Raw genomic sequence first — 115343 nt, 5'->3', positions numbered from 1 at the left:
CGGCTCTCGCGCAGGCGCCGCAGGACCACGCCATCCGCTGGCGCGTAGACTAGCAGGTCGGTGCCGCCACGGGCGGACGAGGCGTTTTCGGGCTCTTGCGCGGCCGCTTCTTCGGTGACCGTGCTTTGGTGGATCAGCCGGGCGCGCACCGCGGCGAGTTCATGCCGTGCCTGGTCGACCGAGTGTCCCGCCGACAGCAGGGCATCGCGTGCAGCCTTCGCTTCGGCTTCCTGTGCATCGATCGCGTCGCGTGCGATGGCACCGCTGTCCTGCAGCGCATGCAGTCGTTCGTACTGTTGCTGCGCGCGCGTGGCCACCGTCGCCGCGCGTGCACGCTCGGCCTCGGCGCGTGCGAGTGCGGCTTCGGCGGCCGGTATCGCGGCTTCGGCCTCGGCGCGCACGCGCATGTCCAGTGGCACCGGCGCGGACGGGCGAAGCCGGGCCACGACCGTGCGCCCGGCCTCGACCGCATCGCCCGGCTCCAGCTCGATGCGGCGGATCTCGCCGGCCACCGGGGCCGACACCATGTAGCGCTCGCGCACCCGCGTTTCGCCTTCCTCGTCGACGGTCACCTGCAACTCGCCGGTGGTCACGGTGGCGAGGTCGACCTCGGTCGAGCTCGGCCACAGCGCGACGAGCAGCAGGGCGAGCACGACGGCGCCGCCCAGCCAGACGCTGCGCTTCTTCAGGAATCCGAAGCGGCGGAGGAAAGCGGGAATCCTTTGGAACATTGCTCCAGGACGCGGCATCGTGATGACTCCTCGTGGTTCATTCCCGGGTTTTCAGGACGCCGACCAGATCGAGCCGGTCGAGGCGGCGTCGCACGATCAGGCCGGATACGGTGGCGGCGGCGATGACCACCAGCGCCGACCAGGCGATGGTGGCCGGGGTGGTGGCCAGCGGGAAGCGGTAGACCTCGCTTTCGATCGACTTCACCATCGCCTGCGCCATGCCATGGCCAAGCACGGCGCCGAACGGCAACGCGACCGCGGTCAGGATCACCAGCTCGCCCAGCAGGATCAGCGAGATCTCGGCGAGGGTGAAGCCGAGCACGCGCAGGCTGGCCAGCTCGCGCGAGCGCTCGGACAGCGACACGCGCGCGGCGTTGTAGATCACGCCGAAGGCGATGATGCCGGCGAACAGCACGTTGATGGTGATCATCAGGCCGATGTTCTGCGACATCGTCTCGCGGAAGTTCTCGATCACGGTGCGCTTGATCGCGACCCCGGCAATGCTCGGCAGCGACTTCAGCACCTGCGACAGGGCCTGCTCCTGCGCGAGGTCGATCTTCATCGCCGCGCCGGACAGGGTGCCGCCTTCGCGCATCATGCGGCGCACCGCATCGATGTCCATGTAGGCCGACAGGCCCAGCGAGTCATCGACCAGCGCGGCGACGGTCGCTTCCAGCTGCGGCCGGTGGCCCTGCAGGACCTCCAGCGCCACGCGGTCGCCCGGGACGACGTCGAGCACGCGCGCCAGCATCGTCGACAGCACCAGGCCATCGGGCGGCAACGCCACCGCCTTGCCGTCCATGTCGACGATGCGGCGCAGCCGGGCATCCGGGGACAGCCCGGTGATCGCCAGGTCCCGGTGCCGGAAGCCGGCGCGCAGGCGTGCCGGGACCGTGCGCTGGGGTTCCACCGCGAGGACGCCGGGCAGCCGCGCAAGTGCGTGGTGGGCGGAGGATGAGGCGGGCTCGACGAAGTTGACCGTGACGTCCTGCCGCTCGGCGACCGAGAACTGCAGCGAGATCAGGCGCTCGGTCGAAGCGATCAGCGAGAACCCGAACAGCAGGATACCGGCGGCGAACGCGATGCCGGTGATCGAAGCCAGCGCACGCAGCGGCTGCCGTTCCAGGTTGCGCAGGATCATGCGCATCGCCATGCCCAGCCGCTGGCGCAGCCCGGGTTGCTCGATGATGCTGCGCCGGTAGCGCGCGGGTGGCTCGGGCCGCATCGCCTCGGCCGGCGGGATGCGGACCGAGCGGCGCACCGACGAATACGCCCCGGCCATCGCCGTGAGCAGGCTGACCGCGATCGCGCCCAGCACCACCCCCGGCGAAACCCGGTAGTCGGTCTGCGGGAAGCTGAAATACTGCGCGTAGAGGTCGGTCATGCCCGCGCCGAGCCAGGCGCCGGCGGCCACGCCCAGCAACGCGCCGAGCGTCGCGATCGCCAGCGCCCATTTCAGGTAATGCCAGGCCAGTTCGTCGTTGCGATACCCCAATGCCTTGAGCGCGGCCAACTGGGGCCGCTGCAGCGCCAGCGCGCGGCTGAGGGCGACGTTGAGGACGAAGGCGGTCACCAGCAGGAAGATCGCCGGCACCGCGATACCCATGCTGCGCAACTGCTGCAGTTCGGACTCCAGGGTCCAGTGCGAGGGCTGCAGCGCGCGCGGGATCGCGCCGAGGCCACCGTAGCGTTCCAGCAGCGTGTCCAGCCGCGCGATCACGTCGTCAGGTTGTGCCTGCGGCGCCAGCTTCAGGACGACGTCGTTGAAGCCGCCTTCCATGTCGAAGGCGTTGGCCAGCGCGCGCCGCTCCATCCAGAACACGCCGAACAGGCGATCGTCCGGGACCAGTTCCCCGGGGCGGATGCTGTAGACGTACTCCGGCGACAGTACGATGCCGACGATGTCGAGCGTGCGCTTGCGGCCGTTGATGATCGCCGCGAAGCGGTCGCCAACGTGGAAGCCATGTGCCTGGGTGAAAGCCTCGCTGGCCAGCACTTCGTCAGGACGGCCGGGCGAGATCCAGCGGCCTTCGCGCAGGTACAGGTCGTTCAGCGCCGGGCGCCGGTCCGCGGGCACCGAGATCAACCTGCCGCTGGCCGGTTCCTGCAGGCCGGGCACGTCGAGCACCACGTCCGCCACCACCCGCGTTTCGGCGCGCACCACGCCCGGGATGTCGGCGATGCGGTCGGCCAGCGACCCGGGCGCCCGCTTGAGCGAAGCGAACACGTCGGCGAAGCGCTGGTTCTCGTAGTACGACTGCTGGCTGCGCTGCAGCGACTGGAAGTTCGACAGGTACATCACCCACATGGCCATGCCGGCGGCCAGCACCAGCGCGATCGCCAGTACCTGGCCCGCCATCGCCCACAGGTCGCGCAGCAGCTTGCGGTTCAGGGCCGAAATGCGCACGGCCTCACCACTTCAACTCGTCGGGCGAGCGCTTGCGCGTGTTGCGCTCGGAGGAAACGATCCGGCCGTCGGCCATGTGCAGCACGACGTCGGCCATGTCGGCGATCGATGCGTTGTGGGTGATCACCAGGGTCGTGGTGCCCATTTCCACGTTGACCTGCGCCAGCGCCTTGAGCACCACCACGCCGGTGGCCAGGTCGAGCGCGCCGGTCGGTTCGTCGCATAGCAGCACCGCCGGGCGCTTGGCCACCGCGCGCGCGATCGCCACGCGTTGCTGCTCGCCGCCGGAAAGCTGCGAGGGAAAGTGGTCGAGCCGGTGCTCGAGGCCGACCAGCGCCAGCGCCTCCTCGGGCGGGAGCGGGTTGTCGACGATCTCGGTCACCAGGGCCACGTTCTCGCGTGCGGTCAGGCTCGGGATCAGGTTGTAGAACTGGAACACGAAGCCGACATGGTGGCGGCGATAGCGGGTCAGGGCGGTCTCGTCGTCGGCATCGAGCACCTCGCCGCGGTAGAGGATGCGGCCGCTGCTTGGGGTGTCGAGTCCGCCGAGCAGGTTGAGCAGGGTCGATTTGCCCGAGCCCGAGGCCCCGAGCAGGACCACGAAATCGCCGTCGCGCAGGCTGAGGTCGACATCGTCCAGTGCCTGCACCCGGACCTCGCCCATGGTGTAGACCTTGCTGAGGCCCTCGACCTCGAATGCGGCGGTGGCTTGCTCGGGGGACATGGCATCACGGCTCTTCGAACATGCGCCGGAACATGTCCAGCATCAGCCGCGGCAGGGTGTCGCGCTGCTCGGCCGTCAGTTCATCCCAGTGGTCGACGAACCAGCGGTCGATGGCCGCGCGCAGGCTGAAGATCGCGGTCATCAGCAGGTCCCCGGGCATGTCGTCGCGGATGCAGCCGATCTTCTGCCCGTGGCGCATGAAGGTGATGCGGATCGCGTCGACCTGCTCGATCTTTTCCTGCGCGACCTGGCGTGCCCGCGGATCGGCCGGCGGGTGGTACAGCGGGCGCCAGACGCCGACGTACCATGGCCGCTCGCGCAGCAGCGCGCGTGAACGTTCCGACAGCCGCTCCAGGGTGGGCCAGAAGGTATCGGCCTGCAGGTGGCTGAAGTCGCCGATCTCCTCCGGCACGCCGAGCGCCCAGGCCCAGTCCATGACCGCCTGGAACAGGTCGATCTTGTCGTCGAAGTAGTAATAGAACTGGCCCTTGCTCAGCCCCAGGCGTTCGATGATGCGGTTGAGCGACGCCTGGTCGTAGCCGTGCGTGGCGAACTCCTCGCCGGCGATCTCGAGGATCTGTTCGCGGCGCTGGAGGTCGAGTTTGTGGAAGCGGGGGCGGGGCATGGGCTGTCTCGTGGTCTTGACCGATTGGTCTTACTGACTGGTTGGACCAACTGGTCCAATCTTTGTCCCGACCGTCCGGGGTGTCAAGGCGTGGCCATCGGATCACGTGATCGCGGGTGCGGGCTTGATCGGGATCAACCGTCGGCAAAGGAGCCGTGCGATCCGTCGCGCCGTGATATCGGGGCGGCTTCGGGTTGCGCTGCCAGGGAGCCGTGGCGTCACCGACGGTTTCGACAGGTTCTAGACTGTCGGCATGCAGCAACTCGATCTCGCCGGTTTCGACCGGACCGACAGCACCCCGCGCTATCGCCTGTTTTTCGCCCTCTGGCCGGAGGCTGCCGTCCGTGCCGGTATCGATGCCGTGGCCCGGCGCCTGGATGCCGGGTTCGACAGCGGCGGACGCAGGATCCAGCCGCATCGTTATCACCTGACCCTGCAATTCCTCGGCGAGCATCCGGAAGACTGTCGCCGGGTCGTCGACGCGGCATGCAGGGCAGCGGAGCGTATCCGGATTCCGGCCTTCGACCTGGTGCTCGACCGGGCCGGCAGTTTTCCGATCCGCTCGGCACCGTGCTGGCTGGGGTGCGCTGTCATGCCCGACGGGCTGCGGGCACTGTGGGATGGATTGGGCCTGGCGCTGGCCCGCGAATCGATACGCACGCTTTCAGGGAAACAACTGACACCGCATGTGACCGTGGTCCGTGATGCGGCGCGTCGTTGGCCCGACACCGCGCTCCCGTTGCCGGTCGCCTGGCGCGTTGCCGCCTTCAGCCTGCTGCAGAGCGACATGCGGCAACAATTCGCCTACACCGAGCTGGGGCGCTGGACGCTGCGCGACTGAGCCTGTCGGCCTGGCCAGGCTGGCGCCGATCAATCCCGCAGGAACGCTCCGCAACCGGTATAGGTGTTGTCGCCCACCCTGAGTTCGGCGCGGGCGTCGAAGGCCTCGCCGCTCATGCCGTCCTCGCAGGCGCGGCGCTCTATCGACAGCCTGACGGCGACGCCATCGGCGGTGGAGCCGGAATACCCGTTGCCGCCCGGCTGGGCGCGGGCGATCTCCAGGCTGCGTTCGCCATAGTCGAGCACGGCATTCATTGCCGGTGCCGCACCGCTGCCGACCTCGACCCACCAGCCCGGCTCGTTGCCGGCAGCGCGGAAGGCGATCCCGCGTTCGGCCGCCTCCGTCCAGGGCGAGGGCGAGTCCGCGGAGGTGCATTGCACCTGCGGACGACCCGACAGCGTCAGCATCGCGGAATCGCCCTTGCTGCGGAATTCGTTGCCATGCTCGTCGGCATAGCGCTCGCCGGAGGCGGTCACCGTCTGCGGCAGCACCAGGGTGCGGCCCGACCAGGACAGTGTCGTCGCATCGATCGCCGGGTCGAAGCTGCTGTCCACGCGCAGTTCGCCGCACTGCCAATGGCTGCGCCGGATGTCGGCCGACGGTCCGGACGGCGTCGCGACCTCGCCCGCCGGGACCTGCCGCATCAACAGCTCCACCGGGGCCTCGCTGCCCGGTGCCACCGCATGGCGGGTGTCGGTCACGAACATCAGGCGGTTGTCGGGGCCGTACAGCGAGGCATGCAGGCCGTACATGCCGTTGTCGCGGATGCTTGCCGGGTCGTAGTCGAGCGTGAAGGCAATGGGCGAGGCGCCGGCATCCTCGACCGTGGTTTCGGCCACGACCGCCCGCGGTGTGTCGGCCAGCAGGGTGTCGACCAGCTGGACCTGCAGCCGCGAGCCGGGCGGCAGCATCATCCGCTCGCGATAGACCACGGTGCCGGTGATGCTGGCGCTTGTGGCTTCGGTTGTCTCCGGCGTATCGCCGGCGTTGCCGGTCGGCGTGCCCGACCCGCAGGCGGCGAGCATCGCGCAAAGCAGAGTCGCGCAAAGCAGTGAGGCGGGCAGGGTAGCGACATGAAGGCGGGACATGGAGGCTCCAGGAGATGGGTATGTGGCTGGCGCGCCAGTATCCCGCGGGAATTGTTGTGGTCGCGTTATCGTGCGGTGCCCGGCTGGTGGTCGACCCGCATCACCGGATACAGGCCGAAACGGTCGTCCCAGGATTCATGGCGGCGATAGAAGAATTCCAGCCGTGCGCGCGGATCCCCCGCGAAGCTCTCGTCATCGCGCAGACGCTGCTCGAATTCGGCGCGGACAGCCGGGTCGTTGGCCAGCATTTCGCGGGCGACCTCCTCGGCGACATAGTCCTCCATGTACTCCTTGCGCTCGAAGGCGTTGTTGAACAGCCCCCAGGCCGCCAGCGAATCCGGTGCCTGTGGCTCCAGCAGCGCCATCACCAGGCGCATGCCGGCCTGGGCGGCGGGCACGAACAGCGCACCGGCGGCGATGTCGCGGGTCTCGGGTTTCCATTCGCCTTCGATGTCGAGCCGCTGGCTGCCTTCGAGCGACTGCCCGGCGAAGCGGCTCGACGTGGCGCGGAAGGTTTCCACTTCCATCCCGGAAAGTGCCGTGCCGATGCGCGAGAAGCGCAACCCGTGCACGGACAGCCGTTCCGCTATCCGGTCCGCATGCGCGGCCGGAACGATATAGCCGGCACGCGGGGCAGCGATCACGCGGCCGGGCACGATCTCGTCGCGCAACGGCACCTTCCACACCTGCGGGACGGATTCGTCGTAGCGTGTCATCAGCGCACCGGAGACCTCGGATGGCGTGCGCGTATACGCGTAACCGCGGAACTCGATCGTGCGGGCCTTGTCGGTGGCCTTGTAGTCCAGCGGCACCGGATGGCCGGGCAGGGCAACGGCCCGGCCATCGGCGGCCCGGGCGACGGCCTGCCATTCACGGCCATGCGTGGCGATCATCTCCAGCACGGCAATGATGGTGTTGCGGGTCGAGCGCACGCGCTCGGGATAGGTGCGCCAGGAGTGTGTCTCGACCAGCATGCCGAGCCGGTTGCGGGTCAGTGCGTAGCCGTGCGAGAAACGTGGCGGCGCAACACCGTCCTCGAAGCCGGAGGCCGGGTTGTCGTATTCGACGAAGGACGGATAGAACGGCAGCGGCAGCGAGCCGTGTTCGGCCAGGCTTGCGATCACGCCGTCGCGGAAGCTGCGGCCGACTTCGCGCAGGGCCTGGTCGCCGGCATTGAGCGGTTCGACCATGATCGAGATGTCGTGTTCGAACTGGGCGCCATCGGTGGCGTGCAGGTCGATGTAGGCGAGCGGGTCCCAGGCGTTGTACAGCGCCAGCAGGGCGCGCATCTCGGGGGTGTCGGCCTTGGCGTAGTCGCGATTGAGGTTGTAGTTCTGCGCGGTGGTGCGCCAGCCCATCTCCTCCGGGCCGCGCTGGTTGGGCCGGTTCCAGGCCTTGAAGCGCTCGTGGCCGTCGACGTTGAACACCGGCACGAACAGCATTACCTGGTTTTCAAGGATGCCCTCCTGCATCCCGGTTGCGTCGTCGCCATCGAGGAGTTCGCGCAGCGCCAGGAAGCCGGCGTCCTTGCCATCGATTTCGCCGGCATGGATGCCGCCCTGGATCAGGGTCACCGGCAGGCCCTTGCTACGGGCCGCTTCCGGTGTGAAAGCGCCCATCCGCGAAACCACCAGCAGCTTCATCGGCCGCCCCTCCGGCGTGGTGCCGAAGGTCTCGCAGCGCACCGCGTCCGGATAGCGGGCAGCGAACGCATCGCACAGCGCGATCACCTCGTCGTAGCGCCCGGTCTTCATGAACCCGCTGCGTTCGGAGACGGTGGTCAGCTCGCTGGCAGTTACGGCCCGCGGGCCGGCCAGGGTGGCGGCAAGCGACAGGGCGAGGAGAAGGGCGGTCGGGCGGACGGGGTTCATCGTGCGGCTCTGTTCTGCGAGTCGGTGAAGCGCCACATGGTAGCGGAGGCTCTGCACCGATCCCGGCCGGAAACACGATCCTGCCGACAGATACTGTCAGCAGTCCGATCCGCATCCGCAGCTGACGACCCGAATCAAACCGTGATCTCCTTTTCAAATGGAGGCAGGCATCCAACCCCGTCGCGGGCTGTCGTGCGATGATCAGGTCCCATCAGGGGGACAGCGTCGATGAGAAGGGGGGCTGACATGGTGCCGACTGCGCGCTGCAGGTGGATGCTCGGCATGGCGTGCCTTGCGGGCGTCGTGCTGATGGCCGGTTGCCGGGAGATCCAGGATGCCGGCAAGGAACTGGGACTGATCGATGCGAACGAAGCCCCCGCGGCCGAGCCCGAGGCGAGAACGCTCGATGGCTACTGGTTGCCCGGGGTGATCGACGTGGCGGGCGAAAGCCAGGCCGAGTGGACGATCCGGTGGTGGCAGTGGGCAGGCCGGTTCCCGACCGGCGAGCGGCCTTTCGAGGCACGCGACGGCAGCCAGTGCGGACTGCACCAGGACGGGCCGGTGTGGTTCCTGGCCGGCACCGATGGCCGGTTCGATGCGGTCCGCAAGTGCCGGGTCCCGGCCGACAAGTACCTGCTGGTTCCCGTGATCAACTGGCTGGAGGGCGAGCAACCGCCGCCGGGTTCACCGGACGGACGCCGTTCCTGCGACGACATGCAGCGCATCGCCGCCGAGGCGGCCGACCACGTCATGTCCGGTCTGGTGCTGATCGATGGACGCCCGCTGGGTGAACTCGCCCGCATGCGGGTCGCATCCGGTGGCTGTTTCGCGGGCGGCCCGGGCCAGCCCGGACCGGCGGCCAGCGACGGTTACTGGCTGATGCTCAAGCCGCTGCCCCCAGGGAGTTACCAGCTCGCAATCGCCGCCGGCTACCGCCACGGCCCGCGCGAAATGATGCAGAACTTCCGCTACGAGCTGGAGGTGGAAGAGGTGCCAGGCAGCGTGGCGGTCGAGGCCGAATAGGCATCGCCATCCCATCGCCCGGCAGCATCGGGTAGGCTTGCCGCTTCATGTCCTGGCTCCTTCCGGCTTTCCGGGTGCGAAGGGCAGAACCGTAGCCCACCGATCCGATAGCGAGAACCGATGCTGACCTACGTTTTGATCGCGATCACCGTGCTGGTGTCCTGGCAGGCGTTCGAGAAACCGCGGCTGTTGGAGCGGATGATCCTGTGGCCGCCGGCGATCGATCGCCATCGCCAGTACGACCGGCTGGTCACCTATGGCTTCATCCATGCCGACTGGCAGCACCTGCTGTTCAACATGATCACGCTGTTCTTCTTCGGCCGCCTGATCGAGCAGGTGATGTCGCAGTGGATCGGGCCGGTCGGCTTCGTGCTGTTCTACCTGTCGGCGATCGTGATCTCGATCCTACCGACCTACCTGCGCCACCGGCATGATCCGCACTATCGCAGCCTGGGCGCGTCGGGTGCGGTATCGGCGGTGCTGTTCGCCTTCATCCTGCTGTCGCCGTGGTCGTTGATCTTCGTGTTCTTCCTGCCGATGCCGGCGATCGTCTATGCGGTGGCCTATGTCGCGTACTCGTTCTGGATGGACCGGCGCGGCGGCGATAACGTCAACCACAGCGCGCACCTGTCCGGCGCGATCTACGGCGTACTGTTCATGCTGCTGATGGAGCCGCGGGTGGGCAGCCATTTCCTGGCGCAGCTGGCCAACCCGTCGTTCAGGTAGACGCGACTGCAGGCCCCACCGGCTAGGCGATCAGGTGGTTCCCGGCGGCCATTTCGTCGAGCGGCTGCTCGTAGGAACTGGCAAAGCGCTCGTAGACCTCGGCGTCGATGATGGCGAGTTCGTCGTTGTCTGCGCTTTCGCTGCGGGCCATGGCGAACAGGCGGTCGATCAGGATCGAGTCGCTGGCGGAGCGGATCAGGGCAATCTGGTTGCTGGTCATCGCGGGTTCCCCCTCATTCGGCGGCAATGCGAAGCCACGCATATACCGTGCCAGCCTAGACAACGTTTCTTGTGATGCGGATCGGCCACGAAATGTGACGTGATATGTCATTTGTGGTCGTGTCCCAGGCCAGACGGCGGCCTTTGGCTGGCTTCAGGCATACGGGATATGGGGGATGCGTTTTTTCGTGATCCGGCCATACTTGGGGCACGGCCGCCGGGCAACCGGCACCTGTTCCGAATGGCCGGCTTCGTGCCCCCCGCTGCCAATGGCATGTCCGAAGGGGCCCCGGCTTACGGGCGTTTCGACCCAAGGAGTTGCTGCATGACCGAACAAGAATCCCCCACGCCTGAGATACACCATGACGTCGCCGTCCATCGTTTCGCCACCACGGTCGATGGTGCCAAGGCCTACCTGGACTACCAGATGGATGGCCGGACGATGGTCGTGACCCACACCTGGGTGCCGGAGCCCATTGGCGGGCGCGGCATCGCCAGCCGCCTGGTCCGTGCCGCCTTCGAATACGCCCGCGAAGCGGGGCTGAAGGTTCGCACCCAGTGCTCATACGCCGAGGCCTGGTCCAAACGGCGCCCGGAGTACGCCTCGCTCCTGGTCTGAGGCGGGCCGGCCGGCAGGTTCGCACCGTTTTCGTGATGCCTGCATCACAATCGGGTCGATAACGTATGCGAATCGACTCCCCTGTGATGCCTGATATGCACAACTCTCCCCGTCTCCTGATCGTCCTCTCCCTGATGCTGGCTGCTGTGGTCGCTTGTGACCGCGGCAAGGCGCCCGAGACGCCAGCGGCCGCCGGTGCACCGGGGGCCGTGTCGCCGGAGCCTGGGGAAGCCCCGCTAGACGAGGGGCCGGTCGAACTGAACGACGTCTCGGAAGTCACTGCCGACTATGTCATCGGGATCAGCTTCCCGCCCTCGGCGATGAAGTACCCCGGTCTGGCGGCGGAGCTGAAGCGCTATGCCGACGATGCGCGCGCGGACCTGATGCAGGCGGTGGCGGCGCGGTCGCCGGAAGAGACAGGCTCGATGTACGACCTGTCGCTGACCTTCACCCAGGTGACGGATACTCCGCTGGTGTTCGCGATCGCCGCCGATGGCAGCAGCTACACCGGCGGCGCTCATGGTTCGCCACTGCTGGCCCGTTTCGTCTGGCTGCCCGGCGAGAACAGACGGTTGCGGGCTGCCGACCTGATTGCGGAGGGCGAGGGCTGGGACGCGGTGTCCTCGATGGTGCGCGAGCGATTGCACACGGCACTGTCGCAGCGGCTGGATGCCGATGACCTTGAGCCGGCGGAGCGCAGCCGGATGATGCGCGATGCCGGCCGCATGATCGACGACGGCACCGGGCCGGAAGCGGAGAATTACAGCGAGTTCGAACCTGTCACCGGAGCGGACGGCCGCGTGACCGCGATCCGTTTCGTGTTCCCGCCCTATCAGGTCGGGCCCTATTCGGACGGCGAGCAGGTCGTGGAGCTGCCAACGGAGCTCCTGTTGCCACACATCGTGCCGGAGTACCGGAAGCTGTTCGCCGATCTGTAGGATCGCCCATCCGGTGCGATGGCCATTGCACTGATCTTGACCGCACGTGGCCGGGCCGGGAGAGTTGGACGGCAATCGATCTTGTCGCAAGCCGAGGTGGTCATGGCCGGAATGTCTTCCCCGATCAAGCGCAAGGTATTGGGCCTGCTGGCCGGGGCCGGGGTGCAGGTGGACGGTCCGAACGAAACCGACCCCCGGATCCATGACGAGCGCTTCTATGCGCGGGTGCTGTCGCAGGGCTCGCTGGGACTGGGCGAGTCCTACATGGATGGCTGGTGGGACGTGGGCTCGCTCGACGGTTTCATCGCCCGGCTGATGAAGGCGCGGCTCGACCGCAGGGTAAGGGGCTGGCAGGCCGCGGTCGACCACCTGCGCGCGCGCTGGTTCAACCTGCAGACCCGGCGCCGCAGCCGCGAGGTCGGGCGCCGTCACTACGACCTTGGCAACGACCTCTACCAGGCCATGCTCGGCAAGTGGCTGGTTTACAGCTGCGGCTACTGGCGCGATGCCGGCGACCTCGACGCCGCGCAGGAGGCCAAGCTCGACCTGGCCTGCCGCAAACTCGGCCTGCGCCCGGGCATGCGCTTGCTGGACGTCGGCTGCGGCTGGGGCGAAACGTTGAAGTTCGCGGCCGAGCGTTATGGGGTGGCTGGTGTCGGCATCACCATCTCGCAGGAGCAGGCCGCGTTCGCGCGGGAGCTGTGCAAGGGCCTGCCGGTGGAAATCCGCCTGCAGGACTACCGTGATGTCGACGAGCGCTTCGATCGCATCCTCTCGATCGGCATGTTCGAACACGTCGGCCATGCCAACTATGCGACTTTCATGGAGGGGGTCCGGCGCTGCCTGTCCGCGGACGGGTTGTGCCTGCTGCACACCATCGGCAGCAACGAGTCGCGGCGCGCGACCGATCCGTGGATCGCCCGCTACATCTTCCCCAACTCGATGCTGCCATCGGCTGCGCAGATCGCCGCGGCCGCCGAGGGACGGTTCGTGATCGAGGACTGGCACAACTTCGGCACCGACTACGACCGCACCCTGCAGGCCTGGCGGGCAAACGTGGAGGCGGCATGGGACGGGCTCGATGCCCGCTACGACGAACGTTTCCGTCGCATGTGGCGTTTCTACCTGGCCGGCTCGATGGCGACCTTCCGCACCCGCAAGGCGCAGCTCTGGCAGATCATGCTGTCACCCGGGGGCGTGCCCGGCGGCTACGTCGCGCCGCGTTGACATGACGTGGGACTGACATCGGTCACAAGGTCATGCAACTGGCGTGTTCCGGTAACGTGGTCGAAACCAGCGTTCATCAATCTGGGCCCGTCGACTGACGGACAGGGGGAGTCGACACATCGACTATCCCCGGCCGCGATGCGGTCTTGCCATTGGAGGCAGCTTGATGGACACGAGTTCCCGCCGCGCGTATCCCGCCCGCGCGATCTTCACCCGCATGGCCCTTGCCGGCACGGCATTGCTGTTGGCTCCGCTGGCCGTCGCGCATGAGGCAGCCATGAGCGGACCGCATGCGCAGGGCCACGATCGCCACGACAACGGCAACCTGATCGTCATCGCCCACCGCGGCGCCAGCGGCTATCGCCCCGAACATACCTTGGAGGCCTACCGCCTCGCGATCCGGCAGGGTGCGGACTTCATCGAGCCCGACCTGGTCGCAACGAAGGACGGCGTGCTGGTCGCCCGCCACGAGAACGAGATCTCCGGCACCACCGACGTCGCCAGCCGACCCGAGTTCGCCAACCGAAAGACCACCAAGGTCATCGACGGCCGGGAGATGACCGGCTGGTTCACCGAGGACTTCACCCTCGCCGAACTGCGCACGCTGCGGGCGAAGGAGCGCATCCCCGGCATCCGCCCGGGCAACACCCGCTACGACGGCCTGTATCCGGTACCGACCTTTGCCGAGGTGGTCCAGCTGGCCAAGCGCGAGAGCCGCGGCAAGCGCCGCATCGGCGTGTACCCGGAGACCAAGCACCCGACGTACTTCGCCAGCGAAGGCGTCCATCTGGACGGCACCCCGATCAACATCTCGCTGGGCGCGAAGATCGTCGAGACCCTGGTCGCGGAAGGTTTCACCGATCCGGACCGGGTGTTCATCCAGAGCTTCGAGGTCGAGAACCTGATCGAGCTGGAGAAGGTCGTCATGCCGGGAGCCGGTGTCGATTTCCCGCTGGTCCAGCTCTATGACGATTTCGATGGCGCGATGCCCTACGACCTGCACTACAACTTTTCCCAGGGCAATGACCTGGGCGCGATCTACGGTGGCCTTGGCACGGTGGTGGACGGCGGGCTTACCGTCGACACGCGCTACGGCGACCTGACCACCGCGCCGGCGCTGGCGTGGATGAAGGCGAACTATGCCAGTGGCGTCGGCCCGTGGAAGGGCAACCTGATGCCGCGCCTGCCGCTGGACCCGCCGATCGACGCCGATGGCGACGGCGAAGCGCAGGTCACCACCCGCAGCACCGCTCTGGTGCACCCGATGCTGTCCGATGCGCTGGAGCAGGGCCTGCTGGTGCACCCGTATACCTTGCGCGCGGAAGAGAACTACCTTGCGCAGTCGCCGAATGGCCAGGTGTCGTCGGTGACGGCCGAAGCGCTGCAGCTGTACGGGCTTGGCGTCAACGGTTTCTTCATCGATCAGCCCGACCTGGGGGTGAAGGCGCGCGAACTGTTTCTCGAAGCCAATCGCCTGGCGCCTCCGCCGCGCGGCGGGCACTGACCGGACGACATTGCGGGAAAGCGGGGCGGCGATGCGGCAGGGAGGCCGTATCGCCGCCGGGAAGGGGAGGGAGGGATCAGGAGAACGAAGTCCCCGTCGCCGCCGGCAACACGAGGGTCGCGTCGTCCTCGATCTTCAACGTCGCCAGATTGTCCGCACGGGTGACACCGCGAGTGAGGATGGCCAGCGGCAGGCCCAGCTCGCGGGCGGCGCGGGCGAAACGGTAGCCCGAGTAGACCATCAGCGACGAGCCGACGACCAGCATCGCATCTGCACGGGTGAGGGCGGCCCTGACTGCCTCCACGCGCTCGCGCGGCACACTTTCGCCGAAGAACACCACGTCGGGCTTGAGCAGTCCACCGCAGGCGGGACAATCGGGTATCCGGTAGCGACCGAAGTCGAGGCCGTCGAGGTCGGCGTCGCCATCCGGCGCGGTGGTGGCGTGCAGTCCGCGCCAATCGGGGTTCAGGGAATCCAGCATGGCCTGCACGTCGGCGCGGCCGAGGCGCAGATCGCAGCCGAGGCACACGACCGTGTCGATCCGTCCGTGCAGGTCGACCACGGCCCGGCTGCCGGCGCGCTGATGCAGACCGTCGACGTTCTGGGTCACCAGCAGCTCGATGCCGCCTTGTGCTTCCAGCCGGACCAGGGCGTGGTGTGCGGGGTTCGGCCTGGCATGGCCCATCACCGGCCAGCCGACATGGCTGCGTGCCCAGTAGCGGGCGCGCGCCAGCGGGTCGCCGGTGAATGCCTGGAAGGTGATCGGCGGTTGCCGCTTCCATTCGCCATTGGCGTCACGGTAGTCGGGGATGCCGGAATTGGTGCTGCAGCCGGCGCCGGTCAGGACCAGCAGGCGGGCATGCCTTTGCAGCCATTCGCCGAGGGCATGCGTGGCATCGGTCGCATCGGGCAGGTCCGGGAGCACGGCAGACATGTCGCGAATGCTAGCAGTCGGCTTGAGCGGCTGCGCCATGCCCCGGGATCACGAAAAACGCCGCCCGGACGAATCCGGGCGGCGCTGGGTATTGCAGCGGTCGGGTAGAGGCCGATTACTCCTCGGTCGCACCTTCCAGTTCCCCTTGGGACTGGGGTGGGGCGCTGTCGTCGGCCATCGGCACCAGACCACGCTTCTCCAGCAGCGGCTCGATCTTCGGATCGTGACCGGCGAAGTCGCGGAAGATCTTCATCGCGTCCTGGCTGCCGCCCTGCGAGAGCAGGGTCTTGCGGAAGTGGTCGCCATTGGCGCGGGTCAGGCCGCCGTTTTCCTTGAACCACTGCACGCTGTTGGCGTCCAGCACCTCGGACCAGATGTAGGCGTAGTAGCCGGCCGAGTAGCCGCCCATGATGTGGCTGAAGTAGGGCGTGCGGTAGCGCGGCGGCACCGGCTTGAAGTCGATGCCGTCGGCAGCCAGAGCGGTGGCTTCGAACGCCATCACCCCATCGGCATCGGGCACCTGGTCGGCGGTGATCTGGTGCCAGCGCTGGTCGAGCATCGCTGCGCCCAGGTACTCGGTGGTGCGGAAGCCTTCGTTGAACAGCGAGGCCGCCATCACCTTGTCCAGCAGTGCCTGCGGCAGCGGTTCGCCGGTCTTGTGATGCTTGGCGTAGTTGGCAAGAATCTCCGGCCAGTCGGCCCACATCTCATTGACCTGCGAGGGATACTCGACGAAGTCGCGCGGCACGCTGGTGCCGCTGAAGAACGGGTACTCCACGTCCGAGAACATGCCGTGCAGGGCATGGCCGAACTCGTGGAACATGGTGGTCACCTCATCCCAGGTCAGCAGGGTCGGCTCGCCTTCCGGCGGCTTGGGGATGTTCTGGTGGTTGGCGACCACCGGCTTGTAGCCGGTCAGGCCCGACTGCGAGACGTAGGAGTTCATCCACGCGCCGCCACGCTTGGAGTCGCGCGCGTACGGATCGAAGATGAAGATCGCCAGCTGCGATCCGTCCTCGTTGAACACGTCGTAGGTCCAGGTGTCCGGGTGGTACTTCGGCAGGTCGCTACGCTCCTTGAACGTCAGCCCGTAGAGCTTGCCGGCGGCGAAGAACACGCCGTTCTCCAGCACGTTCTTCATCTCGAAGTACGGCTTGAGCTGCGATTCGTCGAAGGCGTACTTCTCGGCGCGGACCTTCTCGCTGTAGAAGGCCCAGTCCCACGGCTCGAGCTTGAACGAGGGCTCGCCCTTGGCGGCCTGTTCCTTGTCGATCATCGCCTGCAGGTCGGCGGCCTCGCGCTTGGCATTTGCGACCGCTGCCGGGGCCAGCTGGCCGAGCATCGCATTGACCGCTTCCGGGGTTCTGGCAGTCTGGTCCTCCAGGCCGTAGGCGGCGTGGTTCGGGTAGCCGAGCAGCTTGGCGCGCTCGGCGCGCAACTTCATCATCCGCGAGACGATGGCGGTGGTATCGAACTCGCCTCCGCGGCTGCCGCGCGCCACGGAGGCCTCGTGGATGCGCTGGCGCAATGCGCGGTTGGTCAGCTGCGACAGCGGCGGCTGGCCGGTGGTGTTGAGCAGGGTGATGACGTACTTGCCGTCCAGGTCGCGTTCCTTGGCGATGCGCGCGGCGGTGGCGATCTGCGATTCGGTCAGGCCGTCGAGCTCGGTCGCGTCGTCGACAACCACGGCCGAAGCATTGACCTCGCTCAGAACGTTGTCGGTGAACTGGGTGCCGAGCGATGCCATCTCGGCGTTCATTTCCTTCAGTTTGGTCTTGTCGGCGTCGCTGAGCTGGGCGCCGGCACGGATGAAACGGGTGTGGTAGCGCTCGATCAGGCGCACGCCCTCGGCGTCGAGGCCGAGCTGGTCGCGTTGTTCATGGAGCGTGGCGACGCGCTCGAACAGCTTGCCGTTGAGGCTGATCGCGTCCTGGTGGGCGGCGAACTTCGGCGCGTACTCGGCGCGCAGCTTGTTGCGGGTGTCGTTGGTGTCGGTACCGACCAGGTTGAAGAACACCGAGACGGCGCGGCCGAGCACGTCGCCGCTCTTCTCCATCGCGACGATGGTGTTCTCGAAGCTCGGCGGTTCGGGGTTGCCTGCGATGGCCTCGATCTCCTTGAGGTGCCGTGCCATGCCCTCGTCGAAGGCCGGGCCGAAGTCGCTGTCCTTGATCCTGTCGAACTGCGGGTAGTGCAGCGGCAGCGGACTTGGAGCGGAGAAAGGATTGGCGGCTTGGTCCATATTGGTTTGAGACTGGGTGGCACCGGTGTTGGCGGACTGGGCATGGGCGGGAAGGGCAGCGGTGGCTGTCAGCGCCATGGCCAAGGCCAACGCAAGAGGATGTTTCATCGGACAGGACCTCGTCATCAGGAATCCTCAAGCCTAACCGATGGGCCCCGGGGCCACCCATGACGAAAGCCATGGCCGTGCAGGCGGGCAGCGGGCATTCGCATGGGTACGTTCTGCTTAACGGTGTTGTAACATTTCCCCGCAAAGCGACCCGCCATGGTGCGCAAGATCGCGCCAGGCCGTCAGGGGACGGCCGCATGACCCACAGGTTGTCGTTTCCGCACAGGCGGGAACCCATGGGCGTATTGAGCAAAGTCCATGGTTCCCCGTGTTCGCAGGGACGATGAGTCGGATACCCACTTGCCGAGAGCCCCCATGACCACCTATTCCGCCACGCCCGCTTTTGCCCGTCGCGCGCTCGCAGCCGCCATTGCCGTCGCGATGCTGCCGGCCGCCGCCCTTGCCCAGGACACCGCTGGAAGCGCCTCCGACAGCGACGCCAAGACCCTCGACACGTTGATGGTGACCGCCCAGCGCAAGGTCGAGAACGCGCAGGAGGTGCCGATGTCGATCACCGCCATCAACCCGGAGCAACTGGACGTGCTCGGCTCGGGCGGCGGCGACGTGCGTTTCCTGTCCGGCCGCGTGCCGAGCCTCAACATCGAGTCCTCGTTCGGCCGCGCCTTCCCGCGCTTCTACATCCGCGGCTACGGCAATACCGACTTCCGCCTCAACACCTCGCAGCCGGTGTCGCTGGTCTATGACGACGTGGTGCAGGAGAACCCGATCCTGAAGGGCTTCCCGGTGTTCGACCTGGAGCAGGTCGAGGTGCTGCGCGGTCCGCAGGGTTCGCTGTTCGGCCGCAACAGTCCGGCCGGCGTGGTCAAGTTCGACTCGGTGCGCCCGTCGCAGGAGCTGAACGGTTACGGCAAGCTGGGGTACGGCAGCGACGACATGATCAATTTCGAGGGTGCGATCGGCGGCGGTCTCAGCGAGCGCTGGTCGGCACGTGCATCGGCCATGTTCCAGCGCCGCGACGATTGGGTCGAAAACACCTACCCGGGCCCGAACGACGGCCTGGAGGGCTACGACGAATCCGCCGGGCGCGTGCAGTTCCTGTACGAGGGCGATGGCTTCGAGGCTCTGTTCAATGCCCATGCGCGTCACCTCAACGGCACCGCGCGCCTGTTCCGCGCCAACATCTTCAAGCCCGGCACCAATGACCTGGTCGACGGTTTCGATCCGGACAAGGTCTCGATCGACGGCCTCAACCACTCCGAGCTGGACAGCCATGGCGCCAGCGCCCGCCTGCGCTGGGACTTCGGCGACTACTCGTTGCATTCGATCACCGGCTACGAGTCGGTGGAGACCTACAGCCGTGGCGACATCGACGGCGGCTTCGGTGCCTCGTTCCTGCCCGATTCCGGCCCGGGCGAGATCCCGTTCGCGTCCGAGACCGCCGACGGCATCCCTGACCACTCGCAGTGGACCCAGGAATTTCGTATCGAGTCGAACACCGGCACCGCTTTCGACTGGCAGGCCGGCCTGTTCTACTTCAGGGAGGCCTACGACGTCGAAAGCTTCAGCTACGACTCGCTGGCCGGCGGTGCGCAGGACGGTTACCAGCGCATCCGCCAGACCAACGACTCGTGGGCGGTGTTCACCGCGGGGACCTGGGAGGTCACCCCCGACTTCCAGCTGCGCGCCGGCCTGCGCTACACCTGGGACGAGAAGAAGCTGACAGTCAGGGACTACTGGAACACCGGCTTCGTCCCGTGCGTCCTGCTGGAGAAGTGCACGCTGGCGCAGCTGGCCGCGCAGGAGCCTGACGGCGACCTGTCGGCCGCGCCCAAGGACAACAAGCTCAGCTGGGACCTCTCCGGTACCTGGCGCCTCAGCGACGACGTGAACCTCTATGCCCGCGTTGCCACCGGCTACCGCGGCAGCAGCATCCAGTCCGCGGGCGCGTTCAATGCCAAGTCGGTGGCCGATCCGGAAACCTCGACCTCGTTCGATGCCGGCATCAAGGCCGACCTGTGGGATCGCCGTGCACGCCTGAATGCCAGCGTCTTCTACTACGAGGTCAAGGACCAGCAGCTCACCGCGGTGGGTGGCAGCACGGGCAATGCCAACATCCTGCTCAATGCGAAGAAGAGCGTCGGCCAGGGCTTCGAACTCGACTTCCAGGCCTGGCTGACCGACAACCTGCTGGTGACCCTGGGCAGCAGCTACAACGACACCGAGATCAAGGACAGCGACCTCAGCGTCGCTGGCTGTGCCGCCTGCACCGTGACCAACGACCCGGAGCTGGACGAAGAGGGCCAGCCGACCGGCAATTACCTCATCAACGGCAATCCGCTGCCGCAGGCGCCGAAGTGGAGCCATAACCTGACCGCGCGCTGGGGCCTGCCGCTGGCTGCCGGCAGCGAGTTCTATGTCTACACCGATTGGGCCTACCGCAGCGAGGTCAACTTCTTCCTCTACGAGTCGGAGGAGTTCACCGGCAAGCCGCTGCTCGAAGGCGGCCTGCGGCTCGGCTACAACTGGGGCCATGGCAGGTACGACGTCGCCGTGTACGGCCGCAACATCCTCGACAAGGTGGAGGCCGTGGGCGGCATCGACTTCAACAACCTGACCGGCTTCATCAACGAGCCGCGGCTGGTGGGCGTGGAGTTCAAGGCGTCGTTCTGACCGATCCTGTGCAAGCCCCTCTCCCGACCGGAGAGGGGCGAGGATTCAGGCACGGAGGCATGCCTCGGGCAACCTGCGCCTACAATGAGGCTCCATCGCCTGGAGCAAGCGCATGACCACCGCCTATGATTTCACCGCCACCGACATCGACGGCAGCGAGGTCGCGCTCGACAGCTACCGCGGCAAGGTCCTGCTGGTGGTCAACGTCGCCTCGAAGTGCGGCTTCACCCCGCAGTACACCGGGCTCGAACAGCTCTGGCACGACTACCGCGATCGCGGTCTGGTCGTGCTCGGCTTCCCCTGCGACCAGTTCGGTCACCAGGAGCCGGGCAGCGAGGCCGAGATCAAGGATTTCTGTTCACTGACCTACGACGTCAGCTTTCCGATGTTCGCCAAGATCAACGTCAACGGCGATGCAGCCCATCCGCTGTGGAAATGGCTGAAGGATGAGAAGGGCGGCTTCCTCGGCATCGACGCGATCAAATGGAACTTCAGCAAGTTCCTGGTCGGTCGCGACGGCCGGGTCGTCAAGCGCTATGCGCCGACCGACAAGCCCGACTCGCTGGCCGCCGACATCGAGGCCGCACTGGGCTGAGAGCGCTCGACAGGCGCACTCAGCGCACGATCGTCACCGGCACCTTGCCCTGGGCGATCACCTTGCTCGACACTGAGCCCAGCAGCAGCCCCTTGACCATGCTGCGGCCGTGCGAGCCCATCACGATCAGGTTGCAGTGCTCCTTGGCGGCGACGTCGAGGATCATCTCGGCCGGATCACCGATTTCGGTCCGTTCGCTGGTCTCCAGCCCGGACCGCGCAAGCACCTTGCGCGCCTCGGCGAGCATCTGCTCATGGTTCTCGGCATAGTGGCGGCGCACGGCGGTCGTGCCGATCTTGCGCTCCACGCCCGGGAACAGCGGCAGGTTGACCGACAGCAGAGTGATGCGCGCCGGCTTGTTCAGCTGCTTGCCGAGCTTGATGGCAAAACGGGCGGCACGCAGGCTGATCGCACTGCCGTCGACGGGGACCAGGATCTTCATCGTTCTGCTTTCTCGGGACTCATGTCGATTCTACGCCGCGCTCATCGGCCGGCGGCCGGCCGGTTCTTGACCGCGTCCGGCAACAGCGACAGGAGTTCATCGATGATGCCGGGCAGGGTGCGTTCCGAATGCGGTTTCCCCCCTTTGGTGTGTCCGCTGAAGTGTAGGGCGGGTAGAGCCGAAGGCGAAGCCCATCGGGGCAACGGCCGGGATCACACGATGATGGGTATCGCTACGCTCTGCCCATCCTACTTTTCGACGAACGCGCGTTCGAACACGTACTGCCCCGGCGTGCCGATGCGTGGTGCGGCGGTAAAGCCACGGCCATCGAGCAGGGTGCGGAAGTCGGCCAGCATCGCCGGACTGCCACAGACCATCGCGCGGTCGTGTTCCGGATCCAGCGGCTCGATGCCGAGGTGCTGCATCATCTGGCCGGTGGCCATCAGGTCGGTCATGCGGCCGCGATGGTCGTTGCCGTTGAACTCGAACGGCTCGCGAGTCACAGCCGGGTAGTAGAGCAGTTTCTCGCGGATGGTTTCGCCCAGGAACTCATGGTGCGGCAGCTCGTTGACGATGTAGTCGCGGTAGGCCAGGTCCTGCGCGTGGCGCACGCCATGGCAGAGGATGACCCGCTCGAAGCGCTCGTAGGTTTCCGGATCCTTGACGATCGACAGCCAAGGCGCGAAACCGGTACCGGTGCCGAGCAGGTACAGGTTGCGGCCCGGGTGCAGGTCGTGGATCAGCAGGGTGCCGGTGGGTTTGCGGCCGATCAGCACGGTGTCGCCAGGCTTGATCTCCTTCAGCCGCGAGGTCAGCGGACCGTCCGGCACCTTGATGCTGAAGAACTCCAGTTGCTCCTCCCAACTCGCGCTGGCGATGGAGTACGCGCGCAACAGCGGCTTGCTGGTGCCGTCTGCCTGCGGGATCTGCAGGCCGATCATCACGAACTGGCCGTTGTCGAAACGGAAGCCGTCGTCGCGGGTGGTGGTGAAGCTGAAGTAGTCGTCCGTCCAGTGACGGACGTCCAGCACGGTTTCGGTGCCGAAGGCTGCGGACATGTGGGGGTGGGGTATGGATCGAAGTTGCCAATTTTACGCGAATGCGCAGGCACCCGCTGCCGGTCACCGATACCCCGCCGCCTGCAGCTCGAACAGCTCGGCGTATCGCCCGCCGTCGGCCATCAGCTCATCGTGGGTGCCGCTGGCCTCCAGCCGGCCGCCGGACAGCACCAGGATGCGGTCGGCCATGCGCACGCTGCTGAAGCGGTGCGAGATCAGCACCGCGGTGCGGCGGTCGCTCAGCTCCTTGAAGCGCTGGAACACCTCGAACTCGCTGCGCGCATCCAGCGCCGCGGTCGGCTCGTCGAGGATCATCACCTGCGCGTCGCGCATGTAGGCGCGGGCGATCGCGATCTTCTGCCACTGGCCGCCGGACAGGTCGACGCCGCTACGGAAGCGCCGGCCGATCAACTGGTCGTAGCCGCCGGGGAGGGCGGCGACCACTTCGTCGGCCATGCCCCGGCGCGCGGCTTCGCGGACACGGGCGTCGTCGTGCATCGCCTCGACCCGGCCGACGCCGATGTTCTCGCCGGCGGTCAGGTGGTAGCGCACGAAGTCCTGGAAAATCACCCCGATGTTCGCCCGCAACTGGTCGAGGTCGTATTCGCGCAGGTCGTGCCCATCGAGCAGGATCCGGCCCTCGTCGGGGTCGTACAGCCGTGCCAGCAGCTTGACCAGGGTGGTCTTGCCGGCGCCGTTCTCGCCGACCAGGGCCAGCACCTCGCCCGCGTGCAGCTCGAAATCCAGCCCGCGCAGCGCCCACTGTTCCGAGCCCGGATAGCGGAAGCCGACGTTCTCGAACACGAAGCCATCGTGGATCGGTACCGGCACGTCGCGCGGTTCGGCCGGGCTGGCGATCTCCGGCTCGATCTCGAAGAAGGAGAACAGGTCGTCCAGGTACAGCGCCTGCCCGGCGACCTGCGAGAAGCCGACCAGCAGCCCCTCCAACAGCTGCCGCAGGCGCAGGAAACTGCCGGACAGGAAGGTCAGGTCGCCGATCGAGAAATCGCCGCGTACCGTGCGCCAGGCGATGTAGGCATAGGCGGCGTAGTAGCCCAGCGTGCCCAGTGCCGCCAGCAGCGTGCCCCAGAGCGCGCGTTTGCGCGCCAGCGTCCGGTTGGCGCGGAAGAATTTTTCCGCCAGTTCGCGATAGCGCGCGATCAGGAAGGTGTGGAGGTTGAAGATCTTCACCTCCTTGGCCGTCTCCACGCTGGCACCCATCTGGCGCACGTATTCGAGCTGGCGCCGCTCCGGTGTCCAGGCGAAGTTCAACGAGTAGCCCAGCGCGTTGAAGTGCGCCTCGCCGACGAAGGCCGGCACCAGCGCGATCGCCAGCAGCACGATCAGCCACGGTGCGTAGACCAGCAGGCCGACGGCGAAGCTGGCCACGGTGATCATGTCCTGCACCTGGCCGAACAACTGGCTCATCAGGTTGGCCCGACCCATGGTCTGGCGGCGGGCGCGGTCGAGCTTGTCCTGCAGGTCCGGATCCTCGAAATCCTCCAGGTCCAGGTTCGCCGCATGCTCCATCAACCGGATGCTGGTGGCGTTGGTGAACAGCTCCGACAGCATCGAGTCGCCGTAGCTGACCAGCCGACCGATCAGGTCCGAACCGATCGCCAGTGCGAACTCGGCCACCAGCAGCCAGAACAGGTGGTCGTACTGGTGGCTGCCCAGGGCATCGGCCAGCGATCCGGTTGCCACCCCGACACCGACCAGCCGCACCACCTCGTCGATGATCAGCTTGCCAATGTAGAGCATCGCCACCGGGATCAGTGCCCGCAGCAGCCGCAATGCCAGCGTCATCACGGTCAGCCCCGGGCTGGTCGCCCAGATCTGGCGCAGGAACGGTGGCAGGTTGCGCAGCGCGTTGAAGCGCTCGCGCAGGCTCGGGCGCGGGCCATCTGTCAGCGGAGTGGAGTGGCGTGGGTGGGGCATCTCGGCTCCCGGGCGTCACGGGCCGTGACTGCGCGAGGATACCTGCCCGGGCAGGAGTAGACTCAAGCCATGGTCATCCGGCCCGCGATCGCGGGAAGGAGTGCGCATCATGTTGACCTGGACGATGGCGGCGGCACTGGCGCTGTCCACGCTCGACCTGCCTGCGCCGCCTCCGGTGCCGGTGCTGTCGGACTGGGAGCAGGTCACCGCCGTGCCGGCGGAGCTGCACGCGCCGCTGCAGGAACAGGTGGCGGCGGAACCGAAACCGGTCAGGCGGCTCGAGCGACTGGTTGAGTGGATGTTCGCCTCCGACGGACTGGCCTTCGAGTACGACAACGAAGCCACTCGCTCCGTCGCCGAGACCCTGCACGACCGACGCGGCAACTGCCTGTCCTTCACTCTGGCCTTCGTGGTGTTGGCGCGTCGGGTGGGTTTCGATGCCCACATGCAGGAAACCGACGATGTGCTGGTCTGGCCCGGCAGCCTGGACAGCAACGTCGTCATCCATGCCGGACACGTCAATGCCGGCGTCGATGTCGGGGGCGGCACTACACCGTCGATTTCGAGCCCGGGCTCACGCTCAGTCGCAACCCGCCGCGGGAGATCAGCGACCGTCGCGCGCTGGCGCACTTCATCAACAACCGTGGTGTCGAGCTGCTCGAACGCGACGAGATGGCTGCCGCGCTCCGTCATTTCGATGCCGCGATCGAGCTGGAGCCGGGTTTCGTGCCGGGCATGAACAATATCGGCGTGGCCCGAAACCGCCTCGGCGACATCGTTGCGGCGGAGCAGGCCTATCTGGCCGTGCTCGATACCGCCCCGCAACACCCGGCAGCACTGTCCAACCTGGTCAATCTGTACAGACATCACGGCGAGGCCGGCAAGGCGGCCCGCTATGAGCGCCGATTGGCGCGGATGGAGCGGCGCGATCCTTACCGCAACTTCGTCGTCGGTCTGCAGCACGAGCGGCGGGGCGACCATGAAGCCGCCCTCGACGCCTATCGCCGCGCGATCCGCCTGCATCGCGGCGAACCACAGTTCCACCTCGGTCTGGCCCGCGTCCATGCCCTGATGGGCAATGAGCGCGAAGCCGGCCGCCAATGGGCCATGGCCAGGTCGCTGAAGAGCCGGCCCGCCGACAGAGGTGCCCGTGACGCTTTCCGCGACCCTTATCGGGATCTGTTCCAGCGCCGGAGCCCCGGTGCCGCCGCCCCGATGCCCTAGCAGATTGCGGAAAGACAGCCTGCTGGAGCCGTGCCGTCACGAGCCGGTTCCTGCTCCTCACGCCCCGGTATCGGCCGAGTAGGGCACGTCCGGCAGTGGTTTGCGCAGGCCGACGTTGAGCATGTTCCAGGCCCGGATCGCGGCCACGGCGAAGGTCAGCTCGGATACCTCGCGCTCGTCGAAGTGCGCCTGCAACCGTTGCAGCGCCTGATCGGGGATCGCGGCCTGTCCCAGGTCGTTCAGGGCTTCCGCCCAGGCCAACGCAGCGCGTTCACGGTCGTCGAACAACGGGCTTTCGCGCCAGGCGGCGACGGTGTCGAGCTTGCGCTGTGCCACGCCTGCCTTGCGCAAGGCTTCGGTGTGCATGTCGAGGCAGAACACGCACCCGTTGAGCTGCGATACGCGCAGCGAGACCAGCTCGACCAGGCTCAAGCCCAGCGGACCCTTGTACAGTTGTCCGCTCAGCTGAACCAGTTGCTGGAACGCCTTCGGCGCGTGGACGGTGTAGTCGATGTGGGGGGCTTGCATTGTCGTCTTCTCCGGCATTTTGTCTTAAGGCGGCCACCATGGCCGTTGTATGGGAAGGACGGGGCAGGGCGTCGTGGCGTGACAGCCGCCGATCGATAGCCCATCGCCCTGCCGGACTCAGGCGTTCAGCAGCCCGTGCAGCTTGTCCGGATTCATCACCGTCAGTACCTGGGTGATGCGGCCGCCGTCGATCGTGATCGTGGTGATCGAGAACAGCCGGCCCCCGCGCCAGCGCAGCAGCGCGGGTTCGCCGTTGACCCGACCGATGCGGCCTTCGGTCCCGTCCCCGAACCGGCGTGCGACGGCCCAGAACAGGCGTGCGATGCGCTCGGCGCCGACCAGCGGGCGGATGACCGCGGTGACCTTGCCGCCACCGTCGGTGACCAGGCGGGCGTTCGCGTCGAGCAGCTGCATGATCGCGGCCTGGTCGCCGGCCTGCGTCGCGTGCATGAAGCGTTCCAGCAGGCGCCGGTGCTGGCCGGATGCGACCGTGAAGCGCGGCCGTTCCGCCCGCAATCGCGTGCGTGCACGGTGCACCATCTGCCGGCAGTTGGCCTCGCTGTGTCCGAGCAGTTGCGCGATCCGGCCGTAGTCGTAGTCGAAGGTCTCCTTCAGCAGGAACGCGGCCCGCTCGTCGGGTCCGAGTCGTTCGAGCAGCGTCAGGAACGCCAACGAGACCTGGTCGGCCAGTTCGGCGCCGTGCTCGGGCGTGAGCGCGGTGTCGACATCGACTTGCAGCGGCTCCGGCAGCCACGGCCCGGGATAGGTTTCGCGCTGGTGGCGGACCAGGCGCAGGCGGTCGATGCCAAGCCGGGTGGTCGCCGTGATCAGCCAGGCCTCGGGATCGCGAATCCCCTCGTGCTCGGCCTGCGACCAGCGCAGCCAGGCATCCTGGACCACGTCCTCGGCATCGCTGCGGCTGCCCAGCAGCTTGTAGGCCAGCGCGAACAGGCGCGGGCGATGGGTTTCGAAAGTATCAGTGCTCATGTAGCCAGGACGGGACAGGTGGCGTGGCCGTGACAGCCCGATACAGGCCAGTCAGGTCGGTCAGGTCGGTCAGGCGGGTCAGGCAGGAGGTTCGTCCGGGCTGCGCGGCGCCTGCAGGGCGATCGGCAGATGCCAGCCATACCGCAGCGCGGCGATGCGCAGGCCGAAGCAGAGCAGGGCGCCGGCCACCGCGGTCGCCTGGCCGGGCAGGCCGAGCACGTCGCCGATCGCGACCACGCCGGCGCCGGCCAGCGCGGCCACGGCATACAGCTCCGCGCGCAGCACCAGCGGTACCTGCGCCAGCAGCACGTCGCGGAGCATGCCTCCACCGATGCCGGACAGCATGCCGAGGCAGGGCGCCATCAACGGGCCGATGCCGGCTTCGAGCGCCTTGTCGGTACCGGCCACGGCGAACACCGCCAGCCCGAGCGCGTCGAATACCCGTACCGGATGCCGCAGGCGCTCGATCCGCGGGCTCCAGGCGAACGCGATCAGTCCGGCGCTGATCCAGATCGCCGGGTAGCGCCAGTCGCTGAGCGCCGCAGGCGGTACCGCCCCGATCAGCAGGTCGCGCAGGATGCCGCCGGCACTGGCGGTGGCGAAGGCCAGCACCAGCACGCCGAACAGGTCCAGTTGGCGGCGCACGCCCATCATCGCGCCGCTGAGCGCGAAGACGAAGGTGCCGATCAGGTCGAGGGTGAGCACGAAGGTATCCATGGCGACGATTCTGGGCGCTTGCGGCCCGGAACGCGATGGAAACCCGCGGGCGCCTGTTCGCCCGGTGTACCGTTCTCAATGGATGCCCACAGCAACTCGCCGTGAACCGCGGCCGGTCAGTAGTTCCAGTACTCCCTGATCCGCGACACCTTGCCGTCCTCGAACTCGAACACCGCCATTCTGGACACGTCGCGTCGACGGCGCTGCACGGCGACTGCATTGGTGCCATACATCAGCGCCTCGATCTGGTAGCCATCCGCGTTGTCCGGACCGCTGGCATCGCGTTCGAAGCGGCCGTCGCGCACGGCCCGCACATGGTTCCCATACAGCTGTTCGCGTGTGTAGACATCATCCATTCCCGGATGCTCGTAGATGAAGCCGGGGGCGTACAGGGCGAACAGGCGATCGACATCCGCGACGGTAACGCCGGGCGCGGTGGAGCGGTTCTGTGCTGCGGTCACCGCACGCACGAGGTGTTCCATCTGTCCGGGTGTCAGGTCGGCCGCCCGGGCCGTGACCGGGCCTGTGATCAGTGCCAGCGTGGCCAGCACGTACGCGAACATGAGCGATCTGATCGAATTCATGAACTTTTCCCTGTTGAAATAATGTGTTGGGATGAAGTGTTGAGGTGATATCTGATCAACGTGATGTCGCCACCGCCATTTCAGGTTCGACCCGCACGGGCTGGCCGGGCTCGAGGCGTTCGCCACCCATGACCACCAGCAGGTCACCCGACCCCAGCGGGCCATCGACCTCCACCAGACCGTCGATCTCCTCGCCCAGCTCCACCGGGATCCGCCGGGCCCGCTGGTCCGAGTCGACGCGCAGCACGTAGTTGCCTTCGCGCCGCAGCAGCAACGCATCGCGGGGCACCGCCAGTACCTTCCGGGGCGATGCACTGGGGATGGCAAGTTCGACCGCACTGCCGACCGCGAGCGGCATATCGTCGAGCGCGATGCGGATCTCGATCTGACGGGAGAGCTCGTCACCGACCGGTACGATCGCGGTGATCTCATGGCTGCGCGAGGGCAGCCCTTCGGCACTGATCCGGACCGGGCTGCCGACGAACAGCCGTGCCGCCATCGTCACCGGTGCGCGCGCCCGGATCTCCAGTCCCTCCGTATCGACGAGCCGCGCGACGGGAGCGCCGCGTGCCAGGAATTCACCGACCTGCGCACGCTGCTCCACCACCACTCCGCCAAAGGGTGCGCGGACGATCATCTGCGTGCGCTGGTGCCGGGTCTGCGCCAACAGCGCGGCGGCACGGGCACGCTCCTGGACCAGCACGTCGCGATCGGCACGCATCTGTTCGTATTGTGCGCGGGCGATGTTCTGTGCATCGGCGAGCTGCGCATAACGCCGTTCCTGACGCCGGGCCTGCTCGAGCAGGGTGTCGATGCGGGCCAGCTCGGCCCGGAACTCCTGCTCCCTGAGTCCCAGTGTCGTGTCGTCCAGGACGGCGAGCGGCTCGCCGGTCGCGACATGCTGTCCGACGTCGGCGACCCGGACCACGCGACCGTCCTGCTCGCTGGCCACCTGCGCATCGCGCCGGCTGATGACGCTGCCGGTGGCATGGTGGAGTGGGGCGAACTCGGTATCGACCGCAGGAGCGACCTGCACCACGGCCGGCGAGGAAGCAGCGGTGTCCCGGTTCGGTGCAGTCGCTGCGGAGGCGTCGGCGGGCGTGTCGGTGCCCCGGAATGCGTAGAGCGTCAGCGCCGAGGCGAGAACGGCGGCGGCGATCAGGACTTTCGTCAATCGGGGCATGGCGTGCTTCACTCGGGGATGCTTCATGTGGGGAGGCTTCATGCGGGAGTGCTCCACTCGGACGTGGTCATTGGGGGGAGGCCAGGGAGGCGTCGGCCGCTGCCAACGGCGTCTCGGTCAGGGGCAGGCGGCGGGATTCGAGCAGGCGTAGCAGGGCGGGGATCAGCAGCACCGTGAACAGCAGGCTCAGGGCGATGCCGCCCACCGTCACCACGGCCATGCCGCGGTAGATCGCCGCGCCCGGGCCGGGGTTGATGGCCATCGGCAGCGCGCCCATCACCCCGGTCAGCGCGGCGATCAGGATCGGACGCAGGCGTTGGCTCAACGCCTGCTGCAGTGCGTCGTCCAACCCCAGTCCTTCGGCCTGCGCCTCGCGGGTCCGGGCGACGAGCAGGATGGCGTTGTTGATGACGATGCCCAGCAGCATGATGAAGCCGATCATCGACAGCAGGTCCAGGTTCTGCCCCGACACCAGGTTGAGAACCTGCAGGCCGAGTACGCCGCCCAGCACGGCCATCGGCAGCGTCGCCATGACGTAGCCGCTGTCCCGCAACGAACGGAACATGGCGGCCATCAGCATGAAGAGCACGAGCAGGGCCATCGCGAAATTGCCGCTCATCGTGCGGACCACCTCGCCAAGTCGGTCCGCGCTGCCGGCCACCCGCACACCCGCATCGGTGGGCATTGCGGCGCGCAACGCCGGCACGATGTCCCGGTCGACCCGCTCGAGCGCTTCCTGCAGCGACATTTCGTCAGGCGGGTCGACGGTCAGGCTGACCGTGCGGCGGCCATCGATGCGGCGCAGCTGGGCAGGGGCCAGCACGGTGTCGATCCGGGCCAGCTCGCCCAGCTGGACCGTGCCGCCGAACGGCGTTGCCAGCGGCGCCGAACGCAGCGATTCAAGGCTCGGCTCCTCCTGCCCGCGCAGGATGATCGGCAGCCGCCGGTCGCCGTCGAACTGCTCGCCCAGCCATTGACCGTCGCCAAGCGTGCGGATCGCCGATGCAAGGTCGCTGCGGCGCCAGCCCACTTCGGCCAGGCGGCGGTCATCGGGGCTGAGCCTCAGCTCCGGCGTGGCGGCGGCGGTGTTGGGCCAGGTACGCGCCCGACCCCCGGGGAAGTGCTGTTCCAGCCGCTGGCGGCCGATCTCTGCGGCCTCGAGCAGTGCGTCGGCATCGGGATGCTGAAGATGGATGGCGATCGCACGGGCCGAGCCGCCGAAGCCGCCGAACAGCGGTCCGCGGAAGACCGAGGCCTGGGTGTCCGGGAGATCGACGATGATCTCCTCACGCAGGACCCTGAGGAACTCGTCGACCCGCTCCGGATCCTCGGTGCGGGCACCGAGCGAGGCCGATCCGCCGTCCCAGAAGTTGAGATACCAGTTGCTCAGCTTCGGCTGCCGGTCGCCATCCATGTAGGGCCGCATGCGTTCGAGCAGCAGCGGTGCGATTTCGCGGTCGGCGCGTTGCCGGCTCATGCCGGGCGGCAGACTGATATCGGCATCCGCGGCGGCGCGCTGCACCGGCGGCAGGTAGTCGATGCGCGGCATCAACAGCGCGGTCAGCACGATCGGGGCCACCACCAGCCCGGCGATCCAGCCGAACTGGCGCCGGCGGGTGACCGTGGCCGCGAGCGCCCGCCGGCTGAACCGCTCCCACCGGCCGGCATCGCCGCGACCGGTTCCGCGACGCAGCCAGGTGCCGGCGGCCGCGGGCAGGACGGTGAGGGCGACCAGCAGCGAGATGCCCACGGCGATCGAGATCGTCAGCGCCAGGTCCGCGAACAGCTGGCCTTCCACGTCCTCCATGAAGATCACCGGCAGGAACACCGCCACCGTGGTCAGCGTGGACGCCATCAGCGCGCCACCGACCTGGCGTGTGCCGTCGAGCGCGGCCCGCAGTGGCGGCACCCCGGCCTCGCGGAGGCGGACGATGTTCTCGGCCACGACCACGGCCGCGTCCATGACCATGCCGACCGCAAATGCGAGTCCGGCCAGCGAGATCACGTTGAGGCTGTGGCCGGTCAGCTTCAGCACGATGAAGGTGCCCAGGATCGAGATCGGGATGGCGCAGGCGATCAGTACCGTGGCCCTGGCATCGCGAAGGAACCACCACAGGCAGCCCACCGCCAGGACCAGGCCGGCCACCAGGCTGCCGGACAGCAGGCTGATCGCACGCCGGATGAACACCCCGGAATCGAAGCTCTGGCGGATGTCGAGTCCTTGCGGTTGCAACTCGGTCTCGCGCAGCTCGTCGATGGTTCGTGTCACTTCGTCCAGCGTCGCGAGTACGTTGGCGCCGTTCGCGCGCAGGATTCGCAGTCCGATCGCGGGATTGCCGTTCTGGTATGACACGCTGCCGCGCCGGGACGGCTGGACCGTGATTTCGGCGACATCGGACAGGCGCACCGGGCGGCCGTCGCGCCAGGCCAGGATCAGGTCTCCCAGCGCCTCGGGGGAATACCGGCCGGCGAATCGCAGCACGTACTCGCGGCGGCCGGCCTCGACCGTGCCGCCGGAAACGTCCGTGGCCTGTGCCGCCAGCGCCGCGATCTCGGGTATCTGGATGCCGAGCGCCGCGGCGCGCCGTGGGTCCACGGCGATGGTCAGCTCATCGGCATCGGCACCTCTGACGTCGACGCCGGCGACGCCGTCAATCGCCGCAAGCCGCGGCGCGATGCGGTCCTCGATGAGCTGACGGAGATCGTCCACGCTTCCCGGCGTGCCGGGCAATTTCTGCACGAACAAGAAGGTGAGGGTGTCGCCGGCGCTGAAGCCGCCGGAGAGGATGACCGGCGGATCGGCGTCGCGGGGCAGGGGCGGGAGCCGGTTCATCCGCGACAGCACCTCCACCAGGGTGGCGTCCATATCGCTGCCAACGGCGAAGGTCATATTGATCCAGCTTCCCCCGGAGCTGATGTTCGAGGAGATTTCCTCGAGCCCCGGCAGGCCGCGCATCACGGTTTCGATCGGCTCGATGATCTCCGACTCGATTTCTTGCGGCGACGCCGAGCGCCACGACGTCTGGATGTTCATCTGCGGCCGCTCGATGTCCGGGAACAGCTGCAGCGGCAGGTCGAACAGGCTGATCAGGCCGAACACGCAGACCATGCAGACCGCCGCGGCCACGGCGGCGGGATTGCGCAGCGAGACTTCGGTGAGTTTCATCGGTGTGTCCGCGTGGGGTCGCGAACACGATGCGCGAGTCGGAACCGGTCCCTATGGTCCGATGGTCATGGCTTGCGGTGAAAGGTGTGCAGGCTGCGACGAAGCGTTGTGCGGACCGCGTGGCGGACGCGGCTCATTGTGGTGGGCGCTCATTGCAAAAGGGACAGCCGGTCGCGATAGCTTCGCGACAGCTTCAGCTCCTGACCGCAGTCCAGACGCAGGAAGCTTTCGCCGTTGGTGTGTGGGCGGGTTTCGGCGACGCGCCGTGCATTGACGATCGTCGAGCGATGGATGCGCGGGAAGCGTTGCGGGTCGAGCTGCCGCTCCAGTTCGCGCATGGTCGCGCGCAGCACCAGGGTGTCGTCGTCGGTGTGGATGCACATGTAGTCGCCGGCGGCGTCGATCCAGCGGATGTTGTGGAGCGGGACACGCAGTGTGCGCTGTCCATCCCGGACCGAGAGCCTGTCGTCGCGCTGCAGCTGTTCGAGCGCATCGGGTTGCAGGGCCTCGTCCAGTTCCAGTGGTGCGCGGCCGCTGAGCCCGCCCAGCAACTCCAGCAGCTGGGAGCAGTTGGCGCTGGCGGTGCGCTGCTCGCGCACTTGGCGGACCCGTTCCAGGGACTGTCGCAGGCGTTCGTCGTCGACCGGCTTGAGCAGGTAGTCGACGGCCGAGGCCTCGAATGCCTGGATCGCATAGTGGTCGTAGGCGGTGACGAAGATCACCAGCGGCATTTCCGCGGCGGGAATGTGGCGAAGCGTCGAGAACCCGTCAGTGCCGGGCATCTGCACGTCCAGGAATATGAGTTCGGGTTGCAGCTTGTGGACCTTCGCGATCGCGGTGGCTCCGTCGCCGCACTGCCCGACGATCTCGACATCGTCATGGGCGGCCAGGCGGAGCTCGAGCCCACGGCGGGCCAGCGGTTCGTCGTCGACGATCAGCGTCCGGATCGGGGCTCGCATCGGAGCATCGGGCGTACGCCCGGGGGATTTCCGTGCCGGGCTTCGGCTGTCGTTCGCAATCGAGTCGTCCATTGTCATGTCACCCGTCGTTCCTGGCCGAGGTCGATGTCTCGAATGGCAGGTGCAGGCGGACCTCGAGCCCGCCCGCCAGGTTGCGCACGCACAGGTTGCCGGCGTCGCCGTACAGCACCTTGAGCCGCTCGCGCGTGTTGCGCAGGCCGACGCCGGTGCCCGCCGGCAGGGTCTCGCCCTCGAGCGCCAGGCAGCCCGGACCATCGTCGACCACCCGCAGCGAGAGCCGGTCGCCTTCGCGATGCGCCTCGATCCGCAGCAGGCCGCCTTCGACCTGTTTCGCGACCGCGTACTTGATTGCGTTCTCCACCAGAGGCTGCAGCAGCAGGCTGGGCATGAGCGCGCGCCAGCACTCCTCGTCGACCACGATCTCGACCCGCAGCCGCTCGGCGAAGCGGACCTTCTCGATGTCCAGGTACAGGTCCAGTGCGTCCATTTCCTGGCGCAGGGTCACGCGCTGCATCGGATCGCTGTCCAGCGAGTGACGCAGGAACGACGACAGGCTCTGCACCATCCGGTTGGCGGTGGCGTTGTCGCGGTCCAGCACCAGCGTGGAGATCGCGTTGAGGGTGTTGAACAGGAAGTGCGGGTTGAGCTGGTAGCGCAGCATCTTCAGCTGGGCCTGGTGCGCCATGGCGCGGGCGGCGAGGGCGCGCCGGGTCTCGTCCTGGGACTGACGGTAGTAGGTGATCCCCAGGTACAGCCCGACCCAGGCCAGGACGACATAGATGTTGCTCAACGCATAGGAGAACACCATCAGCGTGTTCTCCGGCGTGCAGCCCGGGCAGAACTCGAGCTTGATGTGGCGGCCGGCCCGCTCCATCAGCGCCGAGCTGGCGAGGATGGGCAGCACCATGATCGCCAGTTGCAGTACGGGTGGACGACCCCGGCAGGCACGCAGCAGGTAGCGCAGCCCCAGTGTGGCGGCCGCGCCGGTCACTCCTGTGGCCAGGTGGATCATCGCGTAGCCGCCGGGCTTGCCGTAGGCAAGCGCCGTCAGGTAGCCCAGGCCCATATAGGCCAGCCAGCCGCCCAGGTGCAGGACCCAGAACAACTGTCTGTGCGAGAGCCCCAGCGGGCGGGGATGGCGATGGCCATGGGCATTCGGGCGGGACGCAGGGACCCCATGCTAGCGCGGGCCCGCCGCCGCGGCATTTCGTTTCGTCGCGGGAATCGCACGCTTCGTCGCACCCACGGCGGGGCAATGACGGCCCGCGGTGGCTAGAATATGCAGTTTCCACTGCCAGCCATTGCCCGCCGTGTCCGCAATCCCGACCGCCCCCGACGCATTCGCCGTACGCCAGCCCGTGTCGATTCGCCAGGACGACCTGATCCAGTCCGTCGCCGACGCGCTGCAGTACATCAGCTACTACCACCCGGTCGACTACATCAAGAACCTCGCCGCCGCTTACGAGCGCGAGGAGTCGCTGGCGGCCAAGGACGCGATGGCGCAGATCCTGATCAACTCGCGCATGTGCGCCGAGGGCCATCGCCCGATCTGCCAGGACACCGGCATCGTCACAGTGTTCCTCGAGATCGGCATGGACGTGCGCTGGGACGACGCGACGATGGGCGTGGAGGACATGGTCAACGAGGGCGTGCGCCGCGCCTACAACCATCCGGACAACAAGCTGCGCGCCAGCGTGCTGGCCGATCCGGCCGGCAAGCGCCGGAACACCAAGGACAACACCCCGGCGGTGGTCAACGTCAAGGTCGTGCCGGGCAACACCGTCGATGTGATCGTCGCCGCCAAGGGCGGCGGCTCGGAGGCGAAGTCGAAGTTCGCGATGCTCAACCCGTCCGACTCGATCGTCGACTGGGTGCTGAAGACGGTGCCGACCATGGGCGCAGGTTGGTGCCCGCCGGGCATGCTCGGCATCGGCATCGGCGGCACCGCCGAGAAGGCGATGCTGCTGGCCAAGGAGTCGTTGATGGAGCCGATCGACATCCAGGACCTGATCGCGCGCGGCCCGTCCAACCGCGCCGAGGAGCTGCGCCTGGAGTTGTACGAGAAGGTCAACGCGCTCGGCATCGGCGCGCAGGGCCTGGGTGGCCTGACCACCGTGCTCGACATCAAGGTCAAGGACTACCCGACCCACGCCGCCAACCTGCCGGTGGCGATGATTCCGAACTGCGCCGCGACCCGCCATGCGCACTTCACCCTCGACGGCAGTGGTCCGGTCGCACTCGACCCGCCGTCGCTGGAGGACTGGCCGAAGCTGACCTACAACCCGCAGAACGCGCGCCGGGTCGACCTCGACACGATCACCAGGGAAGAAGTCGCCAGCTTCAAGCCGGGCGAGGTGATCCTGCTCAACGGCAAGCTGCTGACCGGCCGCGACGCCGCGCACAAGCGCATGGTCGACATGCTCGACAAGGGCGAGACGCTGCCGGTCGACTTCACCAACCGCTTCATCTACTACGTCGGCCCGGTCGATCCGGTGCGCGAGGAGGTCGTCGGCCCGGCCGGCCCGACCACCGCCACCCGCATGGACAAGTTCACCCGCCAGATGCTGGAGCAGACCGGCCTGCTGGGCATGGTCGGCAAGGCCGAGCGCGGCCCGACGGCTATCGAGGCGATCCGCGACAACAGGGCGGTCTACCTGATGGCGGTCGGCGGCTCGGCCTACCTGGTGTCCAAGGCGATCAAGGCGTCGAAGGTGCTGGCTTTCGAAGACCTGGGCATGGAGGCGATCTACGAGTTCGAGGTCAAGGACATGCCGGTGACCGTGGCGGTCGATTCGACCGGCGAGTCGGTGCACCGGACCGGTCCGCGCGAGTGGCAAGCGAAGATCGGCAAGATTCCGGTAGTGGTCGAACCGGCGTAGTCGTTCCGCTTCTCGTCTGTCACTCCCGCGAAAGCGGGAATGGCGATTCCAGGCCTCAGGAGAACCCGCGCATGTCCGTCACCCTTTACGGCTCCCAGAGCACCGCTTCCCTTGTCGTTCACTGGCTGCTGATCGAGTTGGGCATCGAGCACGAGCTGCGGATGCTCGACTTCGACAAGCGCGAACAGAAGGCGCCCGAGTACCTGAAACTCAATCCGCAAGGCCGGGTGCCGACGTTGGTGGTCGATGGGCAAGTGTTGACGGAATCCACTGCGATCGCGATGCACCTGGCCGACCTGCACCCTCAGGCCGGACTTGCACCCGAAGTGGGCACGCCGGAACGTGCAGCCTACTACCGCTGGATGTTCTTCGGCGCTTATACCCTGATGCCCGCCTACCGTGCCTGGTTCTACTCGAACGAGGTGGCTGGGGATGAGAACGCCGAGTCGGTCAAGGCGCGGGCATGCGAGGCGATCGAGTTCGCCTGGCAGCAGGTCGACGGCCACCTCGCTGCCAGCGGGCCGTACCTGCTTGGCGATTCGATGTCCGCGGTCGACTTCGTGTTCACCATGCTGATGCGCTGGTCGCGCAACATGCCGAAGCCAACCGACACCTGGCCGGCGCTGCTGGCGCATGCCGGGCGGATGAAGGCGCTGCCATCCTTCCGCGAGGTCTACGCGCGCGAAGGGCTGACCGACTGGACGTAGGTCAGAGCTTTTCCGTCAACCGCTTCAGCATCTTGCGCGTATCCGCTCGCAACAGGTAGTTGTTCGCCATCGCATCGAGCCCGGCGATATTGGTCGCACTGACGTCGTCCAGGTCGTCCAGCCCCGGCGTCAGCTCGGTCTGCATGCGGAAGTAGCCGTCGCCGACAATGTGGCGGGCGATGTAGTCGACCGCGTCGGTGTTGCCGTCGAACAGCACGTCGATGATCGGCACGGCCCATTCCAGGGCTCCCCATTCGCGCGCCGATTTCAGATCGATCGGACGATTGCGTTCGCCTGTGCCGATCGACAGCACGACCAGGTCATGGGTATCGCCGACCTGGCGATCCTTGCGCATTGCCTCGGCGATCGCGCAGGCGGTCGGGTTGTTGGCGACCACGCCGCCGTCTATCAAGGAACGCTTCCGTCTTTCGATTGTCATGCCGTGGGCCGGAAAATAGGTCGGCGCAGCGGTCGATGCCCGGCAGACTTCCCACATCGGCAGGTCGGCGTGTTCGGGCTTGAAGCTCTTGAACACCACCGGTGCGCGGGAGATGGTGTCGTAGCTGGTGATCAGCAAGGGCTTCTTCGCCTTGCCGAGCGTGATGTCGCCAAAGACCCTCTTGAGCGTTTTCTCCAGGCCCTTGCCGTCGTAGCGCGGAGCCGACACGCCCTGGGTAAACAGCCGTCCGGCCCGCGACCACAGCCGTTGTGCCATGCCCGGGAATATCTCGTTGCGCTGCTTGCGGTACAGCTCGGCCAACTGGGCCGGGCTGAGACCGATCGCCAGTCCACAGGCGATCATGGCTCCGGTGGAACTGCCCGCCAGCAGGTCGAAGTGCTTGGTCAGGCCGGGCTTGCCGGCCTGGGCGAGGGCGTCCTCGACGCCGGCCAGCCACTGGCAGCTCACCAGGCCACGGATGCCGCCGCCATCGAGGGACAGGATGCGTCGCATCTTCATCTACTCACCTCCTTGAATATGCGGCCGTGGAACATGATGCCGTAGTCGAAAACCATGATCGCCCAGGTTGCCCCGCACAATGTGGCCACACCCGCCACACAACCATCAATACCATTCGAGCATCGACACGCCCAGGCCGATATAGGTCGCGCGGTGGTTGTAGTCGATCATGCTTTCGCCGTAGCCATCGAACACCTGCAGGTGGCCGCGCAGGCTGTTGTTGATCGGAAAACCCCAATCGAATTGCAGCGAGCCGCGCGAGCGATCGCCGCTGCGCAGCGAGTGGCGACCGGTCAGCGAGAACTGGTGGCCGCCGCGCACATGGACCAATGTCGCATCGCCTCGCCCCATGTAGTCCGCGATGTCGGAGTTGTCGTCGTCCTCGGCCTTCTCGGAAACGCGCCACCACGGGCGCAGCACCAGCGACCAGTTGTCCCGGTCGAGACCGATCGTGGCGATGACCCTGTTCCAGCTGCGTGACAACGGGTCGGCGCGTCCGTTGGACTGGTGATTGAGGCTGATGCCGGTCATCCGTCCGTTCCAGCCCAGCAGGTCGTAGCGGGTGCGGAACATCAGGGTCGCCTCCGGTTCGTAATTGGTCTCCCGGAACGGGCGCGATATCTCCGGGCTGTAGACCTGCCAGCGCGAACTCTGTGTATAGCCCAACCAGAGGTCGCCGTTGTCGCCGAAGATGTTTTCCCAGGCCTTCATCTTGAAGCTGAGCTGGAACTTGGCCTCCATGTCCTGCAGCCCCAGCGGCGTGGTCACGGTGTTGTCCGGGTTGGGCGAATGCGGCATATCGTTGATCTTGCTGGTCCAGAATGCCGGCAGCAGGTAGGTCGGTTTGTAGGCGCGGAAATTGAACGCGCCCAGCTTGGAGTCGCGGGCCAGCTCCCAGCGGCTGTCCAGCAGTGAACCCTTGCCGGCATTGGCCAGGGCCACCCGCAGCGGGTCCTCGTTCGGGTAGAGCTCGCCGCCACGCGTGTACGGGGCTGTGTCGGAGATGACTTTCTCGGCGATTTCCAGGTTTTCCTGGATCGCCCGCGCCTCGCGCGCAGCCACATCTGCATCGCGTACGCTGCGTGCCTGGCGTCGATGGAACGCGTCGTAGCAGGCAAGGCGCTCGGCGTCGGCCTCGACTTGCATGCAGGCTTCGGCGGAAGCCGGTTGCTGGGCAAGGCCGACAGCCGGAACCAGGAACAGGCCGATGAGGAGTATTCGCGGCTGGAGCATGTGTGACTGGGGCATGTGAAATTGGAGCATGGCTGATTCCTGCAGGAGTCTCGATCAGAACAGCAACGCGATGACGAAAAGCCCGACCATCGCGAAGGCCAGTCCGAGCTTGAACACCGCGCCGACGATGATCCCGATCCAGGTGCCGAGCCCGACCCGGGCGGCATGGCCGGCCTTGCGACTGTGGATCAATTCACCGGCCAGCGCACCGATGAAGGGGCCGATGAAGATGCCGACGAGGCCGTACAGAAGCCCGGCGAACGTGCCGATGACCGCACCGATGATCGCGAGCCTGCTCGCGCCGACGCGCTTGGCGCCGAGTGCGGTCGCGGCGAAGTCCACCAGCAGCGACAACAAGGTGAGCAGGCCGAGCAATAGCAGCGGGAACCAGCCTACGTGCTGGAAATCGCCCGCCCAGGCCGCCAGCAGCATGCCAATGAATACCAGCGGGATGCCGGGCAAGGCGGGCAGGATGACGCCGGCGATTCCGACCAGGATCAGGACGCCCGCGATCATGTAGTAAAGGTTCTGAAGGTCCATTCGATGTAGTCCATGGGGAGGGTCTGCGGCACCGATCATGCACGCGACCGGAGCCGAACACCCTGCAATATCCGGCATGTTGAACGTGGATTGCATTTTCACATGCTGCGGGGTAAGTTGCGGACGCTGCGCTTGCCAGGGTCACCGTGAACCGTGGCCCGATGCGGTTGATCCGATGATCCGCTACATCGATGCACCTCACTTCCTGCTTGCAACCAGCACTTCGCGAAAGCGATGTCCAGACCAACGTTCCAGGGAGCAAGTCAATGTCGAGCCGTGAAACCGGTACCGTGAAGTGGTTCAACGATGCGAAGGGCTTCGGCTTCATCAGCCGCGAGAATGGCGAGGATGTGTTCGTGCACTTCCGCGCGATCCAGACCGATGGCTTCAAGAGCCTGAAGGAAGGCCAGCAGGTCTCCTTCACTGTCGTCCAGGGCCAGAAGGGCCTGCAGGCCGACGCGGTCGAGCCGTTGTAATCGGGTTCCTGTCATTCGGAGCCAAAGAAAAACCCGGCCGTGAGGCCGGGTTTTTCTTTGGCTTCAAGCCGGATCAGTGCGTTCAACGTGCATGGATGCGACCATCTCTGACGCGCACGCGAGAACCCTCGCTCATGCCGACTACGTTGGGCACCGTGACGACCGTGGTGCGCCCGTCGTCCATGCGGACATGGACGTTGTACTGGGTCTGCACCGCGTTCTGGATGGCGTTGCCGGCGACGGCACCGGCTGCAGCACCAGCGACTGTCGCCGTGTTGCGACGGCCCTTGCTCTCGTCGTCGGCCAGTTCGCGACCGGCCGCGGCACCGACCAGGCCGCCGATCACCGCGCCGGTCGCGGTGGGTGCTCGTTGGGTCCGGACCGGCTCGATCCGGGTGATCACGCCGCAGTCGTAACAGCGGGCGTCATAGCCGGACGCCGGGCTGCCATAGCCGGCCGCGCCCGATCCGTAGCCCGAAGTGGCGCAGCCTGCGCCCGCGACTGCAAGCATGCAGGCGGCGCCGATGCCAACAAGTCGAAGCTTTTTCGGGCAGTTGGTGTCGATCCCGTTCATGCCAATCTCCTGCGTCGAATGGAAGGCGGCGTTTGCCGCCTCTTGCACGCTAGAAGCTCCACCGTGAACCCTCTGAGAATCCGGCAGGATCCGTTCAGGATGGGTTCGTCCGGATACCTGGCTGCTGCAACATTCAGCCGCGGAAGTCCTGGTGGCATGCCTTGCAGGCGCCGCCCACGTCCTTGGTCAGGGCATCGACACCGGCGCAATTCAACGGCGGGTTGGCCAATGCGCTGTCGAGCGTCGCGCGCATGCCGCTGGCGGCCTTCGCGAAGCGCTTGTCGTCGCGAAGGTCGGGGAAGGCCGGTTCCAGGTCGTTCGCCATCTCGCGCAGGGTGCGCAGGTGGGGCAGGGTGTCGGTTGCACTGCAACGGTTCTGCTCGACGCTCGCCCGCAACCGGTCCAGGTGCCATTGCTGCACATGCATCACGCTCTCGTGGAAACGATCCTTGCGGGCTTCCAGTGCGCGCAGCAACATCACCGTCGCGACCACGCCCAGCACCAGGCCGAGAATCAACATGAAAAGGTACTTGGATGCGTTGCTGAAAGGCTTTGCCTTGCCGGCTGTGCTGGGCTGGGTATCGGTCATTGCCTGGCCTCCTGGATGTCTGCGCGAACGATAGCATGCACGTGCGTGCGGTCGATGTGCCCGGCGCGGCTAGACTATCGCCATGGACACGACCACTCTCGACCCCCTCTGGCATGAACGCTTCGCCGGCATCGATCGCCTTTACGGCCGTGGTGCGCTTGAGCGCTTCGCTGCTTGTCGGGTGGCTGTGGTCGGCATGGGCGGAGTCGGTTCGTGGGCGGTCGAGGCGCTGGCCCGCACCGGCATTGGCCAGCTGACCCTGATCGATGCCGACGACCTGTGCGTCTCCAATACCAACCGCCAGTTGCCGGCGCTGGATGGTCACTACGGTCGGGCCAAGGTCGAGGCGATGGCTGATCGTTGCCGGGCGATCAACCCGCTGTCGACGATCGATGCGGTGCCGAGCTTCCTGACCGCGGGCAATGTCGTCGAACTGCTGGGCGGCGGTTTCGACCTGGTGCTCGATGCCTGCGACAGCTTCCGCAGCAAGGTCGAGTTGATCGCCTGGTGCCGTCGCAACAAGTTGCCGCTGGTGGTGGTCGGCTCGGCCGGCGGCCGCACCGACGCCACCCAGGTCCGCGTGCGCGATCTCTCGCGGACCGAGCACGATGCGATGCTGGCATTGATCCGCAAGAAACTGCGTGCCGAGTTCAACTTCCCGCGCAGCCCGGGCCGCTACTTCAGCGTGCCGGCGGTGTACTCGCTGGAGAACGTGCAGTACCCGCAGGCGGATGGCACCGTCTGTGGCGTACGCCCGAAGGTTGATGGCGAGGCCGGCTTCAAGCTCGACTGCGGTGGCGGCCTTGGCGCCGCTACGCATGTCACCGGCGCCTTCGCCTTTGCCGCGGTCGGCAAGGCGATTGAAATACTGTTGAAGAAGCGGCCCCGGATGTAGCCTGGGCGAGGTGCCAGTCGCCAATCGCGGCCTATACCGTTCCTGCATCGGCGGATAGGCCGAACAAGCGTTCCGCATTGGCGGTGGTCGCACGCGCCAGTTCGGCCGGGTCCATGTCGCGCAGTGTGGCGATGGCGTCGAGTATGTGTGGCAGCCGCCCCGGCTCGTTGCGCTGGCCGCGGATACCGGCATCGGGCTGGTCGGGGGCGTCGGTTTCCAGCAGCAGGCTTTCGAGTGGAACGCTGGCCGCGAGACTATGCAGGCGGTTGGCGCGGTCGTAGGTCACCGGCCCGCCCAGGCCGATCAGGAAACCCCGGTCGAACAGGCGACGCGCCTGCTCGGAACTGCCGGAGAAACTGTGGACCACGCCGCGTAACGGGGCGAAGCGGCGGACGGTGGCGAGCACCGCGTCCACCGCGCGGCGGGCGTGGATGATGACCGGCAGTTCGAATTCACGTGCCAGTCGCAGTTGTCCTTCGAAATAGCGGGCCTGCAGTTCCGGGTCCAGGCCCGCTACGAAATGATCCAGCCCGCATTCGCCGACCGCGACCGGCCGCTCGCGTTCGATCCACTCGCGCAACCGGGACAGGTGTTCGGGGCGGTGCGCATCCAGGTACATCGGGTGCAGGCCGTAGGCCGGGTGCAGGCCGGGGTCGCGTGCGCAGACATCCTTCAGGGCCGGCCAGGTGCCGGCGGTGATGGCCGGCACGATCTGCCGGGTCACGCCGGCGGCACGTGCGCGGGCAACGACGGCATCCCGGTCGGCGTCGAATTCAGGTGCGTCGAGATGACAGTGGCTGTCGATCAACATGGCCACGCGGAAGCCCTGGGTGGGCGCTCAGGGATCGATATGGCGGGGCGGCTCGCCTTCGATGGTATTGCCGCTGGAGCGGGGCGGGCTCTTGCTGTTGCGATTTTTCCAGTTGGCCAGCAGCAGGGTGCCGAGCCCGAGCACCAGTTCGTCGATGAACGGAAGCGGATCGGGCACCAGCACGCTGATCGCAAACAGGATGGCGGTGATCTTGAACAGGGTCGGGTAGCGCAGTCCTCGCGCCCAGTTCATCAGCGGCAGCAGCAGGGGGTTGGCCATGGGACGCTCGCTTGATCGGGATGGTGTCCGGATTCGAGAACGCTATCACGTGTTCTGAACGCCATTCACCTTCGATCAGGCAAACGTGAGGAAAATCGGTGGCCGTTCAGGTTCGTGGTGCTGCAATCGAGTCATCAACCACGCGGGCCGAATCCCGCCGAAGGAGGTCCTGATGAACAAGAGCATGTTGGCGGTCGCGTTGGCATCCGTGCTGGTCGGTGGCATTGCCGTTGCGGCATACAACAGTTTCACCGGCAGCGATCGCGGCGCCGGGGCGATGCTCGAGGCGGAGCCCGCGATGGCTGATTCGGGCATTGATGCCGCAGTCGACGGCGCGCTTCCGCTGGACACCGGCCGGATCGATTTTGCCGAAGTCGTTTCGGTCAAGCCGGTAGCCGAGAAGCAGCAGTTGTATGCGGCCGTGATCGGCACCAGCCCGATCAGCGAGACCAGCACCACCAACACTCCGCGCCAGGTTTGTGAGGATGTGGTCGTGCACGAGCAGGCTCCGCGCAAGGATCCGAACAACGTTTCCGGCACCGTAGCCGGTGCGGTGGTCGGCGGTGCGCTGGGTAATCAGGTTGGCAGTGGCAGCGGCCGAAAGGCCGCCACGGTCGCTGGCGCGGTGGGCGGCGCTTTCGCGGGCCGTGCCATCCAGCAAAAGAGCGCCGACAACAGAGTCGTCGAACGTGTCGACCGCCAGTGCCGAACCGTGACCGACACCTCGCAGAGCACCCGCGTGACCGGCTACGACGTGACCTACCGCGCGCCGGACGGCTCGACCGGCACCAAGCGCATGAACAGCAAGCCGGGCGAGCGCATCCTGCTCGGCAACGAGGACGTGGTGGTCGGCTACGACGTGACCTACAGTTTCGAGGGCCAGGAGCGCACCGTGCGCATGGACGAAGAGCCGGGCGATCGCCTGCCGGTCGTCGACGGCAAGGTCGTGACCCAGACCGCCGATGCCGCGGAGCCTGCCAGCCGCGGCTGATCGCAGGGGCGGCGACAATGCAGTCATCCCGAGGGGCCGGAGCGATCCGGCCCCTTTCGTTTGCCTGGATGCGCCCCCGTACTGCGTTTTTTGCGCGCGGGACAGGGTGCCGGCGGGCAGCGGGTATCGATACAATGCCCGTTTACCCAACCGCGTGAGTTCATCATGGCCCTGCACCCGTACGACCTTTACGACGTCCGCTCCCTGTTGACCGAAGAGGAGCGCGCGGTGCAGGACACGGTGGCGCGCTTCACCGACGAGCGCGTGCTGCCGATCATCGGCGACTGCTTCGACGAAGGCCGGTTCCCGAAGGAGCTGGTCGGCGAGATCGCCGAACTCGGCCTGCTGGGTTCGTCGCTGCCGGAGCAGTACGGTTGCGCCGGCCTCAACGCGGTCAGCTACGGCCTGATCTGCCAGGAGCTCGAACGCGGCGATTCCGGCATCCGCAGCTTTGTCAGCGTGCAGTCCTCGCTGTGCATGTACCCGATCTACGCATATGGCTCGGAAGAGCAACGCCAGCGCTGGCTGCCCGACATGGCCGCCGGCAAGGTGATCGGCTGCTTCGGCCTGACCGAGCCGCACGGCGGTTCCGACCCGGCCAACATGAAGACCCATGCCAAGCGCGATGGCGACGACTGGGTCCTCAACGGCTCCAAGATGTGGATCACCAACGGCAACCTGGCCGATATCGTGATCGTCTGGGCGCAGACCGAGGACGGCATCCAGGGCTTTGTCGTCGAGAAGGGCATGGCCGGTTTCGCCGCCCAGGAGATCAAACACAAGATGAGCCTGCGCGCTTCGGTAACCAGCGCACTGTACTTCGACAACGTGCGTGTGCCCGAGGCCAATCGCCTGCCCAACGTGAAGGGCCTGAAGGGACCTCTGGGCTGCCTGACCCAGGCACGCTATGGCATCACCTGGGGGCCGATCGGTGCCGCCATCGCCTGCCTCGACGAGGCGCTGAACTATTCCAAGGAGCGCATCCTGTTCGACCGGCCGGTGGCGGCGACCCAGAGCGCGCAGATCAAGCTGGCCGAGATGGCCCGCCGGATCACCCTGGCGCAGCTGCTGGTCGTGCAGCTCGGCCGCCTCAAGGACGCCGGCACCATGCAGCCGCAGCAGGTGTCGCTGGCCAAGTGGAACAATTGCCGGATGGCGATCGACATCGCCCGCGAGTGCCGCGACCTGCTCGGCGGCGCCGGCATCACCACCGAGCACAGCGCGATCCGTCATGCGCTGAATCTGGAATCGGTGATCACGTACGAGGGTACCGAGACCGTGCACCAACTGGTGATCGGCCGGGAGCTGACCGGCATCAGCGCATTCTGACCCGGGGCCTGGCCATGGCATATGGCCGGGCGGAAACAGGGAGACTTCGAAGTGGGACTGGAGATCAAAGACGGCCCGGTCATCGAGACCGAACGCCTGATCCTGCGCGTGCCGCGGATCGATGACTTCGAGCGCTATGCCGAACATTTCGCTCATGACGGTTCACGGCATATCGGCGGCCCGCTGCTGCGTGGCGATGCATGGCGGCGCTTCCTGCAGATGCCCGGCGCCTGGTTGCTGCAGGGGTTCGCGATGTTCTCGGTGGTCGAGAAGGCCAGTGGCCTGTGGGTCGGGCAGGGCGGTCCATGGCAGCCCGATGGCTGGCCCGGCACCGAGGTCGGCTACTCGTTCCATCCCGACGCCTGGGGCAAGGGTTACGCCACCGAGACGTGCACCGCGGCGATCGACTGGGCATTCGACAATCTCGGCTGGACCGAAGTGATCCATTGCATCGCGCCGGCCAACACCGCCTCGCAGGCGGTCGCGCGCCGGTTGGGATCGCGCCCGCGGGGACCGGGGACCCTGCCGCCGCCGCTCGACGTGCATGAAGTAGACATTTGGGGGCAGACCCGCGAGGAGTGGCGGGCCCGTCGCGCGGGTGCGGCATCGTGATCACCGTCCATGGCTTCTCGCCTTCGGGCAACTGCCACAAGGTGCGACTGCTGCTGGAGCAGCTGGGCCGGGAATATCGCTGGGTCGAGGTCCGGTCCGATGATGGTTCCACCCGCACGCCCGGGTTCATTGCGAAGAACCCGAACGGCAAGGTGCCGATGATCGAGCTCGATGACGGCCGCGTGCTGGTCGAGTCGAACGCGATCCTGCACTGGCTGGCCGAGGGCACCGGTTACCTGCCCGACGACCCCTGGCAACGTGCGCAGGCGCTGAGCTGGATGTTCTTCGAGCAGTACAGCCACGAACCGTATATCGCCGTCGCACGATTCATCTGTGGCTGGACGCCGCTCGACTCCCCGCGCCGGGCCGAACTGCCCGTATTGCGGGAGCGTGGCCGCATGGCGTTGGCGGTCATGGAGCGTCACCTGCAGTCGCACGACTGGTTCACCGGCGCACGGTACGGCATCGCCGACGTCGCGCTGTTCGCCTATACCGATGTCGCCGGGCATGGCGGGATCGGCCTGGATCAGTTCCCGTGCGTCCAGGCCTGGCTGGAACGGGTCCGCTCGACGCCGGGGTTCGTGCCGATGCCGGCCCCGGATACGGTGGCCATGCGTCGCATCGACGAATCGGGCTGACCGGCCGCACGCCGCATTCCCGCCACGCAGCATGACCCGGGCCGGAGCCTGCTGATAAGGTCGATCCGGCGTCGAAGGGAGGTGCCGGTTGCAGTCCAGCGCGGACATACAGACAGGAACGGGTTGGCACCGGCGCGTAGCGCGCTGGTCCGGTCCGCTGCTCGGGCTGTTGGCCTTTCTGCTGGTGCCGGACGAGGCCGCTGGAGGCCTGTCGGTCGAAGGGCGCATGACCGCCGGCGTGGCGGTGTGGATGGCCGTGTGGTGGCTGGGCGAGGCGGTGCCGCTGGCGGCCACCGCGCTGTTGCCGGTGGTGCTGTTTCCGTTGCTGGGGCTGACCACGCCGGCCGAGGCGGTGCGGCCCTACGCCAGCGACATCATCTTCCTGTTTATGGGCGGCTTCATGCTCGGTCTGGCGATGGAGCGCTGGGGCCTGCATCGGCGCATGGCGCTGCGCATCCTGCTGCTGGTCGGTACAGGACCGCGGCGGCTGGTGGCCGGCTTCATGATCGCCGCCGGTTTTCTGAGCATGTGGATCTCCAATACTGCGGCGACGATCATCCTGTTGCCGGTGGGGGTGTCGGTGATCGGCATGTTGCTGCGCGACAGCGACGTGCCCGAGCACGAGGCGCGCCCGTTCGCCACCTGTCTGATGCTGGCGATCGCCTACGCGGCATCGATCGGCGGCTCGGCCACGTTGATCGGCTCGCCACCGAACCTGGTGGTTGCCAGCTATGCGCGCGAACGGCTGGATTGCGACATCACCATGCTGGCCTGGATGCGCTTCGGCGTGCCGGTGATGTTGGTGTTCCTGGGGCTGGCCTGGCTGTACCTGACCCGGCTGGCGTTCCCGGTCCGGATGCGAGCACTGCCGCAGGGCGATGCGCGGATCGGGGCCATGCTGGACGGCCTGGGGCCGATGGGGCGGGGCGAGCGGGTGGTGCTGGTGGTGTTCTCGCTGACCGCGATGGCGTGGATCCTGCGGCCGCAACTCGTCAGTTGGCTCGGGCTGCCGGGATTGACCGACGCGGTGATCGCCATGGCCGGCGCGCTGGTGCTGTTCCTGCTTCCCGGCGAACGTGCGCCGGGCGGGCGCAGCCGTGCCGCGCTCGACTGGGAAACGGCCGTGCGCCTGCCCTGGGGCGTGCTGGTGCTGTTCGGTGGTGGACTGTCCCTGGCGGCTGCGATCGGCATGCACGGTGTCGACAGCTTCATTGCCAGCGGCCTGTACGGGCTGGCCGGTGCGCCGATGCTGCTGGTGATATTCGCGGTGGCGGTGCTGGTGATCTTCGCCACCGAGCTGACCAGCAACACCGCGATGGCCACTGCATTCACCCCGGTGCTGGCCGCCGTCGCGCTGGGGCTGGGCGTGCCGGTGATGCCGCTGCTGGTCGCGATCGCACTGGGTGCCAGCTATGCCTTCATGCTACCGGTGGCCACCCCGCCTAACGCGATCGTGTTCGGCTCGGGCCACGTGAGCATCGGGCAGATGATGCGGGCCGGCATCGTCCTGAACATCGTGGGCGTCGTGCTGGTGACGCTTGCCGCTTCGCTGGCCGGCGGTGGGCTGTGTGCCGGGTAGGAGAGCCGCATCGCGCAAGCAGTGCATCACGAATGGTGTCCCGCGCACGTGCGGGCAACGCGGCGGTATAGGAGAATGACCGGCTTCCGCCCAGCCTCCTGTCCAGACCGAAATGACCTTCAAGCCCGTTCCCGATCCGATCCCGGCACGCATGCGCGGCCTCAACCGTGCCGAGATCTGCGATGTCAATTTCAGCGAGTTCGTGAAGGCCTGGGACGGTCGCGCCGATGCGCGCCCGGCCGACGGCGAAGCCATCCTGGAGGGCAGTGCGCTGGATGCACGGGGTTTTCGCGAGCTGTTCGAATCGCAGCTGGTCAGCCGCCACCTCGACCTGATGGCGCGCGTGCTGCGGGTGCAGAACAAGGTTTTCTACACCATCGGTTCGTCCGGCCACGAGGGCAACGCGATGGTCGCGCGGCTCACGCGCCACACCGATCCGGCCTTCCTGCACTACCGCAGCGGCGGCTTCATGGCCGAGCGGTTCCGCAAGCTGCCTGGCACGGATGGTAAACCGCGTGATCCGGTGATGGATTCGGCGCTGTCGTTCGCGGCCAGCAAGGACGACCCGGCCAGTGGCGGGCGCCACAAGGTCTGGGGCAGCAAGCCGTTGTGGGTGCTGCCGCAGACCTCGACCATCGCCTCGCACCTGCCGAAGGCACTGGGCACCGCGGTCGCGATCGAGGCCGGCAGGCGCCTGGGCGTGGAGTTGCCGGTGCCCGACGACAGCATCGCGATCTGTTCGTTCGGCGATGCTTCGTCCAACCACGCCACCGCGCAGACCGCGTTCAACGCCGCGGCCTGGACCGCCTACCAGAAGCTGCCGGCACCGGTGCTGTTCGTGTGCGAGGACAACGGCATCGGCATTTCGGTCAAGACCCCGGGCGGCTGGATCGGCAACCGCTTCCGCAACATGGACGGGCTGGATTATTTCACCGCCGATGGCCTGGATCTCGCGACCGGCTATGGCGACGTGCAGCGTGCGGTCGAGCATTGCCGCAACACGCGCCGCCCGACCTTCCTGCACCTGCGCACCAACCGGATCATGGGTCATGCCGGCACCGACTTCGAGATCGAGTGGCGTTCGATCGCGGAACTTTGCGCGGTCGAGGCGGCCGATCCGCTGTTGCGTTCCGCGGCGATCGCGCTCGAGTCGGGTCTGATGTCGAAGGACGAGGTGCTCGATCTCTACGAATCGACCCGCAAGCGCTGCTTCGCTGCCGCCGAGGAGGCCGACCGCCGCCCGAAGCTGGAAAAACTCGATGAGGTCGTCGCGCCGCTGGCGCCGTACTCACCCGACAAGGTGAAGGCGGAAGCCGAGCGCATCGACTACGCCGAGCGCCGCCTGCAGGCCTTCGGCAGCGAGGCGAAGCTGCCGGAGAGCCAGCCGCCGCGCCACCTCGCGATCCAGATCAACAACGCCCTGCACGACACCTTCGCCAAGTACCCCGACACCCTGCTGTTCGGTGAGGACGTGGCGCAGAAGGGCGGCGTCTACACGGTGACCAAGGGCCTGCAGAAGGCGTTCGGCCCGCGCCGTGTGTTCAATACCCTGCTCGACGAGACGATGATCCTCGGCATGGCGCAGGGCTTCGCCAACATGGGCATGCTGCCGATCCCGGAGATCCAGTATCTGGCCTACTTCCACAATGCCTGCGACCAGATCCGCGGCGAGGCGGCCAGCCTGCAGTTCTTCAGCAATAACCAGTTCGCCAACCCGATGGTGGTGCGCATCGCCGGGCTCGGCTACCAGCGCGGCTTCGGCGGCCACTTCCACAACGACAACTCGATCACCGCGCTGCGCGACATCCCGGGGCTGGTGGTCGGCTGCCCGTCGCGCGGCGACGATGCGGTGACCATGCTGCGCACGTTGACCGCGTTGTCGAAAGTGGACGGCCGGGTGTCGGTGTTCCTTGAGCCCATCGCCCTGTACATGGCCAAGGATTTGTACGAGGCGGGCGACGGCGGCTGGTTGACCGCGTTCCCGTCGCCGGGTGAGGCGATGCCGCTGGGCGAGGGGCGTGTCTACGGCGAGGGCAACGACGATCTGGTGATCTTCACCTACGGCAACGGCGTGCCGATGAGCCTGCGTGCCGCGCGCGCGATCGAGAAGACGCACGGCTGGAAGTGTCGCGTCGTCGACCTGCGTTGGCTGGTACCGCTCAACGAGTCGTACATCCGCGAGCAGGCGGCGAGTGCCAAACGCATCCTGATCGTCGACGAGGGCCGCCACAGCGCCGGCGTCGGCGAAGGCATCATCACCGCGATCATCGAAGGCGGCTATGGCAGCCGGCCGTTCCGCCGCGTGGTGGGCGCCGATACCTACACGCCGCTGGCGGGTGCGGCGTTCGCGGTGATTCCGTCGGAAGAGTCGATCGTGGAGGCGGCCGCAAGCCTGGAGAAGTGATCAGCCAGAGCGCTATTTCGTACTTGTCGTGCTTGGCGGGAGCTTTCCCGTTTCGTGGACGGCTTGCAGGGAGCGCTGCTGGGCCCGGATGCGACGGAAAGTGCCCCTCTCCCCGCAAGGAGGAGAGAGGCAAGTCCTGAGCGTGTTGCCGGGTAATGTCAGCACCCGATTGCGTTACACACGGGCACCAGGTTGTTGCTGCTGAAGCGCGGGCCAACGTAGGCACTGCCAAAGCTACCGATGTGCGGTCCACTGACTACGGCGTTGACGTGATTGCCACTGTGCGAGTTGTGCGTGTAGTTGCGCAGCCAGCCGCCGCCACTGCTGCCGTAGGTCATGTCGCAGCCCTGCACCAGCACATCGGCGCCCTCGGCTGAGGAATAACCGGTCATGCCATAACAGGCGTGGGTGTACTGGGTGCTCAGGTTGCTGGCGTAGCCGACCGACAGGTGGTACTCCGAGTATGGCTGGTTCCAGCTTCGTCCCAGCCAGCCGACATAGCTGGTCACCGGCAACCCGCTCGACGGGTTGTTGGCCAGTTTGATGGCCGCCAGATCCCAGCGGCGCCCGCCATTGCTGATCCAGTTGGGAGAAACGGTGGCCATTGTCCAGCCGTAGCTGCCATAGGGGGCTTCTCCGTAGCGATCGGCCGGCACGAACACGAAGTTCGAGTTCCAGCCCTGGCCGCGGGTATACACGCAGTGTGCGGCGGTCAGAATCACCGAGTTGCCGCTGGCAACGTTGGCGGTGCAGTAGGAGCTGCTGCCGTTGGGCTTCTTGAAGTACAGCTTGCCGACCTTGTTCCACGGCGGCACCTTCCAGCGCGAGGTGTAGTAATTGCCCGTGAAGCGGTAATACGGATAGCTGCCGTCACTCTCGATCGAGTAATCATCCAGCGCCTCCTTCTTCTCGTCTTCGTCCATGGCTTCCATGACCTCCCATGCCCGGGGGAAGTGCTGGCGTGCCAGATAGTCCGCAAACGGCGGTGCCGCACCGCCCGCTTCGGCGCCGGCGGGCCCTCGGGGCAGGTCTTCCTGCGCATCGCTGGCTTCCGACGCTGCCTCCATGCTCGCGTCCCAGGCGAGTGGCTTGGTGGCCCTGCGTTGTTCTGCAGTGGCGAAGGGATGCCCTTGCGGTCCCTTGCGGAGGCTCTGCTGTGCTCCCTTGGGGGCGTCGAGGCGCAAAACTTCACCATCCGGAGTGCGAACCAGCGTTTCGCGGGCTTCACCGGCAAAGACGGACGTTGTCAGGGGGATCAACGCGGCCAACAACGCAAGCCGCAGGGTTGAACGATCTGTGCTGCGAGTACTCGCATCATGCGTATGAACTTCCATTTCACTGCTCCTGATAGCTACTGCTCCGATATTTCGAAGAGCGGGCTGGACGGGAAGAAACCGGCCGATGTCTCCAACCCGAATGACGAAAGGCCGGTTACAGGAGTCAAACGCAGCAGAATTTGAAAAGCGGACAACCCGGCGAGGAAGGTTGTTTGGATCGATACCGCGACACCGCCCAGAGCAGTACGTCGCGTCACGCGACCTGTTTATGGTCTGCTCAGTTGCGGTAGAGCAGATACCCGTACACCAGCAGCGAGAGGCCGACGTAGCCGAAGTCCACCAGGCTGCGCCGCCGGGGATTGTCCCTGGACCGTGTGACATCCAGCAGGAACTGCCGCAGCAGGAAGGTGTAGAGCACGTAGTACAGGAACGGGACGACGTGCACGTACCACGGATAATCTTCGATCTTCTTGTCGAAGACCCCGAGTATCCAGCCGATCTGGCTGTAGATGCCGAGGATGCCGAGCTCGGCGTTGATCAGCATCCATTTGACCTCGTCGACCCCGAACAGCGTGAGGTAGAAGGCCAGGTAGACCGCGATGGCGAGTCCGCCATGCATGTAGAGAAAACCAAGGTCGGGCGCGTCGCTCGAGTAGGCCAGCAGGAATCCGGACAGCCCGAACGCAAGCATGTGGACCATGAAGAACGGATAGATGAAGTACCCGGGGAAATCCGGGCGTACTGTCTGGACTTCCGTGGATCTGTGCTTGCGCTTCCTGATCGTCATCGTCCGTGTCCATCAGTCCGCAGGATGCGGTGGGGCAGGGGGTGCGTGCTCGAGGTGGTGCCACCCTTCCGCTGTGATCGCAGCGATGTCGCGCCCACCATCGCGCGCCATCCGGACCCAACCCGGCCCGGGTCGTCCACCGATGGGGCTGTCGCCCAGCCACGCCAATGCGCGCATCAGTACGCTCATGCGCAGGGCCAGTTTCTTGCACAGCCGTGGCAGCGACATGCTGCCTTCGGGCTCGCGTGCCAGCGTCGACAGGATCGCATCGACCAGAGCCGGATCGACGGGGATGGAGGCGTTGTCGAGGTCGTTGGCCGCTTTCATGAGACGGACAGGACGCGCGATTGCTGTTTGGTCATCGAGTCGGACTCGGGATGTTGGGGTTGCACGGATTCGAGCCAGTTGGCCGTCCCGAAAGGGGCTGTCCACGGACTTGGTTGCTTCGTAGAATGTGCCTGCCGTGAGCACATACGGCATAGCTAAGGAGCCAGCTTCGGATGCTCGATGCCGGCGAACTCCGATTTCGATAAGGAACTATCGATATGTCCAAGTTTAAAGTTTTCAGTAGCCTAGTTGTCATGGTCGCCGCGCTAACGTTTCCAGTAGGGGATGCGCAGGCGCAATCGCTTTTCAAGTACACCAGTCAGCAGGGCGATTACATCGGTCTGGGAACGGATGGGCAGTACGATGCCCGGAATGCACGATTCACGCTGCATGGGAATGCCGGATACCTGACGCTTGTCGTCGATGGTAATGATGGGGCGTGGTGGCACATCAACCTGGCGGCCCCTAGTGGGCAGACTTTCCGCCCGGGGCGCTATTATCACGCTGAGCGGGCGCCATTCCGGACCGGCTTGTCACCTGGTGTCGATGTAGGCGGCAATGGGCGCGGTTGTAACGAGACATGGGGCTCGGTTTTCGTTCGTCAGATCGAGACCAATGAGGAAGGAGAGGTGACTGCACTTGAAGCCAGATTTACGCAGCGCTGCGAGCAAGCGACGGCTCCGGCACTGAGTGGACTGGTGCGCTACAACGCCTCCCCGAAGTTCCTGCATCTCGTCAGTGAGCCAGGTGATTATATTGGCGGCGGCATAAACAAGGCCTATTTTGGGGATACAAGTGTTTTTACCGTCAGCGGTACCAATACCTACCTACACTTTGCGGCTTCGGGGCAGCGAGACGACTGGTGGGCGACCATCGCTCCCCCGACCGGACAGAAGCTCAGGAAGGGTACGTACGAGACTGCGCGCTTTGCGGATGAATCTCGTGCCGGGCTGGATTTCAGTGGCAACGGCCGGGGTTGCAACAACAGTTCCGGCGAGCTGACCATCACCAGTATCGTTACCAACGAACAGGGTGAGGTAACGAAGCTGAATGCGAGTTTCGAGCAGCATTGTGAAAGCGGGGCGGCCGCACTCCGGGGTGTCATCCGCTATCACCACTGAGTTCGTGCTTCATCGGGGCCGGTAACGGTGCAATTACCGGCCCTGTGGTGCCGTTGATGTGGTTTTGGAACCAGTGCGATCAAGTCCCGATTGCAGTGGCAGTTCGGTTAGGGCGGTGCCACCTGTATCGAGAATTGCTCCATTGCGATCCAGAGGCAGAATTGCGAGTAGCTCAAATCCGTTGTCGGCTGTAGATACCACTTTGCCGATACTGCGCCCGTCCTGGATGACTCCTGCACCAGGGACGAGGGGGATTCCAGCGCGAAGACGTACCAGTCCGCGCTTGGCCTTGCCGAGGTAGTGGGTGCGGGCGACGATTTCCTGGCCCGGGTAGCAGCCCTTCTTGACGCTGAAGGCCTTCAGGCGTTCGAGCGACAGTTGCTGCGGCGTCCATTGTTCCAGCTGGGAGGCTTCCAGCCGTGGCAGCCCGTGGGCGAGGTCGGCCTGCCGCCAGCGGGCGACGGCCTGTGGGTCGGGTTCGCCGGGCATGGGACCGATACGGAGGCAGCGCGGACCGCCTTCGCCGCCCATGTCGAGCTCCAATGAGTCGACCTCCAGCGAGCCGTCGGCCAGCCACGCGGCCTGGTTGCCGGCGGCTTCGACGGGCGCCGCGAAACCGCCCGATACGGACAGCCCGGTCGGCACGTCGAGCACGAGCTTGCTTCGGAATACGAATCGTTCCAGTGCCTCGATCAGCGTCGAGGGCGCGGTATCGGGCAGGCACAGCCACAGTGTTTCGGCATCGATACGGATCAGGGCGAACAGGGCGACCACGCGGCCCTTGGGCGTCAGCCAGCCGCTCCATTGCCACTGTCCGTCCTGCAACGCGTTGACATCGTTCATGAATTGGGCCTGTGCGAACGCGATCGCGTCGCGCCCGTGCAGGCGTACGAGAGCGTGGTCGGGCAGTGCAAAAAACGGGCCGGGAATGCCCTGTGGCTTGTCAGACATGGGGTGCGGGATTAAGCTTCGTCGCCGAGATGATAGGCGAAACGACTCCCGAACCCGCTTCCGAGACGCCCGAGGTTCCGGCCGGCGCACCGGTCACCGGGGATGCCAAGGCGGCCGAGGTCGGGGGACGAGAAGGGCCGGAGCCCACGCGCTACGGCGATTGGGAAAAGAACGGCCGCTGCATCGATTTCTGACGCTGTCCTCAGCGCCCCGTCCAGATCACCAGGTCATCCGCGAACACGTTCCTTCCCGCCACGCGGCCGCGCCGCCCAGCCGAGATTGCCATTACGCCCATGGCGAGTCCCCAACGCCCCCTGTCACCCCATCTGCAGGTCTATCGCTGGCAGATACAGATGGTGACCTCCATCCTGCATCGGGCCACCGGTGTGATCCTCGCCATTGGCAGCCTGTTGATTGCCGCAGCCCTGGTGGCGCTGGCCGCCGGCCCCGAGCACTGGGCCAAGGTCACTGCCTGCGCGACCTCGCCATTGGGTTTCCTGATCCTGTTCGGCTGGAGCTGGGCGTTCGCCTACCACCTGCTCAACGGCATCCGCCATCTGGTGCAGGACGCGGGTTACGGCTACCCGATCGCAAGCTTCGTGCGCAGCGGCTGGGTCAGCGTGTTCGGCAGCCTGGCCCTGACCGCGATCGTCTGGGTCATCGCCATACTCCAGCGGGGTGGCGCATGAGCAACAACAACCATCGCCTGCGCAATCCGCTCAAGACCGCGCGCGGGCTCGGGTCGGCGAAGGATGGCACCCACCACTTCATCGTCCAGCGCATCACCGCGGTGGCGCTGGTGTTCCTCGGCCTGTACGTGCTCGGCCTGCTGGTCCACCTGGCCGGTGCCGACTACGCCACGGTCCGCGCGGCCGTCGCCAATCCCTGCAACGCGGTGATCCTGGTCGCGTTCCTGCTGTCGATGTTCTGGCATGCCCAGCTCGGCCTGCAGGTCGTCATTGAGGACTACGTGCACACGCCGGGCCTCGCGGTGGCCTCGCAGCTTGCCATCCGTTTCATCTGTGCACTCGCGGCCATCGCCAGCGTGCTCGCCGTCATCCGCATCGCGCTGGGGTAATCCGACATGCCTGCCTACAAGATCCACGAACACACCTTCGACATGGTCGTCGTCGGTGCCGGCGGTGCCGGCCTGCGCGCGACCTTCGGCCTGGCCCAGAAAGGCCTGAAGACCGCCTGCATCACCAAGGTATTCCCGACCCGCTCGCATACCGTCGCCGCCCAGGGTGGCGTGGCCGCCGCGCTCGCCAACATGGGCGAGGACGACTGGCGCTACCACTTCTTCGATACCGTCAAGGGTTCGGACTGGCTGGGCGACCAGGACGCGATCGAATACATGTGCAAGGAGGCCATCCCGGCCATCATCGAGCTCGAGCACTATGGCGTGCCGTTCTCCCGCACCGAGGACGGCAAGATCTACCAGCGCCCGTTCGGTGGCATGACCACGAAGATGGGCGAGGGCCCGCCGGCGCAGCGCACCTGCGCCGCCGCCGACCGCACCGGCCACGCGATCCTGCACACCCTGTATCAGCAGTCGCTGGCACACGACGCGCAGTTCTTCATCGAGTATTTCGCGCTCGACCTGATCATGGATGCCGACGGCGCCTGCCGCGGCGTGCTCGCGCTCGACCTGTCCACCGGCGAGCTGCACCTGTTCAAGGCCCAGGGCACGGTGCTGGCGACCGGCGGCTATGGCCGCGCCTACTTCTCCGCGACCTCCGCCCATACCTGCACCGGTGACGGCGGCGGCATGGTCCTGCGCGCCGGCCTGGCGATGCAGGACATGGAGTTCGTGCAATTCCATCCGACCGGCATTTACGGCGCCGGCTGCCTGATCACCGAGGGCGTGCGAGGCGAGGGCGGCATCCTGCGCAACTCCAACGGCGAACGCTTCATGGAGCGCTACGCACCGAGCGTGAAGGACCTGGCGCCGCGCGACATGGTCAGCCGCTCGATGACGATCGAGATCCGCGAAGGCCGCGGCGTCGGCGAGCACAAGGACCACATCCTGCTCGACCTGACCCACCTCGGCCCCGAGGTCATCCACGAGAAGCTGCCGGGTATCGCCGAGTCGGCGCGCATCTTCGCCGGCGTCGACGTCGAGAAGGAACCGATCCCGGTCATCCCGACCGTCCACTACAACATGGGCGGCATCCCGACCAACTACCACGGCGAGGTGGTGCAGCTGAAGGGCGGCAACCCGGACGCGGTGGTCCCGGGGCTGTACGCGATCGGCGAGGCCGCGTGCGTGTCGGTGCACGGCGCCAACCGCCTGGGTTCGAACTCGCTGCTCGACCTGGTGGTGTTCGGCCGCGCAGTGGCCAACCGCGCCGCCGAGACGGTCAAGCCCGACGGTGCCCAGGCACGCCTTGCCGGCGATGCCTGCGATGCCGCGCTGGCCCGCCTCGACAAGTTGCGCAATGCGAGTGGTGATACACCGACTGCGGTCATCCGCGACAAGATGCAGCGCGCCATGCAGTCCAACGCGGCGGTGTTCCGCACCGGCGAGACCCTGTCCGAGGGCGTGCAGAAGGTCCGCGAGATCCATGCCTCGTTCGCCGACGTCAAGGTCAGCGACCGTTCGCTGGTCTGGAACTCGGACCTGATCGAGACCTACGAGCTGTCCAACCTGCTGGGCCAGGCGCTGGCGACGATCGTTTCGGCCGAGAACCGCACCGAGTCGCGCGGCGCGCACGCGCGCGAGGACTTCCCCGAGCGCGACGACACGAACTGGCTCAAGCACACCCTGTGTTCGGTGGCCGAGGACGGCACCACTTCCATCGACTACCGCCCGGTGCACATGCATACGTTGACCAACGACGTCGACGTGGTGCCGCCGAAGAAGCGCGTTTACTGATCCGGAGCGAGCACCCGTGGCCGAATTCACCCTCCCGAAGAACTCGCAGATCCAGAAGGGCCGTCACCACAAGGCGGCCGGCGGCAAGAACATCCGCAGCTTCAAGGTCTATCGCTGGAATCCGGACGATGGCCTGAACCCGCGCACCGACACCTACGAGGTGGACCTGGATGCGTGCGGGCCGATGGTCCTGGACGCGCTGATCAAGATCAAGAACGAGATCGACCCGACCCTGACCTTCCGCCGCTCCTGCCGCGAAGGCATCTGCGGTTCGTGCGCGATGAACATCGACGGCACCAACACGCTGGCCTGCACCAAGGCGATCAGCGACTGCGGCAAGGCCGAGGTGCCGATCTATCCGCTGCCGCACATGGAAGTGGTCAAGGACCTGGTCCCGGACCTGACCCATTTCTATGCCCAGTACGCGTCGATCAAGCCGTGGCTGCGCACCCAGAGCCCGGCGCCATCCGACCGCGAGCGCCTGCAGTCGCCGGAGGACCGCAAGAAGCTCGACGGCCTGTACGAGTGCATCCTGTGTGCCTGCTGCACGACCAGCTGCCCGAGCTACTGGTGGAACGGTGACCGCTACCTTGGCCCGGCGGTCCTGCTGCAGGCCTACCGCTGGATCGCGGACTCACGCGACGAGGACACCGGAGCCCGTCTGGACGATCTGGAAGATCCGTTCAAGTTGTACCGCTGCCACACGATCATGAACTGTGCGCGGACCTGCCCGAAGGGATTGAACCCGGCGCAGGCGATCGGCGAGATCAAGAAGCTGATGCTGGCGCGTCGCGTTTGAGTCGGCGCCGCCTATTCGATCCCGGGAGGGCGTGCGCGAGCGCGCCCTTTCTTTTTTGCGGCAAGCTTCGCCACGGCAACAAGGAGATGACGATGGACGACAAGGCAATCTGGTGGCCCGCGGTAGCAATGGTCGCGTTGACCTGCGTGGTCTGGTTCCGCATGTACTTCATGCGCATCGGGCAGATGAAGCGCGAGCGGATCCACCCTCAGGCGGTGGCGACCTCGGCTCAGGCCACGGCGCGGTTGACCGACAGCCGCGCAGCCGACAGTTTCCGCAACCTGTTCGAGCTACCGGTGCTGTTCTACCTGGCGTTGTGCGTGGCCGCCTTGAGCGGGGAGGTGACCACCGCGGTGCTGGTGCTGGCCTGGCTGTTCGTCGCGCTGCGGGTGCTGCACAGTGCGATCCACTGCACCTACAACAAGGTCATGCATCGCTTCAAAGCCCATCTGGTCGGCGGCCTGGTGCTGTGGGCGCTGTGGGGCGTACTTGTGTGGGGGCTGTTGAAGTGAACGAAGCCGACGAGCGCGAGCTGTCCCGTCTGCGCTGGCGTTGCCGGCGCGGCATGCGCGAACTCGACCGGTTGTTCGAGCGCTACCTCGATCGCGCATGGCGGGAAGCGCCGACCGTAGAGCGGGAGGTTTTCCTACGGCTGCTGGACATCGAGGACGATAGGCTCTGGCACTGGTTCATGGGCCACGAAACGCCTTCCGATGCCGAACTCGACACGCTTGTACAAAGGATCCGAAGCCTCCCGCCTGCCGGTTGAGGCACAGGGAGGGTCATCCTCGCAAGTACGGGGATCCCCGGCCTCCTGCATTCGTGGCGGTGACGACTGGGTCGGCGAGGGGAGATTCGCATGGAGGCCGTCGCGATTCCTGGTCGCGATCCTTGCCCTGCTTGGGGCGCTGGCGGCGTTTTCCGCCCTGCAATCGGACCTGCCGGCGACGATGGCCTGGCCGCTGGCCGGCGCCGCCCTCGCGTATGGTTCCTGGCTGGCTTGGGTGGAGTTCCGCCGCCCCGGTTTCGAACTGGTAGTAACTGGCAATGACTCGATCCGTATCGATGGTCGCCCGGTGGAGACATTCCGGCTAGTCTGGCGCGGGCCGCTGGGGTTCATGTCGTGGCGGCAGTCCGAAGGGCGTATGCAGCGCCGGCTGTGGCTGCCCGACACCCTGCCGGCCCCGACTCGACGTGAACTGCGGCTTGCATTGATGCGTGCCGAACCTGCCCGCGAGGCCGGATCGGTGGCACCATAGTCCGCTATGTTGAAACCCATCTCCGTCGCCATCGGCCTGCGCTACCTGCGTGCCAAACGCCGCAATGGCTTCATATCCTTCATCTCGTTCGCGTCCATCGCCGGTATCGGCCTGGGCGTGATGGCATTGATCACCACGCTTGCGGTGATGAGCGGCTTCCAGCTCGAGATCCGCGATCGCATGCTGCAGATGGTCGCCCATGCCACGGTCAGCGCCTATGGCGAACCGTTACAGGACTGGCAGTACGCGGTCGATACCGCACTGGCAGACCCGCGCGTGGCCGGCGCTGCACCGTACATCGAGAAGGAAGCATTGTTGTCGGGCAGGCGCAACCAGCCGGCGATGGTGCGCGGTATCTTGCCGGAACGCGAGGCCACCACCTCGGTGCTTGCTGACAAGATGGTGGCCGGCGAGCTGGATTCGTTGACGCCGGGCAGCTTCAACATCGTGCTTGGACGAGAGCTGGCGATGTGGCTCGGCGTCGACATCGGTGACAGTGTGATCGTAACCACCTCCGACATCCGAAGTACCCCGGTTGGTGCAGTTGCCCAGCAGAAGCGCTTCACCGTGACCGGAACCTACGAGATCGGTCACCAGGAATTCGACAGGGGGCTGGCGGTAGCCCATGTGAACGACATGCAGCGCCTGTTGCGGATGGGGGAGGGTGTCACCGGCGTACGCTTGCGCCTGCACGACATGGACCGGGCCTGGGACGTCGCTCGTGACCTCGCGCTGAAACTGGAGGGGCCCTACAACGTCAGTGACTGGGCGACCCAGAACGCCAACATGTTCTACGCACTGAAGGTTGAGAAGACGCTGGTCGGGCTGCTGTTGTCGCTGCTGATCCTGTTGGGCGCATTCAACCTGGTGTCCTCACAGGTGATGCTGGTCACCGACAAGCAGGCCGATATCGCGATCCTGCGCACGCTGGGCCTGACTCCGGAAGGGGTCATGAAGGTATTCATGGTGCAGGGCTCGATCATCGGCATCATTGGTACCGTGCTTGGAGTGATTGGAGGCATCCTGCTGACACTCAACCTTGAGCACATCCTGCTCGGGATCGAGCGCATGACCAGCTTCAACCTGCTGCCATCGGCCGACGTGTACTACATCACCGGACTGCCGACGGACATGCAGGCGATGGACATCGTCCTCATTACCGGTGTTGCACTGGTGATGGCTTTCCTGGCGACCCTGTACCCGGCCTGGCGCGCCGCACGCACGGCCCCGGCGGAGGCGCTGCGTTATGAGTAATCCTGCCGATTCCATCAGAGATTCCATCAGAAACACCGCCGTCATCCATTGCGATGGCCTGGCCAAGACCTACAGCGAGGGCTCGCTGCGCACGCACGTGTTTCATGATCTGCACCTGGAAGTGGCGCGCGGAGAGACCGTCGCGATCCTCGGTGCGTCCGGTGCCGGCAAGAGCACCCTGTTGCACCTGCTGGGGGGGCTGGATGTCCCGACCGCGGGGGAAGTGTACGTCGACGGACACAGGATGAGTCGCCTTTCCGACGCCGCGCGGGGCCAGCTGCGTAACCGTGCGCTCGGCTTCGTCTACCAGTTCCACCACCTGTTGCCCGAGTTCACCGCGCTGGAAAACGTGATGTTGCCGGTACTGCTGGGAGGCATGGAACATGACGATGCCGAAGCGCAGGCGCGGGGCCTGCTCGAATCCGTCGGCCTCAGCCACCGGCTCGACCACAAACCCGGTGAACTGTCGGGTGGCGAACGCCAGCGCGCTGCGGTTGCCCGGGCGCTGGTCAACAAGCCGGCCTGCGTACTGGGTGATGAGCCGACCGGCAACCTCGACGAGAAGACCGCAGCGACCGTATTCGAGCTGATGCTGTCGTTGAATCGAGAACAGGGCACCAGCCTGGTGTTGGTGACCCATGCGCGCAGCATGGCGCGCAAGCTCGATCGTGTGCTCGAGCTGCATGAAGGCAAACTCAGGGAAGTCTCACCGGACGAGGTCTGAACCATGGAAGAAGCGGCAAGGACGCCGTTTAGCCAACCCCGCCCGCCGACACCGGCACATCCCTCCGTGCCGCTGTTCGGCGTGGCTACGGCATCGATGCTGCTGGCCGGTATCACCGCCATGCTGCTGTTGCCGCGGATGCCACCGTGGCCGCTGTGCGCGGCACTGCTGGCGGTCGGCTTCGCGCTGCTGTGGCGCGGACGCCGGGTGGCCGCCGCCGCGCTGCTCGGTGCCGGTCTGGCCGGGTTGCATGTGGTCCATGCGCTGTCGCTGCAGTTGCCGGTCGCGCTGGAGCGTTCGGATATCGTGGTCAGCGGCCGCATCGTCGATTTGCCGGAGCACGACCCTCGACGCACCCGCTTTGCTTTCCGGGTTGCCCGCGACGGCGGTCAGCACGATGCCCTGCGTGGTCGCCTGCTCAGGCTGGCCTGGTACGACGACGACATCGAGGCGCGTTCGGCCTTGCGTGCCGGCCAGCACTGGCGCTTTACCGTCCGCGTGCGTGCGCCACGCGGGTTGAGCAACCCGGGCGGATTCGACAGCGAGAAATACGCTCTGGCACGCCGCATCGCCGCCCACGGCTATGTGCGCGACCCCGACCAGGCCGTGCGGCTGAGGCCGGGCCGTGGCATCAACGCTTGGCGCGAGTCGATGGCCGAACGGATCGAAGCGGCGGTGGAGTCGCCATCGTCGCGTTTCGTTCGGGCGCTGGCGCTGGGGGATACCCGGGGGCTCGACGATGACGACTGGGCGCTGCTGCGTGCCGATGGGCTGACCCACCTGGTGGCGATTTCCGGCCTGCATGTCGGCCTGGTTGCCGGTTTCGCCGCATTGCTGGGCAGTGCCGTGTGGTGGCTGGTTCCGGCCCTGGGCCGCAGATGGCCGCGGCCGATCGCCGCTGCGATGGTGGGATTGATCGCCGCTGCCGTGTACGCGGCGGTGGCGGGATTCGCACTGCCGACGGTACGGGCGCTGCTGATGGTCGTCACGGTGGCGATGATGCGGGTGCTGCGGCGGCGCCTGAGCCTGCCCGACGCGCTGGTCACCGCAGCGATGGTGATCCTGCTGGCCGACCCGCTGTCGCCATTGATGTCCGGTTTCTGGCTCAGCTTCGCCGGGGTCGCCTGGCTGGTCTGGTGCCTGCCGGATATCGAACGCAGCCCGGTGCGCGGATTCCTGTCGGCGCAGGCGGTGGCCACCATCGGCCTGCTGCCATTGGGCGTGGTGCTGTTCGGCCAGGCCTCGCTGGCGGGGCCGCTGGCCAATCTGGTCGCGGTCCCATGGTGGACGATGGTGGTGACCCCGCTGGTGCTGGTCGGGACCTTGCTCGAAGCGGTGCATGTCGGTGCGGGCGAGTGGCTGTGGCGGCTGGCGACGTTCTGCTTCGACCTGGCATGGCCGCTGTTCACATGGCTGGGCAACGGTCCGATGGCGGTGGCCTGGCTGCCCGAGTCGCGCTGGTTCGCGCTGCCGCTGGCAATGCTCGGTGCATTCTGGTTGTTGCTGCCCCGTGGCCTGCCCGGGCGGCCGTTGGCCCTGTTGTTGTGGCTGCCGCTGCTGCTGCCCGCACGCAACCTGCCGGCGCCGGGCGAGGCCGAATTGCTGGTGATCGACGTGGGGCAGGGCACCTCGGTGCTGGTGCGCACCGCCAACCACAGCCTGCTCTACGACATGGGGCCGGCGGTCCGCGATGGCTACGATGCCGGCGAGCGTGCGGTGGTGCCGGCGCTGCGCGCACTGGGCGTGCGGCAGCTCGATCGCGCCGTTGTCAGCCACGCTGACAACGACCATGTCGGCGGGCTGGAGGCGGTGGTGCGCGAGTATCCGGTCGACAGCCTGTGGGCGTCGCCGGGTTCGGGCGTGGAGGCGGCCCGTGGCTGCGTGGCCGGGGACGCCTGGTGGTGGGACGGAGTCGGGTTCAGCTTCCTGCATCCGACGCCGTACTTCCCCTATTCCGGCAACGAGGCCAGCTGCGTGCTGCGGATCGAGACCGCCCACGGCAGCGCGTTGCTGACCGGCGACATCGGCGCGGTGGTCGAACGCATCATGCTCAAGCGGCAGCCGCAGCAGGTGCGTGCCGAGGTGGTGCTGGTCGGTCATCACGGCAGTGCCGATTCCTCCGATCCGGCCTTTGTCGAGGCGACTGGTGCGCGTCTCGCGGTTGTTTCCAGTGGCTTCGGCAACCGTTTCAGGCACCCCCGGCCGGAGGTGGTCGAGCGCTGGCGCGCGGCCGGGGCGGAAGTACCGGATACCGCACGCGACGGTGCCCTGCGCATCCGGCTCGGCCCCGACGGGCCATCGCTGGAAGCGAGACGCCGGACACAGCGACGGCTCTGGGACGCCCAGGCGCGACTGGAAGGGAGCGTGGCCGTCCCATGACTGGGCTATCCTATCGGCCGGATTGGGACGGCCCCGGGGCCGGAGGTTTGCGAGTGCTCGAATTGGTCAAGGCCGGCGGCTGGCCGATGATTCCACTGCTGCTGCTGTCGCTGGTCGCCCTGGCGATCATCGTTGAACGTGCATGGACCCTGCGCCGTGCCTCGGTATTGCCGCCGGGGCTGGGCGAGGAGGTCCGGGCCTGGGCCGGGCGCGGCAAGCTCGATCCGGCGCACATCGACTCGCTGCGCCGGACCTCGCCGCTGGGCACGCTGCTGGCCGCCGCGCTGGACGTGCGCAACCGTCCGCGCGACCAGGTCCGCGAGCGCATCGAGGACGTCGGCCGCCATCTCGTGCACCGCATGGAGCGCTACCTCAACACCCTGGGCACGATCGCCGCGGCCGGCCCGCTGCTGGGCCTGTTCGGTACCGTGGTCGGCATGATCCAGATGTTCCTGGTGATCGGCGATTCCGGCATCGGCGACGTCAATCAGCTTGCCGGCGGCATCGGCAAGGCACTGGTCTGCACCGCCACCGGCATGATCGTGGCGATCCCGGCGTTGATGATGCACCGCTGGTTCCGCGGCCGGATCGGCGAGTACATCGTGGCGATGGAGCATGAGGCGATCACGTTGCTCGACACCCTGGACCCGGCCGGCCGGGGCAAGGCGACCCCTGCCGCGAAGCCTGCGGCCCCGGTCCCGGCCAAGGCCACCGCCTGAGGCCGCCCGGATGCGTATCCAGGACCATCGCGCGTTCGATGAGCCGGAGATCAACCTGATCCCGCTGATCGACGTGATCCTGGTGTTGATCATCTTCTTCGTGGTCACCACCACCTTTGATGCCCGCTCGGTGCTCAAGCTGCAGTTGCCGCAGGCCAGCGGCGAACCGAACGAATCCAATCAGGCGCTGAGCGTGCTGGTCAATGCCGACGGTCGCTTCTTCGTCGACGACCGCGAGGTGATCCGCGACGATATCGAGTCGTTGAAGGCGACGGTCGCCGAGGTCGCCGGCAACGACCGCGAGCGTCCGGTGCTGCTGCGTGCAGATGCCCGCACCCCGCACCAGGCGGTGGTCACCGCCTACGATGCGCTCGGCCAGCTCGGTTTCAAGCGGGTGATGATTGCCACCGCCCCGCAGAACGGTGGCGCGGGTGGGGCAGGAGCCGGGACGGCCCCATGAGCCAGCCCACGGGAGACGCCTGGCCGATCTACCGGCGGCTGCTCGCATTCGCGCGGCCGTACCGCCCGTTGCTGCTGCTGGCGTTGGCCGGCATGGTGATCGAGGCTGCGGCCGGCGGCGCCTTCACCAAGCTGATGGAGCCGGTGGTCAACGAGACCTTCATCCAGCAGGAGTCCGGACTCAAGGTCTGGCTGCCGCTGATCATCGTCGGTCTGTTCATGGTTCGCGGCATTGCGGGCTACATCGCCGATGTGGGCATGGCGCGTGCCGGCCGTGGCATCTCGCGCGACCTGCGGGTGATGGTGCTGGACAAGTACCTGCGCCTGCCCGGCCAGCGTTTCGACAGCGAACCGGTGCCCACGATGCTGGTGAAGCTGGGCTCGGACAGCGATCAGGTCGCGCAGGCCGCGGTCGATGCGATGAAGGTCATGTTGCAACAGTCCTTCCAGATCATCGCCGCGCTGATCGTGATGCTGTGGACCAGTTGGCAGGTGACCTTGGCGATCCTGGTCGTCGCGCCGCCGCTGGCCTGGATGATCGACAAGGTCGGCAAGCGCTATCGCCGCATCAGCCACCGTATCCAGGAAAGCGGTGGGTTGCTCATGCAATCGGCCGACCAGGCGCTGTCGAACCATCAGGAGGTCAAGGTCTACGGCGCCCAGGACGTGGAGATGCAGCGCTATGCGGCGCAGGCCGAGCGTCACCGCCGGCTCAGCATCAAGGTCGAGTCCACCCGTGCCATGTCTTCGGCGGTGGTGCAGCTGATGGGCTCGGTGGGGTTGGCCGTGTTGTTGATCCTGGCCGGCCACGAGGCCGCCGCCGGGCGGCTCAGCGCGGGCGGATTCGTCGCCCTGATGATCGCGATGACAGCGATCATTCCGTCGCTGAAGTCACTCACCAATGTGCAGGGCGTGCTGCAGCGGGGCGTGGCTTCGGCCGAGCGCCTGTTCAACGTGCTCGATGCCGAGGATGAAGTCGACACCGGCACCCGCGCCCTCGATCGCGCGCAGGGTGTGCTGGAATTCCGAGACGTGACCGCGCGCTACCCGGGGCAGGAGACGCCGGCCCTGGCCGATGTCAGCTTCACCGCGCGCCCCGGCACGGTCACCGCGATCATCGGCCGTTCCGGCAGCGGCAAGAGCAGCCTGATCAAGCTGATCCCGCGTTTCTACCCATCCGAATCGGGCGAGATCCTGCTCGACGGTCATCCGCTCGATGAATATCGCCTGGCCGACCTGCGTCGCAACATCGCCCTGGTTGGCCAGCAGGTGATGCTGTTCGACGGCTCGGTGGCGGCCAATGTCGCCTATGGCGAGCTGGAGCAGACCACGCCCGCGCAACTGGAGGCCGCCGTACGCGGCGCCAACGCGATGGAGTTCGTCGAGAAGCTGCCGGAGGGTATCGACACCGGCATCGGCAACAAGGGCGGCAAGCTGTCCGGCGGACAACGCCAGCGCCTGGCGATCGCTCGTGCGATGCTCAAGGATGCACCGGTGCTGATCCTCGACGAGGCCACCGCCGCGCTCGATGCCGAATCCGAGCGGCTGGTGCAGGATGCGCTCGAACACCTGATGCCGAACCGCACCACCCTGGTCATCGCGCACCGGCTGGCGACCATCGAGCACGCCGATCAGGTGCTGGTGATGGATGCCGGCCGGATCGTCGAACGCGGCACCCATGCCGAACTCCTCGCCGCCGGCGGCCTGTACGCGCACCTGCATCGGCTGCAGTTCCGCGAGACGTAATGAGCATGACGCAATGAACACGGCGCAGGGCCGCAGGCGCGGACAGCCCCCGCGTACTGGTACGGGGATGCAGCGGTGCCATTGCATGCACGCATCCTGGCCATGGTCTACGGCGGCGTGATCGCGCTGCGCCACTGGCTGTACCGCAAGGGACTGCGCAGGCGGCACCATCCGGGCGTGCCGGTGATCGTGGTTGGCAACATCACAGCCGGTGGCGCCGGCAAGACGCCGCTGACCATCGCCATCGTCGAACGCCTGCGTGAGGAGGGCTGGAATCCCGGCGTGGCCAGCCGCGGCTACGGACGCGAGCAGGCGAAGCTGCCGCGCTGGGTCGAGGCCGGCACCGAGCCGCACCTTGGCGGCGACGAGCCGGTGCTGATCGCCGCCCGCACCGGGGTGAAGGTACGCGTGGACGGGGATCGCTTCTCGGCCGCGAAGGCCCTTGCCGGTGCCGGCTGCGACGTGGTGATCTGTGACGATGGCCTGCAGCACTACCGGCTGGAACGCGATATCGAGATCGAGGTCATCGACGGCCAGCGCCGCCACGGCAACGGCCGCCTGATTCCGGCCGGCCCGCTGCGCGAGCCGGTGGAACGCGCGGTGGCCTGCGACTTCCATGTCATCAATCTCGGAGATGGCCGCGACCCGGGCGTGGAGGCCGGCTTTGGCGAATGGCCGATGCAGCTGCGCTTCGGCCAGGCGCTGCCGTTGCTCGGCGGCCGTCCGCGCCCGTTGTCCGCATTCGCAGGCCAGCGCGTGCATGCGGTGGCGGGCATCGGCAACCCCGCGCGCTTCTTCGACATGCTGCGCGGGCTCGGCATCGCCGTGGTGCCGCATGCGTTCCCGGATCACCACGAGTACGAGGCCGCCGACTTCGAGTTCGGCAGCCGCCTGCCGGTGCTGATGACCGAGAAGGACGCGGTCAAGTGCGCGGCCTTCCATACCGAATTGCACTACAGCGTTCCGGTCAGCGCCGAACTGCCGGAGGCATTCTGGGTCGCACTGCTGGATCGTCTGACACAATCGCCGCCATGACCGGTCAGGACTTCGTCGTCGCCATTCCCGCCCGCCATGACGCCTCGCGGCTGCCGGGCAAACCGCTTCGCCTGCTGGCCGGCGAGCCGCTGGTGCTGCACGTCGCCCGCCGGGCGCTCGCCGCCGGTGCGCGTGAGGTCTGGGTCGCGGCCGACGACGAGCGCATCGCCGCCGCGCTGGATGGCGCCGGCGTGCAGGTGGCGATGACTGCCCGCGACCACGCCTCCGGCACCGACCGGCTCGCGGAATGCGCGCGCATCGCAGGCTGGGATGACGACACCATCGTGGTCAACCTGCAAGGCGACGAACCGTTCGCACCTGCGGCAGGGATCCGTGCGGTGGCGACGCTGTTGCGCGACAGCGGGGCCGAGATGGCGACCCTGGCCACGCCGATCGAGGCTGCCGACAGCCTGTTCGATCCCAACACGGTCAAGCTGGTGCGAGCCGGCAACGGTGACGCGCTGTACTTCAGCCGCGCGCCGCTGCCGTGGCCGCGCGATGCGTTCCAGCACGATCGCTCGGTGTTGCCCGGCGGCGGTCACTGGCTGCGGCATATCGGCATCTACGGCTACCGTGCCGGGTTCCTGAAGCGGTTCGCGACGATGCCGCCGGGGCGGCTGGAGCAGGTCGAGTCGCTGGAACAGCTGCGGGCGCTCGAAGCCGGATTCCGCATCGCCGTCGCGATCACGCCCGAACCGTTCCCGCCCGGCGTCGATACCCCGAGGACCTGGCACGGGCAGAAGCACGACTGCATGCCTCGCAAATCGAGGCGACTCGTGGCTGAGCCGGTCCGGCTGCTGGTCGTGTGCCTGGGCAACATCTGCCGCTCGCCGATGGCCGAGGGTGTGTTGCGTGCGCGGATCGCGGCCTCGCCGCTGGCCGGGCGGGTCGAAATCGATTCCGCCGGCACCGGCGACTGGCATGTCGGCGAACCGCCGGACCGGCGTGCGGTGGCCAAGGCGCGTGAGCATGGCATCGACATCGGCGACCTGCGTGCGCGCCAGTTCAGCCCCGCCGACCATCAACGATTCGACTGGCTGCTCTGCGCCGACCGCAGCAACCTGCGAGACGTGCGTGCGATGTCCCCGGATGGTGCGCGCGCGCGTTCGGCGCTGTTGCTGGAATGGGCGGGGCAGGGCGTGGATGCCGATATTCCGGACCCCTACACCGGTGGCGCGAGCCACTTCGAAGAAGTGTTCCAGCTGCTCGATCGCGCGGCAGCGGGTGTCATCGAACGCCTCCAGGGCGAGTTGCGGTGATCGGTTCAGGGCGGACCAGCGCGGACTGGACGTTTGAGGGGGCTATCCGGGTTCATCCGTGAAACCCGCAGTTGAAGCTTTCCCCGCTTGCGTGGTCGCGCCGGGACGCGCCAGTACGGGATAATCGGGCGCATGCCAGGTTCGACGCCCGCTGCCACGCCCCGACCGTTCGACGGTAAGGCCTTCGTCCGCCAACTCAGCACCGCACCCGGCGTCTACCGGATGTTCGCGGCCGATGACAGCGTGCTGTACGTCGGCAAGGCCGGCGCACTGAAGAAGCGCGTGGCCAGCTATTTCAACGCCTCGCCCAAGTCGCCGCGGATCGCCTCGATGCTGTCGCAGGTCGCGCGCATGGAGGTCACGGTCACCCGTACCGAGGCCGAGGCGTTGATCCTCGAGAACCAGCTGATCAAGTCGCTCAAGCCGCGCTACAACGTGCTGCTGCGCGACGACAAGAGCTATCCCTATGTGCTGATGACCCAGGAGCAGTGGCCGCGAATCGCAATGCATCGCGGCGCACGGGCGATTCCGGGGCGCTACTTCGGGCCGTACCCGAGCGTCGGCGCGGTGCGCGAGACGCTCAACCTGATCCACAAGCTGTTCCGCCTGCGCAGCTGCGAGGACAGCGTGTTCCGCAACCGTTCGCGGCCCTGCCTGCAGTACCAGATCGGCCGCTGCAGCGCGCCCTGCGTGGAGCTGGTCGAGGCCAGCGAGTATGCGGAGAGCCTGCGCCGCGCGACCCTGCTGCTGGAAGGCCGCAGCGATGAGTTGACCGACGAACTGGGAAGGCAGATGGAATCGGCCAGCGAACGGCTGGATTTCGAGCAGGCCGCACGCCTGCGCGACCTGATCGCCGGCGTGCGCAGCCTGCAGGCACGTCAGTTCGTCGACGGCCGTGCCGCCGACCTCGACGTGCTGGCGGTGGCGATGCAGGATGCCGCCGCATGTGTATTGCTGCTGGCGTTCCGCGATGGCCGCAACCTCGGCACCCGCGCGTTCTTCCCGAAGACCAACGGCAGCGACAGTGCCGAGGAGGTGCTGGCCGCGTTCGTCTCGCAGTATTACGGCGAGCAGGCGCCGCCGCGCGAGATCATCCTCGACCGCGACATTCCCGACCGCGAACTGATCGAGCATGCCCTGTCCTCTGCTGGCGACGGCCGCAAGGTACAGATCCGCACCAGTGTGCGAGGCGAACGCGCCGGTTACCTCGACCTCGCGCGCCGCAACGCCAAGCTCGCGCTGGCCACCGAACGCACCGGCCACGCTGCACAGAAGTTGCGCTCGGAAGCGTTGCAGGCGTTGCTGGGCCTACCCGAGCCGGCCGCACGCATCGAATGCTTCGACATCAGCCACACCATGGGCGAGGCGACGGTGGCCTCGTGCGTGGTGTTCGACGCCGAAGGCCCGGTGCGTGGCCAGTACCGGCGCTACAACATCAGCGGGATCGAACCCGGTGACGACTATGCGGCGATGGAGCAGGCGATCGGCCGACGCTTCCGTCGCGCGATGGACGAAAACGGGGTGCTGCCGGATGTGCTGCTGATCGACGGCGGGGCCGGGCAGGTGGCCCGTGCCCGCGCGGCGCTCGACGAGCTGGGCGTGCAGGGCGTGGCCCTGGTCGGTGTGGCCAAGGGGCCGGAGCGGCGCGCCGGCGACGAGGATCTGCTGCTGCCGGACGGGCGCACGGTCCATCCGGGCGCTGAATCGCCGGCTCTGCAACTGGTCCAGCAGGTCCGCGACGAGGCCCACCGGTTCGCCATCACCGGCCACCGTGGCCGCCGCCAGAAGGCGCGCAACAGCAGCCGGCTGGAGGACATCGACGGTATCGGCCCGCGCCGGCGCGCCAGCCTGTTGAAGCATTTCGGTGGCCTCGGCGGCCTCAAGGCCGCCGGCATCGAGGAGATCGCGCGGGTCGATGGCATCAATGTCGCGCTTGCCGAACGCATCTATGCGACCCTGCACGGGCTGGACGTGCCCGGCGCCACCCCCACCACCCGCCCATAGCGGAGCATTGCTGCATGAAGTTGACGGTCCCCACCATCCTGACCCTGCTGCGGATCCTGTTGATTCCGGTGCTGGTGCTGGTGTTCTACCTGCCGTTCAAGTGGACCAACTTCGCCGCCGCGTTCATCTTCGCCCTGGCCTCGATCACCGACTGGCTGGATGGCTGGATCGCGCGGCGCTACAACCAGCATTCGGCCTTCGGCGCCTTCCTCGACCCGGTCGCCGACAAGCTCATGGTGGCCACCGCGCTGATGCTGATCGTGCAGAAGCATCCGACCGTGTGGATGGCGCTGTGGGCGGCGGTGATCATCGGCCGCGAGATCGCGGTCTCGGCGCTGCGCGAATGGATGGCCGAGCTGGGCCAGCGGGCCAAGGTCAAGGTCGCCACGGTCGGCAAGGTCAAGACCATCGTGCAGATGGTCGCGCTGGTATGCCTGCTGTACCAGGTACCGTTCATCGGCCTGCCGATCTTCACGATTGGCGAGTGGTTGCTGGCGGCAGCGGCATTGCTGACACTGTGGTCCGGGGTGGCCTATCTGCGAGCGGCCTGGCCGACCCTGAAGGATGAGCGGAATCTTTGAAAAAAATAGTTGACAGTTCCGTGTCGATCCCTAAAATGGCGGCTCCTCAGCGGGAATAGCTCAGTTGGTAGAGCGCAACCTTGCCAAGGTTGAGGTCGCGAGTTCGAGCCTCGTTTCCCGCTCCAGTTCGATGAAGGGCAGCCCGACAAGGGCGGTCCTTGCAGACAAAACCCCCTTGTGGGGTTTTGTTTTTTCCGGAAAGCGAAAAGCGCAAGTCGATGCGCAAACGCCCGCAAAGGCGTTAAGCTTCCGACAGTCACCGGCCGGGTGGCAGAGTGGTTATGCAGCGGATTGCAAATCCGTGTACGCCGGTTCGATTCCGACCTCGGCCTCCAGTACGACACGCGGGGCGTTCCTCCAGCAGGAACGCCCCGTTTGTTTGGTGCGCTGTGATTGCCCGCGGGAATCCTTGCAGCAGCCGTCGCGGTTCATGGTGCTCCTGCAGTAAGCTGGCGCCGTTCCGTTCCAGCGCGCCGCCCGGATGGCGAAACTGGTAGACGCAGCAGACTTAAAATCTGCCGGAGGCAACTCCATGCCGGTTCGATTCCGGCTCCGGGCACCACGGCGGCTTCGCCAGTCACCTGCCGTTACTTTCCATCCACGCCTCCGCGCATAACCTGCACGGATGCGAACCGTGACCTTTGCCTCAGTCCTCGCCGGCCTGCTCTGTGCCGGCCACGCCCTGTCCGCCACAGCCGCCGACATCGGCCAATGCGTCCTGACCCTGCGTGGGCAGGCACTGGCCAAGGGCATTTCCGCATCCACTTTCGATGCCCATGTCCGCAGCGTCGTTCCGGATCCATCGCTGCTTGAACTGCTCAATCGCCAGCCCGAGTTCACCACGCCGATCTGGGACTACATGGCCGGTCTGGTGGACGAGGAACGGGCGACCGAAGGGCGGACGATGTTGTCGACGCACGCCGACACGCTGGCACGCGTGCAGGCGGCGTACGGGGTCGACCCGGAAACCGTGGTCGCGGTGTGGGGTGTCGAAAGCGACTACGGCAAGGTGTTCGGCAAGCGACCGCTGCTGACGTCCCTGACCACGTTGTCGTGCATGGGGCGGCGGCAGCCGTTCTTCCGCGGCGAGCTGATGAGTACGCTGCAGATCATCCAGGCCGGTGACGTGGTGCCGGAGAAGCTGGTCGGCTCCTGGGCCGGCGCATTCGGGCATACCCAGTTCATGCCGTCGACCTATCGCCGCATCGCGGTGGATTTCGATGGCGATGGCCGCCGCGACCTGGTCGACAGCATCCCCGATGCGCTGGCTTCGACCGCCAATTACCTCAAGCGCTCGGGCTGGCGCACAGGCCAGCCCTGGGGATATGAAGTGCAGCTGCCGGATGGTTTCGACACTTCGGTGTCAGGACGTACCAACCGGCGGCCGCTTTCGTATTGGCTCGGACGCGGAGTGAAGCGCGTCGACAGCCAGTCGATCGCGCTTGCTGCCGATACCCCCACCGCATTGCTGCTCCCCGCCGGACGCAACGGGCCGGCTTTCCTGGTGTTCAAGAATTTCGATGCGATCTATTCCTACAACGCGGCGGAAAGCTATGCGCTTGCGATCGCACACCTGTCCGACCGGCTGCGCGGCCAGGGCGCGTTCGCGACGCCATGGCCGACCGACGATCCGGGCCTGTCGCGCGTCGAGCGGCGTGAGCTGCAGACGTTGCTGATCGCGCGTGGTCACGATATCGGCGAGGTGGATGGCATCATCGGTTCCGCCAGCCGCGCGGCGATCAAGGCCGAGCAGCAGCGACTCGGGCAGCAGCCTGTCGACGGGCGTGGCGGGCAGCGGATCCTGCAGGCTCTGCGCGATTCGATGCCGGCAGCCGTGGTGCCCGAGATGTCGAAGCCGGATGCGATCCTGCAGGATGCCGATGCATCGCCGGTAACGGAGTCTGGCGAGGAGTCCGACGACTAGCATGTTTCCGTGAAGGGGTATCCTCTGCGCACTGCAACGCAAGGAGCCGCCATCACATGTCCCGCTATTCCGTCTACATCCTCAGTCTGGTGCTGTTTGTCCTGTCGCTGATCGGCTGGCGCTGGCACGAGGCGGGGATCTGGGCGGCGTTGGTGTTCGGGCTGCTGGCCGTGCTCGGGACCTGGGACCTGCTGCAGAAGGCCAGTACGCTGCGCCGCAACTACCCGATCCTGGCCCACTTCCGTTATGGACTGGAGTCGATCGGGCCGGAGATGCGCCAATATTTCATCGAGGCCGACACCGCCGAGGTACCGTTCTCGCGCCAGCAACGGGCACTGGTGTACCAGCGCGCCAAATCGGTCAACGACGTGCGGCCGTTCGGCAGCCTGCAGGACGTCTACGCGGTCGACTATGAGTGGATCAACCATTCGATGCGGCCGGCCGAGCATGCTTCGCATGATTTCCGGGTGCTGGTCGGCACCGACACCGCACAGCCGTATTCGGTCAGCGTGTTCAACATCTCGGCGATGAGTTTCGGTTCGCTGTCGGCCAATGCGGTGCGGGCGCTCAACAAGGGCGCGAAGCTCGGCGGCTTCTACCACGATACTGGCGAAGGTTCGATCGCCAGCTACCATCGCGAGCACGGGGGCGACCTGGTCTGGGAGATCGGCTCGGGCTACTTCGGCTGCCGCAATCCGGACGGCAGCTTCAGCGAGGAGCGCTTCGCCGGGAACGCACGCGACCCGCAGGTGAAGATGATCGAGCTGAAGCTGTCCCAGGGCGCCAAGCCGGGCCATGGCGGCATGTTGCCGGCTCCCAAGGTGACCCCCGAAATCGCGGCCGCGCGCGGCGTGCCGGTCGGGGAGGACTGCATATCGCCGGCAAGCCACAGCGCGTTCGACTCGCCTGTGGGACTGGTCCGGTTCGTCGCGCGCCTGCGTGAACTGTCGGGCGGCAAGCCGGTCGGCTTCAAACTGGCGATCGGGCATCCGTGGGAGTGGTTCGGCATTGCCAAGGCCATCCACGAGACCGGACTGCTGCCGGATTTCATCGTCGTCGACGGCGCCGAGGGCGGCACCGGTGCGGCGCCGGCCGAGTTCATCGACCACGTCGGCCTGCCGATGCACGAGGCGCTGATGCTGGTCCACAACACCCTGGTCGGGTTGGACCTGCGCGACCGCATCCGCGTCGCCGCCGCCGGACGGATCACCAGTGCGTTCGATATCGCCCGCACGCTGGCAATGGGCGCGGACTGGTGCAATGCGGGGCGCGGTTTCATGTTCGCGCTGGGCTGCATCCAGTCGCAGAGCTGCCATAACGATCGTTGTCCGACCGGCGTCGCGACCCAGGACCCGTCGCGCTGGCGGCACCTGGACGTGGACGACAAGGCGGTGCGGGTGGCCGGATTCCAGCAGAACACGCTCAAGGCACTGCGCGACCTGCTGTGCGCGGCCGGCCTGGGCGGGCCGGAGGAGCTTGGGCCGGAGCACATCCTGCGGCGTGTTTCGCCGATCGAGGTGCGTTCGCTGGCGGCGCTGTACCGCTTCCTCGAGCCCGGCGAGCTGCTGCGCGGCGTGCCGGAGCATCAGGTGTTCCGCAATTTCTGGGCCGAGGCCCGCAGTGATTCGTTTTCCGCGCCGGGCAGGGTCGGGACGATGCAGCACAGCAAGGCATCGTAGTCGCCGGGCGGTGTCGTAGCGCCGTCGGACGAGGCGTCATTCCAGCAGTTCGAGCACGCGCTCCGGCGGGCGTCCGACCACGGCGCGATCGCCGTTGATGAAGATCGGCCTCTCGATCAGGCGCGGGTGTGCGTGCATCACCTGGATCAGGGCATCGTCGCCGAGAGACGGATCATCGAGACCGAGCTCGGCGTATTCGGCTTCGCCCTTGCGCATCAGTTCGCGCGGGGCCAGGCCCAGCATGCCTAGCAGGCGCCGCAGTTCGTCGATGCTCGGGGCTGTTCGAGGTAGGGCACGACCTGCGCATCGATGCCCCGTTCCTGCAGCAGGGCGAGGGCACCGCGCGATTTCGAGCAACGCGGGTTGTGGTAGAGGGTGGGCTTGGACATGGATCGGGAATCCGGTTCGGACGGTTTTGTGGCACAGGATACCGGCCTTGCGGGAAAGGAAGGCAAGGACGATGCCCGGCCCTGCACCCAGCCAGAGGACCGTTCCGGCGTCGTCCGATAGTCCTCGCAGGGCGCCAGTTGCATCCCTTTGTCCGCGAGACGATAGAGATCTCAGTGGTCGCTCATGGCCGAGCTGGATGCTGAAACCCGAATCGGGCCTTCAGGGCCATGCGGCCCTATCAGCCCCCTAAACCGTCTTCCGATGCGCTGGAGATATCCCTATCGAATGGGCCACGAGAACCGTCGGCCCGAGTCGGATATCCATGGAGTACGGCAATGTCAGCAGTGTTTACGGGAAATGGACTGGGTCTGTTCGATGGGCGTTGGGCCCAGGGGCCGCTGGGCGATGGCCGGGTTGGCCAGGGGCAGACCGCCAGTACGTGAACCTTGCCACCGGCAACCTGATCCTGCAGGCGCAGGATGAGCAACTGTTGTTCCGGGGCATGGCCATCGGCCAGGTCCGGACCTACAACAGCCAGGGACGGATCGACCAGGTCGGCCAGGACGCATGGATGACCGGATTCGAGCGTCGGGTGGAGCTGCTGTCCGGGGCTCTGAACGAAGCTGGCAGCGTGATCCGGCGCCACTTGGGCGACGGCTCCACGCAGGACTTCGAGTACGTTGCTCCGAACCTGTACCGATCCACGGCAGGCGAGGGCGCCCATGACACGCTGACCTGGGACGGCAGCAATCGAGCGTGGTCCTACCAGGAGGGCAGTACCCGTCGCGTCGAGATTTATGAAGATCATGCAGACGCCATCCTGCTGGGGCGGCTGACCCGGATCCGTGACATGAAGTCCGACGGGACCGCGCCGGTGACCTGGTCGGTGCAGTACGACGGCAATGGCCGGGTATCGGAGGTGCGGGCCGAGGACGGCACGGCGACGGGCGATGCGCTGGTATTCGGCTACGACGGTAGCGGCCGGCTGTCGACGGTGTCCACGCGCGAATCGGGCGTCGTTCGTGGTCAGGTGAGTTACGGGTACGACAGTGTCGGCCGTCTGGCATCGGTGATCACCGACCTGACCCCGGAAGATAGGCCGGGCGACCGCGACAGCTGGGACGCCAGCGTGGCGGCCAACAATGACGGCTACCTGTTCCGGACCGACTACACCTACGCCGATGCGACCAGCCTGCGGATCACTCAGGTCCGCCAGAGCGACGGTACCCTGATCAGCTACACCTACGATAGCGAGGGCCGGATTGCCACGCTGACGCGGGGCGACAGCAATGCCGACGACAGCGACGGTGTCGGCCAGACCCTGAGCTTTACCTACGATCCGGGAAACCATCGCGCCAACGTGATCGACTCCAGCGGTCGGACCTGGACCTATGACAGCGATGGCGATGGCCGTCTGGTCAATATCGATCTGCCGGCAGGGGCCGGTGGCCTGAGGGCGAAGACAAGCTACACCTACGACGCCGACGGCAACGTGACCCGGGTCGAGACGACGCGGGGCTCGACCACGCTGGCCCGGACCGACTACCAGTACGATGCTCACGGCAATGTGCTGTGGCAGTGGGAGGTGGTTGATCCGTCGCAGGGCGGTGCGGCCCGCGCGGTACAGCGGACCTATACCTCGACCCACCAGTTGGCCTCCGAGACGGTCTTTACCGGTCTGGATCCGGATGGGGCGAACAGCGCCCAGGCTCCGACCGGCGGACAGACCACGCGCTATGTCTACGATGCCCAGGACCGCTTGCGCTTCGCGATCGGTGCGACCGGCGATGTGCGCGAGCTGTCGTATGCCGGCAGTGGATCCGGGATCGGGCAGATAGCGCAGAGTCGTCAGTACCTGGGTGCGGGCTACAGCGGCAGTACGACGCTGTCGGCGCTGGAGGCGTGGGCGACACCCGCCCAGCGCGCCAGCAGCACGCTGGTGCAGAACATGTACGACCTGCAGGGTCGGCTGTCGCGGACCGTGGCCTACGCCCGGGTCGATACCTCGGGTAACGGGATCGAGGAGGATGCCGCCTCGATCACCGACTACGTCTACGACGCCCAGGGATTGCTGCGCCAGCAAGTCGAGCGACGCAGCTCCACGGCGACGGTGGATGACGGTCGCGATACCGCCCAGACCACGGCCTATGCCTATGACGGGATGGGGCGGCTGTTGTCGGAAGTGGTGACCGAGCAGGTCGGATCCGGTCCGGTAACGACGTTGCGCACGACGGTCTGGAGCTATGTCGACTCGGCGATGACCGTGTCGGCGACAGTGGAGGGCGGCGTGGCCGGCGACGGCAGTGGCAACGACCTGCTCCGGTTGCAGGTGCGCAATGCGGCAGGACAGGTGGTGTCGACCATCGAGTCGGCGCTGACGGGTGGGACGACGACGCATACCACGCGGAGCTACTACGACGACGGCGGTCGGCTGCGGGCCCGGGAAGATGCGAGCGGGGCGCGCACGTACTACTTCTACGATGCGGAAGAGCGGCTGGTCGGCGAAGTCGACGCGACCGGTGCGGTCACCGTCTACAGCCGCGATGGGCTGGGACGGGTAGTGACCACGACCGGCCACGCAACGCGGGTGGATACCAGCAGCTGGCTGGCTGGCGGACAGGTTGTTCCGACGGACATCCAGGCAGTCAAGCCGGCCACGCACGCGGATGACCGCAGGAACACCGCTACCTATGACGCGCAGGGGCGGTTGCTGACCGCGGTCGACGCCGAAGGCGGGATTACGACCTACAGCTACGACGGTGCCGGACGCCTGGTACAGACGCGTATGACCGATGCCGCCGGCACGGCGGCATCGGCTCGGGTGACGCGTTACTTCCACGATGCCGCGGGGCGCGAGGTCGCGCGCCTGGACGCGGAAGGTTACCTGGTCGAGTACAGCCATGACCGGGCGGGCCGCGTGGTGCGGACGGTGGCCTATGCGACGGCCACCAGCCAGAGCCTGCGCGCCTCCGGTACCCTGGCCAACCTGCGGCCGGTCGGCCATGCCAACGACCAGGTGACCCGGATCTTCCACGACGGTCGTGGCAACCGGGTGGCCGAGCTGAACGCCGAAGGCTACCTGACCGAGTATGTGTTCGACGAGGCCCGCAACGAGCGGGCAGTCCGCGCCTATGCGCGGCAACTGACCGGGCTGGCCGGCAACGAAAGCCTGGCGGCGCTGCGAACGCAGGTCCAGGCCGGAGCGGTGCGCGAGACCCGTCGCAGCTTCGATGCGCTTGGCAACCTGCTGATCGAAGTCAATCCGGAAGGCACGGTTACCCGCTACAGCTACGACGTGCAGGGGCGGCTGCTGAGGAGCGAGGCCGCACAGGGCACCAGCGAAGTGCGCGAAGGCCGCCTGCGCTATGACGTGTTCGGCAACCTGATCGGTGAGCTGGGGGGCGAAGGTGCGACCCACCTGTTGAGCGGGATGAGCGAGGCGCAGCTGGATGCAGTGTATGCCCAGTACGGCATGCGCCACAGCTACGATGCGCGCGGACAGCGTATCGAAAGCGTCGATGCTCAGGGCAACAAGACCTGGTACTTCTATGACGCCGTAGGGCGGTTGACGTTCACGGTGCGGGGCGTGGCCAACGCACAGGGTGTGGCCAATGCCGAAGGCGAGGTGACCGAGACGCGCTACACAGCGTTCGGTGAGGTTCGCGAAGCGATCGCCTATACCGGGCGGATCACGATCGGGGTGCCGGGCAGCCGGGACAGCGCGGGTGCGGCAGTGTCGGTACTGCAGTATGTCGCCGCGACGGACAGCCGCACGACGCTGGCCTATGACCGCCGCGGCCTGGTGAAGGCGCGTATTGACGCCGAAAACTACCGTACGGAGTGGCGCTACAGTGCTTTCGGCGACCTCATCGAGCAGATCGACGTTGCCCGTGGTGTTTCGACCGGATTTGCATACGATCGGCGTGGCCTGCGCACGGCCCAGGTTGATGATCAAGGTGGCTTGAGTCGCACCGTGGGCTGGGCGTATGACGCCTTCGGGCGTGTGACCTCCGCGACCGACGGACGCGGACACACGGTGACATTCGGATATGACCGGCTTGGACGGCAGGTCACCGAAAGCCAGGTTGTGTCTGGCCGGACGCAAGGACAGTCGATCGGCTATGACGCGTTTGGGCGCGTGCTGACCCAGACCGATGCGCTCGGCCGGATTACGACCTATGCGTATGACGATGCAGCCCGGAGCATGGCGATCACCACGCCGGAAGGCGTCACGCTGACCACCCACCGCAACCGGCATGGGGAAACATCGAAGGTGGTCGATGCCCTGGGGCATGCGACCGAGTACCGGTACGACAGGGACGGCCACCTCCTGGAAGCGCGGGCGGCCGATGGCGGTACGAGCGTCAGCGAATATGACGTACGGGGCTTGCTTGCCAGTACGGTGGATGCAACGGGACGTCGCGTCGATTACCGGTACGACGCGACGGGGCGTCTGCTCAAGCGCATCGAGGATCCGGCCGGACTCAACCGGGCCACGACCTATGCCTACGACGGGCAGGGCCGGCAGGTGTCGGTCACCGACTCCGCGGGCATTCGCACGACCTTTGGATACGACCGAAAGGGGCAGCTCCGCGAGACGGTGCGCGATGCGGCCGGCCTGGCGCTGAAGACGGTCTACACCTGGGATGCCCAGGGACGCCAACTGACGGTGACCGAGGGCGCAGGCACGGCCGCGGCGACGAAGCTGGCCTACGCCTATGACGCGCTGGGGCGCCGGACCAACGAGACCGTCGACCCGGGCGCGGGCAAGCTCAATCTGACCACGACCTACACCTATGACGGCAATGACAACCTCGTCAGCCGTACCGATGCCGAGGGCCGGGTCACGCGTTTCAGTTACGACGAGGCCAATCGCGAGGTATTCCGGGTAGACGGCGCCGGCGGCGTGGTCCGCACCTGGTACGACGTCGAAGGGCGGGTGGTGGCAACCCGAGGTTACGCCCAGGCCATCAATCTGGATGGACTGGGGCTGGCAGCGACGATCTCGGATATCCAGGGGCGCGTGACGACCCAGCATGGCAAGGATATCCAGTCGTATCGCGTCCATGATGCCGATGGCCGCCTGAAGCTGTCGATCGACGGTGCGGGTGCGGTGACCGAAGTCGGCTACGATGCGGCCGGCCGCCAGGTCAGCACGCGGCGCTATGCCAATGCGGTGTCGCTGACCAGTCTGCGTTCAGCCCTGCAAGGCGGTACGGCAACGCCCGCTAGCGTGGCGTCTGCTCTCACTGTCGACAATGCCAGGGATCGTACCAGTTACGTCGTGCTCGATGCCGTCGGCCGGGTCCGCTTCACGGTCGAGGCAGATGGCGCGGTGCTTGAACAGCGCTACGACCTGGCGGGCCGGGCCACACAGAGCTGGGCCTATGCCACGGCCCTGAGCCTGAGCGCTGCCGATCGTGCAGCGCTGGCGGCGGGGACGTTCCAGGCCACAACCCTGGCTTCGCGGGTGGCGCCGCAGGCCAGTGCCGCGCGTGCGCAATACATTGTCTATGACACGATCGGGCGCGAGCGCTACCGGGTCGAGCGCAGCAGCGCCGACAAGGGCGTGGTCAGCGAGCGGGTCTATGACGCCGGCGGCCTGGTGGTGGCCGATCGCCGCTTCGGGGTCGAGGTGGCCTTCGATCCCACGCACACCATTGGCGATCTGGCAGCCCTGTTGCCCCCCAGCGGGGACGATGCTGTCATGCGCCGCACGCGCTATGTCTACGACACGGCCGGGCGCTTGCGATTCGAAATCGGTGCATCCAATGCGGTAACCGAGTCGCGCTACGACGCTTCCGGACGGGTGGTGGAGACCATTGCCCATAGCGCGCCCAAGCCCGCCGGGACGCCCACCGAGGCCGGCATGGCCGCCTGGTCGCAGGCACAGCCGGCTGAAGCCGTTCGCAGCACCCGTTTCACCTACGATGCCGCCGGCCGGCTGAAGCAGCGTACGGATGCCCTCGACCAGGTCGAAAAATATACGTACGACGGTACGGGCCAGGTCGTGGCGTATACCGACCGCAACGGCCACGTCTGGAACTACGAGTACGACGCGGCCGGCCGCAAGACCCGGGAAATCAGCCCGCAGGCCAGCGTTGCCACCGTCAATGCCGCCGGCAATGTGGCCACGGTGTCGCGTCGCCTGACCACCGAAATCGGGTACGACGCACTCGGCAATGTCGTTTCGCGAACCGAGAACGCGGGAACCGCCGAGGCCCGCACGACCCAGTACGCCTACGACAACCGGGGCCACCAGATCCGCACGACCTTCCCGGACGCCTGGAAAGTCAATGAAACGACGGGCGAGCTCGAAGCCACCGGCCAGGCGCCCACCATCCAGGTGACCTACAACACCTTGGGCCAGGCGGTGGTCCAGAAGGACGTGCGCGGCCACTACAGCTACAAGGTCCATGACCAGCTCGGCCGGGTTGCCTACGAGGTCGACCAGGAGGGGTATGTCACCGGATACGGCTACAACGCGCTGGGTGAACAGGTCACCCTGCGGCGCCATGCCACCCGGATCGATACCGGCGCCCTGAGTGGCTGGTCCGCGGGCCAGGCCCTCACCTTGTCGCATCTGCAGACGAGCGGCGTACTGACCACGTCCACGTCCGACAGGATCCTGTCGACGAGCTATGACGCGCGCGGCAACAAGGCCCAGGTGGTCCAGTCGCAGGTCAGCTACTACAACGCCGCAGGCAGCAAGCTCACCGGCACACCGACCACCCGGTTCACCTACAGCGCCTTTGGCGAGGTGGTCAAGGAATCGGTCCTGCTCGAAGGTACGGCGGGCCAGTCCAGCGCCCGCTGGGCGGATACCTTCCATTACTACGACGCCTTGAGCCGCAACGTGCTCACCGTCGATGCGGAGGGATATGCGACCGCCACGCGGTACAACGCAACGGGGGAGGTGGTCGAGACCATCGAGCATGCGCGGGCACTCGACACGGACGGGTTGGCGGTCGACACCCAGCCCAGCGCGCCGCCGCCGGGCGATGCCGTCACCGGCTACGACCGCATCATGCGCTGGGAGTACGACGCGCTCGGCCGCAAGGTCAGCGAGGTTGCGGTCAGGCGGTACCAGCGTGCCGACGGCAGTGCCGGCGTGCGCGGTGTCGAGACGGCATTTGCCTACGACGGCGAGGGTCGCGTCACCCGCCTGACCACCGATGCCGGCGCCACCATCACGCGGTATGACGCACTGGGCCGCGCGATCAGCGTGCAGGAGCCCGAGCGCGCCGTGCTGACGGCGTCGGCGGAGAACAGCCTGAAGGCATCGACGGCCAACGACCTGTCGACGGCAGGACTGTACCAGCAGGTATCGCCGTACACCGCGATGGCTTATGACGCTTTCGGGAATGTCGTGCAGATCAGGCGCTATGCCAACGGTCTCAAGGCGGGCCAAAGCGCTCCAGTGGCCGATACCGCGCGCGACCAGATCCAGGTCACCCGTTACGATCGCCAGGGGCGCGCGGTCATGTCCAAGGATGCCGAAGGCAATTTCGTCTATTCGGCCTACGATGCGGCCGACAACCTGGTGCATGTCTGGTATCAGCTCGAAGGCAGCGCCACGAGCCGCGACACGATCGTCCATGGACGCTACAGCTACGACAAGACCGGACGGCAGGTCGGCAATGTCCAGACCCGGACACCCGTGTCGGGCGGCACGGGAAGTGCGGACCTGTCCGAAGCCGTTGAATACAATGCCTTTGGCGAGATCACGCGCAAGACCCAGACAGGACTCGGCGGCTCGCTGGACTACGCATACGATGCGGCCGGACGCCTGCTGACCTCCAACGAGGGCGGTGCCACCCGTACCCTGGGCTACAACCTGGCCGGGCACCAGGTGCGCCAATCGAGCAAGGCCTACCTCGGTCAGTCCCAGGTCGTGGACGCGGTGACCTGGAACACCACGGATCGGCTGGGACGTGCCGTGATCACGCGGATGCCGGCCTACAACGCGGCCAATGATCCCGTCGTGGTGACCCAGCGACTGGATCGCTGGGGCAACGCCATCGAGATCATCGACGGTCGCGGTTACCAGACCCGTTACCAGTACAACGACTACAACCAGATCGTGCGCGATGAGCGCCCGCTGGTGAAGGTCGTCTCCGAGTCCGGCGCGTCCACCTGGGTGCATCCGGTCAACCAGTGGTACTACGACGCCCTGGGGCGCCTGGTGGCGACGCGGGATGCCAATGGAAACGTCCGTACCAATGAGTACGACAACGCTGGCCAACTGGTGAAGTCGACGGACGCGCTTGGCAATGCCACCCGCCATGCCTACGACGTCCTCGGCAACCAGCGCATGGCCCAGGACCCCATGGGGTACCTGACGTTCAAGGAATACGATCGCCTGAACCGGGTCGTCGCGATCGGCGACTACCTGCCCGATGCCAGCGGAGCGGTGAGGGGCAAGACACTGCTCCAGCAGTACACCTTGAACCAGAACGGCGATCGCCTGAGGGTCGAGGATGCGCTGGGCTACATTGCCCGGTACGACTACGACAGCCGCAGCCTGTTGCTGCGCAGCCAGACAACGATGGGCGTGGTGCTCGACTTTGCCCACGACGTGGCCGGCAACAAGATCCGGGAGAGCAATGCGTTTTCCGGCTCGTCCACGCTCACCGATCGCGACGGTGAGACCGTCCGCGTCAACGAACTGACCTGGGACTACGACATCCACGGCCGCGTCGTCGACCACAACAACCTGAGCGGACGCGACTACGACTACACCTACAACGCATTGACCGGGCAACTGACCGCGGAGTCATCGGCGGGCGGTTCCGGTCTCGCCATGCCCGCGGCGGCCAGCAAGTCCATCAGCTACTACGCCAACGGCCGGATCAAGGAAGTCGTTGAGGGCAATGGCAACAAATTCCGCTACGAATACGACGCCGCCGGCAATCGCACCGTGGAGGACGTCATCTTCACGGATGGTAGTGGGCAACAGACCCGCACCATCACCCGCACCCTCTACGACAGCCACAACCGGGTCGAGCGCGTCACCCAGGACGACCTGTCGGCCGGCAGCGCCAAGCGGGTCTTCGACATGGTCTACGAATACGACGCGGTCGGTAACCGCCGCCGCGTGGTGGCCCGCTCCGGTTTCGGCCCGGACGTGGCGGCCGTGCCGGTCGAGAACACCGCGCCGGTCAGCATCTCCACGCCCGAGGACCGGGTGGTCCGCAAGGGGGTCAAGTCCGAGTTCCGGATCCTGTTCAGCGACGTGTTCCGGGACGCCCAGCAGGACCCCCTGACGCTGCTGGTGTCGCAGGCCAATGGCAGCGCCCTGCCGACCTGGCTGCGGGCCCTGCACGACAGCACCACCGGTGAGATCGTGTTCATCGCCGACCCGCCTTCGGGTGCGTCCGACCAGGACATCACGGTCAAACTCACCGCGCATGAGACGGCCAATGCCGCCAATACGGCGTCCACGACTTTCAAGGTCAAGGTGCGGACCAACACGGCACCGGTCCTGGTGGAATCCGGCACGGCGCAATTGCGCGCCAAGACAGGCCAGATGTGGAGCCAGGAACTGGTCGTCACGGACTACTTCCGCGATCTGGACGTCGGCGATCGCCTGACCCTGAGCATCGTCAACGCCGCAGCCCTGCCGGCCTGGCTGCAGGTCGATGCAGGCAATCCGTCCGTGGTGCGCCTGACGGGCACGCCGACGACATCGGACACGTTCTCCTTCAAGTTGCGGGCCACCGATGAGAAGGGGGCCTATGTCGAAAAGACCTTCCAGGTCACCACGGCCCCCAATGCCGCGCCGCAGAAGGTCGTCTCGTCGCTGATTGCCCAGGAAGCGATCCGCGGCCGTGACTTCGATTGGACGCGCAACCTGTCCCAGATATTCAAGGACAACGATGGCGATCGCCTGCAGGTGACCGCCAGCGGGCAGCCGGCCTGGCTGTCGTTCCAGTACCTGGACGACCAGGCCACACCGCAGATGAAGCTGGCCGGGCACGTCCCGGTTACCGTGGCCAACGGCACGGCCTACACGATCACCTTCACGGCCACCGATCCGGACGGGTTGTCGGCCACGATCACGCTGTCGGTCACCGTGCGTCAGAACCGGGCGCCGGTGGCGACGAACTGGACCGCCCCGCCGACTCGCGTCAACGACCACTACGATGTCACCGTTCCGGTCGGCACGTTGTTCAACGACCCGGAAGGCGACCAGGTCTTCATCGAACCGATCTGGCCGACGGGCTCGACGCTGCCGCAGTGGTTGAACATCAGCGTCGACCAGGACGCAGGCACGATCCGTCTGCATGGCCGGCCGACCAGCAATGCGCAAGCCGGCAATCTGAGCTTCCAGCTCCGCGGCAGCGACGCCGAGGGCCTGGGCGCGACCGCCAACGTCTCGATCAGCATCGGCACCGACAACCCGCCCGTACGCAACACGAGCGTGAACCTGGCGGACCGTTCCCTGGACATCGGGCGCAGCTTCAGTTTCACCGTGCCGGCCAACCTGTTCACCGATCCGGATGAGGACCAGGTCCACCTGCAGCCATCGCTGGTGGAGATGATCAGCAGGGACGACGACGATGTTCCGATCCCCGACTCGGTGAACTATCTTCCGCTTCCGGCCTGGCTCCATTTCGATGGCAACCGCACCTTCAGCGGGACCGTGCCGTCGGAGCTTTCGCCCGGCAAGATCGTCATCCGCATCAAGGGCGTGGACTCGCGCGACCGTGTCAGTGCGGCGGACGAGTACAACATCGGGGCGGCGGGTGTCGGCACCGACGGCGACATCACCCTGCACCTGAACACCTTCGTCAATGCGCCCCCCGTCTACAACGACGGCAGCCTGCCCAACCGCACCATCAAGCATGGCACGGCGGTCGATTTCGCCCTGCCGGCGGGCGCGTTCACCGAGCCCAATGGCGATGATCTGACCTATGCCGCGCAGGTCCTGGTCGGAGGCAACTGGGTCAGCCTGTCGAGCATCGGCCTGAGCATCAATTCCAGCACGGGCCGGATCAGCGGCACGCCTTCCAATCTCATCCAGACCAGCTTCAGTGCCCGGATCATCGCCTCCGATCCGCAGGGCCTGCCGGCCACGGGCACCTTCACGTTCAACGTGACCAATACGCCGCCGACGGTCGCCACCATCCCGGTGCAGACGGTCAGCCGCAACATCGCGGCCAACCTGGACCTGGCGCCGTATTTCAACGACGTGAACAAGGACACGTTGACCTACAGCGTGGTCAGCGGCCTGCCCAGCGGGCTGTCGTTGAGCGGCAGTGGAAAGATCACCGGCAGCACGGGCGTGGCGCTGGGCGATTACACCGTCAAGGTCAAGGCCAGCGACGGTCGCGGGGGCAGTGTCGAGGCGACCTTCACCCTGCGGGTGTCCAACAAGGCGCCGGTGGCGCCCACGATCCCGAACCAGACGGCGGCCGCGGGCACGTCGTGGAGCTATACGATTCCGGCCTTCACCGATCCCAACGGCGATGAATTGACGTACCAGGTCAATGAGGCTGCGCTTCCCTCATGGATGAGTTTTAACAAAGCCACCCGCAAGCTCAGCGGCACGCCAGGCCCGGTGGGCAGCTGGACGGTCACCGTGACGGCCAGCGACGGCACGGCCACGGCCAACAGGTCGTTCGTGGTCAGCACCCCGAACGTGGCGCCGGTGGTGTCCAATCCGATCGCAAACAGGGACGTCAGCCGCAACGTGAACTGGTCGTTCACGGTGCCGGCCAACACCTTCACCGACGCCAACGGCGACCGCCTGACGTACTTGGCATCGGGGATGCCGACGGGGATCACCTTCGACCAGGACACGCGCAAGTTCAGCGGCAAGGCGACCGCGCTGGGCAGCCGGGTGGTGACGGTGACGGTGCAGGACGAGCACGGGGCCACGCGCAGCACCACCTTCACGATCAGCGTGGTCAACGATCCACCCAAATACACGGCCGGCAGCCTGCCCAACCGCACCGCCCAGATCGGGCAATCGGTGTCCTGGGCGCTGCCGTCGGGGGCCTTCACCGACCCCAACAGCGACCCGCTGTCGTACAGCCTGCAGGTGCTGGTCCCGGAGTACTACGAGCACTACCGGTACGTGAACGGCGAACCGGAGCTGCGGCTGGTGCCGGCGCAGTGGGTCAACGCCTCCCGGGTGGGCCTGAGCATCGCCTCCAACGGGACCATCAGCGGGACGGCCGGCACGCTGTCGTGGCGGCAGACGGCGGATGACTATCCGTACCCGATGCCGGATGGGGTGGCGTACGGCTACAGCCTGCGGATCGTGGCCAAGGATCCGAGCAACGCGTCGGCGCAGGGCGCGTTCACTCTCGCCGTCAACGCGGCGCCGGTGGCCCCGAGCCTGCCCAACAAGAGCATCAAGTCGGGGCTGGCGTGGAGCTATGACTTCCCGGCCTTTACCGATGCCAACGGCGACACCCTGACCTATACCGTGACCGGCCTGCCGGCGGGGCTGTCACACCCCGGTGGGACCAGCCGCAGGATCAGCGGCACGCCGACCGCGTCGGGGACGTTCACGGTCAAGATCACCGCCGATGACGGCAACGGTGGGAAGACCATCAAGAGCTTCACCCTGACGGTGCAGGCCAACACCGCGCCGTCGGCGCCGACGATCCCGAACCAGACCGCGACCAAGGGGCAGCCCTTCAGCTACACGGTGCCGGCATTCACCGACGCCAATAACGACCCGTTGACGTACACGGCGACGGGGCTGCCGCCGGGGCTGTCGTTCAACGTCACCACGCGGGTGATCAGCGGCACGCCGACCACGACCGGTACCTACAGCAACGTCAAGATCACCGCCGACGACAAACGCGGCGGGGTGACGCCGAAGACGTTCACCATCAGCGTGGTGTCGGCGCCGCCGCCGAACCGGCCGCCGGTGGTGAACCGGCCGCTGCCGGACCAGTTCGCGACGACGAGCATGTACTTCGACTACACCTTCCCGGCCGATACCTTTACCGACCCGGACAACAACCCGCTGACCTACACCCTGAGCGGTCAGCCGTCATGGTTGCAGATCGACGGGCGTCGTCTGCACGGCCAGCCGTGGAGCACCGGGGAGCAGGTGTACACGGTGCGGGTGACGGCGAAGGACCCGTCGGGTCTGAGCGTGTACGACGAGTTCAAGCTGACGGTGTGGCGGGACGACGTGGATCCGTGGTCGACGCAGTCGGTGCAGTCGTTCCAGATGGGGGCGGCGCTGGCACCGGAGGGCGAGGATGAGCTGTCGGCACCGGCGATGGAGCCGATGCAGGCGCCGCTGAGCGGATCCACGCCGTACCAGACGGTGGAGCAGTGGTTCAGCTACGACGCGGAGAACCGGATCCGGATCCACAACGGCGCGCTGGTCAACGGCCGGATCGTGGTCAAGACGCCGGCGGTGAACGACCCGGGGTCGCTGGAGTCGTACGAGCTGCACTACGACGCCGCCGGCCGTGAGGTCTCGCGGTTCCGCTACCACGACGGCGTCGGCTACGTGTACCGCAGCGCGTACGACCTGCGCGGGCAGAAGGTGCTGGAGTTCCACCGCGAGCAGCTGGGCGGCAGCGGCCGGGGCGTATCGAAGGCGTACACCTACGACGTGGCGGGCCGGCTGGTGGAGACGCGCGGCTACTTCGCCAGCGACGCGACCCGGCGGGTGAGCTACCGGGAGGGCGCCGAGGAGATCTACTGGGACCTGCAGATCGGCGGCTGGCTCAGTGGCGCGGAGCAGTTCAGCTTCGATGGCGACGGGCGGTTGGTGAGCCAGACGACCCGGGGCCGCCCGGACGGCGACTGGTGGCAGGCGTTCGGCACGCCGCTGGAGGGCCCGTCGGGCAACCAGCGTACCGACCTGGGGGTGCTGGATCTGCGCAGCGAGGTGCTGTACACCAAGGCCGACGGCAGCAGCGGCTACGACGTGCTGGGGCGGCTGCAGAGCTACCGCTACCGGGGCCATGACATCGGCTGGGCGACGCACACCTACACCAGCACCTGGCAGGGCTGGGGCAGCTACCAGGAGCGCACGGTCACCGGCAGCAGCAGCAACCCCGACTACAAGACCACGACCAACACGCTCAGCTACGACGGCATGGGCCGGCTGCTGAGCCAGCGCGAGAAGACCAACTACGACAACGTCGACGACCGGATGCGCTACTACGCGTACACCGGCGACGGCCAGGTGCAACGGCGGCGCGAGGGTCGGATCGAGGACGGGGTGTTCCGCCAGGACGACCCGAACCAGCCGAACAACCCGAAGCCGAACTACCTGTTCGTGCATGCCGGTGGCCAGCAGCATGCGGAGCTGAAGGAGGGCGGTCAGATCCGCACCCGCTACGGCAGCCGCGGCGATCAGACGCAGCTGCAGGACCTGGGCGGCAGCGGCCGTTACGAGGCCGGCGGCGGCAAGGTGACAGTGCTGGCGGGGGAGACGTTGCGCGGCCTGGCGCAGCGCGTCTACGGCACCCCGCAGCTGTGGTACGTGCTGGCCGACGCCAACGGCCTGGGCGACCCGGACACCCCGCTGACCGCGGGCACCCAGCTGAACGCCCCCAGCACCCGGGTCAGCAGCAACGACGCGAACACGTTCAAGCCGTACAACCCCAGCGAGGCGATCGGCAACACCGCGCCGGGCTTGCCGTACATCACGCCGCCGCCGAAGAACAACTGCGGCACGTTGGCGATGGTCATCATGGTGGTGGTGATCATCGTGGTGAGCATCTACACCGCCGGCGCGGCTTCAGGTGCGGCCGCGGGCGCGGGCGCCGGCACAGGTGGTGGAGCGGCGGCCGGAGGTGCGGCAGCCGGAAGCACGGCCGCGGCCGGTGGCACAGCGGCCAGCACATCGGTCTGGAGTGCGGGCGTGAGTGCGTTCGCAGGCGGTGGCGGTGTCATGACGACGGGCACGGCGGTCATGTCCGCGGGTGTCGGCGCCTTTGCCGGCAGCGTCGCCGGCCAGGCGGTGGGCAGCGCCATGGGCGTAACCAGCTTCAACTGGCGGAACGCCTTCGTGGCCGGCGCCAGTGCCATGGCCACGGCCGGCCTGGGCGCGGCGATCCAGGGCGGCCAGCTGGGCACGTTGGGCAAGACGCTCAACGACGCCACCTGGGCGCGGGCGGCGGCCACTGCGGTCACCGGCAATGTCACCAGCTACGCGGCCAGTCGGGCGCTGGGGATGGAGGCCAGCTTCAGCTGGCGCAGCGTGGCGGCCAGCGCGGTCAGTGCGGCGATCAGCACCAAGCTGGGTGATGCGATGGGACTGAACCCAACCCCGGACGTCGGTGGCAGCGGCTCATTCTGGAAGGACATGGGCAACGGCCTGATCGGCGGCACGGTGGGCTTGCACACGCGGCGGGCGTTCGGGTTCGGCGATGACATCAACTACCGCAACATTGCGGCCGATGCATTTGGCAATGCGTTGGGGAATGCGGCGGTCAGGAGAATGCAGCGCTGGCAAGGAGGTGCCGCAACGGCTCAGGGTGGCGTCAATGGTGGTGTGTCCACAACGTATGCTAGCGGCGACTTCGGCCCCGATCCGGTGGGCAGCGGCCCGTCTCCGACAGCAGGATCGGCCGCCTCAGCCGACCGTCGCCGCAGCAACGCGATCGGACCGATCTACGATCCGAATGTGCCTACGCTTGACACGCTGGTGGTCACGGCGGACGAAGGACAGAACCGCTGGTACATGTCGATGTGGGACTGGGCGCAGCGCTATCACCAGCCCGGCCCACCGACCACCGGCAATCGGGCCGACCTGGTGCGCTACTGGAGCGACAGCCACCAGCGCTTGGCCCCGGACTACAACAGGTGGGTGGCGGACAGTTACCCGGCGGGCAGCCTGAACCGGACCAGCGGGCCGGGCCGTTACATGAGTGTGGCCGAGGCTGATGCGGCGTGGGAGGCCAAGCATGGAGCCCCAACGTGGCTGAAGCGTACCGGAGGTGGAGTCGTCGGGGTCATTGAGGGAGCTTACGATCTGACTATAGGGGCAGCCGTGGCACTCGGCCGGCTGGGCAGTGACTTTGTGGGAAGCGGCTTGTACGAAGTTGGCATGAACAATGGCTATACCCGTTCGTCCTATGACCGGCTGGGTGCTACCACTGCGGGGGTGGTCGACCTGGTCGGAAAGGGGCTGATGTTCAGCGCCGCGTGGACGGCGAATGGCGCCTACATGCTGGGCGTTGATACGGCCTATACCCGCGCAGGTCGCGGCTATGTTGGTCAGCAAATCGGCAATGCGGTGGATGCACTGGCAGCACCATTCAAGCTGGCGGACCAGTATGAAGCGGCCGGTGACCCGGTCACGGCGGCGACGCTACGGTCCAAGGCGGTCTTCACTGGTCTGGGCACCGTGGCAACGCTTGGCTACGGTGCTGCGAGTGGTGTCCGGACGCTTGGCTCGGTCAGTGCTGTGGATCGCGGCGTGTCGACCGCGTATGCTCGAAGTGTTGCAAACAGTGAGCTAACGATTGCCGCGAATGCAGCGACCGGCAATCCGGCTGCCATCTCCCGAGGATTTGGCGCGCTTAATTCGCGCCAGGCGGCGGTTCTTGAGCAATTGCCGGAATTCGGCTCCAGCACGATTGCCCATAAGGGATTTGGGCAGAGAGACCTGGCCGCATTGACTGCGGCAACCGGCGATGAGTTCGCCATGTTCTCGACTGGCGGTAGGCGTCTAATTTTCCGAGGCGATGTCGGCTCGGTGCCGATCAATCCGGAGATGGCGTCCCAGCTATCTGGTCAAGGTTGGCGCTGGTCGTCGCACACGCATCCAGGATTTGAAATTGGCGTGTTGCGCTCGTCACCTGGTGACCAAGCGGTTCTCCGTGCGATGGGCGGCAATCAGAGCGCCATTTTCAATTCGATGGGTCAACGAGGCATGTTCACGCCGAACGGCGATAGCTTGAATGGGTGGAAGCCATGGTGGTGAAGAAGAAGTTGCTGAGCTTGGATGAAATGGAGCCAATCGCCAAGGAGGCTACGCGTCGGGCGTTAAGTGAATATCCGGAGCCGTCTAAAGAGGATCAGGCCAATTGGACGCTGGGTAAGTTCGAAGCTGAGAGCGAGGGCTTGTTCGAGATTTACATACCTTCCGAGCAGCCTTTGGACGCAAAGGTGATTAGCCGAGCTCGAGTTGATCGCAGGACCGGCGCAGTAAGCGTCGAGGTCTTCCTGGAGAAGTAGCCGGCACTGTCCTGTCAGCTGTCAGGTTGACCCCGATCCTTCCCTGCGGCCGGCATATTTGCCGGCCGTCGCCCGGAATTATGGCCGTTCGCGGCCGATTTCGGTTGCGAACGGCGGGGTGTTGGGGCCTGCGGCCCCGTTTTCGGGCGTGTCCTGTCAGCTGTCAGGTTGACCCCGATCCTTCCCTGCGGCCGGTATTTTTTGCCGGCCGTAGCCCGGAATTATGGCCGTTCGCGGCCGATTTCGGTTGCGAACGGCGGGGTGTTGGGGCCTGCGGCCCTGTTTTCGGGCGCGTTCGGCAGCGTGCGGGCACGGTTCCTCGCAGACACCGCGATGTCCGTGCTCTGGGTTGTCGCTTCGACTGCGCGGTGGGCTCGCCGATACCACCGGAACTGGCGCTATCCCGAATCGGCCCGATGACGTGTCCCGCCGCCCGCCTGCCAGGCCTGCGCCGGAGTGCGGTCGTTCAGTGCCATATGTGGGCGGCGGGCGTTGTAGTAGCTGGCGAACAGACTCAATCGGGCCGGTAGCGTGCCCAACGAGGGTGGCACCAGTATTTCAAGCTCACGCTTGAGGGTGCCGAAGAACCGCTCGATGCGCCCGTTCTGCCACGGACAGCCCGGGGCGCTACGCTGATGGCGGATGCCGAGCCAGCGCAGCGCGAACCGGAACAGGGCGCTGGTGAACATGGCTTCGTTGTCGGTACGCAGTGCGCGGGGAATGCCGTGGCGTTCACAGGCATCGAGCAGCGCCCGCAGGATCGTAATCGATGTTTTCCGCCGGAGGCACCGCAGCGAGAGCAGGGCGCGACTGCCGTGGTCGAGCAGGCCGAAGACGAGGTGGGTCTCTCCGGTTGCGTCGGTGAGACCGGTCAGGTCGGCTGCCCAGGTGTCGTTGACGGGCAGTGGTCGCGGCCCGCACGCTCGCCATCGTCGGCGTTGCCGGGCGATGGCCGGCGCATGCTGTTTCAGCTGCTTCCAGACCCAATCGTGGCTGACGGTGACGCCACGCGAGGCGAAGCGGCGATTGAATCGACCGCTCAGGCGGCGGCAACTGGCGAGCGCCTTGGGTGTGCGCGCAGCCAGCCGGATCAGGGCGGTCGTCGCCCATGCGGGCTTCTTGCCGGCAACGGCCCGAGGGGCGTTGCCCGGACTGAGGGCAACGGGTGTCGGATGGCGCCGGAACGGGCGATGGACGCGATGCCGCGCAGGCCACTCGTCGGCAAGGCGGCACAGCCAGACGTAGAGGAACAGCAGCAGGAATGCCAGGGAATGCACTGGGGAACTCGGATTGTGCTTCCGGGGTTGATCCTGCGCCGCAGGACGAAGGTTTAGCGCGCGGCCCCTAAACCATCCCGCACGCTCCCGGATTGATTTCTTCTGATGGCCCGTAAAGGGCAGGGCAAGTCGGGTTCTCCGGGCCGCCGCGTCTGAATCGTACGAGCTGCACTACGACGCCGCCGGCCGTGAGGTCTCGCGGTTCCGCTACCACGACGGCGTCGGCTACGTGTACCGCAGCGCGTACGACCTGCGCGGGCAGAAGGTGCTGGAGTTCCACCGCGAGCAGCTGGGCGGCAGCGGCCGGGGCGTATCGAAGGCGTACACCTACGACGTGGCGGGCCGGCTGGTGGAGACGCGCGGCTACTTCGCCAGCGACGCGACCCGGCGGGTGAGCTACCGGGAGGGCGCCGAGGAGATCTACTGGGACCTGCAGATCGGCGGCTGGCTCAGTGGCGCGGAGCAGTTCAGCTTCGATGGCGACGGGCGGTTGGTGAGCCAGACGACCCGGGGCCGCCCGGACGGCGACTGGTGGCAGGCGTTCGGCACGCCGCTGGAGGGCCCGTCGGGCAACCAGCGTACCGACCTGGGGGTGCTGGATCTGCGCAGCGAGGTGCTGTACACCAAGGCCGACGGCAGCAGCGGCTACGACGTGCTGGGGCGGCTGCAGAGCTACCGCTACCGGGGCCATGACATCGGCTGGGCGACGCACACCTACACCAGCACCTGGCAGGGCTGGGGCAGCTACCAGGAGCGCACGGTCACCGGCAGCAGCAGCAACCCCGACTACAAGACCACGACCAACACGCTGACCTACGACGGCATGGGCCGGCTGCTGAGCCAGCGCGAGAAGACCAACGACGACAACGTCGACGACCGGATGCGCTACTACGCGTACACCGGCGACGGCCAGGTGCAGCGGCGGCGCGAGGGCCGGATCGAGGACGGGGTGTTCCGCCAGGACGACCCGAACCAGCCGAACAACCCGAAGCCGAACTACCTGTTCGTGCATGCCGGTGGCCAGCAGCATGCGGAGCTGAAGGAGGGCGGCCAGATCCGCACCCGCTACGGCAGCCGCGGCGATCAGACGCAGCTGCAGGGCCTGGGCGGCAGCGGCCGTTACGAGGCCGGCGGCGGCAAGGTGACAGTGCTGGCGGGGGAGACGTTGCGCGGCCTGGCGCAGCGCGTCTACGGCACCCCGCAGCTGTGGTACGTGCTGGCCGACGCCAACGGCCTGGGCGACCCGGACACCCCGCTGACCGCGGGCACCCAGCTCAACGCCCCCAGCACCCGGGTCAGCAGCAACGACGCGAACACGTTCAAGCCGTACAACCCCAGCGAGGCGATCGGCAACACCGCGCCGGGCTTGCCGTACATCACGCCGCCGCCGAAGAACAGCTGCGGCACGTTGGCGATGGTCATCATGGTGGTGGTGATCATCGTGGTGAGCATCTACACCGCCGGCGCGGCTTCAGGTGCGGCCGCGGGCGCGGGCGCCGGCACAGGTGGTGGAGCGGCGGCCGGAGGTGCGGCAGCCGGAAGCACGGCCGCGGCCGGTGGCACAGCGGCCAGCACGTCGGTCTGGAGTGCGGGCGTGAGTGCGTTCGCAGGCGGTGGCGGTGTCATGACGACGGGCACGGCGGTCATGTCCGCGGGTGTCGGCGCCTTTGCCGGCAGCGTCGCCGGCCAGGCGGTGGGCAGCGCCATGGGCGTAACCAGCTTCAACTGGCGGAACGCCTTCGTGGCCGGCGCCAGTGCCATGGCCACGGCCGGCCTGGGCGCGGCGATCCAGGGTGGCCAGCTGGGCACGTTGGGCAAGACGCTCAACGACGCCACCTGGGCGCGGGCGGCGGCCACTGCGGTCACCGGCAATGTCACCAGCTACGCGGCCAGTCGGGCGCTGGGGATGGAGGCCAGCTTCAGCTGGCGCAGCGTGGCGGCCAGCGCGGTCAGTGCGGCGATCAGCACCAAGCTGGGTGATGCGATGGGACTGAACCCAACCCCGGACGTCGGTGGCAGCGGCTCATTCTGGAAGGACATGGGCAACGGCCTGATCGGCGGCACGGTGGGCTTGCACACGCGGCGGGCGTTCGGGTTCGGCGATGACATCAACTACCGCAACATTGCGGCCGATGCATTTGGCAATGCGTTGGGGAATGCGGCGGTCAGGAGAATGCAGCGCTGGCAAGGAGGTGCCGCAACGGCTCAGGGTGGCGTCAATGGTGGTGTGTCCACAACGTATGCTAGCGGCGACTTCGGCCCCGATCCGGTGGGCAGCGGCCCGTCTCCGACAGCAGGATCGGCCGCCTCAGCCGACCGTCGCCGCAGCAACGCGATCGGACCGATCTACGATCCGAATGTGCCTACGCTTGACACGCTGGTGGTCACGGCGGACGAAGGACAGAACCGCTGGTACATGTCGATGTGGGACTGGGCGCAGCGCTATCACCAGCCCGGCCCACCGACCACCGGCAATCGGGCCGACCTGGTGCGCTACTGGAGCGACAGCCACCAGCGCTTGGCCCCGGACTACAACAGGTGGGTGGCGGACAGTTACCCGGCGGGCAGCCTGAACCGGACCAGCGGGCCGGGCCGTTACATGAGTGCGGCGGAGTTCGATGCGGCGTGGCGAACGACAGGGTCAACGGCGTGCTGAACCGCGCCTTCGGGGCGGCTGATGGTGTCTTGGCTGCAGGCCAGGAATGGCTGCACTCACTGGTGGACGGTGTGGATGGCGTGGGCAGCACCACCCATTCACCGGTGTTGCGCGGTATCGCGGCCGGCGAGTACGCGCTGATCCAGATGGTCGACAAGGTGGGGTCCGGCATTCTTGGGGCCGGGCGGTTGGTCGTGAATCAGGAGATGGGAACATCGGCGGTTCTGGGCGTCATGGATGCCGTGCAGAATCCGATGAAAACCGCCAGCCGGGCGTGGGCGAACTGGTCTGGCCTGGATGATCGCCAGCGGCTGGAGGATGCCTCGGCAATGCTGTTCGGGCTGGGGCTTGCGCCTACCCGGGCCGGCCGGGTGGGGCCGGTCGACCGTTCGGTCTCCACGGCCTATGCTAATAGTGTTGCAAACGCGGAAGCAGGTCTGGCACGACGCGCTGCGATTCGTGACGTATTTACCGACGCAAATGGAAAACTTTTGTCCTCGGTTGAGCGTAGAGGCATCAAATTCACCATCCGAGGTGTTGAATCGCAGGGATTCGAGCTTGGCGGTGCGGTCAAATACAGGGGGAACCAAGGTGTGGACCTGTGGTTTACCGGCTCTGGCAACAACGTTGGTAGATACGCGTTGGCTGAGGCGAAGGCGTCCACGAGTCTGTCCTCGCTATCAGTTGATGCCGCCGGTATTCGACAAGGTAGTTTCGAATTCTTCAATACACGTTTGCAACGTGGCGGTCGCCTCGACCTTCAAAGCGAACTGCTTAGTGGAAATGTCGACCTGTATGGGGGGTTCTCAGGGCCGATCGTTAGAGGCAGCTTCCCGCAAGGTAGACTGTTCCAATTCGACCCCCTGATTTATTACACAGACGTAAATTTCAGGCTTACCCCAGGCGCAGCAACCTTAGTTAAGTAGAAATGTGATGAAAAAACCGAATCAGCAGCAGCAGGTCTCGAAGCGGCAAGAAAGTGGGCGGCGAAGAACCAGCCGGCGTGGGTTGTTCGGGGCCTGTCGACGGCGCTCATGAACTATCTGTCTATTTCGCTTGCCGAGAGCGAAAACATGGAATCAGCCCTGACTTGGATGCGAACACGTGATGTCCCATCGATCCTAACGAGCTACGTCGAGAACCTGCGCGCTACGGTTTCGTCAGTTGAGCGAGGAGCGGCGCCGGCGGCCATTTTGGGTGGGAACTATCAGTACATAGTTTTTGCTCACCTCGGGAGTCTGATGGGTGAGTTAGAACATGAAGCCTTTCTCTCATCGATCGCGGCAGACGAACGAGTGCTCTCGGCAAGCACTCCTTTTTGGAGGGAATACGCCTTGACGCTGAGCTGCCTGCGTGAAGGACGGGCGCATGATGTGAAGCTAGAGGGGCTAAATGCTCTTGAGAGTAGTTTGGCAACATACATTCCTTTGATGCAAGACGGTCAGGCTGGTCGAGATATGACCTCGTCGCTGACTGAGATTGATCGCGCGTTTAGAGATAGGAATCAAGATCCGTCAGTTTCAGATGACAGCTATGAAATCGAAGGATCCGGTTCTCAATCAGTCAAGGTTGATTTCAGGAAGGCCGCTTTGCTGATCTTGATCGGGCGACTTCAGTCGACGAGGTAGTTGCAAACACGTCTGAGCTTGCCACGCAGTCTGCTCTGGTCGGGAAATATGCGCGAAGGACAGACATCAGTTTTTGACATGCTTCTGTGGTCAATGCGACTTTCCAAGATGTGCTGTCTGTTGTCCGCACGGGGGCGGTGTTGTTGATGATGAAAGTGTTCGACCTGTTCCGTCGCCGCCGTCCTGGCGAGCCGCGTTCCGACAAGGAGCGCAGGCATGTCTTTTCGGCACCGGCCCACGCCGAGGCGCCTTGGCTGTCGCTGTCCGGTGAGCAGGACACCGCGGAGGGCCGCTGCAGCGCCTGCTGGTGCTGGTGCGTCCGAAGGCGCCGTACGTGGACTGGGTGCGCCGCACGACGGGCGACAAGGCCTTCACTTTGGCGCAGGCGCAGCGGGAGGATCTGCGCGCCTATCTGGTGCCGACCTGGGACTGGGATCTGGAGGAGGGAGAAGATTTCGTTGCGCAACACTGGCAGCACTTCTTCGCGCAGGCGCTGGAGGATTGGGAACTGGACCGGTCGCGCTGGCCGAAGCAACGGACCCCGGCGATGTTCCGGGGGTGGTTCGAGGTGACCGTATGCTGCGGCGTGCTCGATCTGGGCGGGCATCCGGGCCAGGAAGACTGAGACGCCCCTGGACTTCTTCGGCCACCGGGCAGCCCTGCAGCGCCGGGGCGCAGGTGTACACGGTGCGGGGAGGTCTCGCGGTTCCACTACCACAGCATCGGCACCGACAACCCGCCCGTACGCAACACGAGCGTGAACCTGGCGGACCGTTCCCTGGACATCGGGCGCAGCTTCAGTTTCACCGTGCCGGCCAACCTGTTCACCGATCCGGATGAGGACCAGGTCCACCTGCAGCCATCGCTGGTGGAGATGATCAGCAGGGACGACGACGATGTTCCGATCCCCGACTCGGTGAACTATCTTCCGCTTCCGGCCTGGCTCCATTTCGATGGCAACCGCACCTTCAGCGGGACCGTGCCGTCGGAGCTTTCGCCCGGCAAGATCGTCATCCGCATCAAGGGCGTGGACTCGCGCGACCGGGTCAGTGCGGCGGACGAGTACAAGATCGGGGCGGCGGGTGTCGGCACCGACGGCGACATCACCCTGCACCTGAACACCTTCGTCAATGCGCCCCCTGTCTACAACGACGGCAGCCTGCCCAACCGCACCATCAAGCATGGCACGGCGGTCGATTTCGCCCTGCCGGCGGGCGCGTTCACCGAGCCCAATGGCGATGATCTGACCTATGCCGCGCAGGTCCTGGTCGGAGGCAACTGGGTCAGCCTGTCGAGCATCGGCCTGAGCATCAATTCCAGCACGGGCCGGATCAGCGGCACGCCTTCCAATCTCATCCAGACCAGCTTCAGTGCCCGGATCATCGCCTCCGATCCGCAGGGCCTGCCGGCCACGGGCACCTTCACGTTCAACGTGACCAATACGCCGCCGACGGTCGCCACCATCCCGGTGCAGACGGTCAGCCGCAACATCGCGGCCAACCTGGACCTGGCGCCGTATTTCAACGACGTGAACAAGGACACGTTGACCTACAGCGTGGTCAGCGGCCTGCCCAGCGGGCTGTCGTTGAGCGGCAGTGGAAAGATCACCGGCAGCACGGGCGTGGCGCTGGGCGATTACACCGTCAAGGTCAAGGCCAGCGACGGTCGCGGGGGCAGTGTCGAGGCGACCTTCACCCTGCGGGTGTCCAACAAGGCGCCGGTGGCGCCCACGATCCCGAACCAGACGGCGGCCGCGGGCACGTCGTGGAGCTATACGATTCCGGCGTTCACCGATCCCAACGGCGATGAATTGACGTACCAGGTCAATGAGGCTGCGCTTCCCTCATGGATGAGTTTTAACCAAACCACCCGCAAGCTCAGCGGCACGCCAGGCCCGGTGGGCAGCTGGACGGTCACCGTGACGGCCAGCGACGGCACGGCCACGGCCAACAGGTCGTTCGTGGTCAGCACCCCGAACGTGGCGCCGGTGGTGTCCAATCCGATCGCAAACAGGGACGTCAGCCGCAACGTGAACTGGTCGTTCACGGTGCCGGCCAACACCTTTACCGACGTCAACGGCGACACGTTGACCTGGTCGGCCTCGGGGATGCCGACGGGGATCACCTTCGACCCGGCGACGCGCAAGTTCAGCGGCAAGGCGACCGCGCTGGGCAGCAAGACGGTGACGGTGACGGTGGAGGACGAGCACGGGGCCACGCGCAGCACCACCTTCACGATCAGCGTGGTCAACGATCCACCCAAATACACGGCCGGCAGCCTGCCCAACCGCACCGCCCAGATCGGGCAATCGGTGTCCTGGGCGCTGCCGTCGGGGGCCTTCACCGACCCCAACAGCGACCCGCTGTCGTACAGCCTGCAGGTGCTGGTCCCGGAGTACTACGAGCACTACCGGTACGTGAACGGCGAACCGGAGCTGCGGCTGGTGCCGGCGCAGTGGGTCAACGCCTCCCGGGTGGGCCTGAGCATCGCCTCCAACGGGACCATCAGCGGGACGGCCGGCACGCTGTCGTGGCGGCAGACGGCGGATGACTATCCGTACCCGATGCCGGATGGGGTGGCGTACGGCTACAGCCTGCGGATCGTGGCCAAGGATCCGAGCAACGCGTCGGCGCAGGGCGCGTTCACTCTCGCCGTCAACGCGGCGCCGGTGGCCCCGAGCCTGCCCAACAAGAGCATCAAGTCGGGGCTGGCGTGGAGCTATGACTTCCCGGCCTTTACCGATGCCAACGGCGACACCCTGACCTATACCGTGACCGGCCTGCCGGCGGGGCTGTCACACCCCGGTGGGACCAGCCGCAGGATCAGCGGCACGCCGACCGCGTCGGGGACGTTCACGGTCAAGATCACCGCCGATGACGGCAACGGTGGGAAGACCATCAAGAGCTTCACCCTGACGGTGCAGGCCAACACCGCGCCGTCGGCGCCGACGATCCCGAACCAGACCGCGACCAAGGGGCAGCCCTTCAGCTACACGGTGCCGGCATTCACCGACGCCAACAACGACCCGTTGACATACACGGCGACGGGGCTGCCGCCGGGGCTGTCGTTCAACGTCACCACGCGGGTGATCAGCGGCACGCCGACCACGACCGGTACCTACAGCAACGTCAAGATCACCGCCGACGACAAACGCGGCGGGGTGACGCCGAAGACGTTCACCATCAGCGTGGTGTCGGCGCCGCCGCCGAACCGGCCGCCGGTGGTGAACCGGCCGCTGCCGGACCAGTTCGCGACGACGAGCATGTACTTCGACTACACCTTCCCGGCCGATACCTTTACCGACCCGGACAACAACCCGCTGACCTACACCCTGAGCGGTCAGCCGTCATGGTTGCAGATCGACGGGCGTCGTCTGCACGGCCAGCCGTGGAGCACCGGGGAGCAGGTGTACACGGTGCGGGTGACGGCGAAGGACCCGTCGGGTCTGAGCGTGTACGACGAGTTCAAGCTGACGGTGTGGCGGGACGACGTGGATCCGTGGTCGACGCAGTCGGTGCAGTCGTTCCAGATGGGGGCGGCGCTGGCACCGGAGGGCGAGGATGAGCTGTCGGCACCGGCGATGGAGCCGATGCAGGCGCCGCTGAGCGGATCCACGCCGTACCAGACGGTGGAGCAGTGGTTCAGCTACGACGCGGAGAACCGGATCCGGATCCACAACGGCGCGCTGGTCAACGGCCGGATCGTGGTCAAGACGCCGGCGGTGAACGACCCGGGGTCGCTGGAGTCGTACGAGCTGCACTACGACGCCGCCGGCCGTGAGGTCTCGCGGTTCCGCTACCACGACGGCGTCGGCTACGTGTACCGCAGCGCGTACGACCTGCGCGGGCAGAAGGTGCTGGAGTTCCACCGCGAGCAGCTGGGCGGCAGCGGCCGGGGCGTATCGAAGGCGTACACCTACGACGTGGCGGGCCGGCTGGTGGAGACGCGCGGCTACTTCGCCAGCGACGCGACCCGGCGGGTGAGTTACCGGGAGGGCGCCGAGGAGATCTACTGGGACCTGCAGATCGGCGGCTGGCTCAGTGGCGCGGAGCAGTTCAGCTTCGATGGCGACGGGCGGTTGGTGAGCCAGACGACCCGGGGCCGCCCGGACGGCGACTGGTGGCAGGCGTTCGGCACGCCGCTGGAGGGCCCGTCGGGCAACCAGCGTACCGACCTGGGGGTGCTGGATCTGCGCAGCGAGGTGCTGTACACCAAGGCCGACGGCAGCAGCGGCTACGACACGCTGGGGCGGCTGCAGAGCTACCGCTACCGGGGCCATGACATCGGCTGGGCGACGCACACCTACACCAGCACCTGGCAGGGCTGGGGCAGCTACCAGGAGCGCACGGTCACCGGCAGCAGCAGCAACCCCGACTACAAGACCACGACCAACACGCTCAGCTACGACGGCATGGGCCGGCTGCTGAGCCAGCGCGAGAAGACCAACGACGACAACGTCGACGACCGGATGCGCTACTACGCGTACACCGGCGACGGCCAGGTGCAGCGGCGGCGCGAGGGCCGGATCGAGGACGGGGTGTTCCGCCAGGACGACCCGAACCAGCCGAACAACCCGAAGCCGAACTACCTGTTCGTGCATGCCGGTGGCCAGCAGCATGCGGAGCTGAAGGAGGGCGGGCAGATCCGCACCCGCTACGGCAGCCGCGGCGATCAGACGCAGCTGCAGGGCCTGGGCGGCAGCGGCCGTTACGAGGCCGGCGGCGGCAAGGTGACGGTGCTGGCGGGGGAGACGTTGCGCGGCCTGGCGCAGCGCGTCTACGGCACCCCGCAGCTGTGGTACGTGCTGGCCGACGCCAACGGCCTGGGCGACCCGGACACCCCGCTGACCGCGGGCACCCAGCTCAACGCCCCAGCACCCGGGTCAGCAGCAACGACGCGAACACGTTCAAGCCGTACAACCCCAGCGAGGCGATCGGCAACACCGCGCCGGGCTTGCCGTACATCACGCCGCCGCCGAAGAACAGCTGCAATGCGGTGGCGATGGTGCTGATGGTTGTGGTGGCCATTGTGGTGTCTGTCGTGACCTACGGTGCCGCGACCGGCTACTTTGGGGCGTACTTTGGTGCGACCGGAACGGCGATTGCGGCGGGTGCGACGGCGGGGGCTGCAGGAGCTGCTGCCAGCAGCGCGGTCGGCAGTGCCACGGGCGTGACCAGCTTCAGCTGGCAGGGTGTGGCAGCCGGCGGTATTACTGGCGCGATCACGGGCGGTCTGGCTTCCCAGTTCGGGACGGTAGGCGGCGCCCTGTCCGGTGCGCCGCAATGGGGCAAGGCCGCGGCCCTGGCCGTGGCCAATGCCGGCGCCAACTATGCCGGCCAGAAGTTGGCCGGCATGGACGTCAGCTTCAGCTGGAACAGCATCGCCGCCAGTGCGGTGAGCAGCTTGGGCGCGGCCAAGATTGCACCGATGGTCGCCGGCAAGCTGGACTTGAAGACTGACTTTGCCAACGACTTCGCCTACGGCATGACCGGCGGCATGGTCAGCGCGGCAGTGCGTTCGTCGTTCGGGCAGACACTGCACCGGTCGGATTACGGCACCGTGGTCATGGATGGGTTCAGCAATGCGCTTGGAAATGCAATTGGACGCGACACTGATCGATGGCTGGCCAGTCGTGCCGGGGCCGGCACAGCAGCCATGGGCGGCGTCAATGGCGGCGTGTCCACGGCGTATGCCAGTGGCGACTTCGGCCCCGATCCGGTGGTCACGGGGAACGGCCCGGCAACGGGCGGAACGGCCGCTGCCGACCGCCGCCGCAGCAACGCGATCGGACCGATCCTGGCGGAGACCTACGATCCGAATGTGCCCACCCTGCATTCGGTCGTAGTCACCGCCGACCGGGCCCAGAACCAGTGGTACATGGATATGTGGTCGTGGTCGCGGCGTTACCGGCAGCCGGGCCCACCGACCAGCGGAAACCGGGCCGACCAGGTGCGCTATTGGAGCGACAGCCACCAGCGCTTGGCCCCGGCCCACCAGCAATGGATCGCGGGCAGTTACCCAGCGGGGAGCCTGAACCGGACGTCAGGACCAAGCACCAACCCATACCTGGCCCGGTACAACGCCATCAACGGCGCGCTTGAGCGCATGGCCGCCCCGGTGATGAAGGTCCGTGCCTGGGCAGATGGCAAGTTGGGCTTCATCGAGCAGAAGGTGCAGGGTTGGGGCGACTTCAACACCGACCTGTCCACCCATGCCGGTGACTATGCAAGTTCGGCCGCTGGTGCTGGCGGCTACGCGGCCCTGGGTGCGGCGAACCGCACTGTGGCCGACATCGTGCAGGGGGGCATTGGGCTGGGACGGCTGTTCACCAACACAGACCGGCTGGCTTCCACGCTCGACGCCGTGGGCACCGTGCTATCGCAGAGGCCGTCAGATACCGTGGCGCAGGCTGTGGATGCCTGGAATGGCATGACGCCACTGGAGAAGAAGCAGGCGGGCGTGACGGCACTGGCCGGACTTGCGGCAGGCACCAGCCGACTTGGACGGGCAGGGGGCGTGGATCGTAGTGTGTCGACGGCTTATGCTCGGAGTGTTGCAGACAGATTGCCAGCTAGCTCCATGAACAGCTCCAGTTTGGGCTGGGGCATTGAAAAGGCATCCCCGGAGCTAATTGCGAATGTGAGCAGTCGTCGCCAGGTAGTCTTTGCCAAGCCGGGGTCGAGTGACATGGCCTATTTGGATTGGATGCAGGCGGAGGCTAATGTTGGTGGCAAGTCCTTTACCCACATCTTGCTTCGCGAGAATCCTAGTAAGGCAGCGGTTCTCGAGGAGTTTTTGCATGGCACCCAGGCCAGAATTGGAGTCGTTGATCGTCTCGGAACGAGCGGTTTCGGCAGTGCCGAGACTCATGTCAAAGATTTCATGATTCGCCACCAGTCGATGCTTGGATTAAGCAGCGAGGACGTTGTGATCCTTAAGCAGCTCCGAGATGCTGGTCTATAAAGGGATATCAAATGAAATTTGAGATGAAGATTCTGAATGTATTTCGCTTGTCCAACGGGCGCACGGTTCTTGGTGGCCTAGTAGCCAATCACCCCCAGCTAATAAAGGCGTGTGACTGTGAACTTATCTCCGAAGAAGGCGTTAGGCAGCGCATTAGCTTGGAGGGTGAGCAGATCGTAAAGAAAATATCGACCAACGATCTGCGTGCACTTGCCACTGTTGAGAATGTCATGTTGACAGAGGAGGAGGCGCAGTCTGGTAACTGGCGACTTATATGCACTGACAATGGTTGATGTCCTGTCAGCTGTCAGGTTGACCCCGATCCTTCCCTGCGGCCGGTATTTTTTGCCGGCCGTAGCCCGGAATTATGGCCGTTCGCGGCCGATTTCGGTTGCGAACGGCGGGGTGTTGGGGCCTGCGGCCCTGTTTTCGGGCGCGTTCGGCAGCGTGCGGGCACGGTTCCTCGCAGACACCGCGATGTCCGTGCTCTGGGTTGTCGCTTCGACTGCGCGGTGGGCTCGCCGATACCACCGGAACTGGCGCTATCCCGAATCGGCCCGATGACGTGTCCCGCCGCCCGCCTGCCAGGCCTGCGCCGGAGTGCGGTCGTTCAGTGCCATATGTGGGCGGCGGGCGTTGTAGTAGCTGGCGAACAGACTCAATCGGGCCGGTAGCGTGCCCAACGAGGGTGGCACCAGTATTTCAAGCTCACGCTTGAGGGTGCCGAAGAACCGCTCGATGCGCCCGTTCTGCCACGGACAGCCCGGGGCGCTACGCTGATGGCGGATGCCGAGCCAGCGCAGCGCGAACCGGAACAGGGCGCTGGTGAACATGGCTTCGTTGTCGGTACGCAGTGCGCGGGGAATGCCGTGGCGTTCACAGGCATCGAGCAGCGCCCGCAGGATCGTAATCGATGTTTTCCGCCGGAGGCACCGCAGCGAGAGCAGGGCGCGACTGCCGTGGTCGAGCAGGCCGAAGACGAGGTGGGTCTCTCCGGTTGCGTCGGTGAGACCGGTCAGGTCGGCTGCCCAGGTGTCGTTGACGGGCAGTGGTCGCGGCCCGCACGCTCGCCATCGTCGGCGTTGCCGGGCGATGGCCGGCGCATGCTGTTTCAGCTGCTTCCAGACCCAATCGTGGCTGACGGTGACGCCACGCGAGGCGAAGCGGCGATTGAATCGACCGCTCAGGCGGCGGCAACTGGCGAGCGCCTTGGGTGTGCGCGCAGCCAGCCGGATCAGGGCGGTCGTCGCCCATGCGGGCTTCTTGCCGGCAACGGCCCGAGGGGCGTTGCCCGGACTGAGGGCAACGGGTGTCGGATGGCGCCGGAACGGGCGATGGACGCGATGCCGCGCAGGCCACTCGTCGGCAAGGCGGCACAGCCAGACGTAGAGGAACAGCAGCAGGAATGCCAGGGAATGCACTGGGGAACTCGGATTGTGCTTCCGGGGTTGATCCTGCGCCGCAGGACGAAGGTTTAGCGCGCGGCCCCTAAACCATCCCGCACGCTCCCGGATTGATTTCTTCTGATGGCCCGTAAAGGGCAGGGCAAGTCGGGTTCTCCGGGCCGCCGCGTCTGAATCGTACGAGCTGCACTACGACGCCGCCGGCCGTGAGGTCTCGCGGTTCCGCTACCACGACGGCGTCGGCTACGTGTACCGCAGCGCGTACGACCTGCGCGGGCAGAAGGTGCTGGAGTTCCACCGCGAGCAGCTGGGCGGCAGCGGCCGGGGCGTATCGAAGGCGTACACCTACGACGTGGCGGGCCGGCTGGTGGAGACACGCGGCTACTTCGCCAGCGACGCGACCCGGCAGGTGAGTTACCGGGAGGGCGCCGAGGAGATCTACTGGGACCTGCAGATCGGCGGCTGGCTCAGTGGCGCGGAGCAGTTCAGCTTCGATGGCGACGGGCGGGTGGTGAAGCAGACGACCCGGGGCCGCCCGGACGGCGACTGGTGGCAGGCGTTCGGCACGCCGCTGGAGGGGCCGTCGGGCAACCAGCGTACCGACCTGGGGGTGCTGCAGCTGCGCAGCGAGGTGCTGTACACCAAGGCCGACGGCAGCAGCGGCTACGACACGCTGGGGCGGCTGCAGAGCTACCGCTACCGGGGCCATGACATCGGCTGGGCGACGCACACCTACACCAGCACCTGGCAGGGCTGGGGCAGCTACCAGGAGCGCACGGTCACCGGCAGCAGCAGCAACCCCGACTACAAGACCACGACCAACACGCTGACCTACGACGGCATGGGCCGGCTGCTGAGCCAGCTCGAGAAGACCAACTACGACAACGTCGACGACCGGATGCGCTACTACGCGTACACCGGCGACGGCCAGGTGCAGCGGCGGCGCGAGGGCCGGATCGAGGACGGGGTGTTCCGCCAGGACGACCCGAACCAGCCGAACAACCCGAAGCCGAACTACCTGTTCGTGCATGCCGGTGGCCAGCAGCATGCGGAGTTGAAGGAGGGCGGCCAGATCCGCACCCGCTACGGCAGCCGCGGCGATCAGACGCAGCTGCAGGGCCTGGGCGGCAGCGGCCGTTACGAGGCCGGCGGCGGCAAGGTGACGGTGCTGGCGGGGGAGACGTTGCGCGGCCTGGCGCAGCGCGTCTACGGCACCCCGCAGCTGTGGTACGTGCTGGCCGACGCCAACGGCCTGGGCGACCCGGACACCCCGCTGACCGCGGGCACCCAGCTCAACGCCCCGAGCACCCGGGTCAGCAGCAACGACGCGAACACGTTCAAGCCGTACAACCCCAGCGAGGCGATCGGCAACACCGCGCCGGGCTTGCCGTACATCACGCCGCCGCCGAAGAACAGCTGCAATGCGGTGGCGATGATCCTGATCGTGGTTGTGGCAGTGGCGGTCACCGTGTTCACGGCAGGCGCAGCGGCCGGTGCTATGTATGGTGTAGCGGCCTCCGCACTCTCAGTGGGTCAGGCGGCGGTCGTTGGCGCTATTGCAGGTGCGGCAGGGGCTGCCGCCAGCAGTGCCGTTGGCAGTGCCATGGGCGTGACCAGCTTCAGCTGGCGCGGGGTGGCAGCCGGCGGTATCACCGGCGCGATCACGGGTGGTCTGGTCGCCCAGTTCGGGACGGTAGGCGGCGCCCTGTCCGGTGCGCCGCAATGGGGCAAGGCCGCGGCCCTGGCCGTGGCCAATGCCGGCGCCAACTATGCCGGCCAGAAGTTGGCCGGCATGGACGTCAGCTTCAGCTGGAACAGCATCGCCGCCAGTGCGGTGAGCAGCTTGGGCGCGGCCAAGATTGCACCGATGATCGCCGGCAAGCTGGACTTGAAGACCGACTTTGCCAACCGCTTCACCTACGGGACGACCGGGGGCATGGTCAGTTTGGCTTTGCGTTCGTCGTCCGGGCAAACCTTGCACACGTCGGATTACGCGACAGTGTTTGCCGACGCATTCGGCAATGCGCTGGGACGTGAACTTGGACACGGTACCGAGCAATGGCTGGCCAGCCGTGCCGGGGCTGGAACAGCGGCCATGGGCGGCGTCAATGAGGGCTACAGCAACACTGTGTCGGTCAGCTTCGATGCGCCGCGCAGCAATGCCATCGGGCCGATGAATATGCCGATATCGGGCTCCAATACGGATATCGGCCTGCACGTGCCCGGTACATACGACGATGCGGGCATACGCAACGAAGTCAGGGTGACTGCGGTAGCGGACGGGTACTCGCCTGACGGCTGGTACTTCTACGGCTGGAACCAAAGCAGGCAGCAATGGGTCGATGTGCAGCGCCGGCGGATCGATGCCGTTCAGTGGAGCAGCCCACCTGCGCGATACACCGCCAGTACAAGCGTGCAGAACTTCACGGCGCAACTACAGGCGGATGCGCGCCGGACCGGTCCGCAACACTGGCAGTTGCCCATCGGTGAGCGTCTTGGCGTGCGGTACTCGGACGCAGAGTACAAGGCCGATCTAGAGTCTATTGCGCGCACGGGCAAGCCCATGCCGCGGATGATGGCTTATGACTCGGCGGCGGCTGCTCGGCGGGAGATTGAATGGCAACAGACCGTTGCGAAGGTCGACGCGTACAGGGCTAGCGCGCTAAGTGGTGCGTTGGTTGACGCAGGCGCGCCGCCGGAACTCGCGATGGCGGCGGGTGATTTGGCGACCTTGGGGCGCGGCGGCAGCGCGTTGCGTCCTGCCTCTGTGCGGGTCAGGCCGAGGCAGCCTTTGGAGGGAGGTATAGTTCCAAACAGCGTCGAAAGAGTCAGTAGCCGGCCGCAGTGGCTACAGCGCCTTGATGCTGGCAATGCGTTCAATGCAGAGCGTGCAGTGGCGTATCCGTATAACGAGGTCTATATCAACAAGCCCGGGGGAGCTGGTTACTACCGGCTAGACTCTTACAGCCCGGCTGCTGGTGAAATCGTCTCGCGTAAGTTCACTCAGTTCGCTGACATCCAGCCGCAAACCGCGCTGGGGTATATTAATGAAATTCCTGCCAAGTACCCCGTTGGTGGGGTGATCGCAAATGTTCCCTCTAGTGGTCAGTTGTCGGGGCAGATTTTGCGCGGTCAATACATTCTTGAAGTGCCGGTGCAAGTGCGGCCAATTCCGCCATCTGTCCTGGATGGTGCAAATCGCGCTGGTGTTCTGATTCGTGACGTTAACGGTAGGATTTATTGATGGACGTATTTTTCTGTAAGTCGTGGTTTCGTGCCAAGAAGAGCCCTACGGAGATGTGGTCTGAGGATCAGGCCAAGGCTGCGCATGAGAAGGGATTGCCTTATACGGTTCTCGTTGGCGCTATCGAGCACCCGTATTGCTTTTTGGAGGTGGCCGAAAAGGCGGTTGGCGTCAGCTTCCTTGACGAGCATCTTCGCGAATCCTTGTCATATGACTTTCAGGAAGTTGAGCCAGGGAAGCTTTTTCTGACGATGGCGACGTATCGAGAATTCGAAGGCGATACGGATAGGGTTATTAGCGGTACTTCGTACATCTTTGGCCGAGATGGAGTGGTCGCGACAAGGCGGGAGTTTTTCAATCCACATAAGCTCGAAACAGCAACATCGAGTGCTGATGTGGCCGCTAACTATTCCCCAAAGCCGAAGTTTGGCCATTACGGCGATCTGATCCGAGTGGAGCGTAATTCGTAGCCCTTCTCTAGCTGCTAAAAAAGCCTACCCACTGTCCTGTCAGCTGTCAGGTTGACCCCGATCCTTCCCTGCGGCCGGTTTTTTTGCCGGCCGTAGCCCGGAATTATGGCCGTTCGCGGCCGATTTCGGTTGTGTGTGCTGTCTGTTGTCTGCATGAGCGCCGCTGTATGCGCGGCGGCTCATTTTTTGCGCAATTGATAGTGCCCGAGGAGCGCTTTTGAGGCGTCAGGCCGGTCAACGTGAGGTGAACAAGGGATGCCAGCCGCGCCTCGGGCACTGCCGGAGCCGGATTTCCGGATATGCGGGCACGCCGGCCCCTCCGCGAATGCGGACAGGCCGGTGGCAGCGATGGTTGCGTCCGTCAGCGTCAGTGGATGAACCACTCGCCCTGCAGCAATCCATTCCAAGCCTCGTAGAACACGCGCCGCTTGACGGGGCGGCGATAGATGTCGATGCCGTCCCACACTTCGGCCGGGGTGCGGCCGTGCAGATGTTGGTGGGGCCGGACGTGGTTGTACCAGAAGCGGAATTCCAGCAGCGCGGCATGCAGGCCGCTGCAGTCCTGCACCGTCCAATGGTTGAGTCTGGCCTTGAGGGTGCCGAAGAGGCGCTCGATCCGACCGTTCTGCCAGGGCGAGTGCAGGTCCGTCGTCTGGTGCCGGATGCCGAGCACCTGCAAGCCGAAGCGAAACAGCCGGCTGGTGAAGATGGCTTCGTTGTCGGTACGCAGGACCTTCGGTCTGCCGTGGCGCACGATGGCGCCGAGCAGGACGCGCAAGAGGGTGAGGCTGCGCTTGTCCGGCAGGGGGTGCAGGGCGAGGCAGCGGCGGGTGCCATGATCGAGCAGGCCGAGGATGAAGTGCCGTTCGCCGGCCGTGTCGGTCTTGGTGCTGCCGTCCATGGCCCAGATGCGGTTCTTCCGGCCGGGTCCGGGACGCCGCTGGGCGATCTGCTTGCGCAGGCGTTGGATCTCGTGTGCGTGATTTCGCCGCAGTTCGTTGACGAAGTCGTGTCCGACGGTCATGCCGTTGCTGCCAGCATGGCGCCGGAAGTCGAGGGGCTTGGGGCTAAACTCCTGCCTGTCGCAGCGGAAGTCATGTAAGTGGCCCGGGGTGCCAAGCCGCATCCCCGACTCACCGCGGCGCCGTGGTCCCGGGGCACCCCGGGCCATCCTGCCCACCTGCTGGAATGCCCATGCAATACGACAAGCTGGACAACGAAGAACTGCTCCGCCTCTCGCTCGAGGCGATCAACGTCGACCGCGATGCCGACGCCGTGGTGATGCTGAAGACGCTGGTCGAGCGCGAGCCCTCGCACCACCTCGGCCGTTACCTGCTGGCGGCCCAGCACGCCCAGATGGGGCTGTTCGACCGCGCCGAGGAGGGCTTTCGGGCCGTGCTGGCACAGGACCCCGGACTTCCGGCTGCGCGTTTCCAGTTGGGGCAACTGCTGGTGATGAAAGGGCTGGGGGGCGAAGCCGGCCGGATCCTGCAACCGCTGACGGGGCAGGAGGATGCACTGGGTGCTTACGCCCGCGCCTTGTCGGCCATCGCCGAAGAGGACAGGGTCGCCGCGATCCGCGAATTGCAGGCCGGTGTTGCACTGCCGCAGGAGATTCCGGCACTGGCGGCCGACATGCAGCGTCTGCTGGCGCAATTGCAGCGGGACGCGGATGTGGCGGGTACCGCCGCATCGGGCATGCCGCCTCATGCCGCGCCGATGTTCATGACCGGATACGGTCGCCAGGGCTGATCCGTGCCTATCGACCCGCTATCGTCTGCCGGCCATCTGTTGGCCGCCCTCCGGGCGGAGATGGCGCGCAAGAGCGAGCGAAGCACCCAGGGCCGCCAGACCTCCCGGGCGGAAGAGCGCGCGCCCGCCAGAAAACGTGACCCTGCAGCTCTGAGGCGCGAGTTGGCGATCATCGCCAAGGGTGTCGATCCGGCGGATCCCCGGGCATTGGCGCCAGTTCGGACCCGGATCGTGCGAGCGATACTGCTGTGGGAGTTCGGGGCCGAGTTGCGCGAGCATCGCGACTGGCAACCCATGCTGGAGACGGTGGTGCAGACCCTGGAGGCGAACGAGCAGCATCGTGCCGCGTTCGCGCGGTTGATTCGTGACCTCCAGCGCTAGGTTTCAGACCACCGCTTTCCTTGATCTGGCGGCATTCGTCACAAAATTTTGTTGACTTGCATCGATTACTCGCGATAGTGTGCGGCCGCTTACGCGATGAGTCGACAGGATTGGCGCATCGTGATGACACAGGGGGCTGATCCGTACCTATGGGGATGGGTGCGAATCGGCATTGCGATGGATGTACCAGGGGCCACGTCAGGATCATGGATCGTAAGGATGTGCGAGTCGCGCGGCTGCGTGACTTTCTAGTTGTCGACCCTTCCAATACCGAGCTTGCCTGCGAACTTGCCGATGCGCTGTTCGAGCAGGGCAGGCATGCAGATGCGGAAGCCGCTCTCGGTGCACTGCCGGATGAAGTGGCTGCAGCGGCAGGTGTGCGTTATCGCCTGGCGCGAGCAGCACTGGCATCGGGGCGCTATGCCGTGGCCGAAGGGCGCTATCGCGATCTGATCGATGCCGGGCACGATAGCGTCGGGTTGTGGCACGATCTGGCCTTCAGCCAACTGTGCCAGCACCATGTCGCCGAAGCGATGGGGTGCGTTGATGCTGCGACCATGCGGCACGGCAATACGGTTGATCTGGCGATACTCAAGGCGCGCATCGCACTGATGCAGGATGATTACGCCGCCGCTCTGGCCAGCCTGGCGGATGCGCTCGAGATGTCGCCCGATGACAGCACCGCACTCGGCGTACGTGCTTTGGCGCTGTTCGATTCCGGCGAGCACGAACTGGCGGACATTGCAGCGCGGGAGTGCCTGCAGCGTAATCCGGAACAACATGAAGCGCTGCTGGTCGCCGGCACGCTGGCCTTGTGGCGACAGGACCTGGATGAGGCGCAGTCGCTGTTCGAGCAGGCTTTGGCCCAGCATGCCAATTCCGGTCGCGCCTTGTCGGGCTACGGCCAGGTATGGATGTTGCGCAACGATCTGGCACGCGCGCAGGCTGTGCTCGAATCGGCGGTCCGCGCGATGCCCGATCACATCGGCACGTGGCACGCGCTTGCATGGTCGCAATTGCTACAGGGGAATCTGGTAGGTGCGGAGTCGAGCTACCAGAGCGCGTACGCACTGGACCGAAACTTCGGCGACACGCATGGCGGGCTTGCATTGGTCGCGGCATTGATGGGTGACTATGCGACGGCGGATGAGGCGATCAAGCGCGCCCTTCGCCTGGATCCGGATGCCTTTACCGCGCATTACGCCCAGAGCCTGGTGACTGAGGGGCGTGGTGATGCCGAGCGATCACAGGAGATGCTGGCCAACCTGCTGCAGGCAGGGAATATCGCAACGCAGATGCCGGTTCGCGATTTTGCAGGTCGCCTCAAGTCGATCCTCAAGGCACAGCAACGGTAAGCATATGGATGCGGATTTCGCCGTCCGTCTGCTGACGGACACATTGCTGTCGGCGGCAAAGCTGGCTGCTCCGATCCTGCTGGCGACGCTGGTGGTCGGCCTGTTGATCTCGGTCGTCCAGGTTGTTACCCAGATACAGGAA

90 protein-coding genes, 3 tRNA genes and 3 pseudogenes (2 of these 96 running past the window's edge) are annotated in these 115343 nt (G+C 66.3%); 61 read left to right on the top strand and 35 right to left on the bottom strand.

Going from position 1 to position 115343, the window contains the following annotated elements:
• The 4 genes in view from FKV23_RS09135 to FKV23_RS09120 are tightly spaced (at most 19 nt apart) and all read right to left on the bottom strand, a layout consistent with a single transcriptional unit that may run on beyond the window.
• On the bottom strand, positions 1-749 hold the 5' portion of the coding sequence (locus FKV23_RS09135; RefSeq protein ID WP_141623573.1) for an efflux RND transporter periplasmic adaptor subunit. 541 nt of this gene lie to the left of the window's left edge; the window shows 749 of its 1290 coding nt (coding positions 1-749); its start codon is at positions 747-749; the stop codon falls past the left edge of the window.
• 19 nt (positions 750-768) lie between these two features.
• Positions 769-3138, bottom strand: coding sequence for an ABC transporter permease (locus FKV23_RS09130; RefSeq protein ID WP_208543133.1), 2370 nt, complete (start codon positions 3136-3138; stop codon positions 769-771).
• A gap of 4 nt (positions 3139-3142) precedes the next feature.
• Positions 3143-3862, bottom strand: coding sequence for an ABC transporter ATP-binding protein (locus FKV23_RS09125; RefSeq protein ID WP_141623572.1), 720 nt, complete (start codon positions 3860-3862; stop codon positions 3143-3145).
• Positions 3863-3866: 4 nt separating this feature from the next.
• Positions 3867-4487, bottom strand: coding sequence for a TetR/AcrR family transcriptional regulator (locus tag FKV23_RS09120; RefSeq protein ID WP_141623571.1), 621 nt, complete (start codon positions 4485-4487; stop codon positions 3867-3869).
• A gap of 253 nt (positions 4488-4740) precedes the next feature.
• On the opposite strand from FKV23_RS09120, the gene thpR reads away from it, so the two are divergent.
• Positions 4741-5328 carry an RNA 2',3'-cyclic phosphodiesterase gene (gene thpR / locus FKV23_RS09115; protein WP_141623570.1) on the top strand — a complete coding sequence of 196 codons (588 nt, stop codon included), beginning with the start codon at positions 4741-4743 and terminating at the stop codon, positions 5326-5328.
• A gap of 29 nt (positions 5329-5357) precedes the next feature.
• Here the strand turns inward: thpR and FKV23_RS09110 are convergent, their stop codons facing one another.
• Together FKV23_RS09110 and FKV23_RS09105 are read right to left on the bottom strand one after the other, a co-directional pair.
• Positions 5358-6416, bottom strand: coding sequence for a YbaY family lipoprotein (locus FKV23_RS09110; protein WP_141623569.1), 1059 nt, complete (start codon positions 6414-6416; stop codon positions 5358-5360).
• 65 nt (positions 6417-6481) lie between these two features.
• Positions 6482-8287 (bottom strand): M14 family metallopeptidase, encoded by a 1806-nt coding sequence (locus tag FKV23_RS09105; protein ID WP_141623568.1) that lies wholly within the window; start codon positions 8285-8287, stop codon positions 6482-6484.
• 228 nt (positions 8288-8515) lie between these two features.
• Between FKV23_RS09105 and FKV23_RS09100 the strand changes: the two genes are divergently transcribed.
• On the top strand, positions 8516-9310 hold the full coding sequence (locus tag FKV23_RS09100) for a hypothetical protein (RefSeq protein WP_167285128.1): 795 nt from the start codon (positions 8516-8518) through the stop codon (positions 9308-9310).
• A gap of 120 nt (positions 9311-9430) precedes the next feature.
• Entirely contained in the window at positions 9431-10036 is a 606-nt protein-coding gene (locus FKV23_RS09095) for a rhomboid family intramembrane serine protease (RefSeq protein WP_141623566.1), read from the top strand.
• Between the two features lie 22 nt (positions 10037-10058).
• On the opposite strand, the gene FKV23_RS09090 is transcribed toward FKV23_RS09095, so the two are convergent.
• Entirely contained in the window at positions 10059-10256 is a 198-nt protein-coding gene (locus FKV23_RS09090; RefSeq protein WP_141623565.1) for a hypothetical protein, read from the bottom strand.
• A 324-nt stretch (positions 10257-10580) separates the two neighbouring features.
• On the opposite strand from FKV23_RS09090, the gene FKV23_RS09085 reads away from it, so the two are divergent.
• The 4 genes from FKV23_RS09085 (at position 10581) to FKV23_RS09070 (ending at position 14543) form a co-directional block, all read left to right on the top strand.
• Positions 10581-10874 (top strand): GNAT family N-acetyltransferase, encoded by a 294-nt coding sequence (locus tag FKV23_RS09085; RefSeq protein ID WP_141623564.1) that lies wholly within the window; start codon positions 10581-10583, stop codon positions 10872-10874.
• Between the two features lie 95 nt (positions 10875-10969).
• Complete coding sequence (locus tag FKV23_RS09080) at positions 10970-11812, top strand: DUF3298 and DUF4163 domain-containing protein (protein WP_244243958.1); 843 nt, start codon at positions 10970-10972, stop codon at positions 11810-11812.
• 111 nt (positions 11813-11923) lie between these two features.
• Positions 11924-13039 (top strand): cyclopropane fatty acyl phospholipid synthase, encoded by a 1116-nt coding sequence (gene cfa, locus FKV23_RS09075; RefSeq protein ID WP_141623562.1) that lies wholly within the window; start codon positions 11924-11926, stop codon positions 13037-13039.
• Between the two features lie 166 nt (positions 13040-13205).
• On the top strand, positions 13206-14543 hold the full coding sequence (locus FKV23_RS09070; RefSeq protein WP_208543132.1) for a glycerophosphodiester phosphodiesterase family protein: 1338 nt from the start codon (positions 13206-13208) through the stop codon (positions 14541-14543).
• A gap of 76 nt (positions 14544-14619) precedes the next feature.
• Here FKV23_RS09070 and FKV23_RS09065 read toward each other — a convergent pair whose 3' ends face one another.
• A complete protein-coding gene (locus tag FKV23_RS09065; RefSeq protein ID WP_141623561.1) occupies positions 14620-15477 on the bottom strand; it encodes an NAD-dependent protein deacetylase in 858 nt (285 codons plus the stop codon).
• Positions 15478-15592: 115 nt separating this feature from the next.
• On the bottom strand, positions 15593-17827 hold the full coding sequence (locus tag FKV23_RS09060) for a M3 family metallopeptidase (RefSeq protein WP_141623560.1): 2235 nt from the start codon (positions 17825-17827) through the stop codon (positions 15593-15595).
• Between the two features lie 315 nt (positions 17828-18142).
• Here FKV23_RS09060 and FKV23_RS09055 point away from each other — a divergent pair, with 315 nt between their 5' ends.
• Positions 18143-20458, top strand: coding sequence for a TonB-dependent receptor (locus tag FKV23_RS09055; protein ID WP_208543131.1), 2316 nt, complete (start codon positions 18143-18145; stop codon positions 20456-20458).
• Positions 20459-20570: 112 nt separating this feature from the next.
• Positions 20571-21053 carry a glutathione peroxidase gene (locus FKV23_RS09050; RefSeq protein WP_141623559.1) on the top strand — a complete coding sequence of 161 codons (483 nt, stop codon included), beginning with the start codon at positions 20571-20573 and terminating at the stop codon, positions 21051-21053.
• A gap of 19 nt (positions 21054-21072) precedes the next feature.
• Here FKV23_RS09050 and FKV23_RS09045 read toward each other — a convergent pair whose 3' ends face one another.
• From FKV23_RS09045 to FKV23_RS09035, 3 genes are all read right to left on the bottom strand, one after another.
• Complete coding sequence (locus tag FKV23_RS09045) at positions 21073-21495, bottom strand: universal stress protein (protein ID WP_141623558.1); 423 nt, start codon at positions 21493-21495, stop codon at positions 21073-21075.
• 248 nt (positions 21496-21743) lie between these two features.
• Positions 21744-22553, bottom strand: a complete 810-nt coding sequence (locus FKV23_RS09040) for a ferredoxin--NADP reductase (protein ID WP_141623557.1) — start codon at positions 22551-22553, stop codon at positions 21744-21746.
• Between the two features lie 63 nt (positions 22554-22616).
• The gene (locus FKV23_RS09035; RefSeq protein WP_141623556.1) at positions 22617-24491 is read right to left on the bottom strand and encodes an ABC transporter ATP-binding protein; all 1875 of its coding nucleotides are present in this window, start codon (positions 24489-24491) and stop codon (positions 22617-22619) included.
• Positions 24492-24600: 109 nt separating this feature from the next.
• On the opposite strand from FKV23_RS09035, the gene FKV23_RS09030 reads away from it, so the two are divergent.
• Together FKV23_RS09030 and FKV23_RS09025 are read left to right on the top strand one after the other, a co-directional pair.
• Complete coding sequence (locus FKV23_RS09030) at positions 24601-25230, top strand: transglutaminase domain-containing protein (protein WP_141623555.1); 630 nt, start codon at positions 24601-24603, stop codon at positions 25228-25230.
• Positions 25164-25715 carry a tetratricopeptide repeat protein gene (locus tag FKV23_RS09025; protein ID WP_141623554.1) on the top strand — a complete coding sequence of 184 codons (552 nt, stop codon included), beginning with the start codon at positions 25164-25166 and terminating at the stop codon, positions 25713-25715. Before FKV23_RS09030 ends, FKV23_RS09025 begins: the two co-directional genes overlap by 67 nt.
• Before the next feature lie 57 nt (positions 25716-25772).
• Here FKV23_RS09025 and FKV23_RS09020 read toward each other — a convergent pair whose 3' ends face one another.
• The 8 genes from FKV23_RS09020 to FKV23_RS08985 all read right to left on the bottom strand — a co-directional run bounded on the left by FKV23_RS09020 (position 25773) and on the right by FKV23_RS08985 (position 34965).
• Entirely contained in the window at positions 25773-26243 is a 471-nt protein-coding gene (locus FKV23_RS09020; RefSeq protein ID WP_141623553.1) for a carboxymuconolactone decarboxylase family protein, read from the bottom strand.
• A 117-nt stretch (positions 26244-26360) separates the two neighbouring features.
• The gene (locus tag FKV23_RS09015) at positions 26361-27230 is read right to left on the bottom strand and encodes an RNA polymerase sigma-70 factor (protein ID WP_141623552.1); all 870 of its coding nucleotides are present in this window, start codon (positions 27228-27230) and stop codon (positions 26361-26363) included.
• A 78-nt stretch (positions 27231-27308) separates the two neighbouring features.
• Positions 27309-27947: a trimeric intracellular cation channel family protein gene (locus tag FKV23_RS09010; RefSeq protein ID WP_141623551.1), complete on the bottom strand. Its 639-nt coding sequence runs from the start codon at positions 27945-27947 to the stop codon at positions 27309-27311.
• 116 nt (positions 27948-28063) lie between these two features.
• Positions 28064-28531: a nuclear transport factor 2-like protein gene (locus tag FKV23_RS09005; protein ID WP_141623550.1), complete on the bottom strand. Its 468-nt coding sequence runs from the start codon at positions 28529-28531 to the stop codon at positions 28064-28066.
• Positions 28532-28586: 55 nt separating this feature from the next.
• The gene (locus tag FKV23_RS09000) at positions 28587-29714 is read right to left on the bottom strand and encodes an efflux RND transporter periplasmic adaptor subunit (protein WP_167285126.1); all 1128 of its coding nucleotides are present in this window, start codon (positions 29712-29714) and stop codon (positions 28587-28589) included.
• A 67-nt stretch (positions 29715-29781) separates the two neighbouring features.
• Positions 29782-32880, bottom strand: coding sequence for an efflux RND transporter permease subunit (locus tag FKV23_RS08995; RefSeq protein WP_141623548.1), 3099 nt, complete (start codon positions 32878-32880; stop codon positions 29782-29784).
• A 149-nt stretch (positions 32881-33029) separates the two neighbouring features.
• Positions 33030-33839: a LytR/AlgR family response regulator transcription factor gene (locus tag FKV23_RS08990; RefSeq protein WP_141623547.1), complete on the bottom strand. Its 810-nt coding sequence runs from the start codon at positions 33837-33839 to the stop codon at positions 33030-33032.
• Positions 33840-33918: 79 nt separating this feature from the next.
• The gene (locus tag FKV23_RS08985) at positions 33919-34965 is read right to left on the bottom strand and encodes a sensor histidine kinase (protein WP_141623546.1); all 1047 of its coding nucleotides are present in this window, start codon (positions 34963-34965) and stop codon (positions 33919-33921) included.
• A 253-nt stretch (positions 34966-35218) separates the two neighbouring features.
• On the opposite strand from FKV23_RS08985, the gene FKV23_RS08980 reads away from it, so the two are divergent.
• Positions 35219-36739, top strand: a complete 1521-nt coding sequence (locus FKV23_RS08980; RefSeq protein WP_141625129.1) for a fumarate hydratase — start codon at positions 35219-35221, stop codon at positions 36737-36739.
• 71 nt (positions 36740-36810) lie between these two features.
• Positions 36811-37446 (top strand): glutathione S-transferase family protein, encoded by a 636-nt coding sequence (locus tag FKV23_RS08975; RefSeq protein WP_141623545.1) that lies wholly within the window; start codon positions 36811-36813, stop codon positions 37444-37446.
• Between the two features lies 1 nt (position 37447).
• On the opposite strand, the gene FKV23_RS08970 is transcribed toward FKV23_RS08975, so the two are convergent.
• The 3 genes from FKV23_RS08970 to FKV23_RS08960 all read right to left on the bottom strand — a co-directional run bounded on the left by FKV23_RS08970 (position 37448) and on the right by FKV23_RS08960 (position 40177).
• Positions 37448-38404 carry a CBASS cGAMP-activated phospholipase gene (locus FKV23_RS08970; protein ID WP_141623544.1) on the bottom strand — a complete coding sequence of 319 codons (957 nt, stop codon included), beginning with the start codon at positions 38402-38404 and terminating at the stop codon, positions 37448-37450.
• Positions 38405-38509: 105 nt separating this feature from the next.
• Positions 38510-39652: a phospholipase A gene (locus tag FKV23_RS08965; RefSeq protein ID WP_141623543.1), complete on the bottom strand. Its 1143-nt coding sequence runs from the start codon at positions 39650-39652 to the stop codon at positions 38510-38512.
• A gap of 39 nt (positions 39653-39691) precedes the next feature.
• Positions 39692-40177: a DUF456 domain-containing protein gene (locus tag FKV23_RS08960; RefSeq protein WP_141625128.1), complete on the bottom strand. Its 486-nt coding sequence runs from the start codon at positions 40175-40177 to the stop codon at positions 39692-39694.
• A gap of 266 nt (positions 40178-40443) precedes the next feature.
• Between FKV23_RS08960 and FKV23_RS08955 the strand changes: the two genes are divergently transcribed.
• On the top strand, positions 40444-40653 hold the full coding sequence (locus tag FKV23_RS08955; protein ID WP_141623542.1) for a cold-shock protein: 210 nt from the start codon (positions 40444-40446) through the stop codon (positions 40651-40653).
• Between the two features lie 82 nt (positions 40654-40735).
• Here FKV23_RS08955 and FKV23_RS08950 read toward each other — a convergent pair whose 3' ends face one another.
• Complete coding sequence (locus FKV23_RS08950) at positions 40736-41227, bottom strand: glycine zipper 2TM domain-containing protein (protein WP_141623541.1); 492 nt, start codon at positions 41225-41227, stop codon at positions 40736-40738.
• Between the two features lie 133 nt (positions 41228-41360).
• Entirely contained in the window at positions 41361-41816 is a 456-nt protein-coding gene (locus tag FKV23_RS08945; protein WP_141623540.1) for a cytochrome c, read from the bottom strand.
• A gap of 82 nt (positions 41817-41898) precedes the next feature.
• Between FKV23_RS08945 and FKV23_RS08940 the strand changes: the two genes are divergently transcribed.
• The gene (locus FKV23_RS08940) at positions 41899-42711 is read left to right on the top strand and encodes a tRNA threonylcarbamoyladenosine dehydratase (RefSeq protein ID WP_141623539.1); all 813 of its coding nucleotides are present in this window, start codon (positions 41899-41901) and stop codon (positions 42709-42711) included.
• Between the two features lie 31 nt (positions 42712-42742).
• On the opposite strand, the gene FKV23_RS08935 is transcribed toward FKV23_RS08940, so the two are convergent.
• Positions 42743-43522 (bottom strand): TatD family hydrolase, encoded by a 780-nt coding sequence (locus FKV23_RS08935; protein WP_407067673.1) that lies wholly within the window; start codon positions 43520-43522, stop codon positions 42743-42745.
• Between the two features lie 27 nt (positions 43523-43549).
• Positions 43550-43801 carry a DUF6116 family protein gene (locus tag FKV23_RS08930; protein ID WP_141623538.1) on the bottom strand — a complete coding sequence of 84 codons (252 nt, stop codon included), beginning with the start codon at positions 43799-43801 and terminating at the stop codon, positions 43550-43552.
• Positions 43802-43973: 172 nt separating this feature from the next.
• Here FKV23_RS08930 and FKV23_RS08925 point away from each other — a divergent pair, with 172 nt between their 5' ends.
• From FKV23_RS08925 to FKV23_RS08900, 6 genes are all read left to right on the top strand, one after another.
• Entirely contained in the window at positions 43974-44792 is an 819-nt protein-coding gene (locus FKV23_RS08925) for a glycine zipper 2TM domain-containing protein (RefSeq protein ID WP_141623537.1), read from the top strand.
• Between the two features lie 165 nt (positions 44793-44957).
• Positions 44958-46121 (top strand): acyl-CoA dehydrogenase family protein, encoded by a 1164-nt coding sequence (locus FKV23_RS08920; RefSeq protein ID WP_141623536.1) that lies wholly within the window; start codon positions 44958-44960, stop codon positions 46119-46121.
• Positions 46122-46172: 51 nt separating this feature from the next.
• On the top strand, positions 46173-46733 hold the full coding sequence (locus tag FKV23_RS08915; protein ID WP_407067620.1) for a GNAT family N-acetyltransferase: 561 nt from the start codon (positions 46173-46175) through the stop codon (positions 46731-46733).
• On the top strand, positions 46727-47371 hold the full coding sequence (locus tag FKV23_RS08910) for a glutathione S-transferase family protein (RefSeq protein WP_407067672.1): 645 nt from the start codon (positions 46727-46729) through the stop codon (positions 47369-47371). Before FKV23_RS08915 ends, FKV23_RS08910 begins: the two co-directional genes overlap by 7 nt.
• An 88-nt stretch (positions 47372-47459) precedes the next feature.
• Entirely contained in the window at positions 47460-48950 is a 1491-nt protein-coding gene (locus FKV23_RS08905; protein WP_141623534.1) for an SLC13 family permease, read from the top strand.
• 112 nt (positions 48951-49062) lie between these two features.
• On the top strand, positions 49063-51354 hold the full coding sequence (locus FKV23_RS08900) for a thiamine pyrophosphate-dependent enzyme (RefSeq protein ID WP_141623533.1): 2292 nt from the start codon (positions 49063-49065) through the stop codon (positions 51352-51354).
• A 158-nt stretch (positions 51355-51512) separates the two neighbouring features.
• Here the strand turns inward: FKV23_RS08900 and FKV23_RS08895 are convergent, their stop codons facing one another.
• The 3 genes from FKV23_RS08895 to FKV23_RS08885 all read right to left on the bottom strand — a co-directional run bounded on the left by FKV23_RS08895 (position 51513) and on the right by FKV23_RS08885 (position 53712).
• Positions 51513-52421, bottom strand: coding sequence for a trypsin-like serine peptidase (locus FKV23_RS08895; protein WP_141623532.1), 909 nt, complete (start codon positions 52419-52421; stop codon positions 51513-51515).
• 487 nt (positions 52422-52908) lie between these two features.
• The gene (locus FKV23_RS08890) at positions 52909-53418 is read right to left on the bottom strand and encodes a hypothetical protein (RefSeq protein WP_141623531.1); all 510 of its coding nucleotides are present in this window, start codon (positions 53416-53418) and stop codon (positions 52909-52911) included.
• A 12-nt stretch (positions 53419-53430) separates the two neighbouring features.
• Positions 53431-53712: a hypothetical protein gene (locus tag FKV23_RS08885; protein WP_141625125.1), complete on the bottom strand. Its 282-nt coding sequence runs from the start codon at positions 53710-53712 to the stop codon at positions 53431-53433.
• A gap of 251 nt (positions 53713-53963) precedes the next feature.
• On the opposite strand from FKV23_RS08885, the gene FKV23_RS08880 reads away from it, so the two are divergent.
• Positions 53964-54866, top strand: coding sequence for a hypothetical protein (locus FKV23_RS08880; protein WP_141623530.1), 903 nt, complete (start codon positions 53964-53966; stop codon positions 54864-54866).
• A gap of 33 nt (positions 54867-54899) precedes the next feature.
• On the opposite strand, the gene ygfZ is transcribed toward FKV23_RS08880, so the two are convergent.
• Positions 54900-55817 carry a CAF17-like 4Fe-4S cluster assembly/insertion protein YgfZ gene (ygfZ, locus tag FKV23_RS08875; protein ID WP_141623529.1) on the bottom strand — a complete coding sequence of 306 codons (918 nt, stop codon included), beginning with the start codon at positions 55815-55817 and terminating at the stop codon, positions 54900-54902.
• Between the two features lie 29 nt (positions 55818-55846).
• On the opposite strand from ygfZ, the gene FKV23_RS08870 reads away from it, so the two are divergent.
• The 24 genes and pseudogenes from FKV23_RS08870 (at position 55847) to FKV23_RS08760 (ending at position 76513) form a co-directional block, all read left to right on the top strand.
• On the top strand, positions 55847-56011 hold the full coding sequence (locus FKV23_RS08870) for a DUF1674 domain-containing protein (RefSeq protein ID WP_141623528.1): 165 nt from the start codon (positions 55847-55849) through the stop codon (positions 56009-56011).
• 99 nt (positions 56012-56110) lie between these two features.
• Positions 56111-56506 (top strand): succinate dehydrogenase, cytochrome b556 subunit, encoded by a 396-nt coding sequence (gene sdhC / locus FKV23_RS08865; protein WP_141623527.1) that lies wholly within the window; start codon positions 56111-56113, stop codon positions 56504-56506.
• Positions 56503-56895, top strand: a complete 393-nt coding sequence (gene sdhD, locus FKV23_RS08860; protein WP_141623526.1) for a succinate dehydrogenase, hydrophobic membrane anchor protein — start codon at positions 56503-56505, stop codon at positions 56893-56895. The genes sdhC and sdhD overlap by 4 nt, the downstream gene beginning before the upstream one ends.
• Positions 56896-56901: 6 nt before the next feature.
• Positions 56902-58692, top strand: a complete 1791-nt coding sequence (sdhA, locus tag FKV23_RS08855; RefSeq protein WP_141623525.1) for a succinate dehydrogenase flavoprotein subunit — start codon at positions 56902-56904, stop codon at positions 58690-58692.
• Positions 58693-58708: 16 nt separating this feature from the next.
• Positions 58709-59491, top strand: coding sequence for a succinate dehydrogenase iron-sulfur subunit (locus tag FKV23_RS08850; RefSeq protein ID WP_141623524.1), 783 nt, complete (start codon positions 58709-58711; stop codon positions 59489-59491).
• Positions 59492-59583: 92 nt separating this feature from the next.
• Positions 59584-60003 carry an MAPEG family protein gene (locus FKV23_RS08845; protein ID WP_141623523.1) on the top strand — a complete coding sequence of 140 codons (420 nt, stop codon included), beginning with the start codon at positions 59584-59586 and terminating at the stop codon, positions 60001-60003.
• Entirely contained in the window at positions 60000-60260 is a 261-nt protein-coding gene (locus FKV23_RS08840; RefSeq protein ID WP_279633002.1) for an FAD assembly factor SdhE, read from the top strand. Before FKV23_RS08845 ends, FKV23_RS08840 begins: the two co-directional genes overlap by 4 nt.
• A 181-nt stretch (positions 60261-60441) precedes the next feature.
• Positions 60442-60750: a hypothetical protein gene (locus FKV23_RS08835; protein WP_244243956.1), complete on the top strand. Its 309-nt coding sequence runs from the start codon at positions 60442-60444 to the stop codon at positions 60748-60750.
• A gap of 6 nt (positions 60751-60756) precedes the next feature.
• Complete coding sequence (locus FKV23_RS08830) at positions 60757-62004, top strand: lipoprotein-releasing ABC transporter permease subunit (RefSeq protein WP_141623522.1); 1248 nt, start codon at positions 60757-60759, stop codon at positions 62002-62004.
• Positions 61997-62728, top strand: a complete 732-nt coding sequence (gene lolD, locus FKV23_RS08825) for a lipoprotein-releasing ABC transporter ATP-binding protein LolD (protein WP_141623521.1) — start codon at positions 61997-61999, stop codon at positions 62726-62728. Before FKV23_RS08830 ends, lolD begins: the two co-directional genes overlap by 8 nt.
• A gap of 96 nt (positions 62729-62824) precedes the next feature.
• Positions 62825-65243, top strand: a pseudogene (locus FKV23_RS08820) (DNA internalization-related competence protein ComEC/Rec2).
• Positions 65161-65826, top strand: a complete 666-nt coding sequence (locus FKV23_RS08815; protein WP_141623520.1) for a MotA/TolQ/ExbB proton channel family protein — start codon at positions 65161-65163, stop codon at positions 65824-65826. The pseudogene FKV23_RS08820 and the gene FKV23_RS08815 overlap by 83 nt, the downstream one beginning before the upstream one ends.
• A 10-nt stretch (positions 65827-65836) precedes the next feature.
• Positions 65837-66286, top strand: a complete 450-nt coding sequence (locus FKV23_RS08810; protein ID WP_141623519.1) for an ExbD/TolR family protein — start codon at positions 65837-65839, stop codon at positions 66284-66286.
• Positions 66283-68031 (top strand): lipid A export permease/ATP-binding protein MsbA, encoded by a 1749-nt coding sequence (msbA, locus tag FKV23_RS08805; protein WP_141623518.1) that lies wholly within the window; start codon positions 66283-66285, stop codon positions 68029-68031. Before FKV23_RS08810 ends, msbA begins: the two co-directional genes overlap by 4 nt.
• Before the next feature lie 75 nt (positions 68032-68106).
• On the top strand, positions 68107-69066 hold the full coding sequence (gene lpxK, locus FKV23_RS08800) for a tetraacyldisaccharide 4'-kinase (RefSeq protein ID WP_141623517.1): 960 nt from the start codon (positions 68107-68109) through the stop codon (positions 69064-69066).
• Positions 69063-69850: pseudogene (gene kdsB, locus FKV23_RS17210) on the top strand (3-deoxy-manno-octulosonate cytidylyltransferase). Before lpxK ends, kdsB begins: the two are co-directional and overlap by 4 nt.
• Positions 69819-70325: a low molecular weight protein-tyrosine-phosphatase gene (locus FKV23_RS17205; RefSeq protein WP_167285403.1), complete on the top strand. Its 507-nt coding sequence runs from the start codon at positions 69819-69821 to the stop codon at positions 70323-70325. Before kdsB ends, FKV23_RS17205 begins: the two are co-directional and overlap by 32 nt.
• A 132-nt stretch (positions 70326-70457) precedes the next feature.
• Positions 70458-72329 carry an excinuclease ABC subunit UvrC gene (uvrC, locus tag FKV23_RS08790; RefSeq protein ID WP_141623515.1) on the top strand — a complete coding sequence of 624 codons (1872 nt, stop codon included), beginning with the start codon at positions 70458-70460 and terminating at the stop codon, positions 72327-72329.
• A 14-nt stretch (positions 72330-72343) separates the two neighbouring features.
• A complete protein-coding gene (gene pgsA, locus FKV23_RS08785; protein WP_141623514.1) occupies positions 72344-72910 on the top strand; it encodes a CDP-diacylglycerol--glycerol-3-phosphate 3-phosphatidyltransferase in 567 nt (188 codons plus the stop codon).
• A 49-nt stretch (positions 72911-72959) separates the two neighbouring features.
• Positions 72960-73035, top strand: a tRNA-Gly gene (locus FKV23_RS08780).
• A gap of 136 nt (positions 73036-73171) precedes the next feature.
• Positions 73172-73245, top strand: a tRNA-Cys gene (locus tag FKV23_RS08775).
• A gap of 140 nt (positions 73246-73385) precedes the next feature.
• Positions 73386-73472, top strand: a tRNA-Leu gene (locus FKV23_RS08770).
• Between the two features lie 63 nt (positions 73473-73535).
• Entirely contained in the window at positions 73536-74834 is a 1299-nt protein-coding gene (locus FKV23_RS08765; protein WP_141623513.1) for a lytic murein transglycosylase, read from the top strand.
• A 56-nt stretch (positions 74835-74890) separates the two neighbouring features.
• Positions 74891-76513, top strand: a complete 1623-nt coding sequence (locus FKV23_RS08760; protein ID WP_141623512.1) for an FMN-binding glutamate synthase family protein — start codon at positions 74891-74893, stop codon at positions 76511-76513.
• 36 nt (positions 76514-76549) lie between these two features.
• On the opposite strand, the pseudogene arsC reads toward FKV23_RS08760, so the two are convergent.
• Positions 76550-76902, bottom strand: a pseudogene (gene arsC, locus FKV23_RS08755) (arsenate reductase (glutaredoxin)).
• Positions 76903-77342: 440 nt separating this feature from the next.
• Here arsC and FKV23_RS08750 point away from each other — a divergent pair.
• Positions 77343-93818, top strand: a complete 16476-nt coding sequence (locus FKV23_RS08750) for a putative Ig domain-containing protein (protein ID WP_167285124.1) — start codon at positions 77343-77345, stop codon at positions 93816-93818.
• On the top strand, positions 93815-94072 hold the full coding sequence (locus FKV23_RS08745) for a hypothetical protein (protein ID WP_141623510.1): 258 nt from the start codon (positions 93815-93817) through the stop codon (positions 94070-94072). Before FKV23_RS08750 ends, FKV23_RS08745 begins: the two co-directional genes overlap by 4 nt.
• A 398-nt stretch (positions 94073-94470) precedes the next feature.
• On the opposite strand, the gene FKV23_RS08740 is transcribed toward FKV23_RS08745, so the two are convergent.
• Entirely contained in the window at positions 94471-95349 is an 879-nt protein-coding gene (locus tag FKV23_RS08740; protein WP_167285120.1) for an integrase core domain-containing protein, read from the bottom strand.
• A 229-nt stretch (positions 95350-95578) separates the two neighbouring features.
• Here FKV23_RS08740 and FKV23_RS08735 point away from each other — a divergent pair, with 229 nt between their 5' ends.
• The 7 genes from FKV23_RS08735 (at position 95579) to FKV23_RS08705 (ending at position 106889) form a co-directional block, all read left to right on the top strand.
• Positions 95579-98005, top strand: a complete 2427-nt coding sequence (locus FKV23_RS08735; RefSeq protein ID WP_141623509.1) for a LysM peptidoglycan-binding domain-containing protein — start codon at positions 95579-95581, stop codon at positions 98003-98005.
• Positions 97975-98931: a hypothetical protein gene (locus FKV23_RS08730; RefSeq protein ID WP_141623508.1), complete on the top strand. Its 957-nt coding sequence runs from the start codon at positions 97975-97977 to the stop codon at positions 98929-98931. The genes FKV23_RS08735 and FKV23_RS08730 overlap by 31 nt, the downstream gene beginning before the upstream one ends.
• 108 nt (positions 98932-99039) lie before the next feature.
• Positions 99040-99633: a hypothetical protein gene (locus tag FKV23_RS08725; protein WP_141623507.1), complete on the top strand. Its 594-nt coding sequence runs from the start codon at positions 99040-99042 to the stop codon at positions 99631-99633.
• 307 nt (positions 99634-99940) lie between these two features.
• Positions 99941-100258, top strand: a complete 318-nt coding sequence (locus FKV23_RS08720) for a hypothetical protein (RefSeq protein ID WP_167285122.1) — start codon at positions 99941-99943, stop codon at positions 100256-100258.
• Between the two features lie 132 nt (positions 100259-100390).
• Positions 100391-104644: a putative Ig domain-containing protein gene (locus FKV23_RS17340; protein WP_141623505.1), complete on the top strand. Its 4254-nt coding sequence runs from the start codon at positions 100391-100393 to the stop codon at positions 104642-104644.
• A complete protein-coding gene (locus tag FKV23_RS17335; RefSeq protein WP_208543128.1) occupies positions 104587-106596 on the top strand; it encodes a hypothetical protein in 2010 nt (669 codons plus the stop codon). The genes FKV23_RS17340 and FKV23_RS17335 overlap by 58 nt, the downstream gene beginning before the upstream one ends.
• 11 nt (positions 106597-106607) lie before the next feature.
• Positions 106608-106889 (top strand): hypothetical protein, encoded by a 282-nt coding sequence (locus tag FKV23_RS08705; protein ID WP_141623504.1) that lies wholly within the window; start codon positions 106608-106610, stop codon positions 106887-106889.
• A 249-nt stretch (positions 106890-107138) separates the two neighbouring features.
• On the opposite strand, the gene FKV23_RS08700 is transcribed toward FKV23_RS08705, so the two are convergent.
• Complete coding sequence (locus FKV23_RS08700) at positions 107139-108017, bottom strand: integrase core domain-containing protein (protein WP_167285120.1); 879 nt, start codon at positions 108015-108017, stop codon at positions 107139-107141.
• A 229-nt stretch (positions 108018-108246) separates the two neighbouring features.
• Between FKV23_RS08700 and FKV23_RS08695 the strand changes: the two genes are divergently transcribed.
• Positions 108247-111243, top strand: coding sequence for a LysM peptidoglycan-binding domain-containing protein (locus FKV23_RS08695; RefSeq protein ID WP_141623502.1), 2997 nt, complete (start codon positions 108247-108249; stop codon positions 111241-111243).
• Positions 111243-111713, top strand: coding sequence for a lytic transglycosylase (locus tag FKV23_RS08690; RefSeq protein WP_141623501.1), 471 nt, complete (start codon positions 111243-111245; stop codon positions 111711-111713). The genes FKV23_RS08695 and FKV23_RS08690 overlap by 1 nt, the downstream gene beginning before the upstream one ends.
• Positions 111714-112080: 367 nt before the next feature.
• On the opposite strand, the gene FKV23_RS08685 is transcribed toward FKV23_RS08690, so the two are convergent.
• Complete coding sequence (locus FKV23_RS08685; protein ID WP_167285118.1) at positions 112081-112839, bottom strand: integrase core domain-containing protein; 759 nt, start codon at positions 112837-112839, stop codon at positions 112081-112083.
• Positions 112840-112907: 68 nt separating this feature from the next.
• On the opposite strand from FKV23_RS08685, the gene FKV23_RS08680 reads away from it, so the two are divergent.
• The 4 genes from FKV23_RS08680 to FKV23_RS08665 all read left to right on the top strand — a co-directional run.
• Positions 112908-113465 carry a tetratricopeptide repeat protein gene (locus tag FKV23_RS08680; RefSeq protein WP_167285116.1) on the top strand — a complete coding sequence of 186 codons (558 nt, stop codon included), beginning with the start codon at positions 112908-112910 and terminating at the stop codon, positions 113463-113465.
• A 3-nt stretch (positions 113466-113468) separates the two neighbouring features.
• A complete protein-coding gene (locus FKV23_RS08675) occupies positions 113469-113846 on the top strand; it encodes a hypothetical protein (protein ID WP_167285115.1) in 378 nt (125 codons plus the stop codon).
• A 221-nt stretch (positions 113847-114067) separates the two neighbouring features.
• Entirely contained in the window at positions 114068-115201 is a 1134-nt protein-coding gene (locus tag FKV23_RS08670; RefSeq protein WP_167285114.1) for a tetratricopeptide repeat protein, read from the top strand.
• 4 nt (positions 115202-115205) lie between these two features.
• Positions 115206-115343: the 5' portion of a flagellar biosynthetic protein FliQ gene (locus FKV23_RS08665; protein ID WP_141623496.1), read on the top strand. The gene runs 126 nt beyond the window's last position; 138 of the gene's 264 nt are visible here — the first part of the coding sequence; its start codon is at positions 115206-115208; its stop codon lies off the right edge, out of view.

Origin of the sequence: Lysobacter alkalisoli (assembly GCF_006547045.1) — a bacterium.
Taxonomy (GTDB): domain Bacteria; phylum Pseudomonadota; class Gammaproteobacteria; order Xanthomonadales; family Xanthomonadaceae; genus Marilutibacter; species Marilutibacter alkalisoli.
The sequence above is the reverse complement of the archived record's forward strand: the minus strand, read 5'-3'. Positions and strand labels throughout refer to the sequence as shown.

Bases quoted from the DNA above. Each gene is read 5' to 3' on its own strand.
- FKV23_RS08830 (WP_141623522.1), top strand. From the start codon at position 60,757: ATGTTGAAACCCATCTCCGTCGCCATCGGCCTGCGCTACCTGCGTGCC.
- FKV23_RS08870 (WP_141623528.1), top strand. From the start codon at position 55,847: ATGATAGGCGAAACGACTCCCGAACCCGCTTCCGAGACGCCCGAGGTT.
- FKV23_RS09025 (WP_141623554.1), top strand. From the start codon at position 25,164: ATGGCTGCCGCGCTCCGTCATTTCGATGCCGCGATCGAGCTGGAGCCG.
- FKV23_RS09060 (WP_141623560.1), bottom strand. From the start codon at position 17,827: ATGAAACATCCTCTTGCGTTGGCCTTGGCCATGGCGCTGACAGCCACC.
- FKV23_RS08940 (WP_141623539.1), top strand. From the start codon at position 41,899: ATGGACACGACCACTCTCGACCCCCTCTGGCATGAACGCTTCGCCGGC.
- FKV23_RS09030 (WP_141623555.1), top strand. From the start codon at position 24,601: ATGTTGACCTGGACGATGGCGGCGGCACTGGCGCTGTCCACGCTCGAC.
- FKV23_RS09125 (WP_141623572.1), bottom strand. From the start codon at position 3,862: ATGTCCCCCGAGCAAGCCACCGCCGCATTCGAGGTCGAGGGCCTCAGC.
- FKV23_RS08945 (WP_141623540.1), bottom strand. From the start codon at position 41,816: ATGACCGATACCCAGCCCAGCACAGCCGGCAAGGCAAAGCCTTTCAGC.
- FKV23_RS08810 (WP_141623519.1), top strand. From the start codon at position 65,837: ATGCGTATCCAGGACCATCGCGCGTTCGATGAGCCGGAGATCAACCTG.
- ygfZ (WP_141623529.1), bottom strand. From the start codon at position 55,817: ATGTCTGACAAGCCACAGGGCATTCCCGGCCCGTTTTTTGCACTGCCC.
- FKV23_RS09040 (WP_141623557.1), bottom strand. From the start codon at position 22,553: ATGTCCGCAGCCTTCGGCACCGAAACCGTGCTGGACGTCCGTCACTGG.
- FKV23_RS09055 (WP_208543131.1), top strand. From the start codon at position 18,143: ATGACCACCTATTCCGCCACGCCCGCTTTTGCCCGTCGCGCGCTCGCA.
- lolD (WP_141623521.1), top strand. From the start codon at position 61,997: ATGAGTAATCCTGCCGATTCCATCAGAGATTCCATCAGAAACACCGCC.
- FKV23_RS08880 (WP_141623530.1), top strand. From the start codon at position 53,964: ATGTCCAAGTTTAAAGTTTTCAGTAGCCTAGTTGTCATGGTCGCCGCG.
- FKV23_RS08705 (WP_141623504.1), top strand. From the start codon at position 106,608: ATGAAATTTGAGATGAAGATTCTGAATGTATTTCGCTTGTCCAACGGG.
- FKV23_RS09100 (WP_167285128.1), top strand. From the start codon at position 8,516: ATGAGAAGGGGGGCTGACATGGTGCCGACTGCGCGCTGCAGGTGGATG.
- FKV23_RS08935 (WP_407067673.1), bottom strand. From the start codon at position 43,522: ATGTTGATCGACAGCCACTGTCATCTCGACGCACCTGAATTCGACGCC.
- FKV23_RS08690 (WP_141623501.1), top strand. From the start codon at position 111,243: ATGGACGTATTTTTCTGTAAGTCGTGGTTTCGTGCCAAGAAGAGCCCT.
- pgsA (WP_141623514.1), top strand. From the start codon at position 72,344: ATGAAGTTGACGGTCCCCACCATCCTGACCCTGCTGCGGATCCTGTTG.
- FKV23_RS09085 (WP_141623564.1), top strand. From the start codon at position 10,581: ATGACCGAACAAGAATCCCCCACGCCTGAGATACACCATGACGTCGCC.
- sdhD (WP_141623526.1), top strand. From the start codon at position 56,503: ATGAGCAACAACAACCATCGCCTGCGCAATCCGCTCAAGACCGCGCGC.
- FKV23_RS08760 (WP_141623512.1), top strand. From the start codon at position 74,891: ATGTCCCGCTATTCCGTCTACATCCTCAGTCTGGTGCTGTTTGTCCTG.
- FKV23_RS09070 (WP_208543132.1), top strand. From the start codon at position 13,206: ATGGACACGAGTTCCCGCCGCGCGTATCCCGCCCGCGCGATCTTCACC.
- FKV23_RS09050 (WP_141623559.1), top strand. From the start codon at position 20,571: ATGACCACCGCCTATGATTTCACCGCCACCGACATCGACGGCAGCGAG.
- FKV23_RS08930 (WP_141623538.1), bottom strand. From the start codon at position 43,801: ATGGCCAACCCCCTGCTGCTGCCGCTGATGAACTGGGCGCGAGGACTG.
- FKV23_RS09095 (WP_141623566.1), top strand. From the start codon at position 9,431: ATGCTGACCTACGTTTTGATCGCGATCACCGTGCTGGTGTCCTGGCAG.
- FKV23_RS09020 (WP_141623553.1), bottom strand. From the start codon at position 26,243: ATGCAAGCCCCCCACATCGACTACACCGTCCACGCGCCGAAGGCGTTC.
- FKV23_RS08975 (WP_141623545.1), top strand. From the start codon at position 36,811: ATGTCCGTCACCCTTTACGGCTCCCAGAGCACCGCTTCCCTTGTCGTT.
- FKV23_RS08685 (WP_167285118.1), bottom strand. From the start codon at position 112,839: ATGCGGCTTGGCACCCCGGGCCACTTACATGACTTCCGCTGCGACAGG.
- FKV23_RS09105 (WP_141623568.1), bottom strand. From the start codon at position 8,287: ATGAACCCCGTCCGCCCGACCGCCCTTCTCCTCGCCCTGTCGCTTGCC.
- FKV23_RS08970 (WP_141623544.1), bottom strand. From the start codon at position 38,404: ATGAAGATGCGACGCATCCTGTCCCTCGATGGCGGCGGCATCCGTGGC.
- FKV23_RS08900 (WP_141623533.1), top strand. From the start codon at position 49,063: ATGACCTTCAAGCCCGTTCCCGATCCGATCCCGGCACGCATGCGCGGC.
- FKV23_RS08890 (WP_141623531.1), bottom strand. From the start codon at position 53,418: ATGACGATCAGGAAGCGCAAGCACAGATCCACGGAAGTCCAGACAGTA.
- FKV23_RS09000 (WP_167285126.1), bottom strand. From the start codon at position 29,714: ATGCCCCGATTGACGAAAGTCCTGATCGCCGCCGCCGTTCTCGCCTCG.
- thpR (WP_141623570.1), top strand. From the start codon at position 4,741: ATGCAGCAACTCGATCTCGCCGGTTTCGACCGGACCGACAGCACCCCG.
- FKV23_RS08920 (WP_141623536.1), top strand. From the start codon at position 44,958: ATGGCCCTGCACCCGTACGACCTTTACGACGTCCGCTCCCTGTTGACC.
- sdhA (WP_141623525.1), top strand. From the start codon at position 56,902: ATGCCTGCCTACAAGATCCACGAACACACCTTCGACATGGTCGTCGTC.
- msbA (WP_141623518.1), top strand. From the start codon at position 66,283: ATGAGCCAGCCCACGGGAGACGCCTGGCCGATCTACCGGCGGCTGCTC.
- FKV23_RS08845 (WP_141623523.1), top strand. From the start codon at position 59,584: ATGGACGACAAGGCAATCTGGTGGCCCGCGGTAGCAATGGTCGCGTTG.
- FKV23_RS08995 (WP_141623548.1), bottom strand. From the start codon at position 32,880: ATGAAACTCACCGAAGTCTCGCTGCGCAATCCCGCCGCCGTGGCCGCG.
- FKV23_RS08835 (WP_244243956.1), top strand. From the start codon at position 60,442: ATGGCCTGGCCGCTGGCCGGCGCCGCCCTCGCGTATGGTTCCTGGCTG.
- FKV23_RS09015 (WP_141623552.1), bottom strand. From the start codon at position 27,230: ATGAGCACTGATACTTTCGAAACCCATCGCCCGCGCCTGTTCGCGCTG.
- FKV23_RS08925 (WP_141623537.1), top strand. From the start codon at position 43,974: ATGAACAAGAGCATGTTGGCGGTCGCGTTGGCATCCGTGCTGGTCGGT.
- uvrC (WP_141623515.1), top strand. From the start codon at position 70,458: ATGCCAGGTTCGACGCCCGCTGCCACGCCCCGACCGTTCGACGGTAAG.
- FKV23_RS09065 (WP_141623561.1), bottom strand. From the start codon at position 15,477: ATGTCTGCCGTGCTCCCGGACCTGCCCGATGCGACCGATGCCACGCAT.
- FKV23_RS08990 (WP_141623547.1), bottom strand. From the start codon at position 33,839: ATGCGAGCCCCGATCCGGACGCTGATCGTCGACGACGAACCGCTGGCC.
- sdhC (WP_141623527.1), top strand. From the start codon at position 56,111: ATGGCGAGTCCCCAACGCCCCCTGTCACCCCATCTGCAGGTCTATCGC.
- FKV23_RS17205 (WP_167285403.1), top strand. From the start codon at position 69,819: ATGCCTCGCAAATCGAGGCGACTCGTGGCTGAGCCGGTCCGGCTGCTG.
- FKV23_RS08765 (WP_141623513.1), top strand. From the start codon at position 73,536: ATGCGAACCGTGACCTTTGCCTCAGTCCTCGCCGGCCTGCTCTGTGCC.
- FKV23_RS09110 (WP_141623569.1), bottom strand. From the start codon at position 6,416: ATGTCCCGCCTTCATGTCGCTACCCTGCCCGCCTCACTGCTTTGCGCG.
- FKV23_RS09010 (WP_141623551.1), bottom strand. From the start codon at position 27,947: ATGGATACCTTCGTGCTCACCCTCGACCTGATCGGCACCTTCGTCTTC.
- FKV23_RS09120 (WP_141623571.1), bottom strand. From the start codon at position 4,487: ATGCCCCGCCCCCGCTTCCACAAACTCGACCTCCAGCGCCGCGAACAG.
- FKV23_RS08725 (WP_141623507.1), top strand. From the start codon at position 99,040: ATGAACTATCTGTCTATTTCGCTTGCCGAGAGCGAAAACATGGAATCA.
- cfa (WP_141623562.1), top strand. From the start codon at position 11,924: ATGTCTTCCCCGATCAAGCGCAAGGTATTGGGCCTGCTGGCCGGGGCC.
- FKV23_RS09090 (WP_141623565.1), bottom strand. From the start codon at position 10,256: ATGACCAGCAACCAGATTGCCCTGATCCGCTCCGCCAGCGACTCGATC.
- FKV23_RS08955 (WP_141623542.1), top strand. From the start codon at position 40,444: ATGTCGAGCCGTGAAACCGGTACCGTGAAGTGGTTCAACGATGCGAAG.
- FKV23_RS08895 (WP_141623532.1), bottom strand. From the start codon at position 52,421: ATGGAGGCAGCGTCGGAAGCCAGCGATGCGCAGGAAGACCTGCCCCGA.
- FKV23_RS08950 (WP_141623541.1), bottom strand. From the start codon at position 41,227: ATGAACGGGATCGACACCAACTGCCCGAAAAAGCTTCGACTTGTTGGC.
- FKV23_RS08680 (WP_167285116.1), top strand. From the start codon at position 112,908: ATGCAATACGACAAGCTGGACAACGAAGAACTGCTCCGCCTCTCGCTC.
- FKV23_RS09080 (WP_244243958.1), top strand. From the start codon at position 10,970: ATGCACAACTCTCCCCGTCTCCTGATCGTCCTCTCCCTGATGCTGGCT.
- FKV23_RS09005 (WP_141623550.1), bottom strand. From the start codon at position 28,531: ATGAATTCGATCAGATCGCTCATGTTCGCGTACGTGCTGGCCACGCTG.
- FKV23_RS08960 (WP_141625128.1), bottom strand. From the start codon at position 40,177: ATGGACCTTCAGAACCTTTACTACATGATCGCGGGCGTCCTGATCCTG.
- FKV23_RS09035 (WP_141623556.1), bottom strand. From the start codon at position 24,491: ATGCCCCACCCACGCCACTCCACTCCGCTGACAGATGGCCCGCGCCCG.
- FKV23_RS08965 (WP_141623543.1), bottom strand. From the start codon at position 39,652: ATGCCCCAGTCACACATGCTCCAGCCGCGAATACTCCTCATCGGCCTG.
- FKV23_RS09045 (WP_141623558.1), bottom strand. From the start codon at position 21,495: ATGAAGATCCTGGTCCCCGTCGACGGCAGTGCGATCAGCCTGCGTGCC.